The organism is Acinetobacter sp. TG2027, assembly GCF_000302435.1.
GTDB classification, from domain to species: domain Bacteria; phylum Pseudomonadota; class Gammaproteobacteria; order Pseudomonadales; family Moraxellaceae; genus Acinetobacter; species Acinetobacter pittii.
The window spans coordinates 1-115,343 of sequence record NZ_AMJN01000008.1; the positions used below are offsets into that span (position 1 = coordinate 1).

The window sequence follows — 115,343 nt, forward strand, 5'->3', positions numbered from 1 at the left end:
GGTTAACTCAGGTGTACTGTCATTGGTCAATACATCGTTAAGCGCTACTGTCGGTGCAACTGCATCAACCACAGCTGTTGTTGGACCTGATGTATTGCCTGCTGGATCTGTAGCAATTGCCTCAACTTCGTCACCATCATTAAGGCCAGGGTTTGGTACTGACCAACTGCCATCCGGTCCTGCTACAACTGTTGCTGTACTACTGTCCGGATAAGTCACAGTCACTGTTGAACCAGGTTCTGCCGTACCTGTAATCGGGTCTGTCCCGTTAACCGGGTCAATTACTGGTGCTGCTGGAGCAGCTGTATCCAGTGTATAAGTTTGTGTATCGTTAACTGTGCTGCTATTACCTGCTGCATCAGTGAAGGTTACTTTAGCATCAATCGTTTTATCTGTATCAGCAACCAAACCGCTGCCAGGTACACTTACTGTCCATGTACCTGCTGCACTATCTACAGTTGCAGTATAAGTTACCCCATTAATAACAACTGTAACGGCTGTAGTAGCCGCATCTGAAGGAACGTTTTTCAATACACCTGTAATCGTGACATTGCCAGCCGCTTCTGATGCATTAACCACATTATCAGCTGTTACCGAATCAACAGCAAAGTTAACACCATCCGTATTTGGACCAACTGCATCAACAATAGCTGTTCCTGGTCCTGATGTATTGCCAGCAGGGTCTGTTGCTACAGCTGTAACTTCATCACCATTATTCAAACCAGGGTTTGGTACAGTCCAAGTACCATCCTGTCCTGCTACAACACTTGCCGTACTACCGTCCGGATAAGTCACAGTTACTGTTGAACCAGGTTCTGCTGTACCTGTGATCGGGTCTGTCCCGTTAACCGGGTCAATCACTGGTGCATTCGGTGCAGTCGTATCAATCGTATAAGTTTGTGTATCTTTAACAGTACTGCTATTACCTGCCGCATCTGTAAACGTTACAGTCGCATCAATGGTTTTATCTGCATCAGCTGTTAAACCACTACCAGGCACACTTACTGTCCATGTACCCGCTGTTTTGTCTACAGTTGCATTATAAGTTACCCCATTAATAACAACTGTAACGGCCGTATTGGCCGCATCTGCTGGAATGTTTTTCAAAACACCAGTAATCGTGACATTACCTGCTGCTTCTGATGCATTAATTACGTTATCTGAAGTAACAGGATCAACAGAGAAAGTGACTCCATCTGTATTTGGTGGAGTGGTATCAGCAGGTGTTGAGTCATCATCATTATCACTATTCGATGCTGCAGCGATAATCCCGCCCGCAACTAAAGGAATAGCTGCCCACAACCATGGGTTTACACCTGCATCGTGATAAAGTAATGGTTCAATTGAAGAAATAGGCTGGTAAATAACATCAGATACCAACTCTTGTGGTGCTTCTGCCGGTAAAGCAGCAGGTAAATCCTCAGCTACCAGAGCTTGTGGTTCAACATCACTGTCTGCATCAGCGTCCGCATCAGCATCGGCGTCCGCATCATTTTCAGCATCTTTGAATTTTGCCCAAATCAACTGTCCATTTTCATCTTGAAAAACAAGACTGTTATCTTTAGGCTCAGCTGTTCCACTAAAGAAGCCTTCAATAACAATAGTCTCGCCATTTTTCAGGCGAATGACTGCATTGGTACCCTCCCTATTCACTACCAATACATCACTGGCAGCCACTTTTACCAATACGACCGACGCTTCTGAAAGCTTTGCAGAAGTTCCCTGGATTGTTGACAAGGTATCGTGACTATCCTTGGCAATAATTTGTATTTCAGGCATATCTGTATTCCTTTTATATTATTGATTTAAATGATTTTATGTATAATTCTTTTTACTTAATCTTTCTAAGTTTTTGACCTACAACTTAAAAACATTAAGTAATGTGATCATTTTTACATTAAACACTTTAAAATAAAAAAAACAAATACTAAAGTACATAAAGAAAAAATTTTAATTAATAGAAATTATATATAAGTCTTAGTTAAGTTTTTCTTATGTTAATTTAATGAAAAATCACGTTAAACGTTTTATATATAAAACAAATTTATTATTTTTCTATTTACCATTTGTTGAAAAATCATTTAATTAAAATATTCATATAACAATTATTAATATCTTAATAAAATAAAATATATTATTAATGATATATATAGAAAAAAAAGGCTTTAGGTAATATTTTACTATTACACTAAAACCTCATTTTTAAATATCTTATAAATTTTAAAACTATTTATATTTAGAAATTATCTGGACTCTCAAATCTTTTTACTTCTTGTAACTTATTCGGGTCATGCATTGTCGCAATTCCATCCTCAGTTTTTTGGTCTACAAGAATATCTGGATTATAAACGGTGATTGTTTCTCTACCTAGCGCATCCTCCCCCACAATATACTGAAAACCTCTTCGGTTCATCTTATGGCACAACCTTTGATAGAAGCCTTTTAAGCCTTCAGTTTCTTCGTTGGGGTTGTAATAAAAAGCATTCATCACAGCTGGTAAGCCTAGGCCGCACACAATACCTGATAACAATACACTAATAAATGTATATCCAATCAGGATACTACTATAGGGACTTAAGGCAGGGATATTGGCTACAGCCAAAATCAATGCAAGTGAAATCCCTCCTCGTACCCCACCCCAAGATAAAATAGTTAAACTACCATTATAACTTTTCATTTTCCGCATATTCGGGAAAAACGCAAAAGCCATGAAGTTAGCTGCAAAACGAGAGATATGTAGGATAAAGAACGCAACAATACCGCCTAAAATCAGGCTAAAGTTTAGATCAAGAATAAATAACTCTAAGCCAATTAAAGTAAATAAGAATGAGTTAATAATTCCTTCTACAGTGTGCCAGAAATGGTTAACTTCTTGAATCTCACGCTCTTCTCGTATTTCTTTCCATTTGTTTCCAACAATTAAACCGCCAATTACACAAGCAATCGGTGCTGATGCATGCGCAAACAAAGCAACCAAATATGCTCCACTTGCAAGTAAAGCTGTTGTTAAAATCAGGGACTCCATTTCGTGTTTACCACGTAATAGACGCAACACCCCTACCCCAAATGCCCAACCAATCCCGACGGCGACAACAATTTCATAAAGTAGAGCTTCTAATGTCGCTACCAATGAAAAATGTTCACCCTGTAAAACATTAAGTAAAGTCATAAACAATGCAATACACATTGCATCATTAAATAATGATTCACCTTCTAGCTTAACAATTAAATGATGTGGTGCTCGAATCGAACTAAGTACACCTTTAATACCAATTGGGTCTGTTGCCCCTAAAGCTGCACCTAAAAGTAATAGCACCAGAATTGGCACATGATATCCAACCAGTAATTGGAATCCGTAAAGTAAACTGCCAAATAATACGGCGCAAAGTACTAAGGCAATTGTTGCCAAAATACTAATTTGCTTCCAATAACTTTTTAGATCTGAAATTTTAAATTTGAGTGCAGAAGAAGTTAGAATAAAACAAATAACACCATTAATTAAAAAATCATAAAAATCGATATGGCGTACTGCTTCTTCAATATTATGAATGTTAATGGTAATAAACTGGTTACCATTTAGTAGGCTGGCACCCCACTGTAGAATAAAGACAAAAATTGCTGAGACTAGAGGAACACCTATCGCCTGTGGAAAGCCTAAAATACGCTTATTAAAGATCGTGGTTGCAATTGATAGTGCAAAAACCACTGTAAAAGCTTGTAATAGAAAAAAATTACCCATGAATACCCTTCTTCTGGGTCAACGACCAAATAAACAACTTTGCTAAATCGACCTAACTCAATAAAAAGCTGACATAAACAATGCCATAATCATAAAAAACAGAAATTAGGACACAAGTTTACCGAATTGATTGAACAATCTATCAATCTGTTAAATTTCTTAACATTATTTATAGTTATGATCTAAAAAAAGATGAGCTTATTAAATTATGTTTAACAAGGCTCATCCTACAAAATTTTAAACTGGATTATTAAAAGTATCACATTGATTAATATCACCAGTTTTTAAACCAACCTGAAACCAATGCATTCGCTGTTCACTACTACCATGAGTAAAGCTGTCTGGAACGACCTGCCCCGTAGAGCGCTTCTGTAAATAATCATCTCCAATTTTTTGAGCAGCATCCATCGCTTCTTCAATGTCACCTTGCTCTAAAAATTGAGTTCGCTGTTGATTATGGCTCGCCCAAATACCCGCTAAACAGTCAGCTTGTAATTCTTGACGAACAGATAATTGGTTACCTTCTCTTTGGCTGACTTGTGCACGGGCTTGCTGTACTTGTGACGAAATACCCAGCAAGGTTTGAACATGGTGCCCTACTTCATGTGCAACCACATAAGCTTGTGCAAAATCCCCAGCTTGATCTTCCCTAGAAAGCTCAGTTTGGTTCTGCTCACCAGAAATTCCCATTTGCTGACGCATATCTTTAAAGAATTCTGTATCGATATAAACCTTTTGGTCTGCAGGACAATAAAATGGCCCCATTGCAGATTGAGCAGTACCACATCCTGACTGAACCATTCCACTAAACAATACTAATGTTGGTGGCGTATAGCTTTTACCTAACTGTTTAAATATGGGGGTCCAAGTATCTTCCGTATCAGCCAAAACCGTTCCAACAAAATCCGAGGCTTCTTTTTGCTCGGCCGTTAAACTTTCTGGCGCAGTTGCATTTGATTGTTGTGAAGCAGTAACTTGCTGCGTTGCTTGATAAGCCTGCTGTGGGTCAACACCAAAGAACTTCCACGCAACAAATGCAACAACCAAACCAATAATACTGATACCGCCTGCTCTAACACCGCCACCACCTCGACGGTCCTCAACATTGCTACTAATTCGTCGACCTTTCCAGCGCATAATTTCCCTCTTTTTTTTTAGAATGGCATCATGAACCCGATGCTTTTTTAGGCCACATTTTTTGTATTAAGCTCACAATTAATAGAACAATTGCACCTGCAACAAGTCCTATTCCAAAGTTAATCAATGTTGGTGTTAAAGCACCAATAATATTACCTACTGCTGGTATTGTTTCTACATGATCCACTGTGTCTTCAGTTAAGTGATGAAGTAATGGAATCGTATGATTAATAATCCCGCCACCCACTAAAAACATTGCAATAGTGCCCACGATTGAAAGTAATTTCATTAAAATAGGAGCAAAAGCTAATAGGCCTCGACCTATAGTTTGTTTAAATGAAGTCGACTGTTCTGTTAAATATAATCCCAAATCATCAATCTTAACAATCATACCAACTAGGCCATAAACGCCAATCGTCATCACAACTGCAATAACACTTAAAACGCTTACTTTGGTCATTAAAGTAGCTGTAGCAACTGTACCAAGCGTAATCACCACGATCTCAGCCGATAAAATAAAGTCAGTTCTTACTGCTCCTTTTATTTTTTCTTTTTCAAAAGTTGCTAAGTCTAATTCTTCATTTTCAAGCTCTGCTTTTGCTTCCTCTGATGTAGAAGCTTTTTTATGCATAATCGTATGAAGAACTTTCTCTACGCCCTCATAACATAAAAATAAGCCCCCGAGCATTAATAAAGGATTAATAAGCCAAGGTGCAATCACACTAATCAACAATGCTAAAGGAACTAAAATAAGCTTATTAACAAATGAGCCTTTAGCCACTTTCCAAACAATAGGTAGTTCGCGATCTGCGCGCACACCTGTTACTTGCTGAGCATTTAAGGCCAAATCATCACCTAAAACTCCGGCAGTTTTCTTGGCTGCCATTTTGCTCATTAAAGCAACATCATCTAAAATTGTTGCTATATCATCTAGTAATAAAAGTAAGCCACTCGCCATTTCTTATCCAAGTTTGTATTTATTAAGGCTATTGTAAGATGATTTTTTTGAATTTCTGTAATTTTACTAAATATATTCACAATATTATTTTAAGAAAAGTTTCCCCAATCGCTGACGAAAAAAATTTATTTCCCGTACAATAATGCCAATCTTTTATATTACAGGGCTTACTACCCCTGATTAAGCCAATACGATAGTGGAATAAATAATGAGTAATGTTGATCAGCGTCCAATTATTTTGACAGGCGACCGCCCAACCGGACAACTTCATCTTGGGCATTTTGTCGGTTCTTTGCGTTCTCGTGTAGGTTTACAGGATAGCCATCATCAACATCTCTTATTAGCAGATGCACAAGCATTAACAGATAATGCAGATAATCCAGATAAAGTTCGTCGTAATATTCTAGAAGTTGCTCTAGATTATTTAGCTGTAGGCATTGATCCAACAAAAACTACCATTTGTGTTCAGTCTTGCTTACCAGCACTCAATGAACTCACAATGCTTTATCTTAACTTTGTGACAGTTGCGCGTTTAGAACGTAACCCGACCATTAAATCTGAAATTCAAATGCGTGGTTTCGAACGTGACATTCCAGCTGGTTTCCTCTGCTACCCTGTTGCACAAGCGGCTGACATTACTGCTTTCAAAGCAACTGTGGTTCCAGTGGGTGAAGATCAGATTCCAATGATTGAACAAACGAATGAAATCGTACGTCGAGTAAATCGCCAAATCGGTCAAGATCTTTTGCCTGAATGTAAAGCTTTGCTTTCTAATATGGCACGTCTACCTGGTTTTGATGGTAAAGCGAAAATGTCTAAATCATTAGGCAATACCATCGTTTTAAATGCTTCTGATAAAGACATTAAAAAAGCTGTTAATGCGATGTACACCGATCCAAATCACCTTCGTATTGAAGATCCAGGTCAAGTTGAAGGCAATATCGTATTTACTTATTTAGATGCATTTGATCCAAATAAAGAAGAAGTTGAAGAATTAAAAGCTCACTATCGTCGCGGTGGTCTTGGTGACGGTACGGTTAAAAAACGTCTTGAAGGTGTCTTAAAAGAGTTAATTACACCTATTCGTGAACGTCGAGAAGAACTTGCTAAAGATCCTGACTATATTATGGATGTTTTACGTCAAGGTACAGATAAGTGCCGTCTTATTACTCAACAGACTTTAGACGAAGTTAAAGATGGTTTAGGTTTATTTAAATTTTAATCCTTTTTGAAAACTAAAAGCCCTTCGGGGCTTTTTTTATTTATTAGATTCAATAATATTCATTTTTTAGAATTACTAATGTATTGATAGCCATTCACAGGCCTTTACTCTATTAACGTGAAGTAACACTTATTAACGCTAATAGCGATGAAGAATATCTTAACTTTATCTATTATCCTCTATGTAGGTTACATCATATGAGCCTCACGACATTTCTCCTTAAACCGAAACTGTTTTTACAGATTCGTTGTTCTACGCAATGATCACCCCAATCATTGCGTATTTTTTTGCCTAAAAATTTTATTTATGAATTAGCTATACTTATAAAAACTCTTATTTTTCTTTAATAAATAAAAAAACACCGCATCATTTTTCAGATGCGGTGCTTTTTAAGATTCAGCGTAAAGCGATTAAGCTAAACCTTTCTCTTTTAAAACTTGCAACATAGTTGAACCAAGCTCAGCTGGGCTACGAGTGTAAGCCATACCTGCTTTTTCAAATGCAGCGAATTTCTCTTCAGCAGTACCTTGACCACCAGAAATGATCGCACCAGCGTGACCCATACGCTTACCTTTAGGAGCAGTTACACCAGCAATGTAACCTACTACAGGCTTAGTCACGTTAGATTTGATGAATTCAGCAGCTTCTTCTTCCGCTGTACCACCGATCTCACCGATCATGATGATTGCATCAGTATCTGGATCATCTTGGAACAATTGAAGCGCTTCGATTTGGTTCATACCTGGGATTGGGTCACCACCGATACCGATACAAGTAGACTGACCTAAACCAAGCTTAGTTGTTTGAGCAACAGCTTCATAAGTCAATGTACCTGAACGCGAGATGATACCAATACGACCTGGTTGGTGAATATGACCAGGCATAATACCAATCTTACATTCACCCGGAGTGATCACGCCTGGACAGTTAGGACCAACTAAACGAGTACCGTTACCGTTAGTTTCTAAGTAGCGTTTTGCTTTAAGCATGTCGATTGTTGGAACACCTTCAGTGATCACAACGATTAGGCCAACACCTGAATCAACCGCTTCAACGATTGAGTCTAAAACGAATGGAGCTGGTACATAGATTACAGATGCATCTGCATTTGTTTCACGTACAGCTTCTTTCATTGTGTTGAATACTGGTAAGTCAAGGTGAGTAGTACCACCTTTACCTGGAGTAACACCACCAACAACTTTTGTACCGTAGTCTAAAGCTTGTGCAGAGTGGAAAGTACCGTTTTTACCAGTAAAACCTTGTACCAATACTTTAGTGTCTTTATTAATTAATACGCTCATGATTGATACTCCCCTTACGCTTTAACTGCAGCTACAACTTTTTCTGCGGCATCAGACAAGCCGTTTGCAGAAATTAATTTCAAACCAGATTCATCAAGTAATTTAGCACCTAACTCAGCGTTGTTACCTTCTAAACGAACAACAACTGGAACAGTTACGTTTACTTCTTGAACCGCTGCAATAATCGCTTCAGCAATCATGTCACAACGTACGATACCACCGAAGATGTTGATTAAAACACCTTGTACAGATGTATCAGCAAGGATGATTTTGAACGCTTCGATTACGCGCTCTTTAGTTGCGCCGCCACCAACGTCAAGGAAGTTTGCAGGCTGACCACCATAAAGTTTAATGATGTCCATAGTTGCCATTGCAAGACCAGCACCGTTAACCATACAACCGATGTTACCTTCTAAAGCAACATAGTTAAGATCAAATTCAGATGCTTTTAATTCACGCTCATTCTCTTGAGATTTGTCACGTAAAGCAGCAACTTTAGGTAAACGGTAAAGCGCGTTAGAGTCGATACCTACTTTCGCATCAACACATAAAATTTCGCCATTTTCACGAACTGAAAGTGGGTTAATTTCAAATAATGCAAAGTCATTTTCAACAAATGCTTGGTAAGCAGCTGTCATGATTTTTACAAATTGATTAATTTGCTTGTCTTTCAAACCTAAAGCAAACGCAACTTCACGTGCTTGGAATGGTTGTAAGCCAACTAATGGATCAACTTCAACTTTGATAATTTTTTCTGGAGTTTCTTCAGCAACTTTCTCGATTTCTACACCACCTTCTGTAGAAGCCATGAAAGTAATACGACGGCTAGAACGATCTACAACCGCGCCCAAGTAAAGCTCACGCTCAACTGGGTATACGTCTTCAGCAACAATAATGCTGTTTACTGGTTGACCATTTGCATCTGTTTGATACGTTACAAGACGAGTACCAATGATATTGTTTGCAAATTCGATAACGTCTTCTTTAGATTTTGCAACTTTAACGCCACCAGCCTTACCACGACCACCAGCATGAACTTGCGCTTTCATTACCGCGAATTTACCACCAAGCTGTTCAAATGCAGCAACTGCTTCGTCTGCATTGGTAGCCAAGATACCTTCTTGTACTGGCATACCATATTCTTTCAATAACGCTTTAGCTTGATACTCATGTAAGTTCATTTAGTTACCTACTTAACTTTGTTTGTTGTCTTCAATTTGCGCAACATTCTCATGTTACTTATGCAAATTGCTGTCTACGTCTTTCACCTTGATGCTTTTTTAATCACACCATCGAATGTGAAAAAGAGCGGAGAACCGCTCTTTATTTTATTTACGCTTACGTTGAATCGCGTGAATTGCACGACCATCTACAGCAAGTGCAGCTTCATGAACAACTTCAGAGAATGTTGGATGACCAAATGTCATTAACTGAAGATCTTCAACAGAAGATACAAATTCAAGAGCGATCATACCTTGGTGTACGATATCAGATGCTGCAGGTCCAATAACATGCATACCTAATAAACGGTCAGTTTTTGCATCAGCAACAAACTTAACAAAACCAGCACCTTCACCCGCCGCTAAAGCACGACCATTTACAGCAAAACCGAATTGACCAGTTTTAACTTCATGACCTTTTTCTTTAGCTTGTTCTTCAGTTAAACCAACCCATGCCGCTTCCGGATGTGTATAGATAACAGAAATGATTGTGTCATAGTTCACTTGAGCTGCATGACCGTGAATACGTTCAACAGCCATTACACCTTCTTCCATTGCTTTATGAGCAAGCATTGGACCACGAACCAAGTCACCAATCGCATATACACCTTCTACAGAAGTTGCACAGTGATCATTTACTTCAACTAAACCACGTTCAGTTAATTTAATGCCTGAATCTTCAGCCAATAAACCTTCTGCATAAGCTTTACGGCCTACACAAACGATTAATTTGTCAAAAGTCTGAGTTTTTTCTTCGCCGCCTTGAGTGTATTTAACAGTCACTTCACGACCATTAATTTCAGTACCAGAAACTTTAGCACCGATACGAATATCAAGACCTTGCTTAGTTAAAAGTTTTTGGTAGTCTTTTGCCAAAGCTTTATCAGCCATTGGTAAGAATGCATCCATTGCTTCAAAAACAACAACTTCAGCACCAAGACGACGCCAAACAGAACCAAGCTCTAAACCGATTACACCTGCACCAATTACACCTAAACGCTTAGGTACTTCTGGGAAGTTCAATGCACCAGTTGAATCAACAATAATATCTTGATCTACAGGAGCTACTGGAATATTTACAGGCACAGAACCAGACGCAAGAATAACGTATTTAGGTTCTAAAACTTGAGTTTCGCCTTCATGAGAAACGAACTCAACTTTTTTACCAGCAAGTAATTTACCAGTACCTTTTAACCATTCAATGCCATTGCCTTTAAGCAATTGATCGATACCACCAGTTAATTGGTCAACAATTTTGTCTTTACGAGCAAGAAGCTTAGCAAGATCAAAATTCACTTCACCTGTAGTGATACCGTGATCAGCTAAGTGATGTACTGTATCTTCGTAACGGTGAGAAGAGTCAAGTAATGCTTTAGAAGGAATACAACCTACGTTTAAGCATGTACCACCTAAAGATGGCTTACCGTTGTGAATACGTTTTTCGATACAAGCGACTTTAAAACCTAGTTGAGCAGCGCGAATCGCAGCTTCATAACCACCAGGACCACCGCCAATAACAACAAGATCAAATTGTTGAGACATTGTTTATCTCCATGGTCCGAGATAGAGGATCACTCTACCTCGGTAATATTATTCGAAGAAATTAAAGATCAAGGATGAGTTTAGCTGGCTCTTCTAACAATTCTTTGATTGCTACCAAGAAACCTACAGCTTCTTTACCATCGATCATACGGTGGTCATAAGAAAGTGCTAAATACATCATTGGCAAGATTTCAACTTGACCATTTACAGCCATAGGACGCTCTTGGATTTTATGCATACCCAAGATACCAGTTTGTGGCTGATTCAAAATTGGAGTTGAAAGTAATGAACCGAAAGTACCACCGTTAGTGATTGTAAAAGTACCACCAGTCATTTCTTCGATAGATAATTTACCATCACGTGCTTTAGCAGCATATGCACCAATACCAGATTCAACTTCTGCATAGCTCATACGATCAGTATCACGTAATACTGGTACAACAAGACCACGATCAGAAGATACTGCAACACCGATGTCGTAGTAACCGTGATAAACGATATCGTCGCCATCAATTGAAGCGTTTACAGCTGGGTAGCGTTTAAGCGCTTCAGTTGCTGCTTTAACGAAGAATGACATGAAGCCTAAACGAGCGCCATGACGTTTTTCAAAAGCATCTTTATATTGCTTACGCAATTCCATGATTGGCTTCATGTTAACTTCGTTGAATGTAGTTAACATTGCTGTTTCTTGAGTTGCAGCAAGAAGACGCTCAGCTACACGCTTACGTAAACGAGTCATTGGAACGCGTTTTTCGATACGTTCACCAACAGCCACACTTAACGGAGTAACGTTAGCAGCTGGTTTAGCTTGATGGTTTGCAACATCTTCTTTAGTGATACGACCACCACGACCAGTACCTTGTACGTCAGCAGCAGCAATACCAGATTCAGTTAATGCTTTACGAACTGCAGGAGCTTGATCAGATACAGTTTCTGTACGCTCAACAACAGGCGCTGCACCAGCTTGAGTTTGAGCAACTGCTTGCTCTACTGCTGCAGGAGCAGCCGCTGCTGCACCAGCACCAGCTTCAAATTGAGCAATAACTTCGTCAGAAAGAACTGTATCGCCTTCATCTTTAATGATTGCAACTAAGCTACCATCAGCAGGAGCAACAACTTCTAAAACAACTTTGTCGGTTTCAATATCACAGATTACTTCATCACGTGATACAGGTTCACCCACCTTTTTATGCCAAGTTGCGATGGTGCCATCTGCAACAGACTCTGGGAATACCGGTGCTTTAATTTCGGTTGCCATTATTGAGAATCTCCTGATTGTTCAGCTTCGATTGCCAATGCATCATTAATTAGCTGAGCTTGTTGTTTTGCATGCAAGTACGGTGAGCCACAAGCTGGTGCAGCAGAAGCTTCACGACCTGCAAAACTGATACGGATTTGTTTGCCAGATTTTAAGATATCGTCATATAAACGCGGTGCAATAAATAACCATGCGCCTTGGTTCTTCGGCTCTTCTTGTGCCCAAACGAGTTCTTTCACATTTGGATAAGCAGCCAAGATTTCCGCAAGACGTTGCTCTGGGTATGGATACAACTGTTCAATACGTACGATTGCAACATTAGTTAAGTTTTGTTCACGACGTTTTTCAAGTAAGTCGTAATAAACTTTACCGCCACAAAGTACAAGACGAGTTACATCTGGCTTGTTAATTTGATCGATTTCATCAATTACAGTTTGGAATGAACCATTTGCAAGCTCTTCTAAAGTAGAAGTCGCAAGTTTATGACGAAGTAAAGATTTCGGTGACATTACAATCAATGGCTTACGAATTGGGCGTACAGCTTGACGACGTAATGCATGGAAAATCTGTGCAGGTGTCGTTGGAGTGATCACTTGCATGTTGTCTTCAGCACATAACTGTAAGAAACGTTCTAAACGAGCTGATGAGTGTTCTGGGCCTTGACCTTCGAAACCGTGTGGTAACAACATTGTTAAACCACAAACACGTTCCCACTTAGTCTCACCAGAAGCAATAAACTGGTCAATCACAACTTGAGCACAGTTTACGAAGTCACCAAATTGTGCTTCCCAAATAATCAAGCTCTTAGGAATTGTAGTTGCGTAACCATATTCGAATGCAAGAACTGCTTCTTCAGATAAAAGAGAGTCATAAATCGCAAAACGTGGTTGGTTTTCTTTCACATGACAAAGTGGAATGTAAGTTGAACCATCAGCTTGGTTATGCAATTTCGCATGACGGTGTGAGAAGGTACCACGACCCACATCTTCACCAGTAATACGAACTAGATAATCTTCATCTAATAAAGTTGCATAAGCTAAAGTTTCTGCTGCACCCCAGTTTAATGGAGTTTCACCAGTTTGCATTTTTACGCGGTCTTCAATTACTTTTTGAACCTGACGCTGCATTACAAACCCTTCAGGAAGTTTGCTCATGCCCTCGCCTAATTCTTTTAAGCGATTTAAGTCAAATGAAGTATCCCAATCGTCTGTGTAGTCATGGCCTAAATATGGAGTCCAATCAACAAACATTTTGGTATTTGGTTCAAGAATCAATGCATTTGCTACATGATTACCCGCTTCTAGATCAGAACGGTAATCTTCAACCATTTGGTCTGCTTCAGCACGATCAAGTACTTTCTCTTGAACAAGTTGATCAGCATAAAGTGTACGAGTAGTCGCTTTCTTCGCAATTACTTGATACATCAATGGCTGTGTACCAGATGGCTCATCTGCTTCGTTATGGCCACGACGACGATAACAGAACAAATCGATAACAACATCTTTACGGAATTCGTGACGGAAATCATGTGCTAATTGAGTAGCAAAGATAACAGCTTCAGGATCATCCCCATTTACATGGAAAATTGGCGCCTGAATCATTTTAGCAACGTCTGTACAGTATTCTGTAGAACGTGCGTCACGAGGATCAGAAGTTGTGAAACCTACTTGGTTGTTCACAATAATATGAACTGTACCACCAACCGTATAGCCACGAGTTTGTGACATCTGGAAGGTTTCCATGTTCACGCCCTGACCTGCAAATGCCGCATCACCATGAACAATAACTGGTAAAACGTCATCACCGCCAATGTCTCTACGACGTACTTGACGTGCACGTACAGAACCTTCAACTACAGGACCAACAATTTCCAAGTGAGATGGGTTAAATGCTAATGCCAAGTGAACTTCGCCACCTGGAGTCATTACGTTACTTGAGAAACCTTGGTGGTATTTAACGTCGCCAGAACCTTTTTTATGAATTGATTTACCTTCGAACTCACCAAATAAGTCCGCAGGGTTTTTACCCATAATATTCACAAGAAGGTTTAAACGGCCACGGTGTGGCATACCAATAACAACTTCTTTACAACCTACAGCACCAGCACGCTGAATAATCTCGTTTACCATAGGAATAAAAGATTCGCCGCCCTCAACACCAAAGCGTTTAGCACCGACGTATTTATTACCAAGATATTTTTCAAGACCTTCAGCAGCAGTTAAACGCTCTAAGAAGCCTTTCTTTTGATCATTTGTGTAATTGAATTTACCACGGGCACTTTCAAGACGTTGTTGAATCCAACGTTTTTCTTTTGTGTCCACGATATGCATGTATTCAACACCAATCGAACCACAATAGATTGATTCCATTGCTTCAATCATTTCAGCAAGCGTTGCTTCGCTTTTGCCGATTTCAAGATTGCCGGTATTGAATACAGTGTCTAAATCTGATTTGGTTAAACCGTGAGCTGAAAGATCTAAATCTGGAATCTCTTCACGCTTAGCAAGACCTAATGGATCTAATTTAGCTTTTTGATGTCCGCGATTACGATAAGCAGCAATAAGTTGTAAAACGCCAATTTGACGACGCTCATGCTCAGTACTTACAGTACTTTGTACAACAGGTTGAACACGATTAGCATTACGTCCTAGTAATAGGAATTGCTCACGCACAGCGCTGTGTGGTTGGTCACCCTTTGGATATTTATCGAAATATTGGCGCCAGTCCTCAGCTACAGAGGTTGGGGAAGTCAGGTACTGCTCGTAAAGTTCTTCAATATACGCTGCACTATCAGCGGAAAGTTCAGTGTCAAGACGCAATGCGTCAGCAACTTCTTGCATTTGTGGACCCATTTCCTATTGCAAAAAATATTACAGGCTGCCTTTTAAGCACACCCATGATGCATAATGCCAAATTGGTAAAAAAGGCATTACTTACCCAACAGGTCTCTAAGACCATGGGGCGTCATACTACCTAGAGAGAAAACTCCATAGGTAATTAATGAATCACAACGCCCTCAATGGCATCATCACTCACCTTATACTCGATTAAAACCGAGCAATTTTTTGCAAATCTTTTTAGAAAAATTAACTTTAAAATTAACTTTTCTAAAATGACTTTAACCATAAAAATTAAGCACAGATCTAAGATCGTGCTACTTAAATTAATTTCACTAGTATACGCTTTTTTCACCTATAACTTTGTGGCAAATCGTATCATGTTCTTAAACAACGATTGATTTTTTTGACACATACCACCTATAAATTGGCGAAATACATAAGCGATTTTATCTTTTAATATATGGTGCAATATATAAAATCCTCGCTCTTTTCGACCAAAGTCTAAAGTTTACATTATAAAATTAAAAAAAAACGCACATCAAGGATGCGCGTTTTCTATTTGTGCAGAATTAACCCGCTTGATCTAATAGCATGTTACGGATGTGACCGATTGCTTTAGTAGGGTTTAGACCTTTAGGACATACTGACACACAGTTCATAATACCTTTACAACGGAACAAACTGAATGGATCGTCAAGACGAGCCAAACGGTCTGCAGTAGCAGTATCACGAGAGTCGATAATAAAACGGTATGCATTCAACAATGCTGAAGGACCCAAGAATTTATCAGGGTTCCACCAGAATGATGGGCATGAAGTTGAACAACATGCACAAAGAATACATTCATACAAACCATTTAAGTGTTCACGCTCTTCAGGAGACTGTAAACGCTCTTTAGGTGGAGCTGGTTGGTTATTGATCAAGAATGGCTGAATTTTGTCATATTGATCATAGAATTGGTTCATATCAACAACCAAATCTTTAACAACCGGCAAACCTGGTAATGGACGAATTACAATTTTCTCAGGCAGGTCGTTTAAATTCCATAAACAAGCCAAACCATTTTTACCATTAATGTTTACACCATCCGAACCACAAATACCTTCACGGCATGAACGACGGAACGTTAATGATTCATCTTGAACCTTCAAAGCAAGTAATGCATCAAGCAACATACGGTGCTTATCAGTCAATTCAAGCTTGAAAGTTTGCATGTACGGCGCTTTATCCTTATCAGGATCATAGCGGTAGATTTCGAATGTACGAGTACCTCTACTCATCTTTATACTCCCGATTAGAATGTACGTGGTGCTGGTGGAATTGCATCAACAGTCAACGGTTTGAAGCGCACAGGCTTATATTCCAAACGATTGTCTGATGAATACCATAAAGTATGCTTCATCCACTCATCATCACGGCGACCGTATGAATAAGTTGGGTGATCAGCTGGCAATTCATAATCAACTACAGTATGCGCACCACGACACTCTTTACGCGCAGCAGCTGAAATTAATGTAGCTTTTGCAACTTCATATAAGTTTTCAACTTCAAGCGCTTCAACACGTGCAGTGTTAAATACTTTAGATTTATCTTTCAAGTGAATGTTACGCACACGTGGTTCAAGAGCAAGAATCTCTTTAACACCTTTATCAAGCAAAGCTTGAGTACGGAATACACCAGCATGGTCTTGAACGATATCACGAATCGCATCAGCAACTTCTTGTGCATTTTCACCAGAAGTTGATTCATCCAATTTACGTACGCGATCTAAAGTTTGCTCTAATACGTTTGTTGGAAGTGGTGCATATTCATCACCATGATGCTTAGTTACGTAGTCAATAATGTGCTCACCAGCAGCTTTACCAAATACAACCAAGTCAAGAAGTGAGTTAGTACCTAAACGGTTTGCACCATGTACTGATACACAAGAACATTCACCAATTGCATAGAAACCTTTTACAGGTTTAGTGTAATTGTCTGTACCTGCTTCAGGTAAGCACACTTGACCATGCATATTTGTAGGAATACCACCCATTTGATAATGGATTGTTGGTACTACAGGAATTGGTTCTTTAGTAATGTCAACGTTCGCGAATTTTTTACCAATCTCAAATACAGATGGTAAACGCTTCATGATTGTGTCAGCGCCCAAGTGAGTCATATCTAGTAAGATATAATCACCTTTTGGACCACAACCACGACCTTCTTTAATTTCTTGGTCCATAGAACGTGATACGAAGTCACGTGGAGCCAAGTCTTTTAAAGTTGGTGCATAACGTTCCATGAACGGTTCGCCGTCTTTGTTACGAAGGATTGCACCTTCACCACGACAACCTTCAGTTAACAATACGCCTGCGCCCGCAACACCCGTAGGGTGGAATTGCCAGAATTCCATATCTTGTAATGGAATACCAGCACGAGCAGCCATACCAAGACCGTCACCAGTGTTGATATAAGCATTTGTTGATGCACGGTAAACACGACCAGCACCACCGGTCGCAAACAATGTCGCTTTTGCTTGGAATACTGCGATATTACCAGTTTCTTGGTCAATCGCTGTTACACCAAGAACATCACCTGCTTCGTTACGGATCAAATCAAGCGCGATCCATTCAACGAAGAACTGAGTACCCATTTTCACGTTGCTTTGATAAAGCGTGTGTAATAATGCGTGACCAGTACGGTCAGCAGCAGCACAAGCACGTGGAACTGGTTTATCACCATAGTTCGCAGAGTGGCCACCGAACGGACGCTGGTAAATTGTACCATCAGCGTTACGGTCAAACGGCATACCCATGTGTTCAAGTTCATACACAACTTTTGGTGCTTCACGACACATAAATTCAATTGCGTCTTGGTCACCTAACCAGTCAGAACCTTTTACCGTATCGTAAAAGTGGAAATGCCAGTTATCTTCTTGCATGTTACCTAACGACGCACCGATACCGCCCTGAGCAGCAACTGTATGTGAACGTGTTGGGAAAACTTTAGTAAGTACTGCAACTTTCAAACCTGCTTGAGCAAGTTGGTAAGATGCACGCATACCAGAACCACCACCACCAACGATAACTGCATCGAAAGTGAGGTTTTGAATATTTGAATAATCTTCTTTAGGGGTTATCGCGCCCATGATATCTTCCTATCAATTCGCCCAGAAAATCTGGATACCCCAGATTGCGTACACAAACACTGCAATAATGACAGCCGTCGTCAGTACAAGGCGTAAACCTTTCGCTGAAGGACCCATTTGACGAGTAGTGACATAGTCAGTGAAAACTTGCCACATACCAATCCATGCGTGTGCGATAAGCGATAAAATTGCCAATAAAGAAAAAATCTTCATTGGTAATGTCATCATGAAGCCAGCCCACTGTTGATAGTCAAATCCACCTTTGCAGAGAATCCAACCAAAAAGAACAACAGTATAAGCTGCTAATACAACCGCACTTACACGCTGGATAAACCAATCACGAGAACCTGAACCAGTTAAACCTGTAGCACTTTTCATTAGAACATAATCCATACAAAGGCTGCGATAATGGCTACCACAGATAAGATCAATGAAATTGTCGCTGCAATACGACCACTTTGCAGTTCTTCAGCAAAACCTAAATCTGCAAGTAAGTGCTTAACTCCAGCAATAAAGTGGAATATCAAGCCGGCTGCAAATACCCAAACAACAAAACGTACAAGGATATTTCCAAAAACGACATTTTTAACGTAGTCAAATCCTTCTGGTGAAGATAATGATTTATCTAGAATCCATAAGAGAACTGGTACTAATAAGAAAACGATGACACCTGATAAACGGTGTAAAATTGATGCAATAGCCACGGGTGAGCGTAAATTTACCGCTAACACCTGACCCATGGACAAATTGACAGGTCTGTTGCTTTTCACAGCGGGCATCCTGTAGGTAGAAACTCCGACCGGAGTTTGTTGAATTAATTCCAAGGAAAGCTGGCATTGTTAGGCAAGCACAGCTCATGCCTAACCTATAAACGACACTGAATTATAAAACGCGAAGTATCAAAATACAAACAATCCACTTTGCCATTTCAGCAAAAAACCATTAAATAAGAATCATTCAAAACAATATTACATTATTAGGTCAATAAAAAAACTATACCTATACACATCATGTCCTTGTTTAAAATAACTTTTTATTTAATTTCATTTTTTCTGAAATTTCTTTTAAATAAACCGATTTTAGACTAAAGATAAAGTTATAAATTCCTCATATCAATAGAAAAATGATCACAATACCCTCCTATTTTCAATGTGAGCCACATTTTAAATAAGTGAACAGACTTATATTTCAGATAGATATTAAGCGATCTACACTCATTTTTCGAAAGTGAATTTCATTAAAAAACAGTTCTTATGATTTTAAACTCGTCTGATAAGCTATTTTTTATACAATTAAACTTAAAAAAAGAACAATATTCTTTGTTACAACTAAATAAAAATACAATTTTTTTTGAGTATAAATTTGAAATTACATCATGAGTTTTATGATTTTTTTAAGTGGATTGGCATTTTCTACCGCCCTGTTATTCTGAATTGCAATTTATAAATTTGCTTACAATTGTACTCATCCTTCATTTTTTTTCTGCACGTTCTTGTTGAATTGACTTATTATACCATCCCGATGCAGTGATTTTACTGACTTTTTTGCTCGGGTCTTGATGACTAACTCTCTGTGGGAACGTCATTTTTTATCCATAAGTATAATTGACAAAATTTCAGTACTCACTAATCTTATAGCAAATTTTGACACCGTCTGATTCGCACATGAGAACATTAGGATTTCGAGTCAGATCAACATTCACCAGGACAGGAGATCTATTGAATGTCTGAAGCAAATGGCAAAAAAGCCGTATTACATCTTGATGGCAAAGAAATTGGATTACCAATCTACAGTGGCACTTTAGGTCCAGATGTAATTGATGTCAGCAGCATACTGAAAGAAGGTCATTTTACTTTCGATCCTGGTTTTATGGCGACAGCCGCATGCGAATCTAAAATTACTTTCATTGATGGTGACAAAGGTATTTTATTACACCGCGGCTACCCAATTGATCAGTTAGCAACTCAAGCAGACTACCTTGAAACTTGTTATTTATTATTAAATGGCGAGCTCCCAAATGCTGAACAAAAAGTTGAGTTTGATACAAAAGTACGTGCTCACACTATGGTTCACGATCAAGTTAGCCGTTTCTTCAATGGTTTCCGTCGCGATGCTCATCCAATGGCAATCATGGTTGGTGTGGTAGGTGCATTATCTGCGTTCTATCACAACAACCTAGATATTGAAGACATCAATCACCGTGAAATCACTGCAATTCGCTTAATTGCAAAAATTCCAACGCTTGCTGCTTGGAGTTACAAATACACAGTAGGTCAACCATTCATCTATCCACGTAACGATTTAAGTTATGCGGAAAACTTCTTACACATGATGTTTGCTACTCCTGCTGACCGTGATTACAAAGTTAATCCTGTTCTTGCTCGCGCAATGGATCGTATTTTCACGCTTCATGCTGACCACGAACAAAATGCTTCTACATCTACAGTACGTCTTGCTGGCTCTACTGGTGCAAACCCGTATGCATGTATCTCTGCTGGTATCTCTGCACTTTGGGGACCTGCTCACGGTGGTGCAAACGAAGCAGTTCTTAAGATGCTTGATGAAATCGGTAGCGTTGAAAACGTTGCAGAGTTCATGGAAAAAGTTAAACGCAAAGAAGTTAAGCTTATGGGCTTCGGTCACCGCGTTTACAAAAACTTCGACCCACGCGCTAAAGTAATGAAGCAAACTTGTGACGAAGTTCTTGAAGCTTTAGGTATCAACGATCCTCAATTAGCACTTGCTATGGAACTTGAGCGTATCGCATTGAACGACCCGTACTTCGTTGAACGTAAACTTTACCCTAACGTAGACTTCTACTCAGGTATCATCCTTAAAGCGATTGGTATCCCAACAGAAATGTTTACTGTAATCTTCGCTCTTGCTCGTACAGTTGGTTGGATCAGCCACTGGTTAGAAATGCACAGCGGTCCTTACAAAATCGGTCGTCCTCGTCAGCTTTATACTGGTGAAACTCAACGCGACATCAAACGTTAATATTCGAAAGAAAATTAATGAAAAAAAGCTGCCAAAAGGCAGCTTTTTTATTTACGTCTTTTTCTACTCTAGACTTATTCTTCTTCATACATAGTTAACAAGTGATGGCTAATTCCATCTGCTCGCAACCAAGCCAACTCATAGCTTGCTTTAGCCAACGCTAAAACACGTCTTTCAAACTCAACCCATATTGTTTTGACTTGAGACTCCGAAATACCCAAACCACTCTCGTGTGCTAAATGTTTATTTTTTTCACATATTTTTAAGGCGTGATAAAGCTTACGGCCTTGGCTCGCCCCTTCCATTAATCGAATACGCTTACTTAAAATAAATCCCTCAACATGCTGTAAGTCTGCATGAGGCAGCATCGGTACTAAGATTTGATTCAATTGATCATCTAAACGCTTCCATACAGCCAAACGCTGCTCTGCCGTATAAGTGTTCCATTGAATCACCTCGTGATTAAAACGGCGACAACCACGACAAACCTGATCACCAAAAACTGTTGAACAACGCCCTGCACATGGGGTGAGAGAGAGCGTTCGATGATCATTACTCAAAACAAACTCCTTAAATAAACCATATACTTTTTATGGTTTTCTCGCTTATTACTAATTTTCGCGCTAAAATATGCGCCTTAAATTTCTATCTTAATACATTTGGAGTTTTCCATGAACGCTACTGTAGAACAGCTTGCACCTGTAGAACAGCAAGCGACCGCAGGTTGGGTTGTTGCAGCACTATATCAATTTAAAGAAGTTCAAGATCCTGCCGATCTTCAACAACGTTTATTAGACTTAGTGAAAACAATTAACCTCTGTGGAACTCTGATTGTAGCAGGTGAAGGAATTAATGGTACTGTAGCTGGTGATCGCTTAGCAATTGATACACTACATCAGTTTTTGCTCAATGAAGGCTTTGGCGCTATGGAATACAAAGAATCCCATAGTTCTGACAAACCTTTCCGCAAAATGAAAATTAAACTTAAAGAAGAAATTGTGACTTTAGGTGTTGAGGTTAAACCTCGTGACTTAGTCGGTCACTACCTTGATCCTAAAGAGTGGAATGATTTAATCGCACGTGATGATGTAATTTTAATCGACACACGTAATGATTACGAATATAAAGCGGGTACATTTAAGGGCGCAATTGACCCTAAAACTGAAACATTCCGTGAGTTTCCAGAATACGTCAAGAAAGAATTAGAGCAACATAAAGACAAAAAAATTGCGATGTTCTGTACTGGTGGTATTCGCTGTGAAAAATCAACTTCTTTACTTCTTCAAGAAGGATTTAAAGAGGTTTACCATCTTAAAGGCGGTATCCTTAAGTACCTAGAAGAAACCCCTGCTGATGAAAGCTTATGGGAAGGTGAATGTTTCGTATTTGACGGACGCACTGCTGTAACTCATGGTGTAGAGGAAGGCGTGAATATTAAATGTCATGCTTGCGGCTGGCCTTTAACTCCTGAAGAGTCTGCTCTACCAAGTTACGAACACGGTGTTTCTTGCGTTTATTGCATCGACAAAACCACTGAAAAGCAAAAAGCTGGTTTCCGTATGCGCCAGTCACAAATTGCTGCTGCAAAGCGTAAACGCCTATAAAACTATAATATAGTTTTTAAAGGGCATTTAGATTTCTAACTGCCCTTTTTTATTTATACCACTAATTTTTTTACAATAAAAAACGCCCTAGAAAGGACGTTATTTATTATTTCTTCTAATAAATTAATTTGGCGTATGATACATCAAGTATAATTCATTCAAATTATCTGGGATTTCTTCTGCCAGCTCATCCATTAACTGTCCATTACGACGGAAAGATTCCATCTGTGGATCTTCTTCATCAATTCCACTAAATACCATCATTGGTAAAGTTAAATCAATTAATTGTTCTTCATATTCAGGTGCAAACCATGCATCTTCATTTAAGAACATCGCATCAACAAATCCAACACTCCAGTCGCCTAAGCTAGACTCAACATCAGCTTCTTCAATTTCAAACGGAAATTCAATTCCATTTTCATTTGCTAAGTCTTGTCGAATTGACTCTAACCACGCTTTGATCTGCTGAATAATTTCGGCAGGAACTTTTTTATGGTTATTATCAAATAATTCATCTAACCAACGATCAAACTGAGGGCCTACTGCAATTGCACACAGAAAACCATGAGTTGCAGCGAAATCCAGACCATACTCATTGTGGTCTCCATCTAGATATTCACTTAATTGGTCTAAATCTAACGCACTCATTGTGTTACCTGACTATAAAAAAGAAATCTACGATAGCATAGCATCTAAGCTGACGATGCCCTATTCAGATTTGATTAGTCTTCATCATCAAGATCATCATCGTCTAAATCGTAATCAAAATCTTTTAACTCACGCTCTAAACGGCGTTGAGCCAATAGATCATCAATTAATCTACGTTTTTCTAATGATTCTTTTGCAGTGATTTTGCCTGATGACTCATCAAAACCGACATCATCATCATCACCGTAGTTATCATCTAATTCAAAATCTGTAGAAGACACTAAAACTACCTCTAATGAAAAAATGTGAATGGGTCTAGCCGCTATTTATCTTGGTTATTAAATCGTGTCAAGTTTTATTTATATTTTTTTCATTAAACTGCATATTTGTACTTTTTTTCGCCCAAAAAATTGTGTATTTATAAAGCTGAACTATTTTTTTGATCAAAAATAAATTCTATGATTTTTTCGATGATTTAAGCTTGAAAAAAATGATTTTATCCCAATATTCAAAAAACAGACGTGAATTCAAAGATATTTTTTATTTAACGGTTACTGATCAAAGCCAAAACATTTCAAGCAAATTGTGCTATCATGCACGGTTTTTCACTGCCACAGATTCAACAAAGAGTAAGCAAAGATGAGCGATATGCATTCCCCTACTTCTCAAGTAGCGGCTCTGATTAGCCGAGGCAAAGAACAAGGTTACTTAACTTACGCTGAGGTTAACGATCATCTGCCGGACTCGATTACTGAAAGCGAACAGATTGAAGACATTATTCAAATGCTTCAAGACGTTGGTATTCCTGTACACGAGCGTGCACCTGAATCTGACGATACCATGTTCGGTGAGTCGGCTGACGCAACTGATGAGGTTGCTGAAGAAGAAGCTGCTGCCGTACTTGCATCGGTTGAAAATGAGCCTGGACGTACGACAGACCCTGTACGTATGTACATGCGTGAAATGGGTACAGTTGAGCTGTTAACCCGTGAAGGTGAAATCAGCATTGCCAAACGTATTGAAGAAGGTATCCGTGATGTCCTTAATTCAATTGCTTACTGGCCAAATGCTGTTGAAGTTGTATTAAAAGAATATAATGATTTTTTAACTGGCGAACGCCGTCTTGCAGATATTTTATCAGGCTACCTCGATCCTGAAACTGATGAAGATATTCCAGAAGTTTTAGAAGAAGTTGAAGAACTTGAAGAAGAAGACGAATCATCTTCAAAATCAACCAAAGAAGTTAAGCTTGATGATGACGATGAAGAAGAAGAGTCTGAAGGTGATGATGACTCTGAAGGCGATTCAGGTCCAGACCCTGAGGTTGCAAAAGTTCGTTTTACTGAACTAGAAGCTGCTTGGGCTAAAACAAAAGCTGTTGTTGAAAAACATGGTCGTAACAGTCCAGAGGCTGAAGACGCTTTAGAAGCTTTAGCTACTGTGTTCATGATGTTTAAATTTACACCACGTTTATTTGACATCATCTCTGAAATGATTCGTGGTACACATGAGCAAATTCGTGCCAATGAGCGTGAAATCATGCGTTATGCAGTACGTCGTGGTCGTATGGACCGTACTCAATTCCGTACATCTTTCCCTAAACAAGAATCTAATCCAGCTTGGTTAGATGAACAAATTGCTAAAGCACCTGCTGAAATCAAGGCGCATTTAGAAAAAGTTCGTCCAGATGTTTTAGCATTCCAGCAAAAGATTGCAGATATTGAGAAAGAGCTGAGTTTAAGCGTTGCTGAGATTAAAGATATCTCTAAACGTATGGCAATTGGCGAAGCGAAAGCACGTCGTGCCAAGAAAGAAATGGTAGAAGCCAACCTCCGTTTGGTAATTTCGATTGCGAAGAAATATACCAACCGTGGTTTACAGTTCCTTGACTTGATTCAAGAAGGGAACATTGGTTTGATGAAAGCTGTAGACAAGTTTGAATACCGTCGTGGTTATAAATTTTCGACTTATGCAACTTGGTGGATTCGTCAGGCGATTACTCGTTCGATTGCCGATCAGGCTCGTACAATCCGTATTCCAGTACACATGATTGAAACGATTAACAAGATCAACCGTGTATCTCGTCAATTGTTACAAGAAATGGGCCGTGAACCAACACCTGAAGAATTAGGTGAACGTTTAGAAATGGATGAAGTTAAGGTTCGTAAAGTACTTAAAATTGCTAAAGAACCGATTTCAATGGAAACACCTATTGGTGATGATGAAGATTCACATCTTGGGGATTTCATTGAAGATCAAAACATCACTTCTCCAATTGATGCTGCGACTTCAGAAGGCTTAAAAGAAGCAACTCGTGAAGTATTGGAAAACTTAACTGAACGTGAAGCAAAAGTATTGAAGATGCGTTTTGGTATTGATATGCCAACCGATCACACACTTGAAGAAGTTGGTAAACAATTTGACGTAACACGTGAACGTATCCGTCAGATTGAAGCGAAAGCATTACGTAAATTACGCCACCCTTCTCGTTCTGAACACTTACGTTCTTTCTTGGAAAATGACTAAGTTTTGAAAGCTTGAAATTTCAAAACCAAGCCCCATTTAATAGAAAGAGCTATAAACGCCTGCGATGATGCAGGCGTTTCAAATCATGAGGTAACTTATGTTAGACCGCACTCCATCTCGCGAACTACAAGAACATCTTTGGGTATTTCCGATGGATTATCCAATTAAACTTATTGGCGATGCGGGTGAAGAATTACGTGTTGCTGTAGTTGATATTTTGGTAAAACATTTTCCAGACTTCGACCACTCAACATTAAAAGTTCAAGAATCTCGCACTGGCAAGTATCATTCTTTAACCGCACAATTGCGCTTTGAAGAATTAGAACAAGTTCATGCACTTTATGCTGACTTGGCTGCTTGTCCGCAGATTAGAACTGCGCTTTAATTTTAAGTTCTTCAATAAATACCACAGTCAAGCATTCTTACTGTGGTATTTTTTTGGAAATTTTAAAATCTCCCTACCACGAAAAACCTTACAAATATTTAGAATTCCTTTTATAAAATCCTTTAAAATTACAAGGTTTTCGGCTTTTATCTAGTAGATATTAACTGGGCGCCGCATAAACTAATTATAGGAAGAGATTATGATGAGCCTTGATAAACCTAACTTAATCATTCGGCAATGGAACGATTTACAAGATTATCAAAGCAAGTTTGAAACCATGAAACTCTTAACAAATGAGCGAGATCAAGATACGCCTGATGAGTTATGGTTACTTCAACATCATAATGTTTTAACTCAAGGTCAAGCTGGTAAACCTGAACACATCCTAATTTCATCAGATATTCCTGTAGTGCAAACTGACCGTGGTGGACAAGTGACTTGGCATGGACCCGGTCAACTTGTTGCTTACTTCATGTTTGATCTTAATCGTCTAAAATGGAACGTACGAACATTGGTCAGTTTTGCTGAACAATTCATGATAGATGTTTTAAAAAAATACGGAATTGAAGCGTATGCTAAGCCTGATGCACCAGGAGTATATGTAGATGGCCGTAAGATCGGTTCCTTAGGTTTTAAAATTCGTCGTGGTCGTAGCTACCATGGGTTAGCGCTAAATCTAGACTGTGCCCTAGATGGGTTCCAGACGATCAATCCTTGTGGCTACGCTGGTTTAGAAATGGTGCGTATACAAGATTTGGTGACTCCTTATCCATCATTCACTCAACTTTGCCAAGACTTTATTGAGTATATTAAGAACACTGGATACTTTAATGACCCAGAAGTCAAAACTGAATAAATCGCTTTGCGATGAAATAAAAATGGATTAGAGTAATTACTCTAAATTTGCTTTTGCATAATTTTAACAAGGGATACGCGAGTGATTTCGACAAAAGCTGTAAAGCCTACTCTGCAACTTGCCTACGTTAAGCTCATGATGGATGTTGTTGGTCGTGGCTTAGTCATGGCAAGTCAAGTGGACACTGAAATACAAGAGGAAGTATCTAAATTTCCTGTTCACTTTGTACTTTCAATGAATGTTTTCCCAAATGGACCAGCATTTTTTGCTCGAGTCACAGAAGACAAACAGTTAGAGCTACTCAAAAGAGCTGAAAGAAAGCCAGACTTAACTATTACATTCAAACATGTAACTCATGCCTTTTTAGTATTTTCTTTTCAAGAAAGTACTGCCCAAGCATTTGCGAATGACCGAATGATTGCTGATGGTGATGTATCTGCTGCCATTCGCTTAGTACGCTGTCTAAATAAAATGGAATCTCTTATTTTACCTAAATTGGTTGCATCTCTTGCAGTCAAAGAATACCCAACCGAACTCACCCTAAAAGAAAAATTCAACGAAGCTGCAAATATTTACTTAAAAGTAGCTAAGTCCTATTTCAAGCGGAGCGCATAACATGGCTAAACCATATTACGAATTCTTTTGTCCTGTAAAAGTCATTGCCGGTAATGCTGCGTTAGAACATATTCCGTTTGAACTTGCGACTTTAGGTGCAAAACGCCCGCTCATCATTACAGATAAAGGGGTGCGCGCAAATGGCTTACTCAACCCGATTGAAGCTGCATTCAGCACAACCGATGCTGTCATTGGTCATGTGTTTGATGATGTTCCACCAGACTCAAGTTTAGAAGTCGTTCGTCTTGCCGCAGAAGCTTATCGTAAGAACAAATGCGATGCGATTATTGCCGTAGGTGGTGGTTCAGTTATCGATACCTCTAAAGCAACTAACATTTTAGTGTCTGAAGGTGGAGATGACTTACTTCAATATTCTGGTGCACACAACCTACCAAAACCATTAAAACCATTTTTCGTAATTCCGACTACATCAGGTACGGGATCTGAAGTGACTATGGTTGCCGTGGTTTCAGATACGCAAAAGAATGTTAAATTGGCATTTGCTTCTTATTACTTAATGCCACATGCAGCGATTTTAGATCCACGCATGACACTTACATTACCACCTCATTTAACTGCTATGACAGGTATGGATGCCTTAACACATTGTGTTGAAGCATATACATGTATGGCTGCCAATCCACTCAGCGATGCTTATGCAAGTGCTGGAATTAAAAAGATTAGTGAAAACCTATTTAATGTCCTAGAAAACCCAAATGACTCACAAGGTCGATTAGAACTAGCACAAGCCTCTACAATGGCAGGTATTGCATTCTCAAACTCAATGGTAGGCCTTGTACATTCCTTAGGTCATGCTTTAGGTGCTGTTGCTCACCTGCCCCACGGTTTATGCATGAATTTATTCTTACCGTATGTGCTTGAATATAATAAGCAGGTAAATGGCCAAAAAATTGGTGAATTACTATTGCCATTAGCTGGTGCTGATATCTATGCACAAACTCCAGCAACTCAACGTGCAGACAGAGCGATTGCAACAATTTTGGCAATGCGTGATCGTTTATTTACCTTAACCAAGTTACCACGTACTTTACGTGAAACTGGCAAAGTAACTGAAGCACAGCTCGATGAAGTTGCAGAAAAAGCACTAAATGACGGCTCAATTATTTACAACCCTAAAGAAGCAAGCCTAAAAGATATCCGAGAGATCTTACAAAAGGCATGGTAATTCCATAAGTTAAACTCGAGACTTAAATCTAAGGACCTGATTTTTATATAAAAACAGGTCCTTTTTATCACTGTGAATTTTTATTCATCTTTTTATTTGGAAATATGGCAAAAAATTTGCTAAAAAATCGATGAAAGTACTGACAATTTGCATCAATTTAGGATAGATTGGCGCACTTTATCTTTTTCTGTAGGGGGGATCGTTCGTCTCAAACGATCCTTAACACCAAGCTGATCCTTGATCAACGATTATGAGGATAACGCCGTTGACAAATTTATCTGGGACTAAACCAACAGCTAAACTTCAAAAGAATCTTGTGCTTTGGCACATTATTATTATTGGTTTAGCTTATATTCAGCCATTAACGTTATTCGATACTTTTGGTTTAGTATCAGAGCGAAGTGGCGGTCATGTACCAACTTCCTACATTTTTGCATTAGTCGCAATTTTATTAACATCGATCAGTTATGGACATATGATTAAGCGCTACCCTTCTTCTGGGTCAGCTTATACGTATGCTCAAAAATCAATTCATCCTAATGTTGGTTTTATGGTGGGTTGGTCTTCTTGGTTAGACTATTTACTGTCACCGCTTGTTAATATTATTTTGGCAGATATTTATCTAAGAGCTCTTTTTCCAGAGGTAAATAACTGGTTATGGGTGATTGGTTTAACCACCCTAATGACTGTTATTAACTTATTTGGTGCACGATTTGTCGCACGCTTTAACAGTACAATCGTTATTATTCAGCTTGGCGTAATTTTTTATTTCGTTTATCAGGTATACATTTTACTCACTCAAGGTGTATATGCAGATGGAACTTTAAATCCAGATAAAGCTGCCTTGTGGTCATTAGCTCCTTTTTGGAACGACATGACATCCGTAAGTGCTTTAATTGCTGGTGCAACTGTACTCTGCTTCTCTTTCACAGGGTTTGATGCCTTATCTTCTCTTGCTGAAGAAACAAAAGATGCAGAGAAAACGCTTCCAAAAGCTATTTTTACGACAGCATTACTTGCAGGTATTATTTTCATTGTAAGTACTTACTTCATCCAATTATATTTCCCTAGTAACCCAAATACTTACTTTAATCCTCTGGATGAATCACAGCCTGTGATGGTTGCTGCGATTGGTAGTATTGCATTTAAAACTTTGGTTTTATATTTTGCTGTAATTGCTGTTATGGCATCAGGTATTTCTGCCCATGCTGGTGTATCTCGTTTAATGTATGTAATGGGACGTGACGGCGTAATCAATAAGAAATTATTTGGTCATATTAGTCCAAAATTGCATACTCCAACTTACAACATTCTTATTGTAGGTGTAGTTGCTTTATCTGCTGGTTTCTTAGATCTTGAGCATATTGTCAACTTGATTAGTTTTGGTGCTTTAACCGCTTTTAGTTTTGTTAACTTCTCTGTTATTTCTCGCTATGCATTAAGAGATGGCAAAAACAAAACGTTTAAAGACATTATCAACTATATTGTTATACCAACACTTGGTTTTGCCAGTGTGTTTATGATGTGGCTAGAAATTGATAAGCTTGCCTTACAAATTGGCTTAGCTTGGGCCGTTATCGGTGTAGGTTATTTGGCCTACAAAACCAAAGGTTTCAAATATAATGCTCCACAGCATAATGAACACGAATAATAAAAAAGGCGCTTAAAGCGCCTTTTTTATGGTCAAATTAACCAAAAATTTTGTTCACAATATTTTGTACACGTTGAGCATAGAGTTTCGCTGTTTCAAGGTCTCCAACAGGAACTTCCTCTACACTTGCATCAGAAGGCGATTGAACTAAAAGTCCAACTGAACCACCTAAGTTATTTACATCTTCACGTGTTGCATCTTTTGTATTCGCTGGTAATAAACCAAGGCTTACCCAAATTCCACCATGTTGCGATGCTAAAGTCTGTAATTGAATAAGAGTAACCTGCTTATCCCCATTTAAGCTCGCGCTGTTTGTGAAGCCTGCAAATACTTTATCTTGCCACCCACGTGTAAACCAAACTTTTGAAGTTGCATCAGCAAACTTTTTAAATTGCCATGGTGCTGTACCCATATAAGTCGGAGCACCAAAAACAATCCCCTTCGCATCATTTAATGTCTGCCAATCTTGCTCAGTAATATTACCTTCTTGATCAATTTGGATGAGCTGAGCATTAATTTCGTTTGCAAAAGTTTCAGCCACTACTTTAGTGTGGCCATAACCAGAGAAATATACAACCGCGATATTAGAGTTAGACATGGGAGCAAACCTTTGTTTTATTAAATTCCACTTTATGATATATTTTAGAAACTAGGTGTCAATTAGTTACTTACTGGTAACTATGGTAATTTTTAAGAAATTAGCAGGTAAATAGTATGAATGAATGTCTAAAATATAATGTTTTTCAACAACATTGCCCTGCTCGTTTATTTTTTGAAAAAATTGCAGATAAGTGGGTTTTATTAATTTTAAATGTGCTTGAAGAGGAAACTCAGCACTTCAACTTGCTAAAAAAGAATATTCAAGGTATTTCGCCTAAAGTCTTATCACAAAAGTTAAAAATGCTGGAAAGAGACGGTTTTATTGAGCGTAAAATTCAGAATACTTCTCCTATTCGTGTTGATTACTCACTCACTTCTCTGGGGCAAAATGTCGCTTCAATGGCGTTCCAATTAAAGGAATGGGCCGAAACCAATATTGAACAGGTTTTAGCAGCCCAAATGACTTATGATGAAAAAGTGCTAGAGCAAGCTTAACTCATACTTCCTTTAAAATTTTATCGCTCATGAGTGGCTAAACTTAATTAATTTTAATCGGCTCAGGTGGTGCACTTATTTTAAAATGGATAGTTAAAGGTTCACATTGCTTTAACTCTTGATCATTCTTCAAATAAGTGCTTTCTAGACCATATTTCCAAGTACCATTCATGACGTCAAATGCTGGATAATTGACAATAAAAGTTTTGGTTTCATCTGGTAGATATTCGTAAGTTTGAATCTCTTTACACTCATTTTCTGGATAGGAGCGCTTCGTGTTTCCAAGTAAATAGAGTTCTAAAGGTACATAACACGCAGGTTGTTTTTCTTGTATTTTCTCTAATCCCTTATTAGTTTGAGTAATCTTCAAAGCAATTGTGCCGTTTAGAGTTAACTGCTGTGCATATTTAAAAACAGTTTCTTTTTCTATGGGTTCACGCGTTACATTATTGAGAAACTGTAGTTTGCGATGTAAGCCATTACAGTCATCTTCAACAGGTGCAGGCAACCAAATTTCATTATCTTTTGAGTCTCCTTTCTCTCCATCGGCCGGTGTTTCAAAATCACCCGGTTTACCAGGTTTAGTCGGATATCCTGATCCCCCTAAACTTGCACCACCTGCGAATAAATCCTCTCCACAAGCGGTTAAAAGACCACCTGTCAAAATGAAGCTCATGGATATTATTAATTTTTTATAAGTTGTTTTCGTCATATTGATAAGCTCCGAAACGGAAAGTTTTTGTTGCACCCTCTTTTCCTTCATCGAGTGCACAACGTTCAATAGCTAATTTAAGTACTTGTAGTGATAAATCTTCCCATAAACGTAAACTTGCTTCTTTAAGTATAGTGATCGATTCATCTGTTAGTTCATCAGCAAAAATTGCTTGTTCTAAATAGGGTTCTTTTTCGGGCTGAAATAAATTATGAACTCCTGCAGCTAAATGTGCTTCTAAGTTATTTGTTAATAATTTTCGAACCTCGAATTGCTCAACATCAGGCATAAAACTACGCTGCTGCAACATCACAAGGCCATCTTCTTCTTTCACAATATTTAGGCGTTCGAGTTCATTCAAAATAGATCTTGGATGCTTTTCAGTTGAGAATTTCTTTACTAAATTTTCAAAACTAACCTGATCATTACTTACAAATGGAATTTTTTCTGCCAATCCCTCTGCAAGCCACAAACCAATCACCCGAGCAGGAACACTTACTGGCTCTGCTACTTTGGCCTCTGTTAAAGGCTGTCCAGCCTGCATTGCCTTTTTAAATGCATTTACGTCTTTGCGATGTAACCCTGAAAGTAAACTGACTGCTGAATCAGTTGGCTTTTGCTCTATACGCTCTAGCTCACTTAAAGCCTGTTGATAGAAAACAGGTTTTAAAGCAGTTACAAAGTCGTTATATCCCACTCCTGAACGAATTAACCATTGCGTCAGGTATTCCATTAACATTAATACCTGCTTTTGATTAAGTTCTGCATTGTTCGTTTGGAGTGTGGTCATAGAGTAACAATTTTCCTTCATATTTGAAAAACAGTATGGGCCGAGCAATTGTCACACTGAACGGTTTAAGATGCAATTTTCATTCTTAGACCTCTTTGGGAAACCGATCTACATAATGATTTGGTGCATTAAAATGGGTAAAAGAAATACTAATTGAGACATCCAAACTTTCTACGCTATGCCACCAACCAATCGGGATGAATAGAGCTTCCCCTGCATTCAAAATACATTCAACAGGAGTAATTGATTTTGCTAAAGGATATTTTTCAAAATCAATTTTATTTGTATCACTCAACTCACTAAATACCCAATGATCGTTATATAGATGAGGAACTTGCAATGCAGGAATTAAAGTTACTTTTTTGCTCCCATAAATTTGAACTAACATATTATTCGTTAAATCATGATGTAAAGGTGTAAATGTTCCTTTAGGTCCAAACCATAAAAAACTACGGTCATCCTTTAAAGCCAAATCACAGTAACCATCTGCAAAATCATCTATATCTGAAAATAATTCTTGAAGCATCTGATGACTATTTGATGCATTATTTGCAGTCATATAAAAATCGTTACTAGCATCAACTGACATAACTTTTGATACAAACTCTGCCATCTTCATTTTTTGTTTTAATGATGGAGAATGTCTTTCAAACTGTTCATCTAAATTTCTATTCATCTGAACCTCAACTAAATGATGGCCAAATTTAGAAGCAAAATATTGCGGAGACCATTTGTGCAAAGCTGGCCAATGTTCTATTCCTTTTTTTAAAATCACAGGGCGATGTTGACTATAGTAATCCTTTATAAAACCAGAGAACCGTGGAGCAGTAATTGAAGGAATTTCTTTACTATAGTCAGAGTTTAGCTGTGCTAATTGATCTACAGTTTCTATTAACCATTCACGTTTTTTAAGTTGATGATGCTTTTTCTTCAAAATTTTATATAACTTATTATTTTCTAAATTATTTAAATATTCTTTTACTTTTAAACCATCATGCCCCTGCTCTATTAATATTTTTATAATTTCCGAAGACGTTACCTCATTTAAAACTTGTTCAATTATCCACTCTTGATAGTGATCAGATAAAGTCTGAAATTTCAAATCATTCATTTCAAATCTTGGTTCAAATCCATTTGCTTTTAATACATCAACTAATTGTTCAACTCCACACCCTTTTTCTAAGTTTTCTTCAAGCCAGTTTTTCCACTCTAATGGCAACTGGTCAAACCATTTTTGGCTTTGTTCGAATATTTCAATTTGATTATAAGCTGCCATGTTGAACCTTTTTTCAAATTTGATCTTTACAACTGCATTATAATTGATCTATTTTAAAAATGTTAAATTTTCACATTTTTAATAAAAAAAGGGTTCATGTGATGAATAACATACTAAAAGGAAGCAGCATTGCTTTGATTTTTATAGCTTTAAGTGGTTGCGGATCTGATGATAACGATTCGGAACCGACACCGACACCGACACCAACACCAACACCAACACCAACACCAACACCAACACCAACACCAACACCAACAAGTGTAGCGGATCGCTTTGTTGGAAGTTGGTTAGCAGGCAAAGGAGGTTGTATTAACGGCTCTGCTCTAAAAATGAATGTCATTAAGGTTTCTGATAACAGCGTGCGATTTGCCAGTGAAACAGTACGTTATGAGAATGAATCGAACTGTACAGGTAACATTGTTGCAAGTTACCGCCAAGCTGAAGATTTTAGTCTGGTTTCAAATATTGGAGCACCTCAGACAGTACAAACCTCAAGCTATAACAAAGTAGATTGGCAGCTTGTAGTAGCAGGAAAGCTAACGCAGAAACAGCCAGCTATTCTAGGGTTTAAAAATGCAAACCAATTCTGTTTAGTTCCTACAGATGAACCAAATGCGATACATAATTATTTGCAGCAAGCAAACTTTGATCTCACAAATACCTGCTTCACAAAAACAACTCCACCAGCAAGCATGCAAAAGCCAACTCAAGTATTGGCAACAGCAAGTTTTAGACTAGGAGATAATAAGGAATCTTGGGCAGACGTATTAAGTCAACTTAATGATCAAGGACGCCAAGGCTACGCTCTTCTCACCCCATCTATAAGATTAGATAATCCGGATGGAAGCTTTGCGCTGTATAAAAATTTATATGTTAAAAACAATAAATCCACTGACACATACACCTATAAAACAGTTGATGTTAAAACTAATTCAGTAGCAAATCGTTATTTACTATGGGTGAATGAGTTAAATAAACAAGGTAGCTTAGGCTATATATATAAGCTTTCATTTGGTGAGGTTACATCTGATACAGATAAATATTTATTTGTGAAAAATGATAAGAAACCAGCAACATATTCTTATTCTAATCGCTTCTTAACCAACACTTCTCGCACAAGTATTCTAAATGCCTTCAATGAACTTGGTGCACAAGGTTGTAAGCTAATTTACGCAAATTCAGAATTCACTAATAATGGCACAACGAATGGAACCTTCTATGTACCTACTTGCGTAAATAGCAGTACCCATAACGGAACCTATGCATATCGTTATTTTGAAGTTCCACAACATATTCCTTTCAACAAGGATGATGCAATTAAACTTGAAAAACTTCTTAAAGAACAAGCGGCTGAAGGTTATAGATTAGTTGACGCGAACAATAACCTAGGCTTCTTTAATATTGATGGTTATCTATTTGAGCGCGACAGTGAAAATACAGGACCTATTGAATATAAAGTATTTATTGAAGATGCTGCATCCGAAACAGATGAGCCTTATATCTTTGAAAATCGGATTCAAGACCAAGGTACATTAGGCTGGTTCTTTGCAGTTCGACTTGGATCGGTCTATACCAACTCACCAACAAATTATGATTTAGCAAGTGGTGTTGTTTTCCCTAAATAAGACATCTAAAAACAAATAAGGCCACGACTGTGGCCTTATTTTTATTTAAAAACTATTAACTTATCCTAAGTTTTTAAAACCCTGCTGACGCCATGCTTCATAAACAATCACAGCCGTTGCATTAGATAAATTTAAACTTCTTGAGTTTTCAGCCATTGGCAAACGAATCCACTGTTCTTGTGGAAACATCAAGCGAACATGCTCAGGCAAACCACGTGTTTCTGGTCCCATCAGTAAAGCCACAGGTCGATTCAAATCAACTGTATGTGGAGTTGCAGAACCTTTAGTGGTGAGTGGAAAAACATGCTCAACCCCTTTAGCTTTCAAGTCGGCAAGGCAAAGTTCTATGTTGTCCCAAATTTGCATACGTGCCCATTCATGATAATCAAGGCCTGCTCGTTTGAGCTTTTTATCATCTAGCTCGAAACCCAAAGGCTTAACTAGATGTAACTGTGCACCAGTATTAGCACATAGACGAATGATATTGCCTGTATTGGCAGGAATTTCAGGCTCGTATAGGACAACATGAATCACAAATTTTCTCGACTTTAATGACCAACAATAAACTCAAATGAACTTATTGCCATTTTAACTGTTCACGTAAATTCACCACTTCACCAATAATGGTTAAAGTCGGTGCTACGATATGATGTTCAGACACTTTTGTTGCAATATCAGCTAGTGTTCCAACTACAACTTTCTGGTCTGGTGTGGTTCCCTTAGAGATTAAAGCTACCGGCATATCAGCACGTTGGCCATGAGCAATAAGTTGCTCACAAATACGCTCCAAACCAACTAGCCCCATATATAAAACCAAAGTTTGATTTTCATAAACCAACTCATTCCAAGGAAGTTCAGGTGAACCTTCCTTTAAATGCCCAGTCAAGAAACGAACACTTTGTGCATAATCACGATGTGTTAATGGGATACCCGCATAAGCTGAACAGCCTGATGCTGCTGTTATACCTGGTACAACTTGGAAAGTGACATTCGCCTCAACGAGCTCTTGAATCTCTTCACCACCACGCCCAAAGATAAATGGATCACCACCCTTTAAACGACAAACACGCTTTCCTTTTTGAGCATATTCAACCAGTAAAGCATTAATACCATCTTGGGGAACGGAGTGATTTGAACGGGCTTTACCGACATAAATTTTAGTCGCATCACGACGGCAAAGCTCTAAAATGGGCGCAGAAACAAGACGATCATAAATCACAACATCAGCTTGCTGCATAAGACGTAATGCTTTTAGTGTCAGTAACTCTGGATCACCTGGTCCAGCACCTACCAAATAAACTTCACCTTTAGGAGCAGTCCATTCTGTTAAGGCTTGCTGAATCAAACCATTTGCAACTTCTAAATTGTCATTAAAAACTTGTTCTTTCAATGGGCTAGCATAGAGGTTTTCCCAAAAAATCCGACGCTCATCTGGATTGGGAATTTTTTCTTTTACCTGCTTACGCCACTGACCAGAAAACTCAGCCAACTTACCCATGCCATGCGGAACAATTGTTTCTATTTGAGTACGAAGCTGTCTTGATAGAACTGGTGATGCACCATTTGAAGCGACAGAAATAATTAACGGAGAACGATCAATAATAGCTGGAACCATAAAGCGACAATGTGGAATATCATCAACACTATTGACCAATAAATTACGCACTTCACATTGTTCAAAAACAGCTTTATTCACTTGCGCATCATTAGTTGCAGCAATCACTAATCGATATGGTGTATTTAATATTTTTTCAGCAAAGGACTCGGCAAAATACTCTCCGCCTGTCGTTTTGACTAACTGTAAAAGCTGCTCTTCAATTGCAGGAGCAATAATATCGATTACTGCTCCCGCCTTGGCTAAAAGGTTTGCTTTGCGCAATGCAATATGCCCACCACCTACAATCAGACAATGTTGCTGTTGCAACTTTAAAGAGATTGGAAAAATATCCACCTTAAACCTCTACATTAATCATCTGATTTGGGTTAAGCAAAAACCGTGCACAATTTAGATGCAAAGCTTAGTCAATAAACGTTGCACCACCCATATATGGGCGTAATACTTCTGGAATCTCGATAGAACCGTCTTCACGTTGGTAATTTTCCATTACAGCAAGCAAAGTACGTCCAACTGCCAGACCTGAACCATTTAGTGTGTGCACCAATTCGGTCTTCTTTTGATCCATTCTGTAGCGTGCTTTCATGCGGCGTGCCTGAAAATCACCCATATTAGAGCAGCTAGAGATTTCACGATAAGTATTTTGGCTTGGAACCCAAACTTCTAAGTCGTAAGTCTTAGTTGCACCAAAGCCCATGTCACCACCACAAAGCAAAATCTTGCGGTATGGCAAACCTAGTGCCTGCAAAATGCCCTCAGCATGTGCAGTAAGCTCTTCAAGTGCTTGCATAGATGTTTCAGGTTTAACGATTTGCACCATCTCAACTTTATCAAATTGATGCTGACGAATTAAACCACGGGTATCACGACCATAAGAACCAGCTTCACTACGGAAACATGGCGTATGCGCTGCATATTTTAAAGGCAAACGTTCGGTATCAATAATCTCATCACGAACGAAGTTAGTAACAGGAACCTCTGCTGTAGGGATGAGGTAATATTCTTTTTCACCTTGAAGTTTGAATAAATCTTCTTCAAATTTTGGCAACTGACCAGTACCACGAAGTGAATCAGCATTGACCAAATAAGGCACGTAAGCTTCTGTATAGCCATTCTTTAAAGTATGGGTATCAAGCATGAACTGCGTTAACGCACGTTGTAGGCGCGCTAAAGAACCTTTCAATACGCTAAAACGTGAACCAGTCAATTTAGTCGCAGTTTCAAACTCTAAACCACCCATCCACTCACCTAAATCAGTATGATCTTTGATTTCAAAATCAAACTGACGAGGTGTCCCCCATTTTGAGATTTCAACGTTATCATCTTCATCTTTACCAGCAGGAACAGACTCATCTGGTAAGTTAGGAATGCTCAACGCTTTTTGTTCAATCTCGTTTTGTAACTCTGACAAAGCAACTTCAGCAGCTTTAATTTCGTCACCAATGGCTTGCATACGCGCCATGATTTCAGAAGCATCACCACCGGATTTTTTAATCTGACCCACTTGTTTTGCACCGGCATTACGTTCTGCCTGCAATTTTTCAGTTTTTGATTGCAAGTCTTTACGGCGAGTTTCTAAAGAAGCCCATTCTTGAACATCTAATTGAACACCGCGTTTTGCCAAAGCCGCATTAACGGCTTCAATATTATTTCTGAGTAACTTAGGGTCGATCATAATCAATCATAATATGGGTAAAAAACTGGCTATAGTGTAAGGCCTTAACACTAAAAAATATAGTGATCATATTCATAACGAATAGCTTTCACACAATTCTTAGAATAGATCACTTATTTTAAAAGTTATAGTTTGGCACACTTGGCAAATACTCAGGTTTAATGAACTTACCCGCTTCAAAATATGGCAGCGTTAATTCAGACATTCCCTCTGCATATGAAGCTAGCTCATAAATTGGATAGACAAATACAATGCCATTAGCACCATAGTAGAAATTATCGCTTAGCTGAAGTTTTTCACGGCTAATATTGTGTGCTTGAAGCCAATTTGTATTTGCTTCAAAAAGAGCATCAACCAACTGTTTTTCAACATCTGGCTGAATAAGTTCAGCAACAGTAATGTGCTTTTTATTTAATAAGTCAAAATTTACAAATTCTTGATGAGACATGCCGTGTGCAGCACCAGCTGAGTACGAATAAGTCTGTAATGCAAAGGTGGCAAGATTATAGTTTTGCCCTAAATAGCGAACATAAATTGCACTCTGACTTGAACTTGGTTCACCTTCAGGTACTTCAACTGGTTGATCGGCTAAATTTGCAAAAGCATTCGGATCTGCTTTCTTTATACGATTGGTGAAGTAATCATTAATCCATTTTTGATTGGTCTGTACTGTTTGAAAATCATACTCAGTACAACCATCTTCTAAGCAAACTTTTGATTTTGGCAATTTTACTGGGATTACTTTTGCTTGAATTACAGGAACACCAGCCTCTTTAGTCTCTTTAACTTTTGCAGTTGAAGTGGCCTGCTCCTCTTTAGCCGCAGACTTTGGTTGGCAACCAGTCACAATTGCCATTGCAGCCATTAATGGAAGAATACAAATAATTTTCTTATCGTAAAGTCGCATAATAATCCCCATGAATTTACCTCTAACACTATACAAAGCGTAAGAATAAGACGGGGTTAAAAAATGTATCTGTTTCTCTTATATAAAAAAAGCTACCGTTAAAGTAGCTTTTTTGAAGAGGCTTTAATTATTGATCAATAACATCCGTACCTTTTGGCGGCGTAAAGTTAAAGACTGATGCCGGAATTGAAGCATTTACTTTAACGTTCTTAAAGCGTACATAGGTGGTTTGACCTAATGAGTCTTGTAATACCATAAGTGTAGGCGCTTTATTTGCTCCGAAGCTAATCGTTAAGCTTTGGAATGCCCCATCTTCTTTTTTAGGGAATAATGTGAAATAGAGTTTAGATTTATCGGGTTGTGTTACACGATAAGACTTCATAATTTGGTTGGTATTACCAGAGAGTAATAATGCTGGTGTATCTGCAACCTGATCATCTAAGCTTTGGCGGACAGCTTGTTGTAAATCCGGATCATAGATCCAAACTGTTTTTCCGCTCGTTACAATAGTTTGTTTAGCAGGACTTACTGTTTCCCAATAAAATTTCCCCGGACGCTCAACTTTCATTGAGCCTTTAAATGTCTGGTTCATATGCTGTGCACTTAAACTCTTTTTCTGTGCCACAGTTTTTGTATTGGCTTTAGTTGTTTGTTCAAAGTCGGCAGTCAAACGCTGTAAACCTGATAACTGATTAACCAGGTTCCCAATTGCCTGTTGCTCCGGTGCTGCTACAGGCGCAGCAAACACTGTAGTACTCATTACAGGAGCAAGCACTGACGCGCTAAGTGTAATAGCACACATAGTTTTACGAAGCATATTCATGTCATCACCTTTTTAGTTGCTGTAAGGCAACTTACTCTCTTTCATAGTTATGAAACTGAGTAAGCTCTTAATTCAAGACTCATATTAACCGACAAACTCTGTGCTAATCATTGAGAAAATAAGATATTTTGTTATGTTATTCATGTTGTTTGTAGAATTTCATTCATCATGATGAAGATGAATAAAAATAAATGCCATAAAAAAAGCCCACAAAATGTGGGCTTTTTTCGAGCTAAAACTTATACAGTTTCAACTTTTACGTAGCGACGGCCAAATTGACCTTTCACTTCGAATTTTACTACGCCGTCAGCAGTAGCAAATAAAGTATGGTCACGGCCCATACCAACATTTGCACCAGCGTGGAACTCTGTACCACGTTGACGAACGATGATGTTACCAGCAGTTACAGCTTGACCGCCGTAAACTTTAACACCTAACATTTTTGGGTTTGAATCACGACCGTTCTTCGTCGATCCACCGGCTTTTTTAGTTGCCATGTCTCTTACTCCTCGTGATTAGCCTGAAATACCAGTAATTTTCAACTCAGTGAACCATTGACGGTGACCTTGTTGTTTACGGTAGTGTTTACGACGACGCATTTTGATGATGCGGATTTTGTCGTGACGACCATGACCAATCACTTCTGCAGTTACTTTAGCGCCAGCTACAACTGGAGCACCGATTTGAATGTTGTCACCGTTTACAACCATTAATACATCATCAAATGTAATAGTCGCACCAGATTCAGCTTTCAATAATTCAACTTTAAGGGTTTCACCCTCAACTACACGGTGCTGTTTACCACCGCTTTGGATTACTGCGTACATAATGTACTCCAATCAGCCCGTGTCGTCGTGTCGATAAAGGGATATATCGATCTTAAAACGATCGCCACTGGGGTTATACAAGGCGACAGATTTTAAGTGAAATTTGATCAAACGACAAGTATTTTCTATCTATCAGTAAAGCATGATCCCCTATTCTTACAAAATCAAACAGCTTGGACTGGAATTTAGCAGTTTTCATTGATTCTGAATGAAAATTAAAATACAGTTCCAAACACAAATTGCGTCAAGAACAAGTTGTATTAATGCTGATGTCATTAAATTTATTGTTTTGCCGAAAACATCGTATTTTGCTTAAATAAAGAACAAAAAACGCTTAAAAACAATAGAAATGATTAATATCAGCCACTTGTTAACCTGTGCAACACATCTTTAATTGATACACTAACGCCACTTATCTACCAATACGGGGTTTTTCTTCATATGGTCATCGATTTCAAGCAAGACATTCTTGCGCCTGTTGCCTCAGACTTCGCTGCGATGGATCACTTGATTAATGAAGGAATTAGCTCAAAAGTCGGTTTAGTCATGTCTGTCAGCAAACACGTCGTTGAAGCTGGCGGAAAGCGTATGCGTCCAATCATGTGTTTGCTTGCAGCACGTGCTTGTGGTTTAGATAACATGGCAAATGCACAGCGTTTAGCTGCAATCATTGAAATGTTACATACCGCGACACTGGTCCATGATGATGTGGTAGATGAATCTGGGCTTCGTCGTGGTCGCCCTACAGCAAATGCGACATGGAACAATCAGACGGCTGTTTTAGTCGGAGACTTCTTGATTGCTCGTGCTTTCGATTTACTAGTCGATTTAAACAACATGACTTTATTGAAAGACTTTTCAACAGGTACATGTGAAATTGCTGAAGGTGAAGTATTACAACTTCAATCACAGCATCAACCAGATACAACTGAAGAAACTTATTTAAAAATTATTCATGGTAAAACGTCTCGCCTGTTTGAGCTGGCTACAGAAGGTGCTGCTATTTTGGCGGGGCAAGAAGCGTACCGTGAGCCATTAAGATTGTTTGCTGGTCATTTTGGTAATGCATTCCAAATTATTGATGATATTTTAGACTACACCTCTGATGCTGAAACATTAGGTAAAAATATTGGTGATGATTTAATGGAAGGTAAGCCAACTTTACCGTTAATTTCTGCATTAGCACGCTCAACAGGTGAAGAGCATGCGATTATTCGTCGCAGTATCGCAACTGGTGGAGTAGACCAACTATCTCAGGTCATCGAAATTGTACAGAAGTCTGGTGCTTTAGATTATTGCAACCAACGTGCCCAAGAAGAAACAGAAGCAGCACTGCAAGCTTTATCAAACCTACCCGATACACCGTATCGTCAGGCTTTGATTAACTTAACTCAGCTTGCGTTACATCGAATACAATAGATATTATTTTGCCTATGCATATAAATTTTTCAGATCTTTTTTTAAAAATAGAGAAACAGCTTGAGGATCCTCAAGCTGTCATTGATGAAAATCTACTGATTGAACTCGTCAATGTCATCCGACCATCCAACCCACAAGATACGGATGAAATTAAGAAAAAAATACAGGCTTTTATTGAAAGTCTTTTGCGCACACCTACAGCTCCCTTCTTACTACAAACTTTTTTATTACGTTTAATTAATCGCTATAAGCAAGTTAGTTTATATGCTGATAGTGGAATTTTGTCTTTAGATGGTTTTTGGAACCAGCTTGGGCAAAGACTCGGAGCACATTTTTTACCGCTAATTGAAGACTCAAGCCAACTCAAAATATTAATTGGTAAAATTTTCTATTTAGAAAGTGACAAAATTTGGCTCAATAATATTGATGATGAAGATTGGGCAAATTTATTTAGTCTTATTGGGCAAAGCCAAAGTAATGTCGATGAGAAGTTAGTCATTCAAAGTGAAATGATTAAAGCCATTACAGTCCTATCTTATCGAATTAGTGGAATTGGTCTTTATCCCGAATTTATTAACGCTCAGCCAGAATTAACAGAATATGAGTCGCCGTTTTTAGTTCAGAACCGTGAAATTATTGAGTTTATTGAAAAGTATAAAAAACAAGAAATTTCTGAACATGAAATTGCAGTTATTTCCCCGCCCGATGCATCACAAGCATTTGTTATGTTGGAACAATGCCGAGATGTGGTTTTAAAGATTCGCCGTGCAACCAAAAGAATTGGTGTCAGCTTAAGTTTGACTTACTTACTGTCATTACTTGAGCAATGTCTTGATCGAATTGAGTTATTACTTTATCTGGTCGTAGATAACACTAAAGGAAAATATGTTTCTTTAGGACATCTGATTTCCGATTTAACCAAGGCACATTACAGCGAAAAAAGTGTTCGCTCATTACTCAGTACGACTAGTGAACTCATTGCCTTTCAGGTTACAGAAAATGCCAGCCGAACAGGTGAACATTACGTAAGTACGGATACCAAAGGCTTTTGGGGAATGTATAAAGCTGCCGCTGGTGCAGGTGTCATTATTGCCTTTATGGCATCTTTAAAAATTCTTGCTGCAAGAATGACAATGGCCCCGCTCATGCAAGCTTTTACTTTCAGTATGAATTATTCCCTAGGTTTCATTCTGATTCATGTTCTGCATTTTACAGTTGCGACTAAGCAGCCCGCTATGACGGCGGCGGCTCTTGCTGCAACAGTACAGCAACGTAAAGGCTCTAAAACGGCTCAAATTGCAGAGTTAGCGGCGCTTATTATTAATATTATCCGAACGCAATTTATTGCTATTTTGGGCAATATTTCAATTGCGATTCCTACTGCGGCACTCATCACTTTTGCATGGCAATTTTATCTTGATGAACCGTTATTAACCCATACTAAAGCAACTTATCTTCTACACAGCTTAAACCCCTTTACTTCATTAGCAGTTCCACATGCAGCAATTGCTGGAGTATGTTTGTTTTTGTCAGGTCTCATTGCAGGATACTTTGACAATATGGCTGTTTACCGAAAAGTCGGCCCGCGTCTAAGAGCACATCGCCGTTTAGCTAGTTGGTTTGGGCAAGATCGCCTTAACCGTTTTGCTGAATATATTGAACGTAATTTAGGTGCGTTAGCCGGTAACTTCTTATTCGGTATTATGTTAGGAAGTATGGGGACCATAGGCTTTATCCTAGGCCTACCTTTAGATATCCGCCATATTGCCTTTGCATCCGCTAACTTTATTCAAGGTTTAATGACTATTAATGGCAGCCCAGATATCGGACTGATTATCGTGTCCTTTCTTGGTGTGTTATGTATTGGTCTCACCAACTTATTTGTGAGTTTCACCTTAACGATTATTGTGGCATTACGAGCGCGTCGAGTCCGCTTTGAACAATGGAAACCTTTAGCCAAATTGGTCATGACTCATTTTTTAACTCGTCCAAGCGATTTTTTCTGGCCACCAAAACAACCACTTGAACTTGAAGAAAACACTTCAACAAATAACGGGAAAAAAGCAGACCACTAAAAATTTTGCTTTGTACACAAAATGTGATTTTCGTCAATTTTGTTGTGATTGTTTTTCCAAATGTTAAAAAATTTTCAAAATGAATTTACGATGATCTATCAGGCTTGAAAAAAAGTGTACTAGCAAGTACACTTTTAACGGCTTTCAGTAGTAGACACTGCTTGAACAAGCAAAGGTATATACATGCCCTATTTATTGCTTTTTATTGGTTGTATTTTTTTAGGATTAGGTGTTCTTGGTCTTTTTGTACCAAGACTTCAATCTTTGGATCTTCTCACCGTTCAAATATTGAGTGAAAATCGATCAGATTATCTTAACTCTATTACGACCTTTCTAGCACGTGTAGGTGGTATGCCTTTTGTATGTTTTTTATCCTTATTGGTGTGTATATATCAAGCATGGTATAAAAAATATATTACTGTTATTTTCATTAGCGTGGGTGTTCTTGGCAGTATCATCACGGGTTGGCTGCTCAAGTGGTGTGTTGACCGTCCAAGACCTCCACAGGTATATCATATTGTCGAAAGTTATGGTGCATCATTCCCAAGTGCACATAGTGTTTATGCATCAACACTGGCTTGTATGGCAATGATAATGTTATGCCATAAGCCCAACACTAACTCTCCTTATATCATTTTGATTTCCTGTCTTTGGTTTATCTGCATGGGGCTTTCAAGAATATATGCTGGAGTTCATTTTCCAACAGATGTACTCGCCGGTTGGGGCATAGGTTTTATTTGGATTGCACTGCTTTGGCTCTGGTTATTACAAACACAAAGTAGGTTAAGTAGAAAACAAATATATTTTTAGATTTTATCTAAACGAGGTGGAACAATGATGTCGGCTAAGCTTTGGGCTCCTGCCCTTACTGCTTGCGCATTAGCAACAAGTATCGCACTTGTTGGTTGTAGCAAAGGCTCCGATGAGAAACAGCAAGCTGCTGCTGCTCAGAAAATGCCGCCTGCAGAAGTAGGTGTTATTGTTGCTCAACCACAAAGTGTTGAACAAAGCGTTGAACTCTCCGGCCGTACTTCAGCATATCAAATTTCTGAAGTTCGCCCTCAAACAAGTGGTGTGATTTTAAAACGCTTGTTTGCTGAAGGAAGTTACGTTCGTGAAGGACAGGCTCTATATGAACTGGATTCTCGAACTAACCGTGCAACGCTTGAAAATGCAAAGGCTACCCTTTTACAACAACAGGCAAATCTAACTTCACTACGTACTAAGTTAAACCGTTATAAGCAACTTGTTTCAAGTAACGCTGTATCTAAACAAGAGTATGACGACTTACTTGGTCAGGTTAATGTTGCCGAAGCACAAGTTTCTGCTGCAAAAGCTCAAGTAACGAATGCAAATGTTGATCTTGGCTACTCTACAATTCGCTCACCAATTTCTGGCCAGTCTGGACGTTCTTCTGTAACAGCTGGTGCTTTAGTGACTGCCAACCAAACTGATCCGTTAGTGACGATTCAACAGTTAGATCCAATCTATGTTGACATTAACCAGTCTAGTGCCGAGTTATTACGTTTACGTCAACAACTTAGCAAAGGCAGTTTAAACAATAGTAACAACACGAAAGTGAAATTGAAGCTCGAAGATGGTTCAACTTACCCAATCGAAGGACAACTTGCTTTCTCTGATGCTTCTGTAAATCAGGATACAGGAACGATTACTTTACGTGCCGTATTCTCAAACCCGAATCATCTGTTACTTCCAGGCATGTATACCACTGCACAGATTGTTCAAGGTGTAGTTCCTAATGCTTACCTGATTCCTCAAGCTGCAATTACACGTTTACCTACAGGTCAAGCTGTAGCAATGCTTGTTAATGCCAAAGGTGCTGTTGAGAGTCGTCCTGTTGAAACCTCTGGTGTTCAAGGACAAAACTGGATTGTGACTAACGGTCTTAAAGCTGGTGATAAAGTGATTGTTGACGGTGTTGCCAAAGTTAAAGAAGGGCAAGAAGTTTCAGCAAAACCTTACCAAGCTCAACCAGCGAATCCACAAGGTGCAGCTCCAAATGCGACAAAACCGGCTCAATCAGGTAAACCTCAAGCAGAACAGAAAGCATCTAATGCATAAGGGGTAGATTGAATGGCACAATTTTTTATTCATCGCCCCATTTTTGCGTGGGTGATTGCATTAGTCATTATGTTGGCGGGTATTCTCACGCTAACAAAAATGCCTATTGCACAGTATCCGACGATTGCACCACCGACAGTTACAATTGCTGCAACTTATCCTGGTGCATCTGCTGAGACTGTTGAAAACACTGTAACCCAGATCATTGAACAACAAATGAATGGTCTAGATGGTTTACGCTACATTTCATCTAACAGTGCTGGTAACGGTCAGGCCTCTATTCAATTAAACTTTGAACAAGGTATTGATCCAGATATTGCACAGGTTCAGGTTCAAAACAAATTGCAATCTGCAACTGCGCTTTTACCTGAAGATGTACAGCGTCAAGGTGTAACAGTAACTAAATCTGGTGCAAGCTTCTTGCAAGTTATTGCATTCTACTCACCAGATAACAGCCTTTCTGACTCGGACATTAAAGACTACGTAAACTCATCAATTAAAGAACCACTTAGCCGTGTTGCTGGTGTGGGTGAGGTACAGGTCTTTGGTGGTTCATACGCAATGCGTATTTGGCTTGATCCAGCTAAGTTAACCAGTTATCAACTAACTCCTAGTGATATTGCGACAGCTTTACAAGCGCAAAACTCACAAGTAGCAGTAGGTCAATTAGGTGGTGCACCAGCTGTACAAGGTCAAGTGCTTAACGCAACAGTGAATGCACAAAGTTTGCTGCAAACACCTGAACAGTTTAAAAATATCTTCTTAAAGAACACAGCATCTGGTGCTGAGGTTCGTTTAAAAGATGTTGCGCGTGTAGAGTTAGGCTCTGATAACTATCAGTTTGACTCGAAGTTTAACGGTAAACCTGCTGGTGGTCTTGCAATTAAAATTGCAACTGGTGCTAACGCACTTGATACCGCAGAAGCTGTTGAACATCGTTTATCTGAATTACGTAAGAACTATCCAACAGGTCTTGCAGATAAACTGGCTTATGACACGACTCCATTTATTCGTCTTTCAATTGAAAGTGTTGTACACACATTAATTGAAGCGGTAGTTTTAGTATTCATTGTGATGTTCTTGTTCTTACAGAACTGGCGCGCAACGATTATTCCAACACTTGCTGTACCTGTTGTTGTGTTAGGTACATTCGCTGTTATTAATATCTTTGGCTTCTCAATTAACACCTTAACCATGTTCGCCATGGTATTGGCAATTGGTCTTCTGGTCGATGACGCCATCGTTGTGGTCGAAAACGTCGAACGTGTTATGAGTGAAGAGCATACCGATCCGGTCACGGCGACGTCACGATCAATGCAACAGATTTCTGGCGCGTTAATTGGTATTACAAGCGTATTAACAGCGGTATTCGTACCAATGGCATTCTTTGGTGGTACAACTGGTGTAATTTACCGTCAGTTCTCGATTACCCTTGTAACAGCAATGGTCCTATCGTTAATTGTAGCGTTAACATTTACACCGGCACTTTGTGCAACCATTTTAAAACAGCATGACCCTAACAAAGCACCAAGCAATAATATTTTTGCTCGTTTCTTTAGAGGCTTTAACAATGGTTTTGACCGCATGTCGCATAGCTACCAAAATGGTGTTAACCGCATGCTTAAGGGCAAAATCTTCTCTGGCGTGCTTTACGCTGTAGTTATTGCTTTATTAGTGTTTTTGTTCCAAAAACTCCCATCTTCATTCTTACCAGAAGAAGATCAGGGTGTGGTAATGACACTTGTTCAATTACCGCCAAATGCAACGCTTGACCGTACAGGTAAAGTGATTGACACCATGACAAACTTCTTCATGAATGAAAAAGATACTGTGGAATCGATTTTCACCGTTTCGGGCTTCTCATTCACGGGTGTGGGTCAAAATGCTGGTATCGGCTTCGTTAAATTGAAAGACTGGAGTGAACGTACTTCACCAGAAACTCAAATTGGCGCATTGATTCAGCGTGGTATGGCATTGAATATGATCGTTAAAGACGCATCTTACATCATGCCTTTACAGCTTCCAGCAATGCCTGAACTCGGTGTAACAGCCGGATTCAACTTGCAACTTAAAGATTCAAGTGGTCAAGGCCATGAGAAACTTATTGCTGCACGTAATACGATCTTAGGTTTGGCTGCACAAGATAAACGTCTTGTGGGTGTTCGCCCTAATGGTCAAGAAGATACACCTCAGTATCAAATTAATGTAGACCAAGCTCAAGCTGGTGCCATGGGTGTGAGTATTGCCGAAATTAACAATACAATGCGTATTGCATGGGGTGGCTCATACATTAACGACTTCGTTGACCGTGGCCGTGTGAAAAAAGTTTATGTTCAAGGTGATGCGGGTAGCCGTATGATGCCTGAAGACTTAAACAAGTGGTATGTACGTAATAACAAAGGCGAAATGGTACCGTTCTCTGCATTTGCTACTGGCGAATGGACATATGGTTCTCCACGTCTTGAACGTTATAACGGCGTGTCATCGGTTAACATTCAAGGTACACCTGCACCTGGCGTGAGCTCTGGTGACTCGATGAAAGCAATGGAAGAAATTATTGCTAAGTTACCATCTATGGGTTTACAAGGTTTCGACTATGAATGGACAGGTTTATCACTTGAAGAACGTGAGTCTGGTGCTCAAGCTCCATTCTTATATGCACTTTCATTGTTAATCGTTTTCCTTTGCTTGGCTGCATTGTATGAAAGCTGGTCTATTCCGTTCTCAGTTTTACTTGTGGTACCACTCGGTATTATTGGTGCAATCGTATTAACTTACTTGGGTATGATTATTAAAGGAGATCCAAATCTCTCAAATAACATTTACTTCCAAGTAGCGATGATCGCGGTAATCGGTCTTTCTGCAAAAAATGCGATCTTGATTGTTGAGTTCGCAAAAGAGCTGCAGGAAAAAGGTGAAGACCTGATTGAAGCAACTTTACATGCTGCAAAAATGCGTTTACGTCCAATCATCATGACTACCCTTGCCTTCGGTTTCGGTGTACTTCCGCTTGCCCTTTCAACAGGCGCAGGTGCAGGAAGTCAGCATTCTGTTGGTTACGGTGTACTCGGTGGCGTACTCAGTGCAACGTTCTTAGGTATCTTCTTTATCCCTGTATTCTATGTGTGGATTCGTAGTATCTTTAAGTACAAACCAAAAACCATAAACACTCAGGAGCATAAATCGTGATGCAAAACGTATGGTCTATTTCAGGTCGTAGCATTGCGGTATCTGCACTTGCGCTTGCTTTGACAGCTTGTCAAAGCATGCGCGGCCCAGAACCAGTCGTGAAAACCGATATTCCACAAAGCTATGCATATAGCGCTTCTGGTACGTCTATTGCTGAACAGGGTTACAAACAGTTCTTTAGCGATCCTCGTTTGCTCGGAGTGATTGATTTGGCACTTGCCAACAACCGCGACTTACGTACAGCAACGCTCAATATCGAACGTGCTCAACAGCAATATCGAATTACACAGAACAATCAGCTTCCAACAATCGGAGCAAGTGGTAGTGCAATTCGTCAGGTTTCTCAAAGCCGTGATCCGAATAACCCCTACTCTACTTATCAAGTAGGTCTGGGTGTAACTGCCTATGAGCTTGATTTTTGGGGCCGCGTACGTAGCTTAAAAGATGCTGCATTAGATAGTTATCTTTCAACGCAAAGCGCACGTGATTCGACTCAAATCAGTCTAATCAGTCAAGTGGCTCAAGCGTGGTTGAACTATTCTTTCGCAACTGCCAACTTAAGACTTGCAGAGCAAACACTTAAAGCACAGCAAGATTCTTACAATCTCAACAAAAAACGTTTTGATGTGGGCATCGACAGTGAAGTTCCACTACGTCAGGCACAGATTTCTGTAGAAACTGCGCGTAATGATGTAGCAAACTACAAAACGCAGATTGCTCAAGCACAAAACTTGTTGAACTTGTTAGTTGGTCAATCAGTTCCACAAAACTTGTTGCCAACCCAACCTGTAAAACGGATTACTCAACAAAATGTATTTACAGCGGGTTTACCAAGCGACTTACTTAACAACCGTCCAGATGTAAAAGCTGCTGAATATAACTTAAGCGCTGCTGGTGCGAATATCGGTGCTGCAAAAGCACGTTTATTCCCCACCATTAGCTTAACGGGTTCTGCAGGTTATGCATCAACTGACTTAAGTGATCTATTTAAGTCTGGTGGTTTTGTATGGTCAATTGGACCAAGCTTAGACTTACCAATCTTTGACTGGGGCACTCGTCGTGCCAATGTGAAAATTTCTGAAACTGATCAGAAAATTGCATTGTCTGATTATGAAAAATCAGTTCAGTCTGCGTTCCGCGAAGTTAATGACGCGCTTGCAACTCGTGCCAACATTGGTGAGCGTTTAACAGCTCAACAACGTCTAGTAGAAGCAACTAACCGCAACTACACACTTTCAAATGCCCGCTTCCGTGCCGGTATTGATAGTTACTTGACGGTTCTTGATGCACAGCGCTCATCTTATTCAGCAGAACAAGGTTTGTTATTGCTTCAACAAGCAAACTTAAACAACCAAATCGAGTTATACAAAACTCTAGGTGGTGGTTTAAAAGCAAATACTTCAGATACAGTGGTTAATCAACCATCTAGTGCTGAACTTAAAAAGCAATAAGTTTTAAATAACTTATTCATAAAAGCTCACTTCGGTGGGCTTTTTTATTGCAACTCATCTGAATATTTTTTATCTTGAAACCTTAAAAATTTAGATTGATAAAAAACAATGTTATTAAGTAATTTAGAAAGTGTTCCAGGCCACCACATTGTAAAGCAGCTGGATGTTGTTTACGGAAGTACTGTTCGTAGTAAGCATGTTGGCCGTGACTTGATGGCAAGTTTAAAAAATATTGTGGGTGGCGAACTGACGGGTTATACCGAATTATTAGAAGAATCTCGCCAAGAAGCCATGCAGCGTATGATTGTAAAAGCCCAGCAACTTGGTGCGAATGCAATTGTGGGTATTCGTTTTTCAACTTCCAATATTGCACAAGGCGCTTCTGAGTTATTTGTGTATGGTACAGCAGTGGTTGTGCAGCCTCAAGCACCTCATCTACCCGATCCATTTAATGCATAGGTAGAAAATGGACAATCTTATTTTTCAGCTTGTTATTTTTCTCATTCTTTTCAGCATTGGTTGGGCTTTTGGCCGCCATATTGAACGAAAACATTTGAATGAACTTCTAGAAAAAGAGCAACAATTTGCCCATATCAGAATTGATACCAATCGTTTTGCAACGAGTGACCAACTGGGCCACCTTATTAGCAGTAATGTTGTGATTTCTCATGATTACTTTAAATATGTATTGGCATCTATAAAAAATGTTTTGGGCGGAAGACTAACCAGTTATGAAAGTATTGTTGAGCGTGCTCGTCGAGAGGCAATTGTACGTTTAAAACAACAAGCTCATACCGCAGGAGCTAACCATATTATGGGAGTTCGGCTGAGTACAACCGAACTCGGAATGCAAGGCGGAATGGTCGAAGTTTTTGCTTATGGAACAGCAGTTAAAGATTAATACTGCCCAACCTCAGAAAAATGAATGCGCGGATTGCCAATATTTTTAGTTAAGTGTTGGCAAATTCGGGTAATTTTCCAACGGTCTTGTTGTTTCGCCAACGTAAAATAATAACGACCAAAAGAATGAAAATAATCATTTTCTGAAAAACGATAAATTTGATAATTACATTCTAACCAAGCTTGATCTTGTTCAATCCGAATTAGAGGATTGCTCAAATTGTGCTGTAGTCGCAAATGGGATAAGGCTTGCTGCCGAGAACCTTTATATTCATGACAAGATACGACACATAAAGGTTCTCCTCTAAATTGGAAATAGTCCACCTCAAGTTGATCTGCCAACAACTCATCAAAAGCATCCCAATTTTTCTGGTCAAAGACCAATTGAAAACGCGTGACGACTTCTAAAATACGGTGATAATCCTGATCCATGGCGAACCTTCTATGCGGGTTTTTTCACCAATTTAGCACGGCGAAATCACTTTTTTATTTTACTTTTGTTTTCCGAATCATTTTATAAAGAAGTTTTGGTGACATCCGAGAAACCATTACACCTAGTTTTTCTTTAGCCCCACCCACAACAATATATTCTTGACCCTGTACTAACGCTTTTACAGCCTGCTCTGCAAAAACATCTGCCTCTAAACCATTTTCAATTGCTTCGTCTTGATGGCCTTGAGGTTCCCCTGCACCATTGAGTGCATTAAAAGAAACATTAGTTTTTACAAAACCAGGGAAAATAACTGAAACTTCGACACCTTGATCTGAGACCTCAGCACGTAAACTATTTGCCCACATGTGAATCGCTGCTTTAGCAGCCGAGTAGCTTGCACGGTACTGTGTACCCAATAAACCAGCCACACTCGACACAAATACAACTCGGCCAGACTTTTGTTTTAGCATGGTCGGTAATACGGTTTTGGTGAGCGCGACTTGTGAGAAATAATCGACTTCCATAATGGCCCGTTCAGTTGCCATGGTCGTGTCTTTAATTAAAGCGCGTTGGCTCAAACCTGCATTATTGATGAGCCAATCAATACGGCCTTTCGCTTTTAAAATCTGCTTATAAGCCTCTTGAACCTGCTTTTCATCAGTAATATCTGCGACTACAGACAAATGATGATCGGGATTTAATAAGCCAACCCGAACCTCTTCTAATTCTTCAAAACGACGCGAGGTCAAAATCAGTTTTGCGCCTTGTAAAGCCAATTCCCCTGCTAAGGCCTTACCCAAACCAGAAGATGCGCCCGTAATCCATACCACTTTATTTTGCAAAGTATCAAGTTTGGCCATGTAATGTTCCTATTATCTTTTTAAATTATGCTGCTTGATGCATGAAGGCCAAAAAGTGGTTGATATAATGAGTTGCTGTGGTCTGATCGACCTGTGTCCCTAACTTTTCCAAACGTTTATAGCCCAAATGCGTCGTCATGTTGATGACTCCGTTAAGAGTTTTATCGACAACCAAATTAAATTTTAAACGCTTTTTAGGTTCACGTACTAGGCTTGTTACGCCTAAATCCACAATTTGTATGAGTGTTTCAAATGCAGCCGTAATGCTTTGCATATTACCGTCACGAATTTGCTGGGTAAGGGTTTCGGCTTGTTGTACGAGTTGAAGTGTGACCGGATAGGTAATATAAACTTGCTGCCCTTGCTCTTTCATGAGAGATGTCATGTAGTCAACTAAAGGTAAAAGACGTTCATTTCCAAAGAATGAAACTGACCAAGGCATGTATTTTCGAAAAGTCTCTAAAACTTGCTGAATAACTTTTTCAGACTCAGCTTGTTGTTTTGGAGACATGCTTGCATTTCCTGACTGTAAAAGCACAGAAAAAACCTGCTCAATAATTTCACAAGAAAGGTCAGACAAGACATCCCCCAAAACTTTTGCCTGACTTTGGCTTACCCCATCATGCAGTTTTTGCCGAATAGCCTCGAATTGTGTATAAGTCGAATCGGAAATTTTCAAAAAAACTTCATAACTCATCAGCAGCATCCTTTTTCAATTCTTTTGTAATTTTTGTGCCGTGTCGCCACACGATTAAATTGTGATCCATCTTTCATAAATCTACCGTTTTTTGAAAAAAATACAAAACCGTTTATCTGTTTTCAGCACATTAATTTCGAGGCATTTTTTTGCTACAATAGATGCAATTTTTTATGCATATTCGATCTAAGCTACTATGACTGACGCTCAAACCGCTCAAAATATTGCAACCACATACGATCCAACCGAGATCGAAAAGAAGTGGTACAAAACGTGGGAAGAACAAGGTTACTTCAAACCTTCTGGTCACGGTGAATCATTCTGTATCATGATTCCGCCACCAAACGTCACTGGTAGTTTGCACATGGGCCATGGTTTTAACAATGCCATTATGGATGCCCTCACCCGTTATAACCGCATGATGGGTAAAAACACTTTGTGGCAACCGGGTACTGACCATGCTGGTATTGCAACTCAAATGGTTGTTGAGCGTCAACTTGGCTTACAAGGTGTAACTCGTCACGACTTAGGCCGTGATAAGTTCATCGAAAAAGTTTGGGAATGGAAAGAACAATCTGGCGGCACAATTACGAAACAAATTCGTCGCTTAGGTTCATCTGTAGACTGGTCACGTGAACGCTTCACGATGGACGAAGGTTTATCAAACGCAGTTAAAGAAGTATTCGTTCGTTTGCACGAAGACGGTTTAATTTACCGTGGTAAGCGCCTTGTAAACTGGGACCCTAAACTTCAAACAGCACTTTCTGACCTTGAAGTAGAAAGCAAAGAAGAAAAAGGCTCACTTTGGCACTTTAAATATTTCTTTGAAGACAAATCAGTTAAAACTCAAGACGGCAAAGACTATTTAGTTGTTGCAACAACTCGTCCTGAAACTTTACTTGGTGATACCGCGGTTGCTGTTCATCCTGAAGATGAGCGTTATGCGCACCTTATTGGTAAAAACATCGTATTGCCAATTACGGGCCGTTTAATTCCAATCGTTGCTGACGACTACGTTGAAAAAGACTTCGGTACTGGGTGTGTAAAAATCACGCCTGCTCACGACTTCAATGACTATGACCTAGGTAAACGTAATAGCTTGCCAATCATTAATATCTTCAACAAAAACGCCGAAGTTTTAGGTGAGTTTGAATATATTGCAAAAGCTGGCGAACAAATTTCTAAAACCATTACTGCACCTGTAGACTATGCTGGTTTAGAGCGTTTTGAAGCACGTAAAAAATTAGTTGCCCAAGCTGAAGCTGAAGGCTGGTTAGATCAAATCCAACCATATGACTTAAAAGCTCCACGCGGTGACCGTTCAGGCGTGATCATTGAGCCGTTACTAACTGACCAATGGTACGTAAAAATTGCTCCGCTTGCTGAACCTGCAATTGAAGCAGTTCAAGATGGCCGTATTAAGTTTGTTCCAGAGCAGTACAGCAACATGTACATGGCATGGATGCGTGACATTCAAGACTGGTGTATTTCACGTCAGCTTTGGTGGGGTCACCGTATTCCAGCTTGGTACGATGCAAATGGCAACATCTATGTTGGTCGTAACGAAGAAGAAGTACGCGCGAAAAACAACATCGCTGCTGACGTTGAACTTAAACAAGACGAAGACGTACTTGATACATGGTTCTCATCTGCACTTTGGACATTCTCAACCTTAGGTTGGACTGGCGACGCACAAAAAGATGCAGCAAATGATTTCTTAAAAACCTTCCACCCAACAGATGTGTTGGTGACTGGTTTTGACATCATTTTCTTCTGGGTTGCCCGCATGATCATGATGACCCTACACTTCATGAAAAATGAAGATGGTTCATCTCAAGTTCCATTTAAGACTGTTTACGTTCACGGCTTGGTACGTGATGGTGAAGGTCAAAAAATGTCGAAGTCTAAAGGTAACGTACTTGACCCATTAGACTTGATTGACGGTATTGATTTAGAAAGCTTAGTTGCAAAACGTACGACTGGCCTCATGAACCCGAAAGATGCAGCGAAGATTGAAAAATCAACGCGCAAAGAGTTCCCAGAAGGCATTAATGCTTATGGTACTGACGCAGTTCGTTTCACGTTCTGTGCGCTTGCAAACACTGGTCGTGACATCAAGTTCGACTTAAAGCGTGTTGAAGGCTACCGTAACTTCTGTAACAAAATCTGGAACGCGACTCGTTTCGTTCTAATGAATGTTGAAGGTCAAACTGTTGGTCAACAAGCTCGTCCTGATCTTTGGGAACTTCCAGAACAATGGATCATCAGCCGTCTACAAAAAGCTGAAGCTGCTGTACATCAAGCGTTTGCAACATATCGTTTAGACCTTGCTGCTCAAGCGATTTACGACTTTATCTGGAATGAATACTGTGACTGGTACGTTGAGTTAACTAAACCAGTTCTAAACGATGCAGAAGTTTCAGAAGAACGTAAAGCTGAAGTACGCCGTGTATTGCTTGCAGTGATGGAAGCTTCATTGCGTTTGGCTCATCCGCTTATGCCGTATTTGACAGAAGAAATCTGGCAAACGCTTGCACCAATGCTTGGTCAAGGCGGTCCAACGATTATGACTGCTCAATACCCTATTCCAGAGCAAGCAAAAATCAGTGAGCAAGCTGAAGCAGATATGCAATGGCTTCAAGGTTTGATTGGTGCGGTACGTAACATTCGTGGTGAGTTAGGCTTAGGTAATGCGCGCTTGTTGCCAGTATTACTTCAAAACACTTCTGACGCTGAGCGTGAACAAATCATTCGTATTGAAGCATTGTTCAAAGCATTGGCTAAAGTTGAAAGCATTGAGTTCTTGAATAAAGACCAAGAGCCGCCTTTGTCTTGCTCTAGCGTTGTTAGCCATGCATCGGTATTTGTACCAATGAAAGGTTTAATCGACCCTAAAGCTGAGCTTGCTCGTTTGCAAAAAGACTTGGATAAAATCCAAAAGCAACACGATCAAATCGCGGGCAAACTTGCAAACGAAGGCTTTGTTTCTAAAGCACCAGCAGCAGTTGTTGAAGGTGAAAAAGCCAAGCTTGCTGAGTTTGCTGCTCAGTTAGAGAAAGTTAAAGCGAATATGGAGCAAATTGCTGCGCTTTAACTTATTACTATTTTAATATTTTAAAAAGTCATCTTAGGGTGGCTTTTTTTTAACCTATAATCTATAAATATAATTTCTAAAAATTAAATAGATACTAACAATGAAAATTTCAAATATACATATTGAAAACTTCCGGGGTCTTAAAGAGATTAATTTGACACCATCACAAATGAATTGTGTGATAGGTGAAAATAATGCTGGAAAATCAACTGCTCTTTTAGCTATTAATTTATTTCTGAAAGGTACAAAAATTTCAGAATCTGACTACTACGATAAATCTAAGGAGATTTTTATTGATATAACTTTTAATGATGTTAATGAAAATGACTTAAATAAAATATCAGATGAAGAAAACAGATCCAGAATCCAGAAAATAATTGGAAATAATCAATTAAAGTTCCGAAGAAAGTATAAATTAGATCTCTCAAGTGATTTGCTTTGTTATAAAAAAATTCCTATTAATATAATTTATAAGGCTGATTGGATAAGTAATCAGCTTAAAGGCAAAAAAGCTCCAGAAATAAAAATTTTTATGAGAGATACATACCAATTATCTCAAGATGTGGTTAGTTCTATCTCATCACAAACCGCAGCTAAAGAAAAAATTGACGAACTGATTGAACAATTACCTAGTAATGAATTCTGCTACGACTGGGAAAACCTTCCAACTGGATTCAGTAATACAGTTATACCTATGTTCCCAGAACCTATTTATATACCTGCTGTAAAAGATTTCAGTGATGAAACAAAAACCAAAGAAAGTACTAGTTTTGGTAAATTAATAAAAATTCTCTTTACACAAATTGAAGAATCACCAGAATTTATCGAAATCAAAAACTCTTTTGAAAAGCTTAATAAGATGTTAAACCGTCAGATCATTAAAGGTGAAGATGGGACCGAACAACTTATTGATGACCGTCTCGATAGCCTTAAATCGCTTGAACTTGAAATAGAAAAGGTCTTTCAAGAGAGTTTCTCTCAAATTAAATTAGAATTACAAATTCCTAATCCAGAAGTTAAGCAGATTTTTAATAGTACCCAAATTTTAATAGATGATGGAATAAAAACTACTATTGATTATAAAGGTGATGGTGTTAAACGTACTCTAGTATTTTCTATACTTAGAACTTATGTTGAAAAACTAAACTGTAATAAGAAAAATACGGACTACATCTTTTTATTTGAAGAACCTGAACTTTATCTTCACCCAAATGGTCAACGCATTTTGTATAATGTTCTAGAAAAATTATCACTTAAAGATCAAGTTTTTGTTACCACGCATTCACCAAATTTTTTTTCAGCTACAGCTAAAGAAACTTGTTTCATCAAAATATATAAAGATTTTTCTTCCTCCCCACCTTGTTCAAAAGCAAAAGAAATTAACTTTGTTATAAATAGCACTTATAAGGATGCTTTCCAAATTATCTGTTATGAAAATAGTACACCAGCATTCTTCTCTAAAAAAGTTCTCTTGGTTGAAGGAGATTCAGATTTAATCTTTCTGAAAGGGCTATCACGCTTTATTAACGAATCATATTGTTTCGAAAAAACAAATATTCCAATTATTAGAATACAAGGGAAAATGAATACCAAAAGATTTTATGACTTTTATAAACATTTTGATATTGAGGTCTTCACACTATTAGATTTAGATATACTAATTGACGGATTCGAGAAACTTGAATTTGGAACAGAATCTTCAGAACTGAATGCTCTTAGACAAAATTTATTAATAAAACTAGATCAATTTTGTGAAGAACAGGGTATCAGTAGCAAAATTAATGGAAAAATTATTTCTGAACAAGCAAAAAAAATTTCTTGGCAAGATAAATATAAGCGCTTGAAAGAGTTAGCAAATAAAGTCAGAAATCGGGAGGAGGTTTCAGATGATGAGCTTAAAGAAATTGATGAACTTTTTGAATTCGAAACAAATAATAAGCGAAGAGAAGCTTTAAAATTATCTGAAACATTCTATTTAGAAGAGAAAGTTAAGTTAATAAATCGCTTATATGATTTGGGATATTTTGTTTTAAATTTAGGCGCTATTGAAGCATACTATCCAGAACAAACTTCTGGTGAAGATAAACCGTCAAAAGCCCTTAATGCATTAGAAATTATAGAAAAACAAAACATTAGCTATTTACCCAAAATACCCTACCAACAAACTGATCAGTGCGAATTGAGTCTTATAATGAATAAAATTTTTTCTTAATTTTCTTCATTAAATCGACCTTTCATAGGTAAATGAAGAATCTATTGTCAATTATCATTCTCTCCCTTTATAAAGTTTGGGGAGAGGTGTATCTAAAACTTCATAAAACCCCATGCCCCAATAACATCTCAATCCCACTCACCTTTTTCATGTGCTTAAAACGCTCTTTTTCCCACTTCAACTGTTGCTTTAACTCAGCACAGTCCGCATCTACAGCTTTATAAACATCGCCGATATGTACATGCTCTGCTTTTACATTTTTTGCTAACTGAAAAGAATCTAAAATCTCAGCTATTTGACTTTCAAGCTGCTGACTTTGTGCATCTAGAGCCAGTTTATAAAACCTCAATTGCTCGGCAGATAAGTCTTTAGCACCTAGCCCTGTATTCTGTTCAAGCTGTAACTGGAGTTTGAGTAAATAAAACAAATCCTGCTTTTCGTAGGCCTGACTGGCCTGTTGAAACAGCTCGGTTTTTTCTAATTTTTTAGTTTCATCTTGCTCACGGTCTGGGTGAATCATCGCGGCAATTTTTAAATAAACTGTTTTGAGTGACTGCGCTGCCATTTGCTCAGCTTGTTCACGTTTCTGTTGCTGTCTTTGCTGCTTGGCTTGTTCTCGTGCTTGTTGTTGCTCTGCAGCATACTGTTCAAAGTCTTCTTCTAACTCTGCACTTTGCTCAGTACTTTCATCATATTCAGATTTTATTGGCTGAATTTTTTTAGTCTTTTTTACCGACTCCCCCACATGTTGCTGATAAAAGGTATCGATCTGCTTTACCAGCTCTAACTGTTCAGCAGATAGCATTTTGGAGCGCTTCAACGTTTGTGCAAGTTGGGCAATTTTTTCATCTAGTTGTTGTATATCCGCTTTGGAAAACTCATGGCTATGTAAAATATTCCAAAGTTGAACTAACTGCTGAAATAGCACTGTATGTAAATCGTTATACACAGGCATCAATTTTTGCCGAATGTGCTGTTGAATCTCAGCTTGTGCATTTTGCCATGTGCTCAGGCTAACTTTTTGCTGTTCTATTTTATTAATCAGGCGATTCAGTTTTTTCTGCTGTGCAGACGGTTCAGACCTTTGCTGCAAGCTCACTTTGAGATCAAAGGACATACTCATCCACCTGAAAAAGAAAAAAGTGTAGCAATAATCAGATGAGGAAGGTAGTAATGCATTTTTTAAGTCAGAATCGACCTATTCATTTTTAGAAAATAGAAGATGACTTAACTAAAGTTATATCTTAAGAAATCCACCAAATCATCAGTGGTAAAGTCACGGCAGCACATAGCGTTTGAAAGCTAATTACGGCCGCCATGAGCTGACTATTACCACCTAAAACCTTAGTTAAAATGTATGATGCGGAAGCCGTCGGTAGCGCAAAGAAAATAACTAAAATTTGTGTTTGTAAACTTGATAAACCAAACCACATGCAGACCGCGTAAGCAAAGGCAGGCACTGCTAAAAGTCGTGCGAACGTATCTGCTGCCAATACCACAATGTCCTTTTTAATTTGCATAAACTGTAAAGCTGCACCAACACATAACAACCCTAGTGGCAAACTCGACACTGAAAAAAGCTTAATAAACTGAGTAAAGCCTTCCCAAATTGGGATATGAAGTGCATTGACTGCGGCTCCGACCACACATGATGCAATCAACGGGTTTTTAAGGAGTGCAATCAAAACAGGTTTAATTGCCATGTGTTCTTTAGAAGTTAAAGCAAGCACCGAAATAACATTCACAAGCGGAATGCAAAGCGCCAATAAAATTGCCAGAATTGCCATTCCTTCACTTTTAAAAAGCGAAGTGACTAAAGCCAAACCAATATAAGTATTAAAGCGAACCATACTTTGTACGTGCACACCAAAACGTGCAGGCGGTATATGCCAAAACATTCGAAGTATGTATAAAAAGGCAGTCACTGCTAAAACCACAACCAACATCGCAATGATGGCTGTACTCAAGCTTTGTAAGTCAATTTTTGCGGTCGATAGCGTACTAAAAAGCAAAGCTGGAAATAGAATATAGTAATTTAGCTTCTCTGCCCCAGCCCAAAACTCATCGCTAAAAAAACGATATTTTTTAAATAAGTATCCCGATGCAATTAATGCAACTAAAGGAAAAAGAGATAAAACAATACTATTCATTTCTTTACTCGAGTTTTGTTGAGACTTGCTGTTTCGGCAATTAGCTTGGCTTACTCATATATTAAAGATAATGAAAACTCATGATAAAATGAGTTTTTACTCATAATAAGTACAACATGACATTTACCCAGCTTGAAATTTTTGCACTCATTGCTGAACTAAAAAGCTTCACTGCTACTGCAGAAAAGCTGGGAATTTCACAGTCGGCAGTTTCTCATGCGCTTAAATCATTAGAACAACAATGGGGCATTAACCTAATTTCAAGAACCCAAAGTGATATTGAACTCACCACGACAGGTCAACAGCTTCTTACTCATGTAAAAGAGTTATTGAGTATTTCCGATACATTAGAAAAAGAAGTTGCGGCCATCCACGGTTTAAATGAAGGAACATTACGTATAGGGTCTTTTGGGGCTTCATCCTCTATTTATCTATTACCTGAAATTTTAGAAACTTTTCGGCAGCGCTATCCTAAAATCGAAATTTATATTGATGAAGGTGAAGATAAAGAAGTGGCTCAATGGTTATTAGAACGGCGCATAGAGGTCGGTTTTTTGATTATGCCAGATGAGCGTTTTGATACTTTCCCCTTAATTGAAGATCGTTTTGTTGCGTTAATTCCTACCCACTATCCACTCGCTCAACAACTCTATATTGATCCAGCACAACTAGAAAACTGCCCTTTCATCATGACAATGGCGGGTAGTCGACATCAGGTCGAATTAATTTTAAAAAACTTTAATGTGAAACCAGACATCAAGTTTTATGTTTCACAAATTCTAAGTATCGTCAGCATGGTCCATAACCAGTTAGGGATTTCGATTGTCTCTGATATGGTGCTCACCAAAGAGTTACTCTCACTCTATCCAAATGTAGTTAAACGCCCTTTTAAACCGAACCTTAAACGTTCTATTGGTCTCGCAGTCAAAAATAAAAAGCATATGAGTCCCGCTGCAAAAGCTTTTATTGAAGTCGCACAATCGGTTTGGTCAGATCATTAATTGAATATGAGCGAGTCTTTTTAAACTTTGAGAACGAACTCTTTCAGGTCAATTTATAAGCGTATTAGATGACTTGTAACGTAAAAAGCGCCAAAACCGCCCCTCTTTAACCAAATCAACGCACCATTTATCGCCAAAAACTACTTATTTAATCCAAATTGGTGCGCTTATTGCATATTCACTTTTATGCAATTGAGTTTGTTTCGACAAACTTAGGTTTTTAGATTCCTTAAATCTATTTTGGTGCAATTTACAGACCCAGATTTGTTCCAAAATGGAATTTAGCACTTTTTTCGAGCATGCTATGCAAAATGTAGATCTATTTTTCTTATTACTTGGTGCTGTTTTGGTTCTTGCCATGCACGCAGGTTTTGCATTCTTGGAACTTGGTACGGTTCGCCATAAAAATCAGGTGAACGCACTTAGTAAAATTCTGACTGACTTTGCCCTTTCTGCAATCGCATATTTCTTTGTTGGCTACTACATCTCTTATGGCCAGCACTTCTTCCATGATGGTGCGGTTTTATCAAGTGATCATGGCTACAACCTCATGCGTTGCTTCTTTTTACTCACTTTTGCTGCGGCAATTCCTGCCATTATTTCGGGTGGTATTGCTGAACGCGCAAAAATGCGTTCACAAGCAATTGCCACACTCGCTTTAGTTGCGCTGGTATATCCATTTTTCGAAGGTATGGTCTGGAATGGTAACTACGGTCTGCAAAAGTGGTTAGAAACAACCTTTGGCGCAGCTTTTCACGACTTTGCGGGTTCAGTCGTGGTGCATGCCATGGGCGGTTGGATTGCACTTGCTGCTGTCATTTTATTAGGGGCGCGTTCTGGTCGCTATAAGAAAGATGGTCGTGTAAGTGCTCACCCGCCATCGTCTATTCCATTTTTGGCACTTGGCTCATGGATTTTAATTGTCGGCTGGTTTGGCTTTAACGTCATGAGTGCTCAGCGTGTTGATGCAATTTCTGGCTTAGTTGCCATTAACTCACTTATGGCAATGGTTGGGGGTACAATTACAGCAAATGCGATTGGGAAAAATGACCCAGGCTTCTTACACAACGGTCCACTTGCAGGTTTAGTCGCAATCTGTGCCGGCTCTGACATTGTTCATCCAATCAGTGCACTTGTTATTGGTGGTGCAGCTGGGGCTATGTTTGTGTATCTATTCACCTATACTCAAAACAAACTTAAAGTTGACGATGTGTTAGGTGTATGGCCTTTACACGGCGTATGCGGCGCATTTGGTGGTATTGCAGTAGGCCTATTTGGTCAACAATGGCTGGGTGGTTTAGGCGGCGTATCATTCATCTCACAGCTCATCGGGACAGCGCTCGCGATAGCCATTGCTCTTGCGGGTGGCTTTATTGTTTACGGCTTGCTTAAAGCGACCATTGGCATTCGTTTATCTCAAGAAGACGAGTTTCGTGGTGCAGATTTGTCTATTCATAAAATTTCAGCAAATTCTGAAGAAGGTATGTTTTAATTCTGTGTAGGCACGACAGAGTCTTTTCTTCTGTAATAGCAAATAACATCAGTCAATTACGTTACTTTTGTTTCGGCATGAGTAGCGTCTAAAGCTACGCAAGACCAAAACCATTTCCATTCACAAAACCTGTTCCTTGTTTATTACTATTCAAATAGTTTGCAAAAACTTTAAACTTCTTATGCTCAACAGGTTGTGAATGGATACACTCACTCATCATTTTGGTCACGAAATTAAATTTAGTTTAAGAGCAATTTAAGTTTTATTTTATGTAATGCCTTTACCCACAATCTAATTGATGTTGCATGGCATGAATCAACAAAAACAATTTTTCCAGATTAATATTATTCTTCTGTTTTTCAGTTTTTTTCTGCTTTTAATCGTTTTTCCAGTGGGTGGGAAAATTGATATGTACCTCATCCAACCTTGGATTGATTCAACAGGTCATTTTTTCAATCGAGACAATTGGTATCTGGAAAGACTTAATCATGAGATTGTAAAGCAGATCATTACTGGCATTTATGTCATTTTTTTCGGTCTATGGCTTGCGTCATTTAAAGTTGAGAAATTAAAGCTTTATCGCTGGCAATATGGTTATATGTTTTTCGTGAGCATGGTTGGCAGCGCACTGGTTGGTCTCTTAAAATCACAATCTGCTCATGCCTGCCCTTGGAATATGATTCATCCTAACAGCTTAGGTGGCTATATTTGGGACTTTACTGCGAAACATGGGCATTGCTTTCCGGGTGGACATGCAAGCGCTGGCTTTATTTTAATGACAGGTTATTTTGTTTATCGTCTTGAACAACCGAAACGTGCCTATTTTTATCTTATTTCAGGCATTTTATTAGGCTTTATGATGGGATGGGCACAAATGATGCGTGGAGCACATTTCCTGAGTCATAATTTATGGACAGGTTGGGTCATTTGGGCAGTAAATATCTTATTTTATGCCGTTTGTATTCGCCGCTTTGAGTTTGAAAAACGAATCAAACAAGAACTTGTCTAACTCAAGTCCTTGTTTCGTGAACATGTAAAATCTTTGGAAGTTTAACCAAGACCGAAAGTCCACCAAGCTCTAAACTTCTGTCTAGTGTCAAAGTCCCACCTAAACGTTGAGTTGCTCGGTCAACAATGGATAGACCTAAACCACTCCCCACTTCAAGATGATGATGTACACGATAAAAACGCTTTAGAACTTTATCATAATGTTCTGGGTCGATCCCCGCGCCGCTATCTTCAATTTGTATACACGCATCGCCATCTGTAGCAGTGAAAACAGAAATATTAATCATCCCCTCATGAGGGGTATATTTGATGGCATTATCAATTAAGTTAAAAATAATTGAATGAACAGTTGGCTCAACACTATGCATTTCAATTGACTCGTTACGAACAAAGCCCAAGTCGATTTCTTTTTGCATAGCCAGATTAACAAGCTGTTCAACACAATTTAAAGCGACATCATTAAGCTGAAAAGCTCTCGTCGGTTCAATCACACTTAAAGATACATCCTGCTTAGCCAGCGCTAAAAGCTGTGTCACCAAGTGCTGAATACGCGCTAATCCTTTACTCAAATTTTGCAGCGATTCCTGCTCAGGAAATTGACTAATTAAAATTTTAGTTTGTAAATTCAGAGCAGTCACAGGGGTTCGAAGTTCATGGGCTGCATCTGCAATGAACTGTTTCTGCTCATTTTGTGCCTTAGAAATACGCTCAAAAAGTCGATTCATTTCATCAATTGTGGGTAACAGTTCTTGGGGATAATCTACAACTTCAATAGGTGTTAGTTCTTCTGAATCACGATGAGTCAGTTCATTTTTAAAGTCATCGATCGGCTTCAAACCTCGACGAATAATTGCAGCTAAAGCAAAAATCGCAAATGGTAAGATAATCAAATATGGAATGAACATGCTACCTGCAAGTTCCCAAGCAAAAGCCTCACGAACCTTTTCTTGCTGGCTAATCTGAATCTGGTAATCCTTTAATGGCAAAACATAGGTACGGATTAAGCCATTACTGGTTTTATGTGAGTAAAAGCCGGCTTGTGTAACAGGTGGAACCAATAAATGGAGATGGTGTGATAAATGGGCTTGATCTTTATAAGCCCAAATATCTACAAATAGATCTTCTTCATGATAAGTTTTATGAAAATCAAACTCACTGCTTACCGTTTTCAATGGATATTCAGCTGTTCGCTCAGCTAAATAACGCATTTGGGTATCTAAAATTTCATCAACTTCTTGCAGTGCAACTTTATACGCACTAAAAATTAATATACAACCTAAGATGACACTGAAAATTGAGGTGCCCCAAATCAGTCGTTTTTTTAATGAATAATGCACTGTTATGAAGTTCCAAAATTAAGTTACGATTGCCCTAAACGGTAACCCAATCCTCGAATAGTTCGGATAAAGTCTTTCCCGAGTTTAGCTCTCAGGTGATGCACATATACTTCAATCGTATTACTGGTTACATCACTATCGAAATCATATAACTTATCTTCAAGATTTGCTTTAGAAAAGATTTTATTTGGGTGACTCATTAAAGGAATCAGAATTGCCCATTCACGATTAGACAAATCAATACGCTGTCCTTTAAACGTTGCAATATGTTGTTCAACATTTAAAACCAGATCACCACTTTGTAATAGTTGCTCATGATTCGCAAGCTGAGCCTCTACGCCACTACGGCGTAATAGCGCATGAATACGAGCAAGTAATTCATCAAACTCGTATGGTTTGATCAAGTAATCATCTGCACCATGGTTTAAACCATCAACACGGTTTTGTAACTGATCTCGCGCTGAAATAATTAAGACGGGAGTTGCTGCTCTTTGGCGAATTTGCTTTAAGACCTGCATGCCATCCATCATAGGTAGCCCTAAGTCCAAAAGAATTAAATCGAATTTATTTTTAGCCAACTGAGCCAGACCGTCTAAGCCATTATTGACCCACTCCACTTCAAATTGATGATATTGCAGCAACGTTATTGTTGACTCTGCAATCATAAAATCATCTTCAATCATCAAGATTTTTGTCATGTTCGAGGCTCGCTTTAATTCACATGGGCACAAGAGTGCAGCATATCCAGTTGAGGGTTGATGACCTGAGTTTTTACACCTAACAAACTCAGTAAGCTTGGGAATAAATTATCCTGACTTAACTTTTCTTTAGTTTGTTGGCCTAAACAACTCACTTGTGCAAGGTTGTGTTGTTTCCAGCTATCAGAAAACCACATCATCATTGGTACATGCGTTTGTTGGGTCGGTGCAATTGCATACGGTGAACCATGTAAATATAAACCATGTTCACCCGTCGATTCACCATGATCAGATAAATACCATAAACCTGTTTGATATTTCGATAATTCTTTTAGGTTATTAATGATCTGACTTAACACATGGTCTGTATATACAATTGTGTCATCATAACTATTTAATAACTCTGTTTGAGAACAACCCTGTATCGCATTAGTATCACAAGTCGGTTTAAACGGTTGATATTGGGCAGGTGCACGCTTGTAATAGGCTGGCCCATGACTTCCGACTTGGTGTAAAACAATGAGTCGCGGACGAGTATCTTCTTTAGGAATAGTCGCTAAATACTCATTTAAGCTATCGATTAAAATATCGTCATAGCATTCGCCATCTTTACACCATTTTTGCTTTAACTTTTCTGGTATTTTGTACTGTTCAACACGATCACAAGTACCCTTACAGCCAGAGTTATTATCAATCCAAGTTACTTGGTAACCCGCACGTTTAGCAATGTCCAATAGACCTTCACGATGGCTTGCTAGTTGTACATCATAGTCAACGCGAGGCATTCCAGAGAACATACATGGAACCGACACAGCAGTTGCTGTACCACATGAGCTGACTTGGGAAAAATTCAAAATATTTTGTTTAGAAAGTTCCGGATTCGTATTTTTCGAATAACCATTTAATGCAAAACTTTCCGCACGGGCAGTCTCGCCTACAACCAAAACCATTAATTTAGGCAAGTTGCTTTGTACTTGCTGAACTTGATGAGCATCTTCTCCATAATGTATCAATGGCAAGTTCTTCTTAGGCGCCATTTTGTGATAATAAGACATTAAAGATGAAATACTATTTTGTGGTGAGATCATACCTTTCAAATCACGATGCTCACGGAAAATAGATGCAAAATCAACATAGTAAACAAATAGTAAAATACCCATGATTGCACATGAGGCTACAATCGAACCAAGCTTTTTCATCAATAAATAAGATACTTTTTCTTTTTTAAGTTTTACCTGAGTAATTAAAATAATAGGCAAAACAACTAAGAAAACTGTCCAAAGCCCGAAACGCAATGAAATTAAATCAGAAACTTCAGAGACATCGGTTTGTATCATATTTTGAATCTGATCAGGTGAGATAATTACACCTAATGTATTGACGAAATAAGAACTAAAACCACCAATCACTATCAGTAAAATTGCAAAAATTTTAGCAGTCCATTTCCAGTTTAAAATCTGTAAAATCGTATAATAAGCAGCAACCACAATAACTACTGTAGCAGCTAGAAATAGAATAGCCTTTATTCCAAAATATGGAGTTAAAAGGTGGACTTGGTGATAAAAACCAATATTTAGAATTGCCCCTAACCAAATGGCTACAATTAAATTAAACATAAACAGCGAAATCTGTTTATTTTTTAAAGTAGAAAAAAAATTCAGCATCTTGGGTGACTACAATCTTTTTATGATGCTCTAATGTAGAAATTGAAACTTAAAAATGACTTAAATAAAAAATGATCTAATTCAGAAGCTTTAAAGCAAGCTAATTCTTTTAATTTATATAAAAAAGACGAGGTTAGATTTAACCTCGTCTTTTAAGCTTTTAACTAAATATTGTTTTTAGAAACTATATTTAGCCATTAAACCAACACGGTTATCTTTGTAAGACTTACCATCAAATGTATCACGTTTACCGTTAACGTATTCAACACCTAAATCAATTGGTTTAACTGGTGTATAGATGAAGTTAATCCATGCTTGTTGAACTTTTTCATTCCCTGCTGCATATGCTTTAGCATAATCAGTACCATCATCAGAGAACTGAGCACCGTACGCTAATGTAGAACGTAAGTTAGGTAAAATCTTATAAGTTCCGCCCACTTGTACTGCTACAAATTCATTTTGCTCAATATCACCATCTACAATTGTATAGGCCTTATTACTACCGTATAGATAGTTACTATTACCTACCACATAAGATGCATCAGCAAATAGTTTTAAAGGATCAGATACTTTAAAGTCGGTACCAACAGCAACACCCCAACCAGTTTGGTTGTCACCACCAGCTTTTGATTTATAGTTTTCAACTAATGCACGAGCTGAAGCATTACCTTTTCCATCAGCATAACCTTGAGTTACTTTGGCAGTTAAAACTGGTAAGCTATATTTAATACTGTCATTTACCCAAGCACCATCTGCATCTTTTTTACCAGTAAGACCAGTGCTATCGCCTTCCTCGGCCGATACAAACAATTGAGTTGTTGGCCCAAGTTTATAGTTATAACGTACTTGTGGAACACGCGTTGTACCACCACCAATGTTTGTCGAGAAGTCAATCATTTCTGGTGCATGGTTAGACAAGAAGTTAGACGTTGTTTGACCAAACAACCAGTTATTATAAGTTAAGTAAGCGTGACGAATACGCAAAGAGCCGTTTGAATCTGTTGTTGAACCAGCAAAATCGACTTCAAGTTTACCACCTACTTTGGCATCATTTACTGGAGCAGTAAAATCTAAACCAAAACGAGTCGTTTTCGCTGTAGCACGAATTTTATCAGTTGCTTCACCTTTTGACTCAGCTACTTTACCAAAGTCGTTATCCGCACCTTCGATAATATAGTTAGCATCACCACGAACAAAACCATAGAGGTTCACATCAGCACCCGCTTTAGATTTTAATGATGCTAAAGGTGAAACTGGCGCAGCAGCTTGAGGTTGTGCCTTAACTTCTGCTAACTGTACTTGCTGTTGTTGCTGTACTTGCTGTTGTTGTTGCTGAACTTGACGTTGTTCTTGAATTAAAGCTTTTAACGCTTCAACTTCTTTACGAAGCTGTTGAATTTCCGCTTTGTCGGAAGTCGCAGCATGTGCCCCACTCATCATTAAAGCTGTAACTGTAAGAGCTAAACTTTTAATAACGAAAGATTTACGATTAAGGAATAGATCCATCAAAAACTCCTAAAAATATATTTTATGTTGCCTATCCATGCCAAGTTGATTTACGCCATTAAATTAGGGGCTAAAAAATCAACTCTCCTCCACATTGGTTACATTAATTTTATTACCGCAACCAAAACCAATTTCAACGTTGTGCAAGACTAAAACCTATAAACAAAGACATAAAAAACATACTTTGATTTACAGATTTTTACCTTAACTTCATGTTGTAACGAATCCTACACAACTCTCTTATCTTATAGAATGATTAAATCGTTATTTCATTATTCTTTTTTAGACTTTAGGCTAATAACCAATCTAATTGAACATTTTTCTGCCCATTTTGATTGATTCACATGATTTTTCTTGTTATCCAAATCCATTTTTTCTCCATTTAGCTTCCATTTGCTACCCACACAAGATGGCACAATTAATTGAGCATTTAAATAGCTAAAAATATACATTTTTAAAAACATAGACAAAGGTATTAAATAAAGCTTAGATCACTGCTTGAGCAATATTAAAGTTCTTTATTTCATTTAGTTAACATTATTTTTCCTGTAGTTTCTCATGTTTCCATAGGAAAATAGGCAGTAAACTGATCACTGCAATAATGACAATAGCTATCAAATAATAGAAATAACCGAGTAAATCTCCAATCACACCACTAAAACTATAAAGAAGACCGCTAACAGTCGCCATGACTGAAACCTGAAAGGTAAAATCTGTCCCCGCATATTCTTTTCGACTGTAATGCATGACTAGAGTCAACATAGCTACCAATAGCATTGCCGAGAATGCATCTTCTAAAGCATTGACTGTATATATAACCCAGACACTCAACTGAATTTTTTGTTCATAGGCATAGGCTAAATAAGCATAGGCTCCTAGACTCATAATTTTAAAAATTGAAAAGCCAATTAATGCTGTTGGTCTTGAAAAGTATTTAAGCACTGCTCCTGCTATTGCCGCCCCAACGAGTGCTGCTACTGCACCGAGCATCGTGATGTAAACACCAATTTGAGTAAAACTTAATCCCATATCCACCATTAAAGGTTTAAGTAATGGTCCAGCTAAGCCGTCTGCTACTTTAAAAGTGATCAGTACCATTGACCAAGAGCGGAGCTCTTTATTTTGAGAGAAATATCTTAGGTAAGCTTTAATTTTTAGGACTAAATTTTGCTGATCAAGTTTGAGTTCGCGACTCGCATGAGAAGTATGTTGAGGCTCTTTAAATAACCAAACTGGTAGAGTATTTAAAAATACTATGGTTGCTAATAGCAAAAAAGTAGGTTGCCATGTTAACCAGTCTAAGCACCAAAGTACGGCGCCTCCCCCAACAATAAAACCTAAGCGCGAACCAATGACCTGAAATGTATTGCCCCAATGCTGCTGATCATGTTTTAACAAGTTGACTGCTAAAGCATCGGTAGCAATGTCTTGTGTTGCTCCAGTTAAGTTCATAAAAAGTAGTGAAATAAAAAATGCGAATAAATAAATAGGTTGATCTAAAGCTTGAACTGGGAAAAAAGATAAAATACACAGTACACCTACCGTCAAAAACTGAGTAGGTAGAATCCAACTACGATAATGTCCTAAGTGAGAAAGTGCGTGTCGGTCGACCCACGGCGCCCAAAAAATCTTGATTGACCACGGTAACATTAATAAGCCAAAGCCACCAATATGGGCGAGTGAAACTCCTTCTGCTCTTAAGATCACGGGTAAAGCGTGGGTCATAAACCCAACAGGCAGTCCTTGTGCCCAATATAGAGAAAATAGCAGAAGATAAAGATTTTGCTGCCGCAACATAGAAACCTACTTTTTATTTGTTTAATGAGGAATAACATCAAATGTCATGTTGTTCTTACATTTTGCCAATGAAGCATATATTTCAAAAGATTAAGATAAAACTAGGACAAGTTAAAATTTAAAAAAATATGGATCAACATTTCCCTAATTTACCTGATTTGGTGCCTCAACGCGGTACTGCTTTGAGCCGAGCACTATTTAAAAAACTTTTTTTAGCGCAAGGTTGGACAATTGAAGGTGAAGTTCCTAATTTGCCAAAAGCAGTGGCGATTATTTCCCCCCATACTTCCAATATTGATGGATGGTATGGATTTCTTGCGATTTTCGGATTAGGTATTCAAATTACGGTGTTAGGTAAAGATGCTCTTTTTAAACCCCCATTTAAACGAGCTTTAGATTGGGCTGGAGTCGTTCCAGTTAAACGTGACACAGCCAATGGACTTACGGAGCAAGTCGTTGCAACCATTCAAAAATATGACAAGATCTGGATTGGAATGGCGCCCGAAGGCACACGTAAAAAAGCAAAAAAAATGAAAAGTGGTTTTTACCATATTGCTGCAAAAGCCAATATTCCCATTGTCATGTTTTCTTTTGATTATGACCACAAGGCGATTCACTGTTTAGGTCACCTAAATCCAAGTGGCAACTACGATGAAGATCTCACCAAGATTTTTGAGCGTTATGAAGGAAAAATTTCACCTAAAAATCGTAATTGGCTTGCTGAACCTTTACAAAATCTAGTGAAAAAAACCTAGCAAAAATTGAGCAAATCTGGTCTCATGAGCCCTCTTAATTTATCTCGACGTAGATTATTTTTAAAGATGAAAATTGCTCAATTTGCCAGTATTGGATTTATCTCTCTAGCACTATTTGGCTGTGATAAATTTAGCAAAACACCAACACCGACAACCTCAATGAAAGCCCGTGAACCTGTGATTGCACTTGCTTTAGGTGGCGGTGGAGCAAAAGGATTTTCACATATTGGTGTAATTAAGGTTTTAGAGTCTCACGGAATTAAACCTAAAATTGTCACGGGTACCAGTGCCGGTAGCTTTGTTGGAAGTATCTACGCAAGTGGACAAACGCCTTATCAGTTGCAAAGTCTAGCGCTGAAGTTACAAGAATCAGATATCCGTGATTTAACACTTAATCGTCAGGGTATTATTCTCGGACAAAAATTACAGGACTACGTTAACCGTAATGTAGGCAATAAACCGATTGAGAAGTTCCCAATCCGTTTTGCTGCCGTGGCAACACGCCTTGATAATGGTCAAAAAGCTGACTTCATTAAAGGTAATGCAGGCCAAGCAGTACGTGCATCTTGCAGTATTCCAAATGTGTTTGTACCAGCAACAATTGGCAAGCAGAAATATGTCGATGGTGGATTGGTTAGCCCAATTCCTGTTAAAACAGCTCGTGACATGGGTGCAGATATTGTCATTGCAGTCGATATTTCTGCGCGTCCAGCAGGGAATCGCCCAGCCAATATGTGGGGATTACTTGATCAAACCATCAATATCATGGGTCAACAAAGTATTAATGAAGAACTCAAGCAGGCCAATGTTGTCATTCAACCTAAAGTTGGTCATCTAGGTACTCTTGATCTCAAATCAAGTAATCAGGCAATTTTGGAAGGCGAAAAAGCTGCTCAAGCGCAAATACGCCAAGTTGAAACGGCAATTGCAAACTTCAAAAAATCTCCAGCTGCATTTAAGCCTGCACCACGCCCTAAATTCTAATTGAGGTGGTTTTTTTCTATCCACACTCCCCATCATCTGCTACAGTGGTAAAAGTGATATTGAGTCACTTTTACCCATCATAAAGATATATAAAAGAGCAGATCTATGGAGTTTGTTATACAACCTTGGCACTGGTTTGTATTGGGTATCTTACTTATTCTTTCTGAACTGATTCTACCCGCCTTTGCCGCGCTTTGGTTTGGTATTGCCGCCATTATGGTGTGCTTTCTCTACTGGTTATTTCCAGATATTAGCCTCACAACGCAAATTATATTGTGGATAGTTCTGTCAGTGCTATGCACCATTCTTTGGTTCAAATTTATTAAACCATTATCAATTGATAAGACTAAGGCGGGATTACCCCGTGAAGCGACTATTGGTCAAATTGGTATGGTGATTCAAACCGGTCTCGACCATGATCAAATTATCGTTCGTTTTCCAATGCCCATTTTAGGGGCCGATGAGTGGAACTGCCGAAGCACCACACCAGTCAAAGTCGGTGATCGTGTTAGAGTTATTGATATTTCGGGTAATGACTTAATTGTCCAGTCCCATGGTACTTCATAAACATTAAAGATAAAGAGAGGGTATTTTCATGCCAGTCGGTACTATTATTGTTTTAGCCTTTTTGGCTTTTGTGGCTGTCACCATTTTTAAAGGGGTTCGTATTGTTCCTCAGGGTTATAAGTGGATTGTTCAACGTTTAGGGAAATATCATTCTACCCTTAATCCGGGGCTTAATTTTGTGATTCCCTATGTTGATGAAGTGGCTTATAAAGTTACCACTAAAGATATTGTGTTAGATATCCCATCTCAAGAAGTGATTACGCGTGACAATGCTGTATTACTCATGAATGCTGTGGCATATATTAATTTAACCACACCAGAAAAAGCGGTCTATGGTATTGAAAACTATACATGGGCAATTCAAAACCTTGTACAAACTTCATTACGTTCTATTGTCGGTGAAATGGATCTAGATGACGCTTTGTCTTCACGAGATCATATTAAAGCGAAGCTAAAAGCTGCGATTTCTGATGATATTTCAGATTGGGGTATCACATTAAAAACTGTTGAAATTCAAGATATTCAACCCTCTTCTACCATGCAAGCTGCCATGGAAGCGCAAGCCGCTGCTGAGCGTCAACGCCGTGCTACAGTAACGAGAGCTGATGGTGAAAAACAAGCTGCAATTTTAGAAGCTGATGGTCGCTTAGAAGCATCTCGCCGTGATGCAGAAGCACAAGTTGTTTTGGCTGAAGCTTCACAAAAAGCGATTGAGATGGTCACAAGTGCAGTGGGTGATAAAGAAACACCAGTTGCTTACCTGTTAGGTGAGCAGTATGTCAAAGCGATGCAAGATATGGCGAAATCAAGCAATGCTAAAACTGTGGTTTTACCAGCCGATGTTTTAAATACAATTCGCGGAATTATGGGAAAACATAATTAATTTAGTTACTTTCAATACGTAATTGAAATCAAAACGGCGACCACTATATCGCCGTTTTTTATCTTTTATATTATTGGTTTTTTAATTTTTTCTGATCTTTCAAAGGGAGTTTTTTTACAACCAAATCATAAGAATCGTGAATTAAATCTTGAAGTAAATCGCTTGTTAAGTTCTTATGCGGTGTAATCGAAATCCAGTGCTTTTTATTCATGTGATAGCCCGGAATAATAAATGAATAGAGCTCCTGATATTCCTGACTTTTATACGGATCACATTTGATATTAACTATTTTAACGTCAGCTACTTCTGCTGTCAGCATGAATATTTTTTCTAAAATTTTAAAAACTTCATATTCAGGCCCAAATGGATGGTCCTGTTGGCTAAAAGGAAGATTGCGAGCGATTTCAATTGCAGCTTGATGAAGCTGAGCACCATTCATTCTTTTCTCCCTTATTCATTGAATATGAATAGAAGTTATGAATATTAATTTAATATTATTAATTGGTACGTGCTAAAAGGAATTGCGAGATATCTACTAATTCTTTTGCATCGTCACCAAAGTGAGCTAAGGCTTCAAAAGCTTGATCATGCAATTCTTTAGCATAGGCCTTTGCTTGTTCGAGCCCCATTAAGGCTGGGTATGTCGATTTTTGTACTTGTTCATCCTTACCTGCGGTTTTACCTAAGGTTTCGGTACTCGAAGTAATATCGAGAATATCGTCTAATACTTGAAAAGCCAAACCAATGGTCTGCCCATATTGACGCAACTTTGGAATTGCTTGATCTGTTCCAGAGAAAATGGTCACTGCACCCATCATAATGGCCGCCTGAATGAGCGCACCGGTTTTATTTCGATGGATATTTTCAAGTTCGTCTTGAGTAATTTGCTTGCCTTCAGCTTGCAAATCTAAAACCTGTCCAGAGACCATTTTGGAGCTGGCAGTTGCTAAAATCTGCATTTGTTTTAATACAATCGCGGCATCGGTACCCTGCCCTTGTTCATCAAACAAACGGCTACCTAAAACCTCAAAAGCCATTGATTGTAAAATGTCACCTGCAAGCAAAGCAGTATCTTCACCAAACGCAACATGACAAGTCGGCTGACCACGACGCAGTAAATCATTGTCCATACAAGGCAAATCATCATGCGCTAAGGAATAACAATGAATAAGTTCAACCGCAACCGCAGCACGGCGAGCCGCAGCAAAATTTGGATTTGGCTGTAAAGAAGCCGTAGCATAACACAAAGCTGGACGCACACGCTTTCCACCAAGCATGACTGCATGGTGTACTGCACTTTTTAAAGGTTCTGGAATTGAAAATGCGGCCAATGTCGTCAATAAATCTTGTTGAATACGTTGTTGAGCTTGTTTTAAAACATCCGCATTAACTTGAGAGAGTGATGACACAGTCGCCTCGATAAAATCAGTAGAGAAATTTTATTGAATGTCATGAAGCATTCATGCGCTACATCATACACGATTCACTGTGAAAAGTGCGTGATGAGTTTTCGAAGGCCTATGTAAAAAGCCTCTACAAAATCGAGAGGCTTTTTTCATTTTAAGTGACTTTTAGAAACTGTCACCCGGAACGCGTACCCAACCTTCCATTAACACGCGTGCACTACGACTCATAATTGCCTTTTTAACAACCCACTGGCCATTAGTAAGTTCTGCTTGAGCACCAACACGTAATGTCCCAGAAGGATGACCAAAGCGTACTGCTTCACGCTCACCACCGCCAGCTGCTAAATTTACCAATGTGCCCGGAATGGCAGCAGCCGTGCCAATCGCCACCGCTGCTGTTCCCATCATTGCATGGTGAAGTTTGCCCATCGACAAAGCTCGAACGAGTAAGTCGACATCGTTCTCTGAAACGTTTTTACCGCTTGAAGCTGTGTAATTTTTTGGTTTAGAGACAAAAGCAATTTTTGGTGTGTGCTGACGCGCAGCCGCTTCTGAAATATCTTTAATCAAACCCATTTGTACCGCACCATAAGCACGAATTTTTTCAAAACGTGCTAGTACAGTTGCATCACTATTAATATGATCTTGTAATTCTGTACCTTGGTAACCCAAATCTTCTGCATTTAAGAAAATAGTTGGAATACCTGCATTAATAAATGTGGCTTGGAAACGGCCAATATCAGGAACATCTAATTCATCAACGATATTTCCTGTCGGGAACATATCACCGCCGTCTTCACCGTCATCGGCTGGGTCTAAAAACTCAATTTGAACCTCAGCGGCAGGAAACGTCACCCCATCAAGTTCAAAGTCGCCAGTTTCTTGAACTTGACCATTGGTGATAGGTACATGCGCAATAATCGTTTTTTGAATATTTTTTTGCCAAATTCGAACCGTACATAGGCCATTTTCTGGAATACGATCGGCATCAACTAAACCATTTGAAATCGAAAAAGAGCCAACAGCCGCGGTTAAATTACCGCAGTTACCGCTCCAATCTACAAAAGCTTGATCAATTGAAACCTGACCAAACAAATAATCGACATCATGATCTGGCTGAGAACTTTTAGCGAGAATAACTGTTTTGCTGGTACTCGAAGTGGCTCCTCCCATCCCATCAATTTGTTTTCCATAAGGATCTGGACTACCAATTACACGTAGTAACAGCTGATCTCTTGCTTGACCTGCAACTTGGGCTTTTTCGGGCAAATCATCAAGCTTAAAAAAGACACCTTTACTAGTTCCACCACGCATATAAGTTGCTGGAATTTTAATTTGCGGTACTGAGCTCATATCAACTGTTATCCTTACTATTATGTTCTTCTATATCAAAACAAGCATTCTTGTTTACCCTTCTCTTCATCTTAAATTGTTTTAAGGTCAAGAGATAGCGATCTGCTTTATACATCAATCGTATTGACGCGAGCATATTTTGTGAATTTAACAATACTCTTGCAATGACTTAATCTAAGCAAAATCTAAGAAAAAAAGTCTATCTGAAATTATATTTTTTAGAGTAGTTTTCACTCGAAATAGAAACATTAAAAGCAACATTATGATTTTAAATAGTTTTTACAATTACTTTTCAGTCACGCCTTATTAATTTGTAGTCTAGGCTAAAATAACTCCATCTATTAGAATAATTTACTTATTCATAGTGAGTGAAGACCTTTGACCAACGAATCTTCTACACTTCAACGAGGACTAAAAAATCGACATATCCAATTAATTGCTATGGGTGGAGCAATTGGTACCGGATTATTTTTAGGCTCGGCGCAAGTGATTCAATCTGCGGGACCATCCATTATTTTAGGATATGCCATTGGTGGCTTAATTGCTTTTTTAATTATGCGCCACCTGGGAGAAATGATTGTTGAAGAACCTGTTGCAGGATCGTTCAGCCATTTTGCGTATAAATACTGGGGGAAATTTCCCGGATTTTTAACTGGATGGAATTATTGGATACTCTACGTTCTGGTTGCGATGAGCGAACTCACCGCAGTGGCCAAATATATTAATTATTGGTGGCCTCATATTCCAGCGTGGACGTCTGTCTTATTTTTCTTTGTCGTGATTACGGCAATTAACCTAACAAACGTCAAATTTTATGGTGAGTCCGAATTCTGGCTCGCTATTATTAAAGTTGCTGCGGTCATCTCTATGATTGTTTTTGGGCTTTATTTGCTATTTACAGCAGATTTAGGCTCAAATATTTCATTTAGTAACCTTTGGTCTCATGGTGGATTTTTTCCAAATGGCTTTAGCGGCCTCTTCTATATGTTGGCTTTCTTGATGTTCGCTTTTGGTGGTATTGAACTGATTGGTATGGCCGCAGCGGAAGCAAAAGATCCGAAAAAAACCATTCCAAAAGCAATTAACCAAGTCGTTTTCCGTATCTTGATTTTCTATATCGGTTCATTGGCAATCTTACTTTCATTAGTGCCATGGAACCAATTAGATCTTGGCGGTCTCGACAAAAGCCCATTTGTGATGATTTTTAGCCAAATGGGAATTGGTTGGGCTGCACACTTACTGAACTTTATTATTTTAACTGCTGCCCTCTCTGTTTATAACAGTGGGATGTTTGCAAATAGCCGTATGCTATATAGTCTCGCTCAACAAGGTAATGCACCAAAAGTTTTTGCAAAAACCAATAAACAGGGTGTTCCTATTCCCGCTGTTTTACTTTCTGCTTTATTAATCTTTGGTTGCGTTCTTTTAAATTACTTTGTACCTGAAGATGCTCTTGGACATCTCATGTATGTTGTAGTTGGTGCACTTGTTCTAAACTGGGCAATGATATCAATTACACATTTGAAGTATAGACGCTTTGTTAAGCACGCGAATATTAAGACTTCTTTTCCAGCGTTATGGTCACCTTTTAGTAATTACTTAGTTTTAGCCTTTATTGCTGTGGTTCTCTATATTATGTGGACTCAAGGCTTCAAAGAGTCAGTAATGATGATCCCTATTTGGATTACGGCAATGCTCGTACTTTTTGACTATTTAAATCCTAAAAAACTAGATTCCATTGAGAATCCTGAAGAATAAATAAATCTAAAAAGCCATTGTCTAGACAATGGCTTTTTTATTTAAAACTATAAGATTAAAGCCATATCTGAATCTCAGTTTAAAGCCACTGTTTCGTATCATCAGCGACAGGTGTGCCATGAATAACGTGCATAATCATTGCATGAGCAATACTGCCTTTAAATGGAATTTCAGGTAATTGATTAAATTTGAAAAACTGAGCATCGCTAAGTTCTTTCTCCTGAATTTCAATTTCGCCCGCTTCATATTCAGCTTTAAAAGCCAACATTAAGTTACTCGGAAATGGCCATGGTTGACTCGCCAAATACTGAATATTCTTAATGTGTAATCCAACTTCTTCTAATGTTTCACGTCGCACAGCATCTTCTAGTGTTTCCCCTACCTCGACAAAGCCAGCGATTAAACTGTACATCTGGCTCGTATTTCTGGCATTTTTAGCCAGCAAAATCTCGTCCTCTCCACGTGTAATAATAGTAATCACACAAGGATTAACTCTAGGATATTGACTAAAATTACATGCTGGACAAGTCATAGAATATTCAGTCTTATGCTGTTGGGTTTTATGTCCGCAACGGCTACAAAACTGATGATTACGACGCCACTCTAGCAACTGAAAAGCGCGACTTGCCTGCTCAAACTGAGGTTTAGTCCAATACTGTAAGAGTTGGCGAATGGGTATAAACTGATATCCATTTGGTATAAGTTCGCTTTCTTGGAAATCTCTTGCTATTACTAGAGGGTCTGCTTGTATAGGTAAATCATATTCCTGCTGTTCAAGGCAAGGTAGATTAAAATTCGCATCAACCAAAAGTTGTTGCTGCTGAAAAATATAAGCAATAGGAAGGTTGTTGGTATCCATTTATATACTCGAGTGAAGAACCTTTCGATGGCCTCTATGGCTCCTTCAAAAGGATCAAGCTTAAACATATTTTTTAAAAATCTTACGCATACTGGCAAACATCTTCAATTTATTTAATTTGTATCTTTTTGATTAAAATCACATTTTATTCACGCGCGCTATGCTTTTAAGTTATATCTATGACTTTATAGCTAACTGACCAGTGATGAACTTAGAAGCTCTGCTTCACATAAAATTGATCTCTGAAAACTTAAACTAGTTTTAGTTCCATCTCATGAAGCAAAAATATGCGATTTGGTTTAATTCTGGGTGATCAATTAAATCACCAACTCGCAACGCTCAAGTATTTAAACCGTAATGAAGACGTTATTTTGATGGCTGAAGTGCTTGAGGAAACGTCTTATGTTGCTCATCATCCACAAAAAATAGCACTGATTTTTAGTGCAATGCGTCACTTTGCAAAAGAATTAAAAGCACAGGGCTGGAAAATCCGTTATCACACATTTAAGCGCGAAAGTCATATAAAAAAGTTAGTCGACTTTATTGCTTTGCAGCAGCAACACTTCTCGGCGAATACTCTCGTCATTACCCAATGTGGTGAGTATCGCTTACAACATGAAATCGAAACTTCATGGGCTAACAAGCTAAAACTACCTGTTATTTGTTTAGAAGATGATCGATTCTTTTGTACCGTAGAACAATTCAAGCAATGGGCAAACAAATATAAAACACTAAGAATGGAATACTTTTACCGAGAAATGCGCAAGCAAACTCATTATTTAATGCATGACCAACAACCCGTTGGCGGGCAATGGAACTTTGATCAAGCCAATCGAAAAGCTTGGTCAGGCAATCCACCTTTGCCACCAAAATTAACCTTTGAGCATGATCAAATTGATATAGATGTTATTCAACTGGTCAAGAAAGAATTTTCTCAACATATCGGCAATATCAACTCCTTTCAATGGGCAACAACCCGTCAAAATGCCCTACTTGCTCTAGATCATTTTATTTCTAACAACCTACCCCACTTTGGCGATTATCAAGATGCCATGGTTTATGGTTCAGATTTTATGTTTCATAGTCTGCTCTCGCCTTATTTAAATTGTGGATTGTTATTGCCAAAAGAAGTGTGTGACGCTGCCCAAACAGCTTATTACAACGGACAGGTTCCCTTAAATGCAGTAGAAGGATTTATTCGGCAGATATTAGGGTGGCGGGAATATGTGCGTGGAATCTATTGGTTGTGTATGCCTGACTATAGCGATCAAAATACCCTTCAAGCCAGCACGCCGCTGCCACAATATTACTGGACGGGTAATACAAAAATGGCATGTATGGCCGAGTGTTTCAGAAATACCTTTGCACATGGATATGCTCACCATATTCAGCGTTTAATGATTACAGGCAACTTTGCGCTTTTAGCAGGTGTAAACCCATCAGAAATTTGCGAATGGTATTTAGCTGTCTATGTAGATGCTTATGAATGGGTTGAGTTACCGAATACATTAGGTATGGCAATGTATGCAGATGGCGGCACCATGGCAAGTAAACCCTATGCTGCATCAGGTAATTACATACATAAAATGTCAAATTATTGTCAGCAGTGTACATATAACGTCAAAACCAAAACTGAACCAGACAGTTGTCCATTTAACAGTTTGTATTGGTATTTTATGAGCCAGCATGAGGCCATATTTCGTCAGAATCCCAGAATGTCGATGATTTATAAAAACCTTGATCGTATGAAAGATAAAGCTTCTGTCATGAAGCATGCAAAGTTACTTATTCATCAACTTGATGAGCTTTAATATCATGAAAAAACAGCATCTACCCCAGAAAATATGTGTCTATTGCCAACGCCCTTTTGACTGGCGAAAAAAATGGGAACGTTGCTGGGAAGAAGTAAAATATTGCTCTGAAAGATGTAAAAGACAAGCCCGTTCAAATAAGTAAATATTTCACCAGATTATTTTAACTGATTCAACACGACTCTTCATTGTTGAATCAGATGTATTTCAATTGGTTATATATGATGATGTTAAGCATATTTATACTGACGAGAGCAGTAAGCTCGTTCAACGGCTGGTGAACGTAATTGTTGATGTTTAGTTTTACGCCCTGCCATACGTTTACGCCAAAGTTTAAAACTATTGGTTTTCAGGTTATATCTCATTAAACGAATCACTTCGCTTTCACTTAAGCCATATTCTCGCTCAATTGCTTCAAATGGGGTTCGATCTTCCCATGCCATTTCAATAATTCTAGATAAGTCCTGTTCATCAATTTTTTTCATGCTATGCCCTTTTGAATTATAGGTAGCTAAATCTGATTTTTAACAAACAACCTTTCGGGAACAGTTTCATCTACTCAATTGCTTGTCTTAAACCTTTTCGTGTTTTGCTTCAGATCATAGAAAGATCAACATGAAGTTTTTGTGATTTTTTAGCTTTATAAACTGTTTTTCTACAGATATAAGTGTTTGAAACCGTTGAATGGTTCAACTTTATCTTTATTGGCCACTCTGGCAAAATTTTTAATAACTAAAACGTAAAAAAGCCATTGCCTTCGCAATAGCTTTTTTGTTTATAATCATAAAATTATGCGCCCTTAGCTTAACTGGATAGAGCAGTTGCCTCCTAAGCGACCGACGTGGGTTCGAGTCCCGCAGGGCGTACATATTTCTTCACTTAATCCTTCACTTCAGCCAACAATGTTTCAGCTGCAAGTTTCCCTAAATTATTAGAAGCAAGCGGACTATCACCAGTTAGCAATTTACGGTCTCTATGACATTGACCTGTAATGCCCTTATTTAAAATTTCTACACCGAGTTTTTCAAGATTTTCACCCACTAACCAAGGTAAAGCTCCAGGCATATAACCAATATCAATATTTGCTCCTTTATCTAATGAATCAGGGAATACACAAATTTGATAGCCTTTAAAAATATAGTTTTCTGGCTGTTCATTAACTGCCGCAGCCAGTAATGAGGCTGGACCATGGCATAACGTAATAATAAATTTATCTTGTTCAACCGCCCATTTAAGAACTTTGTTTACCTCAAGACTATGTGGAATTTTAGCTAATATGCCATGCCCACCCGGAATAAATACAGCCGCATAGGGTGAGTTTTCACCAACTGCATTTTCTAAAATGTCAGCTAGTTTTAGCGGATTTTTTAATTTATCTGCATATTTCTGAAAGGTATCTAACACCACTTGTTCTTGCTTTGGCATTGCCCACATTTCAAGTTTGGCTGGATTTCCTGAAAGTGTCGCAATATCAATTTCGAAGCCTGCATTATCTAAATGAAACATCGGTAAAAGCATTTCTACAGGATGGTTACCTGTTGAAAAGAACTTACCGTTTTGCATCTGGATGTAACGTTCATCAGTTGCAATCATTAAGACCTTTTTATTGCCTGTATACGGCGTTGAATAAGTCGTACCATCGTAATCGGTTTTAGGAGCAGTATATTGACTCAGTGAATAAGGTGATGGGAAAAAGGCATTATCTTCAGCCAAATCTGGAGTAGGATTTTTATCATCAATATTTGCAGTATTCATTGTTACTATCCTTTTTCATCAGTATGGAAAGAAATAAGGTAAAAACCAATTGTTATTTCTTACTCAATTTATAGGTGAAGTTATAGAAGTGGTGCAATCTGCCAATAGAATTTGGCAATTTTTATAGAGAAATAGGCAGAATCTAGAATTATAAAATTCAGTTTAGGCGAACCTGTCGTTCGCCCAAACTTCAATGATTACAGCGTTACGCATTCATTTCTAAAACGATCTTTCCAATATGATCACCTTGTTCCATACATGCGTGAGCACTTTGTACATCTGAAAAAGCATACGATTTATAGATTTGCGGTAAACATTTACCTTGAGCCAATAATGGCCACACATGCTCATTCAAAGATTGGGCAATTTGTGCTTTTTCTTGGCTATTACGTGCTCGCATCGTTGAACCCGTAATTGTGGCACGTTTTAAAATCAGTTTTTGTAAATCAAATTCTTTTGCGATTCGTCCCCCCATAAAACCAATAATGACCAATCGGCCATCACGTTTTAATAGATTTAGGTTTTTCGTGAAATAAGAACCACCTACAATATCTAAAATGACATCAACACCTTGATCTTGAGTGTGCTTCAAAACTTCCTGCTCAAAATCTTGGGTTTTATAGTTAATTGCTGTGGTGAAACTAGAGAGTGCTTTAATTTTATCTTCACTACCAACCGTAGCAAAAGTTTTAATCCCTAAAGCTTGGCAAATCGCTAAAGCTGTGGTTCCAATACCACTTGCCCCACCGTGAATCAATGCAGTTTCATGTTTCTTTAAACGGCCAATATCAAATAGGTTTGCCCAAACCGTAAAAAATGTTTCCGGAATCGCAGCAGCTTGTGTAAAAGATAAATTTTCAGGAATTGGTAATACTTGAGTTGCTGTTACCGCACAGTACTCAGCATAACCACCGCCATTTGTTAGGGCGCAAACTTTATCTCCAACCTTGAATTGATCGACTTGTTCACCTACAGCAACCACGACACCAGCGACTTCAAGTCCGGGTATTTGAGTAACACCTTTAGGCATTGGATATAATCCCATACGCTGCAATACATCAGGGCGGTTAATTCCTGCAGCCTTTACCTCAATTAAGACTTCATCTGCTTGAGGTTCTGGAATATTAGCATCTTGAACTTTTAGAACCTCAGGTCCACCCGGAGCCGTAATTTCAATAATTTTCATGGTTGTTGGAAGGGTCATAAAATGCTCCATGTTTGATTTATATCTAAAAATACTAATCTACGTTAAATAATTGAGGACTTGGGTGGAACGCCAAACAGTCGCTTAAATTCTCGGCTAAATTGAGAAGCACTGACATAACCAACTTCATAGGCTGCTTCTGCTACACCCATTTTATTATTCATGATTAACTCACGTGCCTTATGTAACCGAGTAATTTTGATGTACTGTAAGGGCGAATAATTCGTCACCTTTTTAAAAGTTTGATGAAAAAGCGAGATGCTCATGCCTGCTTGTTTCGCCAACTCTTGAACCGTTAAGTTATGATAATAATCACGCTGAATAATTTCACAAATGGTGTAAATCACGCCATTTCGACTTGCCATAGCAGATAAGCTTTCGACTAGACTGTTACCTGAAGCCTGCACCACACGATAAACCAATTCTCTTTTAACTTGCTCACCCAATATAAAAGTATCTTGTTTAGAACGAAGTAAATTGAGTAATCTGAAAGCAACCTCTGAAATAGTCTCATTCATGTCAATCACTCTAAGCCCGCAGCTTAATTTTAAATCTTCTGAATGAGCATCTTCAGTAACCACTTGTTGCTGTTTATCCATTTTAGTAATGAGATCAGTCATCATTTGTGGTTCAAATTTTATGGCTATCGCTAGCATTGGTTCATTATTTTCAACCACAGTATCGCAATCAAACGGTATTGCAATTGAGATAAATAAACACTGACCTTGTTGAAACTGAAAGATTTCTTTACCAATATATCCACGCTTTAACCCCTGTATCACTAAAACAATTGAGGGTTCTTGCAGCACGGCAACAGGTGGTGTGGAATGATCTACCCGCATTAAGGTGATGTTAGAAATAAAAGTAGGATAGAGGCCTTCTGCTGGAGCCAAGTGCAAAAATGCATCGACCAAATGTTCTGTAAGATGATTTTGCGGCATAGTTTTATTGTGAGAGGTAATCTAATAATCAATATAACAATGAACCTAAAATGAAAACATCTGTCTTACGTTTACTTTGTATAAATAGGCAATTCAAATCAATTTTTAGGCATAAAAAAACCTAGAGCATTCTAGGTTTTTCACTTTATTAGGCTATTTAAGCCGATAAATTAAAGAACATTGCTGCAATCAAAATGATTACACCGAGTGCAATTCGGTACCAAGCAAATACACGTAACGTGTGACGTTCTACAAACAGTACCAATGCTTTTACAACAAACAGCGCAGCAATAAAAGCAGCAACGAAACCTACCCCAATATTAACCATATTGTCTGAGGTAAGTACGTCAGCATTTTTAATCAAGTCAAAAGTCGCAGCCCCCAACATGGTCGGCATAGCAAGGAAGAAAGAAAATTCTGTAGCAGCTTTACGTGATAAACCTGCAAACATTCCGCCTACAATTGTTGCGCCTGAACGTGAAGTTCCCGGAATCATCGCCACACACTGAGCAAGACCTACTAAAAGCGCTTGTTTAAAAGTAATTTTAGTCGCATCGAGTGTCTTATGTTCAAACTGTCTAGATTCCACCCAGAAAATAATAAGAGCACCGACAATCAAAGCAATCGCAACCACAATTGGGCTAAATAGAACACTTTTAATAAAGTCGACAGCTAGAACACCAATAATGACTGCTGGAAAGAATGCAATAAGCACACTGATCGCAAAATGACGTGACTCCACATCACCGCTAAAAAATCCCTTAATCAAGTTAATAATTTTTTGTCGGTATAACCAGCACACTGCCAAAATAGCACCTAACTGGATTACGACCTCAAATACACGACCGCCGTCTGAGTGGAAATCGATAATATGACCAAATAAAATTAAATGGCCTGTACTCGAGATGGGTAAAAATTCAGTTAAGCCTTCGACAAAGCCTAAAAACAGTGCTTTTATAACTTCAAAATTTTCCATAACTTGCTCAAAGAAAGTTAATCATTAGAACGACCTAAAATTTGTTTTATCGAAATTGGTAAGTCCCAAATTAGACTTAACACAAGTTCAATATCAGATCATTTCTAACGTTTGTGGTTATTGCCCCTAGTTAAAGGCAGTTTATTTAAAGTGCGATAATGTATCACATCATGATGACAAACTTGGGTTAACTATCGTAAAAAGATAAAACTTGGTTAAGAACTGCCAAAGTTTTTCTTGTTATAGACAAAGCTTTTTACCTTTACTTACTCTACAAAATGATCTTAAAAAGTCCTTAAAAAAACATGATATTATTCTGATCAAATGCAGGTCATCTCAAAAATTCAATCTGAATGAAAAATACCAAAATTAATGCACGCCATCTCATTATCGATTTATTTCTTTCCTCTGCTTACCCTCAGCTCACGATTAGACAAATATTAATTGCTGCTAAACTTTTTAATATGAGTGACAACGGTATACGTGTGGCTACGACTCGGCTATTAAATGAAGGCATGATAGAAAGTGTAGAACGCGGTATTTATCAACTTTCGCCATCAACCAAAGAATGGGCAAAAGTCATTTTGAATCGTAAAAATGGCATTAAGCAGACTAAAGAATGGCAACAACACTATCTGGCAGTATTTACGGGGACATTAGGTCGTATTGATCGAACCGCTTTAAAAAAGAGAGAACACGCTTTACGTCAATTTGGTTTTAGAGAACTCGAAACTGGAATTTATATACGTCCAGATAATTTAGCGTATAGCTTTGAAAAAACATGTGAAGAGCTCATTTTAGCGGGTCTTGAAAATGAAGCTAAAATTTCTATTATTCAAAAATTTGACGCAAAAACAGTTTCGTTAATTCCTTCTTTGTGGGATACCAAACAGCTTGAAAAGAACTATGAAATGTATAGTCAAGATATTCAAGAATGGCTTTTGAACTATAAAAATCTATCCTTAAATGAGGCTGCTACCCAAGCTTTGTTATTAGGACGTGAAACAATTACCTTACTCATGAATGATCCTCTACTGCCTTCTCCATTTGTTGATGAACATGCCCGCAATCAGTTTGCTCAAAATGTACAACAGCTCGATTCGATTGGACAAAAGCTATGGCAGAAACTTTATGAAAATGAATTAGCCCACTAAAGGGCGATTTATTTTTTTACAAACAAATATTTCACTTTTTAAAATTTTATGATTATATTTGTAATATAAGATATGGATACCAAAATCTGATTGGGAGAATAAAAATGAATGCACAAGTGAGTGTGACCGATCTATTTAGCAGAGAAGAAATACAAGAACTCACACAACCCTCAGACATATACGGTGCTTGGGCTGTTGCAAGTACGTGGGCTGTTATTGGCGGAACATTTGCAAGCTTAATCATGATGTGGGATTACTTACCTAGCTGGGGCAAATTACTTGCTTGTATGCTAGCTTTGGCCATATTGGCGGGTCGCCAGTTATGCCTTGCAATTTTGATGCATGATGCATCTCATAAAAGCTTGTTCAAAAATAAGAAAATAAATGACTTTGTAGGTGAATGGCTATGCGCCCGTCCAATCTGGAATGATTTACAAAAATACCGCGTACATCATGTCCGTCATCATGCAAAAACCTCTACTCCAGATGACCCCGATCTTTCGTTAGTTTCTGGTTTTCCTGTAAATAAAAAATCGCTTACTCGTAAATTTTTACGCGACTTAACAGGTATGACAGGATTAAAGTTTAGCTTTGGTCGAGTGTTAATGGATCTAGATCTAATGAAATGGACTGTTGCCAATGATCAGGTCTGGTTAGATCGAAGCAATAAAGATTTCGTTGACTATGCCAAAAGTCTTATAAAAAACAGTAGTGGTGCCATTGCAACCAATGTAGCTCTTTATGGTGTTTTAAAAGCTTTTGGTCAACAACGGTTTTATTGGTTATGGCCCCTAGCTTATTTAACACCGTTTCCATTATTTTTAAGAATTCGCTCAATGGCCGAACATGCAGGTATGCAAACGAGTAATACGGCTTTAACCAATACACGAACAACACGTGCAGGTTGGATTGCTAGAAGTTTTGTGGCGCCTATTCATGTCAATTACCACATGGAACACCATTTAATGGCTTCGGTGCCCTACTTCAAACTGCCGCGTATGCATCGTCTATTGAGAGCGCGCGGCCATGTTCCAGCACCACCTAGCTATTTTGAAGTGATTGATTCACTCTCATCTAAGCCAGAACAATCTAATTAATTGACTCAAATCATAAATGAAAGGCCATGAAATTAAATTTGTGGCCTTTTAACTTAAATCATCCATCTTATGTTTGGTTTGGAAATATTTAGGCGTCACTCCCATCCAGCGCTTAAACGCACGAGTGAAGTGAGAAGTCTCGGCATAACCTAGCATTAAAGCCACTTTTTCAACCGACATATTATTTTGAGTTAAAAGTTTCTGGGCATACTCCTTTTTCAGTGAGTCTACCAAGAGCGTAAAGCTAGTATCATCAAGAGCTAAATAGCGTTGCAAAGTTCGCTCTGACATATTCATGATATGAGCCACTTGCCCAACTTTTAATGCGTTAATATTCCCATTTAAAAGCAATTTTTCGGCAACTTGTTTGACCTGGCCTTTCCAACCACTTTTTAAGTTTAATTTCTCTATATCCCGCTTACATTGCGCATTTAATAACGGCGCTAGCATTGGGTCTGCCGTTAATACAGGTTGTGCTAAATACTCTTTTGGAAATATCCAACGATTACGCTTTTGGTTAAATAAACAAGTTACAGCCAGTTGATGACTGATTTGGCCAAAACCTATCGGCTCTGGCATTGGTAATTCAACTTTTCCCAAATGAGAAAGCCCTGTTAATTTTTTGGCAATTTGAACAAAACCGACTAACAAAAAAATGTTGGCATTTGGGCTCAGCTGAAATGCATTGACAGGCTGATGAATTGACCAATATGCATCATTATTTTCTTGTTTTAATTCCGGTTTAAAAACCTTACAACGTGAACCAATGAATTGTTCAAGTATTTTCAGTGCTTCTCCTAAATTTGGAGAAACTATGGCAGCCATTCCGACTGAACCATAACATGAAGCCGTCATGCTTAAAGCTAAATACCCTGCTAGTGCTGGCTCTTTGCATAACTCGATCGCCCGTTCAATAAGCTGATTTAAGATGTTGAATTCAACATACCAGTAAGGCTTTTCTAATTGGTCTAAAGTTATTCCGCTTCCATTTAAAAGCTGCTCACCAGAGACACCCCACCGCTTAACAGTCTCGACGATTAAATTAATATAAGTTCCGGGTAATTCTGGATTCATGAGCAACCCATATGAGCAAAATAAAATGGCGCGAAATGGTAAAAACTGTCAGTTCATGAACTATGCCATGCTTTTAAATTGATGCATAGTTATTCAAAACAAAATCCGCTGAATTGCACTAGACAGCACAATTTCTAAAAAAGAATACAGGTCCTCCCCTATGAACATTCTGATTGTCCATGCTCATCCAGAACCCCAGTCTTTCACCACTGCTCTAAAAAGTACAGCTAAGCAAACCTTAGAAGAATTGGGGCACAGCGTAGAAATTTCAGATTTATATGCGATGCAATTTAACCCGGTTGCATCCAAAGAAGATTTTTTAGAGCTTAACCAACCTGATTATTTTAACTATGCACTTGAACAAAGAAATGCCAGCAAAAATCAGCTTCTAGCTCCAGATATTCAAGCAGAAATTGAAAAGATAAAAAAAGCTGATCTCGTCATTTTAAATTTCCCACTTTATTGGACATCTGTTCCAGCAATTTTAAAGGGCTGGATTGATCGTGTGTTTGTATCTGGACTTTTTTATGGGGGTAAACGGTTTTACAATCATGGTGGCATGGCAGGAAAAAAAGCGATGTTGTGTTTAACACTCGGTGGTAGAACACACATGTTTGGAGAAAACTCAATTCACGGACCAATCGAAAATTATTTATCCCCGATTCAACGTGGTACTTTGGCATATGCTGGTTTTGAAGTCTTACCTCCATTCATTGCTTATCATGTGCCGTATATTAGCCAAGAAGCACGACAAACCCTTCTTGAAGACTATGTAATCTACCTTACTCATCTGGACCAGCTCGAGTCATTAAAATTTCCCAAACTTGAGCAATTTGATGAAAAACTCTATCCACTCTAATACTCTGTTTTAGCTCTTAAAATTGAATAACCGAATTTAGATCATTATTTTCGGTTTTTTATTACACATAACTTTCAAATATAGAATCCAAATTTGCTCAAAAAATAGATCAAATGGTAAAAAAATTAAGGTAAACTTTTTCATAAAATGAATAATATAAAATTTAATCAATAATATACAGGTGTAGAGAAACTAGACTTATCAACTAAAAATGACTACCAATACTCATTTCATAATCACTTAATTCATATTTTTACAAAAAAATCTTTGACCATTTTTCTTGGATTTGTGACAAAAATGTCATAAAAACAAAGGCCACCACTAATAGATAAAAAATATAAATATCAATTAATTAAATTAATTTAACAACGCAAATATTCCTTCATATTTCATCCATTATTGGCATTATTTGTATAAAAAGTGAGTACTCCTCAGTTCATATAACAGATTTACTCTTATTGTAATTATGCTATTTTTGTTACATGGAGTTATCAAAGCTTCTATTACTTGTAATTAGGAGCTTTGAAGGCAACACAGTTTAAACGGTTTAACTCTGTTACTTTTAAAAAAATGTCTTGAAGTTCAAGGAAAGATTAAAATGAAATTAAAACATCTGAGCACTGCAATGATTTTAGCAACGCTGCCTGCAACTGGGGTTTTTGCAGCAGCATTGGATCGCTCTGGACAGTCAATGTCTGCATTCTTACAACCTGGTAACTACTTTGAAGCTGGTATTTCTATTCTAGACCCAGATGTAGCAGGTAAAGAAGCAGGATCAAGCACAACAAGTCGTAACATTGGCGATATGGCTGATGATTATTTTTTCCCAAGCGCAGCCTTAAAACTACAACTTAACGATAAATTCTCTTTTGGTTTACTTTATGACCAACCATTTGGTTCTGATGCTGAATACTCAGGTAATAATGCATTTGTTTCAAACCCAGGGTCTGACTCAGTTTTATCAGCTGGTGCAATTGACGGGATTGTTACTAAAAAAGCAAAAGAAGCTTTAGAAGCTAAAGGATTGCCTGTAAATGATCAAACTTTAGCAATAGCAAAAGGCCAAGTTTTAGCAAGTCCTCAATTTCAACAACTTGCTGGTGCTCTTGCTGTAGCCAATAATTATTTAGGTACTGGCGGAACTAAAGTAGAGGTAGATACACAAAACTTATCTTTTGTTTTTGGCTTCCAACCAAACCAAAACTTTAACTTCTATGCTGGTCCAGTATTACAAACAGTTAAAGGTAATGTAAGTCTTCGAGGTCAAGCTTATAGCCTTTACAATGGTTATGATGCGAATATTAAAGAAACTACTGGTGTAGGTTGGTTAGCAGGTGCAGCTTATCAAATTCCAGAAATTGCGCTTAAAGCATCTTTAACTTATCGTTCTGAAATCGACCATAAAACCAATATTAATGAAGACTTATCTTTATTAAATTTCCCTGGTCTTACTTCTGTGCTCGCTGGTTTAGATGTTCCTGCATCTAAGCTTCAAGCTATTAATTCAGAAGGCAAAACTACAATTACTACCCCTCAATCTGTAAACCTTGATTTCCAAACAGGTATCATGGCAAATACAGTGGCATTCGCGAATGTACGATGGGTAAACTGGAAAGACTTCTCTATCCAACCATATAAATTCGGCAAAGTATCGGAAGCTGTAGGTGGGCTTGTTGGGCGTCCAAATGGTTTTAACTTAGTTGAATACTCTGATGACCAATGGTCTGTTAATGCCGGTGTTGGCCGTAAACTTAGTGACAAGTGGGCGGGTAACGTTTCTGTGGGCTGGGACTCTGGCGCGGGTAATCCTGTAACAACCTTAGGCCCAACTGAAGGTTACTGGAACGTAGGCTTAGGTCTTCAATATAGCCCTACTCCACAAACTTTCCTTGCTGGCGGTGTAAAATACTTCTGGTTGGGTGATGCTAAAGCTCAAACTGGCGCACAAGCTGGTAGTGATCAATATGTTGCAGACTTCTCTGACAACAATGCCATCGCTTATGGTTTAAAACTTGGTTATAAATTCTAAGTTTTAAAACTGATTTATATAAAGAAGGCGCTTAAAGCGCCTTCTTTATTCTTAAGCTGGGATTGTACGCTGTGAAACTGAACGGATTGCTTCTTTTAATGCATCATATCCGTGAATAGCTGGAAACTGAGGAAACTCAGCAATCACATTTGCAGGCGCATCAAATAAGAAACCATGGTCCGCTTCACCAAGCATGGTTGTATCGTTATACGAATCACCTGCAGCGATTACACGGAAATTCAAGCCATGCAGTGCTTTAACAGACTCACGTTTTTGATCGGGTTGACGTAGTTTATAAGCGGTAATCATACCTTCTTCATCTGTCTCTAACTTATGACAGAAAATTGTTGGCCACCCTAATTGCTTCATTAAAGGATGTGCAAACTCATAGAAGGTATCTGATAAGATCACGAGTTGGAAATGCGTACTCACCCATTCAACAAACTCTTTTGCCCCCGGTAATGGCCCCATCTCAGCAATGACTTCTTGAATATCATTTAAGCCTAAACCGTGTTGTTTTAAGATATTAAGGCGCTGAGTCATTAAAACATCATAATCCGGAATATCACGAGTTGTTGCTTCGAGTTCTTTAATCCCTGTTTTTTTAGCGAAATTGATCCAGATTTCAGGAACTAAAACCCCTTCAAGATCTAGGCATACGATTTCCATGAATGCTTCCAACGTTGGTTAAAAATTGCTGTATCATACCATTAAGATTTTCAGTTTTGCGTTGTTATTGATCAAATCAATTTTATTCATAAGGATCGAAATTAAAGTGCTAAGCACTTTATCAACTATCCTTTAGAATATTTTTCATAACTCAATGCGCCCAAGCCTTTTGCCAGGAACACACATGACCGTTATTCCGACTATTGATATCGTAGATGCTCTTGCTGCTGAATATGCAACCAAAAGCCCTCGAGAAATTTTAGAACTTGCCTTAAGCCAACAAGGTGAAATTGCAATTTCGTTTTCGGGAGCAGAAGATGTTGTGTTAATTGATATTGCTTCACGCTTAGGCAAACCTTTCCGTGTCTTTAGTCTCGACACGGGCCGCCTCCACGCTGAGACTTATCAATTTATTGAAACTGTCCGTAAACACTACAATATCACTATCGAAATTTGTTTCCCTGAATCTGAAGCTGTTCAAAACATGGTAAACGAAAAAGGTTTATTCAGCTTTTTTACAGATGGGCATCAAGAATGTTGCGGTATTCGAAAAGTTCAGCCTTTACGTAAAAAACTTGCGACTTTAGATGGCTGGATTACGGGTCAACGTAAAGATCAAAGCCCTGGTACACGTACAGAAATTCCGGTAGTACAAGCTGATGCAGGTTTCTCTGGCCCAGGTAAGCAACTCATTAAATATAATCCTCTAGCGAACTGGACAAGTGCTGAGGTATGGAGCTACATCCGTATGATGGAAATTCCATATAACCCTCTTCATGAGCGCGGTTTTGTTTCTATTGGCTGTGAACCATGTACGCGACCTATATTACCAAATCAACATGAGCGTGAAGGACGCTGGTGGTGGGAAGAAGCCACTCAAAAAGAGTGTGGCTTACACGCTGGTAATATGAAAAAGTAATTGGATATCAAAAAACCACTGGCAAATCAGTGGTTTTTTTTATGTCATGTTCCGTACACAAAGTCATATTTTCTCTACTCTAAACGCTATATACTTAATTTTACGGTTCTATAATTCTAATAAGAGCTCATATAAGGGCTTCTTAGAAAAATGCATGAGGCACAATGATTTATGCGTCCATTACATCCAATTGATTTCATTTTTCTGTCACTTGAAAAAAGACAGCAACCCATGCATGTCGGTGGATTATTTTTATTTGAAATTCCTGAAAATGCACCAGAAACCTTTGTACATGATTTAGTAGAAGATATTAAACGCTCAAAGAGCATTCCTATCCCTCCCTTCAATAACCGTTTAAGTGGTCTATTTTGGGATGAAGATGAAGAATTCGATATCGATCATCACTTTCGCCACATTGCTTTGCCTCATCCTGGCCGTATTCGTGAACTTCTGGTGTATATTTCACAGCAGCATAGCTCACTAATTGATCGCGCAAAGCCACTTTGGACTTGTGACATTATTGAAGGAATCGAAGGCAATCGTTTTGCCATGTATTTTAAAATCCATCATGCAATGGTAGATGGTGTTGCTGGTATGCGTTTGATCGAGAAATCTCTGTCAAAAACGCCGGAAGAGAAACATGTTGTTCCTTTATGGTGTGTTGAGAGCAAAAGAGCTAAGCGTCTAAAAGTACCAACTCCAAGTACTAGTAAAATTAAAAGTATTTTAGGCGGTATTAAGTCTCAACTCGACATAGCTCCAAAAGTCATGCACGAGCTATCTCAGACTATATTTAAAGAAATGGGTAAAAATCCTGATTATGTTTCTACTTTTCAGGCACCAGTTTCTATTTTGAACCAAAGAGTCAGTGCTTCACGTCGTTTTGCGGCCCAATCATTTGAATTAAGCCGCCTTAGAAAAATTTCAAAAGCATTAGGCGTGACGATTAATGATGTTGTCCTAGCTGTATGTTCAGGCGCTTTACGTGAATATTTGATTAGCCAAAACAGCTTACCTAAAAAGCCACTTATTGCCATGGTTCCAGCTTCATTACGCACAGATGATTCTGACATGAGTAACCGAATTACCATGATTTTGGCAAATTTAGGGACGCATAAAGATCAACCGTTAGAACGCCTAGAAATTATTCGTCGCAGCATGCAAAATTCAAAGCAACGCTTTAGCCGTATGACTGCGAATGAAATTTTAAACTATAGTGCAGTTGTTTATGGTCCGGCAGGATTAAACATCATGTCAGGAATGCTTCCTAAGCGTCAGGCGTTCAATTTAGTGATTTCTAATGTACCAGGACCACGTGAGCCACTTTATTGGAATGGCGCGAAATTAGATGCGCTCTACCCTGCTTCAATTGTCATGGATGGACAAGCTCTAAACATTACCATGACCAGTTATTTAGATAAGCTTGAAGTTGGATTAACCGCTTGTCGAAATGCTTTGCCGAAAATGCAAAACCTTTTGACTCATTTAGAAGATGAGATACAACGTTTTGAAGAAATTATTGCAGAGAAACAGCTGAAACATCATTCAGCAAGTTAGAAAATTAAGGGGCTTTGAATTGGCCCCTTATTTTTTGATTGTGCGGCACTGGTTAAGCAACTGATGACATACTGAACGAATCATTGCAGTTGTAATCGGTACTTCTTTACCTTGGTCATTCAACATATAGCAGCTATTTACTGGCGTGCTTTCTAAAACATGTTTAAGACCGTTGCTAATTAAGTTTTCACTTACATTCATGGGTTATACCTCTTATTGTTTGCTAAGACGTTTAATAGGGAGAACGTCTAGGGCTACTGTATGTAAGTAGTATTTAAAATTCATGAATGAAAGTAAAATTTCAGTTGTAACAAGGATTAAGCGATATCTTGTTACAACTTTAACTTAAAATGATATCGTATTGCTCTTGCGTATATAAATTTTCGACCTGAAATTTAATAACACGGTTAATAAAATGCTCTAAATCGGCTACTGCTGGTGCTTCTGCTGTTAATAATCGGTCAATCACAGAAGGATGGGCAACAACAGTAAAGCCACTCGTTGACTCAAATGCGCGGGTATATCGTAATATCTCACGAAATATTTCGTAACACACTGTCTCCGCTGTTTTGACAAAACCCCGCCCTTGGCATGTTGGACATGATTCACATAACAAGTGTTCTAATGATTCACGAGTTCTTTTACGCGTCATTTCGACCAGACCAAGTTCTGACACTTGAGTAATTTTGGTCTTCGCGTGATCTCGCTCAAGCATTTTCTCAAACTGACGCATCACCTCTTCACGGTGAGTTGCTTCTTGCATGTCAATAAAATCAATAATGAGAATCCCCCCCAAATTACGCAGTCTAAGTTGACGCGCGATAACTTGAGTCGCCTCCATATTGGTTTTAAAAACGGTGTCTTCAAGACTACGACCACCTACATATGAACCTGTATTAACGTCAATTGTTGTCATGGCTTCAGTCTGGTCGATCATTAGATAACCGCCCGATTTCAAAGCTACGCGAGTTTGTAAGGCTTTTTGAATATCTTCTTCAACATTATAAAGATCAAATAGTGGTCGCTCACCCGGATAATGGATGAGGCGACTCTTCATATTCGGGACAAACTCATCTACAAACTCAAGCAGTTTTGCGTGAATCTCTCGCGAATCTACATAAATCTTTGCAGTTTCTTCGCTTGCTAAGTCACGAATAATACGTTGAGGTAATGGAAGTTCTTCAAAAATTAAAGAAGGAACAGCAACGTCAGTCTGCTTACGCTGAATGTACTCCCACAATTTGCTCAGATAGCACATGTCCTGAGCAATTTCTGCCTCATCCACACCTTCTGCAGCTGTACGGACAATCACGCTACCGGGTAAATTATGCTCAGATTGAATACCTTCAATAATATTACGCAGACGATCTCGCTCTTCTTCAGACTCAATACGCTGCGAAACACCAATATGGTTGCCATATGGCATTAAAACCAAATAGCGAGAAGGGATTGAAAGATCTGTACTTAGACGTGCACCTTTTGTGCCCAACATATCTTTCATTACTTGGACAGTAAGGGTTTGCCCAGGATGTAATAGCTCAAAGACATTTGGGGTAGGCTGCGAACGAGGCCAAACCATATCATTGATATGTAAAAAGGCTGTTCGAGACAAACCAATATCAACAAAGGCAGCTTGCATGCCCGGAAGCACTCGTACAACTTTACCCTTGTAGATATTGCCGACTAGACCGCGTTTAACTGTACGCTCGACATACAGTTCATTAACAGTTCCATTTTCGATTAATGCCACCCGACACTCCATAGGCGTGACATTAATAAGTAGTTCTTCTGACATACATAAACTCAAAGCATTATAAAATTTTTATTAAAGAGTCAGAGAAGCTGTTAACTTTAACGTTGTCTAGTGTTCATCGACAATGCTATTCAATGAAGAATGATAACAACCCCTTATGTCTTTACTCTTTTGAATAACTGTGCAAATTCGTATAAAGGAAGTCCTACCACATTACTATAACTTCCTTGAATTTGGGGAATATATTGCGAGGCAATTCCTTGAATTGCATATCCACCCGCTTTTCCAACAGGCTCACCCGTGGTCCAATAATCTTCCATATCCTGTGTAGTCAGGCGCTGAAACTCAACTTGTGTTTGCACTACCTGACTTAACATCTGTTGTTGAGTCGCAACGCACAGTCCAGAAAACACATCATGCCAACGTCCAGATAATTGTTTCCAGATTTCAAAGGCATGATTTTTCGATTCAGGCTTACCAATAATTTGACCATCAAGTCCCAGACTTGTATCGGCAGCAATAACAATTGCTTCTGGAAAAAGCTTCAATACAGTCTGAGCTTTTTCTCTAGCCAACCGTTCAACATAATGATGAACCAGCTCATTTTCATGAACAGACTCATCAATGTCAGGACTATAGATTTCAAAATCTAAGCCTAGCTGTTGCAACAGCTCCTTCCGACGAGGAGAGCTAGATGCTAAAACTATATGCGCCATTTTGCCAAACAATAATAGACGACTGGCCACGTGATGATACTTGTCATCAAAGGTTGCCAATGTCTAGCAATCGAAAAATGAATTCCACCCATCGTCTGTGTTACCCACATAAATGCTAAATGGGCAATAATGACCAGCGTTGCTATCGTCCATAAATTAACAAAAGTTAAAATACGGCGTTCCCGAATTAAAAAACGGGTAAGAAAAGTCACAATTACAAAACTTAAGGCATTGAGCCCTAAAGGCGCATCAAGCAGTAAGTCTGTAAAAATCCCCATCCCAAATGCAAACCAGACCCCACACCATGTTGGCTGACATACTACCCAAAATAGCATGATCATCAACATGAATAGTGGCCGCCATCCTGAAATATCATAAGATAGCGGATAAACCATGAGTACAGAACCCACAATAACGGAGATAATAATTCCCCATAATGGATCTTTACGCTTTTCTCGTTTAAGTTTAGCGATCGGCATATGGCTGCTCCTTCGCTAATGATTCAGAGAAAAGTACAACTACATGATGGCCTGTTGCCAATTGTGCTGATGGTGTTACATCAATTTCAGCAAACTCACCTGAATTATGGCGTTTTATTTTGGCAACTGTACCCACTGCGTAACCTGCTGGGAAATGTTCACCCAAGCCTGAGCTAAACACTTTATCACCCACCTGAATATTCGCACTGGTCGGGACATATTCCATTTTTAAACGGCCCAAATCACCTGTACCAGAAACAATCGCCCGCATTCCTGTACGTTCAAGACGTACCGACAGTGAATGTTCTTTATCTGATAACAACATCACACGTGAGCTATGAGGATATACATTAATAATCTGCCCCATAATCCCCTTATCATCCAGAACCGTTTGACCGACCTTTAGATGATCCGTAGAGCCTCGGTTAATAATGATGATATGACGTAATGGATCTGCATCTGTCCCAATCACTTCGGCAATTTCCATACGACCATCAATAATTAACGGTGTATCAAGAAGGCCTCGTAAACGGGTATTTTCAGCTGACAGTTCAGAAAGCTTCTGTAAGCGGACTTGAGCTTGTAAAAGCTCAGCCTGCATCGCGGTATTTTCACGACGCAGTTGTGCTTCAGATTTTGTTTGTTGATTCAGCCATTCTCTCGACAGTACCGGATAACTCGCCAATGCATAAATTGGGTTATATGCAGCGTACAAGACATCCCTTGCTGGCTGAATTACATAAGGCATGCGCCAATCAAAGAACAGCACAACCAAACATGTAATGACCGCAATAATGAACGAGCGGAAAGATGGCGGCTGTCTTGAAAAAATATTCGGTTGCACCGCCTAATCCTTAAACTTAACCGACGAAAAGCATGTCATGGTTCGGGTTGTCGAAGAATTCTAATACTTTACCACCACCACGGGTTACGCAAGTAAGAGGATCTTCAGCAACAACAACTGGTAAACCAGTTTCTTGAGCCAATAACTTGTCAAGGTTACGAAGTAGCGCACCACCACCTGTCAACACAATACCGCGCTCAGCAATATCAGAAGAAAGTTCAGGAGGAGTTTGCTCAAGAGCAGATTTCACAGCGCTTACAATGCTTTGTAACGGATCAGAAATGGCTTGAGTAATTTCGTCAGAAGTTACGGTAATTGCACGAGGCACACCTTCTGCAAGGTTACGGCCACGTACTTCGATTTCTAATGTTGTACCATCAGAAACAGCCATACCTACTTCTTTTTTAATAATTTCAGCAGTGGTTTCACCAATCACACAACCGTGAGCTTTACGAACGTAATTGATGATTTGCTCATCAAAAACATCGCCGCCGATGCGTAAAGAGTCAGCATAGACACAACCTTGCAATGAAATAATTGCAATTTCTGTTGTACCGCCACCAACATCCACAACCATAGAACCACATGCTTGTTCAACTGGCATACCTGCGCCAATTGCTGCTGCCATAGGCTCTTCAATTAAACGAACATCACGGGCACCAGCATTAAATACTGCTTCGCGAATCGCACGACGCTCGACCAAAGTTGATTTACATGGTACACATACAACTACACGAGGTGCAGGTGGGAACAAACGTTTTTCGTGAACTTTACCAATAAACTGATTCAACATGGTTTCAGTCACTTCAAAATCCGCAATTACACCGTCTTTCATTGGACGAATTGCAGAAATATTCGCAGGCGTACGGCCCAGCATTTGCTTAGCATCTAGACCTACAGCAGCAACAATTTTTTGTGAACCACTGTGACGAATTGCCACAACTGTTGGTTCATTTAATATAATGCCGCGGCCTGGTGCATAAATAAGTGTATTTGCTGTACCTAAATCAATGGCTAGATCCGGCGAAAACAAGCCAATTAGTCGTTTTAGAATCACGGTTCGTTCTCAGTTAAACTTTCATGTGGATGCAAGGTGGCAACTTTAAACTAAATGTGATGATTTGAACAAGTCAATCGCTTATTATAACGCACGATATTTTGAAAATTTTTAATACTGATTAGGTGATGTTATGTCTACATCGGATGCACAGCATTCAGCAGATTTAAATGCACAAACAGTTTCAGCAATCGCCAATCTTGCTCGATTGTCGCTCAATGATACGCAATCTGCTGAATATGCTCAAAGTCTAAATAAAATTTTAGGCATGATGGAAACCTTAAAAGGCATTGATACGGAAGGCGTAGAACCTTTGAAAAGTCCTTTTGACAATCCTCAACCTTTACGTGCTGATGTGGTAACTGAAAGCAATCATCGAGATGAATACCAAGCAGTTGCGCCTGCAACTCAAGATGGTTTGTATCTTGTTCCTCGCGTGATTGAATAACTTTTACTCAATTAACCCATCTTCCCTATTTTGAATGTAAAGAAATTTTACTCATGACTGATTTACATCGCTTATCAATTCGTGAACTTGCTGAGGGCTTAAGCCAAGCGAAGTTTTCATCTCGCGAACTGACTGAACATTATTTGCAACGTATTGCTAAAATTGACCCACTGGTAAAAAGCTATGTGACGGTTACACCTGAGCAAGCGCTTGCGGAAGCTGACGCTGCCGATGCTGCATTAAAAGCAGGTAATGCAACCGCTTTAACGGGTATTCCTCTTGCTCATAAAGATATCTTTTGTACCAAAGGCATTAAAACGACTGCTGGTTCAAAAATACTAGACAACTTTATTTCTCCTTACGATGCAACTGTTGTTGAAAAAACTAAAGCAGCTGGTCTTGTCACTTTAGGTAAAGTGAACATGGATGAGTTTGCAATGGGTTCAACTTCTGAAAGCTCATATGTTGGCGCAACAAGCAACCCATGGGCGCTTGACCACGTTCCTGGTGGCTCATCAGGTGGTTCTGCTGCGGCTGTAGCGGCTGATTTAGCACCTTTTGCTACAGGTACTGATACAGGCGGCTCAATTCGCCAACCTGCGTCATTCTGCGGTTTAACAGGCTTAAAACCAACCTATGGTCGTGTATCTCGTTTCGGCATCATTGCTTATGCATCATCTTTAGACCAAGCGGGTCCAATGGCACGCTCTGCTGAAGACTGTGCCTACCTCATGAATGTAATTGCAGGTCACGATGCAAAAGACTCGACTTCGGTTAAAAAGGAAGTTGATGACTACGTTGCAAATTTAAATGGCACACCTGTAAAAGGTTTACGCATTGGTATTCCTAAACAGTACTTTAACGTTGCAGGTTTAGATGCTGACGTAAAAGCGCGTGTCGAAGAATCATTGAAAAAGCTTGAAGAAATGGGTGCAACACTTGTTGAGATCGACCTCAACATGACTGAAGCCTATGTTCCAGCGTATTACCTCATCGCGCCAGCAGAAGCATCATCTAACTTGTCACGTTACGATGGTGTTCGTTACGGCTACCGCTGTGAAAACCCAGCTGATTTGATGGATCTTTATAAGCGCTCTCGTTCAGAAGGTTTTGGTCCAGAAGTTCAACGTCGTATTCTCATTGGTACTTACGCGCTTTCTGCGGGTTATTACGATGCCTACTATGTGAAAGCACAAAAAGTACGTCGTTTAATTCAACAAGACTTCTTAAAAGCATTTGAAAATGTGGATGTGATTGCGGCTCCTGCTGCACCAACAACTGCATATAAAATTGGTGCGAACTTAAGTCCAACTGAAATGTATTTAGGCGATATCTATACACTTGCAGTGAACTTGGCAGGCTTACCAGCGATTAATGCTCCTGTTGGTTTTGATAAAGACAGCTTACCTGTAGGCTTACAATTAATTGGCAATTACTGGTCAGAATCACAATTGTTGTCGATTGTTCATCAATACCAACAAAATACCGATTTCCATACTCAACGTGCGGCAATTGCTGAGGAGAATGCATAATGGCTGAAGCTCAAAAGTTGAAATTGATTGACGGTTGGGAAGTCGTTATTGGTATCGAGATTCACACTCAGCTTGCAACCAATTCTAAAATTTTCTCAGGTTCATCGACTGAATTTGGTCAAGATCCAAATACACAAGCGAGCCTTGTAGACTTGGCTATGCCAGGTGTATTACCTGTTTTGAATGAAAAAGTAGTTGATCTTGCAATTCGCTTCGGTCTTGGAATTGATGCATACATCGACCAAGCATCTGTGTTTGCACGTAAAAACTACTTCTACCCAGACTCTCCAAAAGGCTACCAAATTAGCCAAATGGACAACCCGATTGTAGGCTTAGGTCACATCGACATCCAACTTGAGGATGGTACGACTAAACGTATTGGCGTAACTCGTGCTCACCTTGAAGAAGATGCTGGTAAATCTGTGCATGACCAATTTGAAGGCATGTCTGGCATTGACTTAAACCGTGCTGGTACACCTTTACTTGAAATCGTTTCTGAGCCCGACATGCGTTCGGTTGAAGAAGCAGTTGCTTACATCAAAGCGATTCACACATTAGTACGTTGGTTGGGTATTTCTGACGGTAACATGGCCGAAGGTTCATTCCGTGCCGACTGTAACGTGTCTTTACGCCGTCCAGGCCAACCTTTTGGTACGCGCTGTGAGCTTAAAAACCTCAACTCATTCCGTTTCATTGAGCAAGCGATCAATGTTGAAATTGAACGCCAAATGGAAATTTTGGAATACGGCGGAAGTATCGACCAAGAAACTCGTTTGTTTGATCCGAACAAAATGGAAACGCGCTCAATGCGTTCTAAAGAAGAAGCAAACGATTACCGCTACTTCCCAGATCCAGACTTGTTACCCGTGATTATTGCAGATGAGCAAATCGAAGCGGCTCGTGCTGCACTTCCAGAGCTTCCTGCTGCACGCCGTGCACGCTTTATCGCAGACTTTGGTGTAACTGAGTACGATGCTCACGTACTTACGCTCTCACGCGAAATGGCAGACTTCTATGAAGCTGTTGTAGCTGCTGCTGGCGGTGCGAAGCAAGGTAAAGTATCTGCAAACTGGGTGATGGGTGAATTCTCAGGTGCTTTAAACAAAGCAGGCCTAGACTTAGCAGACTCACCTGTTTCTGCTGAACAACTTGGCGGCATGATTGCTCGTATTGTTGACAACACCATTAGCGGTAAGATTGCTAAACAAGTCTTTGGCTTTATGTGGGAATCGGAAGGTAAATCTGCCGATGACATCATTGCTGAAAAAGGTTTAAAGCAAGAAACTGACACAGGTGCAATTGAAGCGATTATTAAAGAAGTCCTTGCAGCCAATGAAAAAATGGTTGAAGAATACAAGTCTGGTAAAGAAAAAGCTTTTAACGGTCTTGTGGGTCAAGTCATGAAAGCTTCTAAGGGTAAAGCTAACCCTACTCAAGTAAATGAATTAATGAAGAAGTTGATTGGTTGATTTCATTAGTCAACTCAAGAAAAAGCCTCGATTTATCGGGGCTTTTTTATATCCGTCTAAAGCATCCTTCGACTAAAGAATGCACTTTTTTCCTAAAAAATTACTCAGTGACTGTGCTAATTTAAATTAAGAATTTAGATAACTTATATTTTAAAAAGAGAGATAAATCATGTCTAAAAAGATTTTAATGTTGGTCGGTGACTATGCAGAAGACTATGAAACTATGGTTCCCTTTCAGTTCTTAACTGGTTTAGGTTATACCGTGCATGCTGTTTGCCCAAATAAAAAGAACGGCGACCATATTGCAACGGCTATTCATGATTTTGAAGGTGAACAAACTTATAGTGAAAAACGTGGCCACAACTTTGCGATTAACTATGATTTCGATGCCGTTAATACCGAAGACTATGTAGGTCTAGTTATTCCGGGTGGTCGTGCACCAGAGTATTTGCGTATGAATGATCGTGTTATCGAAATTGTACGTGAATTCGATAGAGTGAAAAAACCAATTGCAGCTGTATGCCACGGTGCTCAGTTACTCGCAGCGGCAGATGTATTACAAGGTCGCCTCTGCTCAGCTTATCCAGCATGTGCGGCCGAAGTAAAATTGGCAGGTGGACAATACGCAGATATTGCTGTGACTGAAGCCGTTACAGATGGACATTTGGTGACTGCTCCAGCTTGGCCTGCACATCCAGCTTGGTTAGCTCAATTCGTGAAATTTTTAGGGACTACAATTACGATCTAAAGAGATCTCTTTATCCCAAATACAATAAAGCCTGCATTTAAATCGCAGGCTTTATTACTAAAATAGAAAACTAGATTTTTATCTTGTAATCCCTAATTTATTCCAAATTTCTGGTGTTAAAAACGTCGTCACTAATTTATTTAAATCGATATAACGCAATGTACCTTGTAACTGCTGTTTAACAGCTGGGTCCTTAACAATATCTTCACCCGCACTTTGACCTAACTGTTGAAATGCCTCCCCAACAGCCTTCACACCTTCTGCTTGAATTACAGCTTTGGTCTGAGCAGAACATTGCTCCACAATCACACGTTGTAAAACCTGAGCCAGTTTTTGGTCTAGCTGATCTTTTTGCTCGGGCGTTACATTACTAAATGCATTTAAGTCGGGATGAGCTGCTAAAGCTGTAAATGTCCATTGAAGTACAGTAGTTTTGTCTGAAGCCGTTGTAGCCTTAACTAAACAGTCACTGAGCTGATCAACTGTTGGGCCAGCCATCGCAATTTGAGTAGTCCCCAACACAGCAGCAGCCACACATATTGAACGGCTCAGGTGTAAAAACTTATGGCGAGCAATAGCGTAAAGATGATGTGACATAGGTCTGGCTCCAATAAACAATCTGTTCTTTTTATCACAGAGTCACTAAAGTTACCTGTTATGACTCTGTAACCGCAAAATACCTATTTCACCACAGACTCTATTCGATCAAGCTCCCACACTCCACCTGCTGCCAAGCCTTTGCACATACCTGTCCACATATCTTTAGTATATACAAAACTCTTGCCATCCCAGACCCATTCTTCACTTGCCCAACAGTCTCCAATGCCTCTTCCCTTTTGAGCACTACTGATAATACCGCTATCAAAATCTGAAGCGGACTCAGTCACAAATGTTGCCTTACCATTTAAAGACTCATCTAACACCCAAGCACCATATCCTTCGTTATAGGCACCTCTCCAGCACAACGTAGTCGCCAGAACTTTCTTATTGGTTAGTTTATATAGCTCAATTTTCTGTGGTTCAGCTCCATCGCTATTACCGCCATAAACGCCTTCACAAAAGCCATCTTCTTTCGGATTGGGTTTAGCAGTCATCAAACTACGGTGTATTGCCTGGTACTGTTTATTTTTAGGCTGTAAAGTTAAATAAGGTTTGTTTGAAGTCTTAATACGTTTAACAAGTAGTTTTGGTTTAGGCATAAGCACTTTGGTTTCATTGGTGCTGCCCTTTTTAACCAAAGCACCAACAGTTCCGATACGCTTCTGAAAATCATCCATTTTTAATAATACAGCGGTCATTCCAGCATCGGAAATTTTCCATTCATGCTGTGCATTTTTAAATACAATTTCAGTCTTCTGTTTGGATTGCTGTAGTACAGCATTGACTTGCGAGCTGTTGAGTTTACCCATAAGTGGTAACTCAGTACCATCTACAGTCACAGCGCCTAAATCTTTGCCATTTATATAAAAATGAATATTTTTAAGCTGGTTGGCTGGCATGCTTTGTTCATAGTCTGATAAAGCAAATTCAGCTTGCACAGCTTGTTTTGGCCCTGCTTTACGCACCAATAAAAGTGATGCTGGATTATCACCATTTTCTTCACTTTGATAGCCTGCGGCTTTACATGTACCCGTATTGCTACACGAGATTTCCCACTCTTGGTGTGAAAATGAAATACCTTTGATTTCTTGAGCAAAACTATAAGAACTCATTACTGCCAAACAGCAAATTGAAAGCATATTTTTCATTATTTCATATCTCTATAAGTCTGTTTTATTATGAAGTTAACAATAGTGTTAAATTTTGAGTTACCGTCTAGTTTAAAAGAATATGCTAGATTTATATAAGATTTAAATTGATTACTTACTAAAAATGAAAAAACTGAATTTTTTATTATTTACTGCATTTACCTGTCTAACCTCATCTGCTTATGCAGAAGTAAAAAGCTTTACTCCCCATTTCCCCAAATTTTATAGCTCTGCTGCAACCCGCAAAGCAGATAATCAGTTCTATTCTCTAGGAGAGGCAAAGTTTTTAAACGGCGTTACAGTCCCTTTTTATGGTGTTACAGCACAAAGTCCTACAGAGAATGGTTTACTTAAAGACTTTGAAACCTGTACACCTAAAAGCTGCCATTTTAATTTTAAACTCGAGGCTCAACACGCCAAACAATTAAAACTTCTTGCATTACCTGAAACAGGTTTAGTGCTTGTTCCTAAAAGTTGGCACAACGTGCAGGCAAATGCAGGTGCAAATGGAACTGGTTTTGCTCTAATAATGAGTCCAGATCAGAAGCAAGCAATAGAACTTTACGACTCCTCATTTTGCGTTGGATGTGGCTTACCCAATGCAACGCTTTATTTTCCCGAGCTATTAAAAGAAAGTCTGGAAAATGAATTTGGCGGATTTAAAGATCCTAAAAAACTCATCAATATTGTTCATCCCTCTAAAAGAGTTGCTTTTTTTAGTTATCAAATTCCACAAGTTAACAATAAAACGCATGGTATTGCTAAATATTATGATGAAGACACTTTTAACTATAAAGAGATTCAAGTCACCTTAGATAAATCGCAGCAGTCTTTAGTTGGCCCTATCCTTAATTTTTATAATGCAACGCACTAATCCAATACTTATAAAAAACCCGCTTTCGCGGGTTTTCTTAATCACCAAATAGTTACCCGCTTCTCTGGTGGTAAATACATCTGATCATCTTCGTTTATTTTAAAAGCCTCATAAAATGGTTTTTGATTCATTAAAGCTCCATTGCCACGTACTTTATCAGGAGAGTGAGGATCTGTTTTTAAATAGATAATCGCTTGAGCTTCGCGGGTTTTCGCACGCCAAACTTGAGCCCATCCCATATAAAAACGTTGCTCCCCAGTCTGTCCATCAATTACAGGAGCGGGCTTACCGCCTAGTGCAATTTGGTAAGCCTTATAGGCAATTGCTAACCCAGAGTTATCTGCAATGTTTTCACCTAATGTTAATTCACCATTAACATGATAACCAGCAATCGGTTCATAACGGTTATATTGTTCAATCAACGCTTGTGTTTTAGCTTTAAAATGCTGGTGATCTTCAGCATTCCACCAGTTTCTCATATTGCCCAATTCATCAAACTGGCTACCCTGATCATCAAAGCCATGACTAATTTCATGGCCAATCACAGCACCTATACCACCATAATTCACTGCATCGTCTGCGTTTATATTAAAAAAAGGTGGTTGTAATATCGCTGCTGGAAATACAATTTCATTCAATGATGGATTGTAATAGGCATTCACCGTTTGTGGTTTCATATACCATTCATCACGATCAACCGGCTTACCTAATTTATTAAGTTCATATTGGTATCTAAATTCACTTGCGCGAATTATATTTCCAACTAAATCATTTTTAGCGATGTGCAGACCAGAATAATTACGCCACTTTTTTGGATAACCGATCTTTATTGACATGTGAGAAAGCTTTTTACGAGCTTGTATTTTCGTCGCAGGACTCATCCAGTCCAATTCTGTAATGCTTTGGTCATAAGCACGAATCAGATTTTGAACCAATAATTCCATCTGTTGTTTTTTCTCAGCAGGAAAGTATTTTTCAACATACAGTTTGCCAATACCATCTCCCAGAATCTTATCAACAAGCTGTACACCCCGCTTCCAACGTGTTTCTTGTTCAGTAATATCTCGAAGTGTCTTGTTATAAAAATCAAATTTATTATCTACAAAAGCGCTATTTAATAATGGAGAAAAATTATTTATCAAATGCAATTTAAAATAAGCTTTCCATATATCTAAGGGTGTATCTTGAATAATTGTATTTAAGCCCTGAAAGTAGTCTGGCTGATTTACCTGAATAGTATCAATTTTTCCTTTTAATTCAGTTGCAGTTAGATAACCTCGCCAATCAAATGCAGGGGTCAATTTATACAAATCTGCGAGTTTATATTTATTGTAGCGTTTTGCAAGATCGCGGTTTTGAACGTTGCTCCACTGTATTCGTGCTAACTGAGTTTCAAGTTTTAAGATTTCCTGAGCATGTTGCTCGGCTTGCGAGTCTCCAGCAAGTGTTAAAGTTTTTTCAATATACTTTAAATACTGTGCACGAGTTTCAATAAATTTTTTATCATCTTTCAAATAATAATCACGGTCAGGTAGCCCCAAACCACTTTGCTCCAAACCAGCCACCATTTCAGTAGATTGTTTCATATCCTGTTCAATGCTTAGACGGATTGGGCTATTGACATCAATACGAGCAAAATGTGCCATTAAAATTGCAATTTGATTATTATTTTTCAATTTATCAATTTGATTTATCTCATTTTTTAGAGGACTAATACCTTGCTTCTCAATACTTTTTTCATCCATAAAGCTAGCATATAGAGTAGCTACTTTTTGCTCTAAACTACCATCCACCCACTTTTGACCAGAGAGCTCTTCTACAATTCCATGTACTTGGCTGATTGATAACTCACGGAGCTGATTAAAAGCTCCCCAACTTGCTTTATCAGCTGGGATTTCAGTATTTTTTAACCAAATACCATTTACATGTGAATAAAAATCGTTCTTTTCATTAATAGAGGAATCAATATATTGTTGATCTATACCTGATATTTTTTTGATTTGAGAATTTGTTACTAATTCCGCACGTACCAAATTAGCAGAAGTCATAAGTGCAATCGTAAGAGCACTTTTAAGTAAAATAGATTTCAAAGACTCAACCTCACATTTAAATATTTAATAATTAAAAACAATAACTTAAGAGCGATTGATTTTTATTAATTAAGCGAATGGCAAAATTAAAACCAATATAGAAGCAAGTTTTATACCGTTAAAATATAATATTTTCAAAAATATATTTTTATATAAATCAAAATAATAAACGAAGAAACTTACCAAATCTTTTATTCTACTAAATACTTAATAATTCTAAAAATGCCATGGCTTGAACCAAGGCATCTTTCAAAGATATGATTACTTTTTAATCTAAAATTTTCTCAAATATTCTTAAACGCTTATAAATTGAAAGCAGTTCAATAATCGTTTTCCATGAACTAATTAAATATTGGAATGATTCACGGACTTTATCAAAAACATTACCTATTTGCGTAATTAAACCCAATGTCATTTTACCTGCGGCAATAGAAGGGAATAAAACAACTAGACTATATAAAATATCTAATTGGATATACCAAATACTAACTAAATTAAAATAAGAGTAATGCAGATATAAACGGAAATAATTCAGCCTAACACTTGAGAACAATTCTCTTAATGTTTTTGGCTGTGCACGCTCCTCATGATCCTCACCATAGACAAGTTCTTTACGATAGGCAGCTTCTACTTTTTGATTATTAAACTGTAAACCAGGTAATTTAATACCAACCACCATTAATAGAACAGTACCAAAAACAGCCCATACAATTGCAGCCCAGACCAATGAATGATCAATTTCACCTACAATAGGCAGTACTCTAACTTGTTTAGAAAGTTCAAAAAGAATAGGTAAAAAGGCAATTAAAACCATTATAGCCTTAACAAAATTTACTCCGAGGTCTTCTAAAACAGAGGCGAAACGCATGGTATCTTCTTGAACACGCTGTGAAGCCCCCTCGATATGACGAAGCTTTTCCCAATGGTCTGTGTAATATTCATTCATTGCTGTACGCCAGCGGAATACATAATGACTAGCAAAAAAAGCATTAATAACAGCTAAAGTCACACCGACCATCGCAATTAAAAGAAATGTAACTGTTCCCATATAAAGTTTATTAATATCACCACCACCGTGATCCAACATACTTTGAATGAGATTATAAAAAGGCCCATACCATGCATTAACAGCTACACTAACCTGAACGCTAAACCAGATATTGAATAAAATAAACGCCGAGCCCCACACAGACCAACGTTGCCAAGGGTTATTCGATATAGTCCTCCAGAAACCAGCAAAAAGCGCAGTAGAGACTAAAAACCAAACATAAAACCATAAGAAAGTGGGAGACCAAAAACGGCTTACACCTAATGGTAGTTGAGCATCATGGTAGCCCTTAGCAAAGCCGATAAAAGTTCCCCATGTGTTTCCACCTGAGTACCAGAGCACCATATTGAGCGCGATCCAAATGACCGCAGATATAAAGAAATACCTTGGTGATGGAAAAAATGATTTGAACATTGAGCGTGGATATCCCTATATTTCTTCAAATTTACAATGAAAGGAATACTAAAACCTAAACCTTAAAATTGTGAAGGGTAAAGTTTAGAGAATTGTCAGTTTTTCCTAGTCTATTGAAGGATTTGATCGTTTTTTTGTAAATTAATCCCTTTTTGGCAATTTAATCCATTTAAATTACCTTGTATATGACTCTCGATAGAGCCATATACAGCTTTTATAACACAGTGATATCAGAGATTAAATCTCTTCTTTACGAACAATATAGCCTTCTAATTGCATTGCTTGAATGAGCAAATCTAGATCCGAGGCACTTTTTAACTCTACATCAACGCTCACAGCGCTTTCTTTGGCACGGCTTGTTGCCGCAAAGCGTTCATGACGCAGCTCATAAATATTACCACCCTGCTCAGCAATAATGGCCGTCAAACGAGCTAAAGCACCGGGATTGTCCGGTAATTCAACACGAATACGAACCATACGACCTGTACGGGTTAAATGGCGTTGTAATACAGAGACCATAACACGTGTATCAATATTGCCACCTGACAGTACCACGCCCAATTTATGACCTAAAAATAAATCAGGACGCGACATAATTGCAGCAATACCTGTCGCTCCTGCTCCTTCACATACTGTTTTTTCAATATTAAGTAAGAGTGCAACCGCTTCTTCAATCATGTCTTCAGTGACAACGACAATGTCGTCAACATATTCTTTAGCAACTTGGGTCGTAAGTTCACCTGGAGTTTTTACCGCAATACCCTCAGCAACAGTAGAGCCCATTGAAACTGCATGTTGATAATTACAAAGTAGTTTTGCCATACTTGGGTATACAACTGATTGCACCCCAATAATTTTGATTTTTGGATTGATCGCTTTAGCAGCAATTGCAATACCAGAAATTAAACCACCACCACCAATTGGCACAACCAAAATATCCAGATCAGGCACAGCTGCAAGCATTTCAAGTGCAATGGTGCCTTGACCCGCAATAATTTCAGCATCATCAAATGGGTGGATAATCGTTAAAGATTCTTCTTGTGCAACACGATGCATTTCAGCAGCAGCTTCTGAAAAGTCCTGCCCATGCAAAATAACGCGCGCACCATACTCACGTACTCGTTGCACCTTAACATTTGGCGTAGATTTCGGCATTACAATAGTTGCAGTCACACCTGTCCGCTGAGCATGGTAGGCTACACCTTGTGCGTGATTGCCTGCCGAAGCTGCAATAACACCATGTTGTTTTTCTTGCTCAGATAAACACAACAGTTTATTCAGAGCACCCCGCTCTTTAAATGAAGCTGTAAATTGTAAGTTTTCAAATTTCAACCACATCTCAGCCCCTAAGGTTTTAGAAATGGTCTCTGAGAAAACAAAGGGAGTTTTTACAACTAAACCTTCCAAACGCTCTGCGGCAGCATGAACATCATCTAATGTTGGAAAGCCATTTTTAACCTGTTGCTGTATCATTTATCCAGTTAGCCTCAATACACTACAAATCAATTATTTTTTAAAAAACGGCAACAATATTTCATATTAACCATTAGAGTTTTCAGCATATCCAACATGTCTCTAATATACAAAAAATTTTATTCCAAAAATTGAAGATTTAGACTTCCATAAAAAAAGCCCTTTGTGGGCTTTTTTTATAATTTTCAGAATATTAACGTTTATTTATTGGCTTTGAGCACTCAAGCCTTCCGTAGACATATTTTGTTCAGCTATTTTTTCATCAATAGCAAACTGAATATCAGAAAGCTTGGCATTAGCTGCATCAATACCAGATTTCATAGTAGCTTCACGGCCTTTGACATCAAAAATATGCGCTTTTTCTCTTAAATCTGGCTGAATAACCACGTCCGCATATTGTAACTCTTCTGCTGCCAAACGCCCTTGCATGATATTAATATTCTGATTAAACAGTCCCCATACATTCGATGTTTCTGTGTAAATAGGCTGAGCTAAAATATCAACTGCAATAATGACATCAGCCCCTAAATCACGAGCCACTTCAACCGGTACAGGACTCACCAACCCACCGTCTACATATTCAGATTTACCAATTTTAGTTGGCACAAACATACTTGGAATCGAAGCAGAGGCTCTCACGGCTTGACCAGTATTACCGTAGTTAAATACGGTTTTGGTACCATGCTTTAGTTCAGTTGCCACCACATACATTGGGATCTTCATTTTTTCGAGTGGCATGTTATTTACTTGCTGGTTAACGTAGTTCTCTACTTTTTTACCATCAAAAAAACCTTTTAAACCGATACTAATGTCAC

106 protein-coding genes and 1 tRNA gene (1 of these 107 running past the window's edge) are annotated in these 115,343 nt (G+C 38.6%); 44 read left to right on the forward strand and 63 right to left on the reverse strand.

The features are described 5' to 3' along the window. The 4 genes from B806_RS0103060 to B806_RS0103075 form a co-directional block, all read right to left on the reverse strand. The coding region (locus B806_RS0103060; protein WP_017402606.1) for an Ig-like domain-containing protein at window positions 1-1,779 on the reverse strand (1,779 nt) is incomplete at its 3' end. Between the two features lie 457 nt (window positions 1,780-2,236). Next, on the reverse strand, window positions 2,237-3,739 hold the full coding sequence (locus B806_RS0103065) for a cation:proton antiporter (RefSeq protein WP_005064573.1): 1,503 nt from the start codon (window positions 3,737-3,739) through the stop codon (window positions 2,237-2,239). Window positions 3,740-3,976: 237 nt separating this feature from the next. Then, window positions 3,977-4,876, reverse strand: coding sequence for a neutral zinc metallopeptidase (locus B806_RS0103070; RefSeq protein ID WP_002116484.1), 900 nt, complete (start codon window positions 4,874-4,876; stop codon window positions 3,977-3,979). A gap of 28 nt (window positions 4,877-4,904) precedes the next feature. Then, the gene (locus B806_RS0103075; protein ID WP_014207473.1) at window positions 4,905-5,834 is read right to left on the reverse strand and encodes a DUF808 domain-containing protein; all 930 of its coding nucleotides are present in this window, start codon (window positions 5,832-5,834) and stop codon (window positions 4,905-4,907) included. Between the two features lie 208 nt (window positions 5,835-6,042). Here B806_RS0103075 and trpS point away from each other — a divergent pair, with 208 nt between their 5' ends. Continuing rightward, a complete protein-coding gene (trpS, locus tag B806_RS0103080; protein ID WP_002116097.1) occupies window positions 6,043-7,056 on the forward strand; it encodes a tryptophan--tRNA ligase in 1,014 nt (337 codons plus the stop codon). Between the two features lie 410 nt (window positions 7,057-7,466). Here trpS and sucD read toward each other — a convergent pair whose 3' ends face one another. The 10 genes from sucD to sdhC form a co-directional block, all read right to left on the reverse strand. Continuing rightward, window positions 7,467-8,357 (reverse strand): succinate--CoA ligase subunit alpha, encoded by an 891-nt coding sequence (gene sucD, locus B806_RS0103085; RefSeq protein ID WP_000114637.1) that lies wholly within the window; start codon window positions 8,355-8,357, stop codon window positions 7,467-7,469. 14 nt (window positions 8,358-8,371) lie between these two features. Then, window positions 8,372-9,538: an ADP-forming succinate--CoA ligase subunit beta gene (gene sucC / locus B806_RS0103090; protein ID WP_002116307.1), complete on the reverse strand. Its 1,167-nt coding sequence runs from the start codon at window positions 9,536-9,538 to the stop codon at window positions 8,372-8,374. Window positions 9,539-9,685: 147 nt separating this feature from the next. Then, entirely contained in the window at window positions 9,686-11,119 is a 1,434-nt protein-coding gene (gene lpdA / locus B806_RS0103095) for a dihydrolipoyl dehydrogenase (protein ID WP_017386755.1), read from the reverse strand. 61 nt (window positions 11,120-11,180) lie between these two features. Then, window positions 11,181-12,377: a 2-oxoglutarate dehydrogenase complex dihydrolipoyllysine-residue succinyltransferase gene (gene odhB, locus B806_RS0103100; RefSeq protein WP_005064561.1), complete on the reverse strand. Its 1,197-nt coding sequence runs from the start codon at window positions 12,375-12,377 to the stop codon at window positions 11,181-11,183. Beyond that, a complete protein-coding gene (locus B806_RS0103105; protein WP_025466663.1) occupies window positions 12,377-15,217 on the reverse strand; it encodes a 2-oxoglutarate dehydrogenase E1 component in 2,841 nt (946 codons plus the stop codon). Before B806_RS0103105 ends, odhB begins: the two co-directional genes overlap by 1 nt. A 157-nt stretch (window positions 15,218-15,374) precedes the next feature. Beyond that, window positions 15,375-15,503, reverse strand: a complete 129-nt coding sequence (locus tag B806_RS0103110; RefSeq protein ID WP_002116082.1) for a hypothetical protein — start codon at window positions 15,501-15,503, stop codon at window positions 15,375-15,377. Window positions 15,504-15,786: 283 nt separating this feature from the next. Beyond that, window positions 15,787-16,497, reverse strand: coding sequence for a succinate dehydrogenase iron-sulfur subunit (locus B806_RS0103115; RefSeq protein WP_002116292.1), 711 nt, complete (start codon window positions 16,495-16,497; stop codon window positions 15,787-15,789). A 14-nt stretch (window positions 16,498-16,511) separates the two neighbouring features. Then, on the reverse strand, window positions 16,512-18,347 hold the full coding sequence (gene sdhA / locus B806_RS0103120; protein ID WP_002116225.1) for a succinate dehydrogenase flavoprotein subunit: 1,836 nt from the start codon (window positions 18,345-18,347) through the stop codon (window positions 16,512-16,514). 12 nt (window positions 18,348-18,359) lie between these two features. Beyond that, window positions 18,360-18,725 carry a succinate dehydrogenase, hydrophobic membrane anchor protein gene (gene sdhD, locus B806_RS0103125; RefSeq protein ID WP_000833672.1) on the reverse strand — a complete coding sequence of 122 codons (366 nt, stop codon included), beginning with the start codon at window positions 18,723-18,725 and terminating at the stop codon, window positions 18,360-18,362. Further along, window positions 18,725-19,126 carry a succinate dehydrogenase, cytochrome b556 subunit gene (gene sdhC / locus B806_RS0103130; RefSeq protein ID WP_075384165.1) on the reverse strand — a complete coding sequence of 134 codons (402 nt, stop codon included), beginning with the start codon at window positions 19,124-19,126 and terminating at the stop codon, window positions 18,725-18,727. The genes sdhD and sdhC overlap by 1 nt, the downstream gene beginning before the upstream one ends. Window positions 19,127-19,600: 474 nt before the next feature. On the opposite strand from sdhC, the gene B806_RS19140 reads away from it, so the two are divergent. After that, a complete protein-coding gene (locus tag B806_RS19140; protein ID WP_079381127.1) occupies window positions 19,601-19,726 on the forward strand; it encodes a hypothetical protein in 126 nt (41 codons plus the stop codon). A 343-nt stretch (window positions 19,727-20,069) separates the two neighbouring features. Continuing rightward, a complete protein-coding gene (gene gltA / locus B806_RS0103140; protein ID WP_017386753.1) occupies window positions 20,070-21,344 on the forward strand; it encodes a citrate synthase in 1,275 nt (424 codons plus the stop codon). Between the two features lie 74 nt (window positions 21,345-21,418). Here gltA and B806_RS0103150 read toward each other — a convergent pair whose 3' ends face one another. Continuing rightward, on the reverse strand, window positions 21,419-21,904 hold the full coding sequence (locus tag B806_RS0103150; protein ID WP_017386751.1) for a DUF1289 domain-containing protein: 486 nt from the start codon (window positions 21,902-21,904) through the stop codon (window positions 21,419-21,421). A 111-nt stretch (window positions 21,905-22,015) separates the two neighbouring features. Between B806_RS0103150 and B806_RS0103155 the strand changes: the two genes are divergently transcribed. Further along, on the forward strand, window positions 22,016-22,948 hold the full coding sequence (locus B806_RS0103155) for a rhodanese-related sulfurtransferase (protein WP_002116523.1): 933 nt from the start codon (window positions 22,016-22,018) through the stop codon (window positions 22,946-22,948). Window positions 22,949-23,071: 123 nt separating this feature from the next. On the opposite strand, the gene B806_RS0103160 is transcribed toward B806_RS0103155, so the two are convergent. Both B806_RS0103160 and B806_RS0103165 read right to left on the reverse strand, forming a co-directional pair. Continuing rightward, window positions 23,072-23,596: a YecA family protein gene (locus B806_RS0103160; protein ID WP_002116105.1), complete on the reverse strand. Its 525-nt coding sequence runs from the start codon at window positions 23,594-23,596 to the stop codon at window positions 23,072-23,074. A 74-nt stretch (window positions 23,597-23,670) separates the two neighbouring features. Beyond that, the gene (locus tag B806_RS0103165; RefSeq protein WP_002116495.1) at window positions 23,671-23,877 is read right to left on the reverse strand and encodes a hypothetical protein; all 207 of its coding nucleotides are present in this window, start codon (window positions 23,875-23,877) and stop codon (window positions 23,671-23,673) included. 358 nt (window positions 23,878-24,235) lie between these two features. On the opposite strand from B806_RS0103165, the gene rpoD reads away from it, so the two are divergent. From rpoD to B806_RS0103195, 6 genes are all read left to right on the forward strand, one after another. After that, window positions 24,236-26,122, forward strand: coding sequence for an RNA polymerase sigma factor RpoD (gene rpoD, locus B806_RS0103170; RefSeq protein WP_017386750.1), 1,887 nt, complete (start codon window positions 24,236-24,238; stop codon window positions 26,120-26,122). Window positions 26,123-26,219: 97 nt separating this feature from the next. Next, a complete protein-coding gene (locus tag B806_RS0103175) occupies window positions 26,220-26,507 on the forward strand; it encodes a DUF493 domain-containing protein (protein ID WP_002116017.1) in 288 nt (95 codons plus the stop codon). 202 nt (window positions 26,508-26,709) lie between these two features. Then, complete coding sequence (lipB, locus tag B806_RS0103180) at window positions 26,710-27,363, forward strand: lipoyl(octanoyl) transferase LipB (RefSeq protein ID WP_005064548.1); 654 nt, start codon at window positions 26,710-26,712, stop codon at window positions 27,361-27,363. Between the two features lie 81 nt (window positions 27,364-27,444). Continuing rightward, a complete protein-coding gene (locus tag B806_RS0103185; protein WP_005072911.1) occupies window positions 27,445-27,978 on the forward strand; it encodes a hypothetical protein in 534 nt (177 codons plus the stop codon). A 1-nt stretch (window position 27,979) separates the two neighbouring features. Next, window positions 27,980-29,164 (forward strand): iron-containing alcohol dehydrogenase, encoded by a 1,185-nt coding sequence (locus tag B806_RS0103190; protein ID WP_017386748.1) that lies wholly within the window; start codon window positions 27,980-27,982, stop codon window positions 29,162-29,164. Window positions 29,165-29,429: 265 nt separating this feature from the next. Further along, on the forward strand, window positions 29,430-30,815 hold the full coding sequence (locus tag B806_RS0103195) for an APC family permease (RefSeq protein WP_017402608.1): 1,386 nt from the start codon (window positions 29,430-29,432) through the stop codon (window positions 30,813-30,815). Between the two features lie 37 nt (window positions 30,816-30,852). Here B806_RS0103195 and B806_RS0103200 read toward each other — a convergent pair whose 3' ends face one another. Beyond that, window positions 30,853-31,413: a flavodoxin family protein gene (locus B806_RS0103200; protein ID WP_017386746.1), complete on the reverse strand. Its 561-nt coding sequence runs from the start codon at window positions 31,411-31,413 to the stop codon at window positions 30,853-30,855. Window positions 31,414-31,529: 116 nt separating this feature from the next. Between B806_RS0103200 and B806_RS0103205 the strand changes: the two genes are divergently transcribed. Further along, window positions 31,530-31,910, forward strand: a complete 381-nt coding sequence (locus B806_RS0103205) for a helix-turn-helix domain-containing protein (protein WP_002116344.1) — start codon at window positions 31,530-31,532, stop codon at window positions 31,908-31,910. A 43-nt stretch (window positions 31,911-31,953) separates the two neighbouring features. Here B806_RS0103205 and B806_RS0103210 read toward each other — a convergent pair whose 3' ends face one another. The 3 genes from B806_RS0103210 to B806_RS0103220 form a co-directional block, all read right to left on the reverse strand. Next, complete coding sequence (locus B806_RS0103210; RefSeq protein WP_079381128.1) at window positions 31,954-32,586, reverse strand: hypothetical protein; 633 nt, start codon at window positions 32,584-32,586, stop codon at window positions 31,954-31,956. 16 nt (window positions 32,587-32,602) lie between these two features. Next, window positions 32,603-33,412 carry a DUF6502 family protein gene (locus B806_RS0103215; RefSeq protein ID WP_017400190.1) on the reverse strand — a complete coding sequence of 270 codons (810 nt, stop codon included), beginning with the start codon at window positions 33,410-33,412 and terminating at the stop codon, window positions 32,603-32,605. A gap of 85 nt (window positions 33,413-33,497) precedes the next feature. Continuing rightward, window positions 33,498-34,688: a cupin-like domain-containing protein gene (locus tag B806_RS0103220; RefSeq protein ID WP_017386743.1), complete on the reverse strand. Its 1,191-nt coding sequence runs from the start codon at window positions 34,686-34,688 to the stop codon at window positions 33,498-33,500. Window positions 34,689-34,789: 101 nt separating this feature from the next. On the opposite strand from B806_RS0103220, the gene B806_RS0103225 reads away from it, so the two are divergent. Then, entirely contained in the window at window positions 34,790-36,313 is a 1,524-nt protein-coding gene (locus tag B806_RS0103225) for a PT dipeptide repeat lipoprotein (protein ID WP_031944656.1), read from the forward strand. Window positions 36,314-36,373: 60 nt separating this feature from the next. On the opposite strand, the gene B806_RS0103230 is transcribed toward B806_RS0103225, so the two are convergent. From B806_RS0103230 to rplU, 7 genes are all read right to left on the reverse strand, one after another. Next, window positions 36,374-36,847 (reverse strand): tRNA (cytidine(34)-2'-O)-methyltransferase, encoded by a 474-nt coding sequence (locus tag B806_RS0103230; RefSeq protein ID WP_002116042.1) that lies wholly within the window; start codon window positions 36,845-36,847, stop codon window positions 36,374-36,376. A 43-nt stretch (window positions 36,848-36,890) separates the two neighbouring features. Further along, complete coding sequence (gene cysG / locus B806_RS0103235; RefSeq protein ID WP_017386319.1) at window positions 36,891-38,264, reverse strand: siroheme synthase CysG; 1,374 nt, start codon at window positions 38,262-38,264, stop codon at window positions 36,891-36,893. A 67-nt stretch (window positions 38,265-38,331) separates the two neighbouring features. Then, complete coding sequence (gene serS, locus B806_RS0103240; RefSeq protein ID WP_005072887.1) at window positions 38,332-39,603, reverse strand: serine--tRNA ligase; 1,272 nt, start codon at window positions 39,601-39,603, stop codon at window positions 38,332-38,334. Window positions 39,604-39,721: 118 nt separating this feature from the next. Then, the gene (locus B806_RS0103245) at window positions 39,722-40,522 is read right to left on the reverse strand and encodes an RsiV family protein (RefSeq protein WP_005064522.1); all 801 of its coding nucleotides are present in this window, start codon (window positions 40,520-40,522) and stop codon (window positions 39,722-39,724) included. Between the two features lie 115 nt (window positions 40,523-40,637). Continuing rightward, window positions 40,638-41,333, reverse strand: coding sequence for an outer membrane lipoprotein chaperone LolA (lolA, locus tag B806_RS0103250; protein WP_004789378.1), 696 nt, complete (start codon window positions 41,331-41,333; stop codon window positions 40,638-40,640). A 239-nt stretch (window positions 41,334-41,572) separates the two neighbouring features. After that, window positions 41,573-41,830, reverse strand: coding sequence for a 50S ribosomal protein L27 (gene rpmA / locus B806_RS0103255; RefSeq protein ID WP_002116037.1), 258 nt, complete (start codon window positions 41,828-41,830; stop codon window positions 41,573-41,575). Between the two features lie 18 nt (window positions 41,831-41,848). After that, window positions 41,849-42,160 carry a 50S ribosomal protein L21 gene (gene rplU / locus B806_RS0103260; RefSeq protein WP_000271409.1) on the reverse strand — a complete coding sequence of 104 codons (312 nt, stop codon included), beginning with the start codon at window positions 42,158-42,160 and terminating at the stop codon, window positions 41,849-41,851. A gap of 441 nt (window positions 42,161-42,601) precedes the next feature. Here rplU and sdsA point away from each other — a divergent pair, with 441 nt between their 5' ends. The 8 genes from sdsA to B806_RS0103300 all read left to right on the forward strand — a co-directional run bounded on the left by sdsA (window position 42,602) and on the right by B806_RS0103300 (window position 53,277). Next, window positions 42,602-43,579, forward strand: a complete 978-nt coding sequence (sdsA, locus tag B806_RS0103265; protein ID WP_002116233.1) for an All-trans-nonaprenyl-diphosphate synthase — start codon at window positions 42,602-42,604, stop codon at window positions 43,577-43,579. A 14-nt stretch (window positions 43,580-43,593) separates the two neighbouring features. Continuing rightward, on the forward strand, window positions 43,594-45,654 hold the full coding sequence (locus B806_RS0103270; protein ID WP_017386318.1) for a site-specific recombinase: 2,061 nt from the start codon (window positions 43,594-43,596) through the stop codon (window positions 45,652-45,654). 183 nt (window positions 45,655-45,837) lie between these two features. Then, window positions 45,838-46,464: a phosphatase PAP2 family protein gene (locus B806_RS0103275; RefSeq protein ID WP_005064516.1), complete on the forward strand. Its 627-nt coding sequence runs from the start codon at window positions 45,838-45,840 to the stop codon at window positions 46,462-46,464. Between the two features lie 24 nt (window positions 46,465-46,488). Beyond that, entirely contained in the window at window positions 46,489-47,736 is a 1,248-nt protein-coding gene (gene adeI / locus B806_RS0103280; protein WP_031944559.1) for a multidrug efflux RND transporter periplasmic adaptor subunit AdeI, read from the forward strand. Between the two features lie 12 nt (window positions 47,737-47,748). Next, window positions 47,749-50,925 (forward strand): multidrug efflux RND transporter permease subunit AdeJ, encoded by a 3,177-nt coding sequence (gene adeJ, locus B806_RS0103285; RefSeq protein ID WP_002116419.1) that lies wholly within the window; start codon window positions 47,749-47,751, stop codon window positions 50,923-50,925. Then, window positions 50,925-52,376 (forward strand): multidrug efflux RND transporter outer membrane channel subunit AdeK, encoded by a 1,452-nt coding sequence (adeK, locus tag B806_RS0103290; RefSeq protein ID WP_017402610.1) that lies wholly within the window; start codon window positions 50,925-50,927, stop codon window positions 52,374-52,376. Before adeJ ends, adeK begins: the two co-directional genes overlap by 1 nt. 108 nt (window positions 52,377-52,484) lie before the next feature. Continuing rightward, window positions 52,485-52,835 (forward strand): YbjQ family protein, encoded by a 351-nt coding sequence (locus B806_RS0103295; RefSeq protein ID WP_017402611.1) that lies wholly within the window; start codon window positions 52,485-52,487, stop codon window positions 52,833-52,835. A gap of 7 nt (window positions 52,836-52,842) precedes the next feature. Then, window positions 52,843-53,277 (forward strand): YbjQ family protein, encoded by a 435-nt coding sequence (locus B806_RS0103300; RefSeq protein ID WP_017402612.1) that lies wholly within the window; start codon window positions 52,843-52,845, stop codon window positions 53,275-53,277. Here the strand turns inward: B806_RS0103300 and B806_RS0103305 are convergent. The 3 genes from B806_RS0103305 to B806_RS0103315 are packed head-to-tail and all read right to left on the reverse strand — an operon-like array spanning window position 53,274 to window position 55,266. Beyond that, window positions 53,274-53,708, reverse strand: coding sequence for a nuclear transport factor 2 family protein (locus tag B806_RS0103305; protein ID WP_017402613.1), 435 nt, complete (start codon window positions 53,706-53,708; stop codon window positions 53,274-53,276). The genes B806_RS0103300 and B806_RS0103305 overlap by 4 nt on opposite strands. Before the next feature lie 54 nt (window positions 53,709-53,762). Then, entirely contained in the window at window positions 53,763-54,569 is an 807-nt protein-coding gene (locus tag B806_RS0103310) for an SDR family NAD(P)-dependent oxidoreductase (RefSeq protein WP_005064503.1), read from the reverse strand. A 25-nt stretch (window positions 54,570-54,594) separates the two neighbouring features. Beyond that, the gene (locus B806_RS0103315; protein WP_002116504.1) at window positions 54,595-55,266 is read right to left on the reverse strand and encodes a hypothetical protein; all 672 of its coding nucleotides are present in this window, start codon (window positions 55,264-55,266) and stop codon (window positions 54,595-54,597) included. A 196-nt stretch (window positions 55,267-55,462) separates the two neighbouring features. Between B806_RS0103315 and B806_RS0103320 the strand changes: the two genes are divergently transcribed. Beyond that, a complete protein-coding gene (locus B806_RS0103320) occupies window positions 55,463-58,360 on the forward strand; it encodes a valine--tRNA ligase (RefSeq protein WP_017402614.1) in 2,898 nt (965 codons plus the stop codon). Between the two features lie 100 nt (window positions 58,361-58,460). After that, entirely contained in the window at window positions 58,461-60,572 is a 2,112-nt protein-coding gene (locus B806_RS0103325) for an AAA family ATPase (RefSeq protein ID WP_017402615.1), read from the forward strand. 100 nt (window positions 60,573-60,672) lie between these two features. Here the strand turns inward: B806_RS0103325 and B806_RS0103330 are convergent, their stop codons facing one another. Continuing rightward, window positions 60,673-61,689, reverse strand: a complete 1,017-nt coding sequence (locus tag B806_RS0103330; protein ID WP_017402616.1) for a molecular chaperone DnaJ — start codon at window positions 61,687-61,689, stop codon at window positions 60,673-60,675. Between the two features lie 127 nt (window positions 61,690-61,816). Beyond that, complete coding sequence (locus B806_RS0103335) at window positions 61,817-62,722, reverse strand: AEC family transporter (protein ID WP_017402617.1); 906 nt, start codon at window positions 62,720-62,722, stop codon at window positions 61,817-61,819. 116 nt (window positions 62,723-62,838) lie between these two features. Between B806_RS0103335 and B806_RS0103340 the strand changes: the two genes are divergently transcribed. Together B806_RS0103340 and B806_RS0103345 are read left to right on the forward strand one after the other, a co-directional pair. Further along, window positions 62,839-63,723 carry a LysR family transcriptional regulator gene (locus B806_RS0103340; RefSeq protein ID WP_017402618.1) on the forward strand — a complete coding sequence of 295 codons (885 nt, stop codon included), beginning with the start codon at window positions 62,839-62,841 and terminating at the stop codon, window positions 63,721-63,723. A gap of 304 nt (window positions 63,724-64,027) precedes the next feature. After that, on the forward strand, window positions 64,028-65,215 hold the full coding sequence (locus tag B806_RS0103345; RefSeq protein ID WP_025466664.1) for an ammonium transporter: 1,188 nt from the start codon (window positions 64,028-64,030) through the stop codon (window positions 65,213-65,215). Window positions 65,216-65,309: 94 nt separating this feature from the next. Here B806_RS0103345 and B806_RS19720 read toward each other — a convergent pair whose 3' ends face one another. Further along, the gene (locus tag B806_RS19720; protein ID WP_125514716.1) at window positions 65,310-65,444 is read right to left on the reverse strand and encodes a hypothetical protein; all 135 of its coding nucleotides are present in this window, start codon (window positions 65,442-65,444) and stop codon (window positions 65,310-65,312) included. A 69-nt stretch (window positions 65,445-65,513) separates the two neighbouring features. Between B806_RS19720 and B806_RS0103355 the strand changes: the two genes are divergently transcribed. Beyond that, window positions 65,514-66,224: a phosphatase PAP2 family protein gene (locus B806_RS0103355; protein ID WP_079381063.1), complete on the forward strand. Its 711-nt coding sequence runs from the start codon at window positions 65,514-65,516 to the stop codon at window positions 66,222-66,224. Window position 66,225: 1 nt separating this feature from the next. Here the strand turns inward: B806_RS0103355 and B806_RS0103360 are convergent, their stop codons facing one another. The 6 genes from B806_RS0103360 to B806_RS0103385 all read right to left on the reverse strand — a co-directional run bounded on the left by B806_RS0103360 (window position 66,226) and on the right by B806_RS0103385 (window position 73,225). Then, window positions 66,226-67,560, reverse strand: a complete 1,335-nt coding sequence (locus B806_RS0103360) for a two-component system sensor histidine kinase PmrB (protein WP_017386302.1) — start codon at window positions 67,558-67,560, stop codon at window positions 66,226-66,228. Between the two features lie 23 nt (window positions 67,561-67,583). Then, complete coding sequence (locus tag B806_RS0103365; RefSeq protein WP_002116411.1) at window positions 67,584-68,258, reverse strand: DNA-binding response regulator PmrA; 675 nt, start codon at window positions 68,256-68,258, stop codon at window positions 67,584-67,586. Window positions 68,259-68,272: 14 nt separating this feature from the next. After that, window positions 68,273-69,922 (reverse strand): phosphoethanolamine--lipid A transferase, encoded by a 1,650-nt coding sequence (locus B806_RS0103370; RefSeq protein WP_017402620.1) that lies wholly within the window; start codon window positions 69,920-69,922, stop codon window positions 68,273-68,275. Window positions 69,923-70,099: 177 nt separating this feature from the next. Beyond that, entirely contained in the window at window positions 70,100-71,428 is a 1,329-nt protein-coding gene (locus B806_RS0103375; protein WP_017386300.1) for a DcaP family trimeric outer membrane transporter, read from the reverse strand. Between the two features lie 272 nt (window positions 71,429-71,700). Beyond that, window positions 71,701-71,892 (reverse strand): hypothetical protein, encoded by a 192-nt coding sequence (locus B806_RS18995; protein WP_014207513.1) that lies wholly within the window; start codon window positions 71,890-71,892, stop codon window positions 71,701-71,703. Between the two features lie 73 nt (window positions 71,893-71,965). Beyond that, a complete protein-coding gene (locus tag B806_RS0103385; RefSeq protein WP_017386298.1) occupies window positions 71,966-73,225 on the reverse strand; it encodes an MFS transporter in 1,260 nt (419 codons plus the stop codon). Between the two features lie 128 nt (window positions 73,226-73,353). Between B806_RS0103385 and B806_RS0103390 the strand changes: the two genes are divergently transcribed. The 4 genes from B806_RS0103390 to B806_RS0103405 all read left to right on the forward strand — a co-directional run bounded on the left by B806_RS0103390 (window position 73,354) and on the right by B806_RS0103405 (window position 76,414). Beyond that, window positions 73,354-73,980 carry a lysophospholipid acyltransferase family protein gene (locus B806_RS0103390; RefSeq protein WP_017386297.1) on the forward strand — a complete coding sequence of 209 codons (627 nt, stop codon included), beginning with the start codon at window positions 73,354-73,356 and terminating at the stop codon, window positions 73,978-73,980. A gap of 66 nt (window positions 73,981-74,046) precedes the next feature. After that, window positions 74,047-74,964: a patatin-like phospholipase family protein gene (locus tag B806_RS0103395; protein ID WP_014207516.1), complete on the forward strand. Its 918-nt coding sequence runs from the start codon at window positions 74,047-74,049 to the stop codon at window positions 74,962-74,964. A gap of 105 nt (window positions 74,965-75,069) precedes the next feature. Then, complete coding sequence (locus tag B806_RS0103400) at window positions 75,070-75,531, forward strand: NfeD family protein (RefSeq protein WP_002116499.1); 462 nt, start codon at window positions 75,070-75,072, stop codon at window positions 75,529-75,531. Between the two features lie 28 nt (window positions 75,532-75,559). Continuing rightward, window positions 75,560-76,414, forward strand: a complete 855-nt coding sequence (locus tag B806_RS0103405) for an SPFH domain-containing protein (protein ID WP_002116544.1) — start codon at window positions 75,560-75,562, stop codon at window positions 76,412-76,414. 70 nt (window positions 76,415-76,484) lie between these two features. On the opposite strand, the gene B806_RS0103410 is transcribed toward B806_RS0103405, so the two are convergent. The 3 genes from B806_RS0103410 to prpF all read right to left on the reverse strand — a co-directional run bounded on the left by B806_RS0103410 (window position 76,485) and on the right by prpF (window position 79,173). Further along, window positions 76,485-76,853 (reverse strand): MmcQ/YjbR family DNA-binding protein, encoded by a 369-nt coding sequence (locus tag B806_RS0103410; RefSeq protein ID WP_017386296.1) that lies wholly within the window; start codon window positions 76,851-76,853, stop codon window positions 76,485-76,487. 58 nt (window positions 76,854-76,911) lie between these two features. Beyond that, a complete protein-coding gene (locus B806_RS0103415; protein WP_017386295.1) occupies window positions 76,912-77,823 on the reverse strand; it encodes a polyprenyl synthetase family protein in 912 nt (303 codons plus the stop codon). A gap of 162 nt (window positions 77,824-77,985) precedes the next feature. Beyond that, window positions 77,986-79,173, reverse strand: a complete 1,188-nt coding sequence (gene prpF / locus B806_RS0103420) for a 2-methylaconitate cis-trans isomerase PrpF (protein WP_017386294.1) — start codon at window positions 79,171-79,173, stop codon at window positions 77,986-77,988. 378 nt (window positions 79,174-79,551) lie between these two features. On the opposite strand from prpF, the gene B806_RS0103425 reads away from it, so the two are divergent. Further along, the gene (locus B806_RS0103425) at window positions 79,552-80,931 is read left to right on the forward strand and encodes an amino acid permease (protein WP_031944555.1); all 1,380 of its coding nucleotides are present in this window, start codon (window positions 79,552-79,554) and stop codon (window positions 80,929-80,931) included. A 79-nt stretch (window positions 80,932-81,010) separates the two neighbouring features. On the opposite strand, the gene nudC is transcribed toward B806_RS0103425, so the two are convergent. Then, window positions 81,011-81,790, reverse strand: a complete 780-nt coding sequence (gene nudC / locus B806_RS0103430; RefSeq protein ID WP_005064457.1) for an NAD(+) diphosphatase — start codon at window positions 81,788-81,790, stop codon at window positions 81,011-81,013. 287 nt (window positions 81,791-82,077) lie between these two features. On the opposite strand from nudC, the gene B806_RS0103435 reads away from it, so the two are divergent. Together B806_RS0103435 and B806_RS19150 are read left to right on the forward strand one after the other, a co-directional pair. Beyond that, on the forward strand, window positions 82,078-83,601 hold the full coding sequence (locus B806_RS0103435; RefSeq protein WP_017386292.1) for a cryptochrome/photolyase family protein: 1,524 nt from the start codon (window positions 82,078-82,080) through the stop codon (window positions 83,599-83,601). A 4-nt stretch (window positions 83,602-83,605) separates the two neighbouring features. Further along, window positions 83,606-83,746 carry a DUF2256 domain-containing protein gene (locus B806_RS19150; protein WP_077162469.1) on the forward strand — a complete coding sequence of 47 codons (141 nt, stop codon included), beginning with the start codon at window positions 83,606-83,608 and terminating at the stop codon, window positions 83,744-83,746. A gap of 85 nt (window positions 83,747-83,831) precedes the next feature. Here the strand turns inward: B806_RS19150 and B806_RS0103440 are convergent, their stop codons facing one another. After that, the gene (locus B806_RS0103440) at window positions 83,832-84,086 is read right to left on the reverse strand and encodes a TIGR03643 family protein (protein ID WP_017386291.1); all 255 of its coding nucleotides are present in this window, start codon (window positions 84,084-84,086) and stop codon (window positions 83,832-83,834) included. 308 nt (window positions 84,087-84,394) lie between these two features. Here B806_RS0103440 and B806_RS0103445 point away from each other — a divergent pair. Continuing rightward, window positions 84,395-84,467: transfer RNA gene (locus B806_RS0103445), tRNA-Arg, on the forward strand. Window positions 84,468-84,480: 13 nt separating this feature from the next. On the opposite strand, the gene hchA is transcribed toward B806_RS0103445, so the two are convergent. The 4 genes from hchA to B806_RS0103465 form a co-directional block, all read right to left on the reverse strand. Further along, window positions 84,481-85,356 (reverse strand): glyoxalase III HchA, encoded by an 876-nt coding sequence (hchA, locus tag B806_RS0103450; RefSeq protein ID WP_017385912.1) that lies wholly within the window; start codon window positions 85,354-85,356, stop codon window positions 84,481-84,483. A gap of 205 nt (window positions 85,357-85,561) precedes the next feature. Further along, window positions 85,562-86,572, reverse strand: coding sequence for an NAD(P)H-quinone oxidoreductase (locus B806_RS0103455; protein WP_079381155.1), 1,011 nt, complete (start codon window positions 86,570-86,572; stop codon window positions 85,562-85,564). 32 nt (window positions 86,573-86,604) lie between these two features. Then, a complete protein-coding gene (locus B806_RS0103460; RefSeq protein ID WP_017402621.1) occupies window positions 86,605-87,501 on the reverse strand; it encodes an AraC family transcriptional regulator in 897 nt (298 codons plus the stop codon). A 157-nt stretch (window positions 87,502-87,658) separates the two neighbouring features. Then, window positions 87,659-88,477, reverse strand: a complete 819-nt coding sequence (locus tag B806_RS0103465) for an undecaprenyl-diphosphate phosphatase (RefSeq protein WP_017402622.1) — start codon at window positions 88,475-88,477, stop codon at window positions 87,659-87,661. 353 nt (window positions 88,478-88,830) lie between these two features. Here B806_RS0103465 and B806_RS0103470 point away from each other — a divergent pair, with 353 nt between their 5' ends. Then, window positions 88,831-89,631, forward strand: coding sequence for a PaaX family transcriptional regulator C-terminal domain-containing protein (locus B806_RS0103470; RefSeq protein ID WP_017402623.1), 801 nt, complete (start codon window positions 88,831-88,833; stop codon window positions 89,629-89,631). 104 nt (window positions 89,632-89,735) lie between these two features. Continuing rightward, window positions 89,736-90,728 (forward strand): fatty acid desaturase family protein, encoded by a 993-nt coding sequence (locus tag B806_RS0103475; RefSeq protein ID WP_017402624.1) that lies wholly within the window; start codon window positions 89,736-89,738, stop codon window positions 90,726-90,728. A 48-nt stretch (window positions 90,729-90,776) separates the two neighbouring features. Here B806_RS0103475 and B806_RS0103480 read toward each other — a convergent pair whose 3' ends face one another. After that, window positions 90,777-91,802, reverse strand: a complete 1,026-nt coding sequence (locus tag B806_RS0103480; protein ID WP_017402625.1) for an AraC family transcriptional regulator — start codon at window positions 91,800-91,802, stop codon at window positions 90,777-90,779. Between the two features lie 160 nt (window positions 91,803-91,962). Between B806_RS0103480 and B806_RS0103485 the strand changes: the two genes are divergently transcribed. Next, the gene (locus tag B806_RS0103485) at window positions 91,963-92,661 is read left to right on the forward strand and encodes an NAD(P)H-dependent oxidoreductase (RefSeq protein WP_017402626.1); all 699 of its coding nucleotides are present in this window, start codon (window positions 91,963-91,965) and stop codon (window positions 92,659-92,661) included. 598 nt (window positions 92,662-93,259) lie between these two features. Then, on the forward strand, window positions 93,260-94,690 hold the full coding sequence (locus B806_RS0103490) for an outer membrane protein transport protein (protein WP_014207529.1): 1,431 nt from the start codon (window positions 93,260-93,262) through the stop codon (window positions 94,688-94,690). A gap of 51 nt (window positions 94,691-94,741) precedes the next feature. On the opposite strand, the gene thrH is transcribed toward B806_RS0103490, so the two are convergent. Continuing rightward, window positions 94,742-95,359 carry a bifunctional phosphoserine phosphatase/homoserine phosphotransferase ThrH gene (thrH, locus tag B806_RS0103495; protein ID WP_002116438.1) on the reverse strand — a complete coding sequence of 206 codons (618 nt, stop codon included), beginning with the start codon at window positions 95,357-95,359 and terminating at the stop codon, window positions 94,742-94,744. A 184-nt stretch (window positions 95,360-95,543) separates the two neighbouring features. Here thrH and B806_RS0103500 point away from each other — a divergent pair, with 184 nt between their 5' ends. Together B806_RS0103500 and B806_RS0103505 are read left to right on the forward strand one after the other, a co-directional pair. Further along, window positions 95,544-96,278, forward strand: a complete 735-nt coding sequence (locus B806_RS0103500; RefSeq protein WP_017402627.1) for a phosphoadenylyl-sulfate reductase — start codon at window positions 95,544-95,546, stop codon at window positions 96,276-96,278. Window positions 96,279-96,449: 171 nt separating this feature from the next. After that, window positions 96,450-97,835, forward strand: a complete 1,386-nt coding sequence (locus B806_RS0103505; RefSeq protein WP_005064414.1) for a wax ester/triacylglycerol synthase family O-acyltransferase — start codon at window positions 96,450-96,452, stop codon at window positions 97,833-97,835. Between the two features lie 27 nt (window positions 97,836-97,862). On the opposite strand, the gene B806_RS0103510 is transcribed toward B806_RS0103505, so the two are convergent. From B806_RS0103510 to B806_RS0103535, 6 genes are all read right to left on the reverse strand, one after another. Next, window positions 97,863-98,036, reverse strand: coding sequence for a PA1571 family protein (locus tag B806_RS0103510; RefSeq protein ID WP_002116397.1), 174 nt, complete (start codon window positions 98,034-98,036; stop codon window positions 97,863-97,865). A 139-nt stretch (window positions 98,037-98,175) separates the two neighbouring features. Further along, window positions 98,176-99,630: a ribonuclease G gene (gene rng / locus B806_RS0103515; RefSeq protein WP_005064412.1), complete on the reverse strand. Its 1,455-nt coding sequence runs from the start codon at window positions 99,628-99,630 to the stop codon at window positions 98,176-98,178. Between the two features lie 113 nt (window positions 99,631-99,743). Beyond that, on the reverse strand, window positions 99,744-100,304 hold the full coding sequence (locus B806_RS0103520) for a Maf-like protein (protein ID WP_025465969.1): 561 nt from the start codon (window positions 100,302-100,304) through the stop codon (window positions 99,744-99,746). Then, on the reverse strand, window positions 100,292-100,783 hold the full coding sequence (gene mreD / locus B806_RS0103525; RefSeq protein WP_017385922.1) for a rod shape-determining protein MreD: 492 nt from the start codon (window positions 100,781-100,783) through the stop codon (window positions 100,292-100,294). The genes B806_RS0103520 and mreD overlap by 13 nt, the downstream gene beginning before the upstream one ends. Beyond that, window positions 100,770-101,627 carry a rod shape-determining protein MreC gene (gene mreC, locus B806_RS0103530; RefSeq protein WP_002116449.1) on the reverse strand — a complete coding sequence of 286 codons (858 nt, stop codon included), beginning with the start codon at window positions 101,625-101,627 and terminating at the stop codon, window positions 100,770-100,772. Before mreC ends, mreD begins: the two co-directional genes overlap by 14 nt. Before the next feature lie 16 nt (window positions 101,628-101,643). Beyond that, a complete protein-coding gene (locus B806_RS0103535; RefSeq protein WP_000601379.1) occupies window positions 101,644-102,684 on the reverse strand; it encodes a rod shape-determining protein in 1,041 nt (346 codons plus the stop codon). Window positions 102,685-102,817: 133 nt separating this feature from the next. On the opposite strand from B806_RS0103535, the gene gatC reads away from it, so the two are divergent. The 4 genes from gatC to B806_RS0103555 all read left to right on the forward strand — a co-directional run bounded on the left by gatC (window position 102,818) and on the right by B806_RS0103555 (window position 106,881). Then, entirely contained in the window at window positions 102,818-103,132 is a 315-nt protein-coding gene (gene gatC, locus B806_RS0103540) for an Asp-tRNA(Asn)/Glu-tRNA(Gln) amidotransferase subunit GatC (protein ID WP_000107699.1), read from the forward strand. A gap of 53 nt (window positions 103,133-103,185) precedes the next feature. After that, window positions 103,186-104,664, forward strand: a complete 1,479-nt coding sequence (gene gatA, locus B806_RS0103545; RefSeq protein WP_017385923.1) for an Asp-tRNA(Asn)/Glu-tRNA(Gln) amidotransferase subunit GatA — start codon at window positions 103,186-103,188, stop codon at window positions 104,662-104,664. Further along, a complete protein-coding gene (gene gatB / locus B806_RS0103550) occupies window positions 104,664-106,133 on the forward strand; it encodes an Asp-tRNA(Asn)/Glu-tRNA(Gln) amidotransferase subunit GatB (protein WP_017385924.1) in 1,470 nt (489 codons plus the stop codon). Before gatA ends, gatB begins: the two co-directional genes overlap by 1 nt. A gap of 169 nt (window positions 106,134-106,302) precedes the next feature. Further along, a complete protein-coding gene (locus tag B806_RS0103555; RefSeq protein WP_017385925.1) occupies window positions 106,303-106,881 on the forward strand; it encodes a DJ-1/PfpI family protein in 579 nt (192 codons plus the stop codon). Window positions 106,882-106,959: 78 nt separating this feature from the next. On the opposite strand, the gene B806_RS0103560 is transcribed toward B806_RS0103555, so the two are convergent. After that, entirely contained in the window at window positions 106,960-107,478 is a 519-nt protein-coding gene (locus tag B806_RS0103560) for a hypothetical protein (RefSeq protein WP_017385926.1), read from the reverse strand. Window positions 107,479-107,561: 83 nt separating this feature from the next. Next, complete coding sequence (locus B806_RS0103565) at window positions 107,562-108,629, reverse strand: DUF1176 domain-containing protein (RefSeq protein ID WP_017385927.1); 1,068 nt, start codon at window positions 108,627-108,629, stop codon at window positions 107,562-107,564. A 124-nt stretch (window positions 108,630-108,753) separates the two neighbouring features. Between B806_RS0103565 and B806_RS0103570 the strand changes: the two genes are divergently transcribed. Further along, a complete protein-coding gene (locus tag B806_RS0103570; protein WP_017385928.1) occupies window positions 108,754-109,503 on the forward strand; it encodes a DUF4850 domain-containing protein in 750 nt (249 codons plus the stop codon). Between the two features lie 41 nt (window positions 109,504-109,544). Here the strand turns inward: B806_RS0103570 and B806_RS0103575 are convergent, their stop codons facing one another. From B806_RS0103575 to B806_RS0103590, 4 genes are all read right to left on the reverse strand, one after another. Further along, a complete protein-coding gene (locus B806_RS0103575) occupies window positions 109,545-111,593 on the reverse strand; it encodes a M13 family metallopeptidase (RefSeq protein ID WP_017402628.1) in 2,049 nt (682 codons plus the stop codon). 268 nt (window positions 111,594-111,861) lie between these two features. Beyond that, window positions 111,862-113,055, reverse strand: a complete 1,194-nt coding sequence (sbmA, locus tag B806_RS0103580) for a peptide antibiotic transporter SbmA (protein WP_017385930.1) — start codon at window positions 113,053-113,055, stop codon at window positions 111,862-111,864. A 237-nt stretch (window positions 113,056-113,292) separates the two neighbouring features. Continuing rightward, entirely contained in the window at window positions 113,293-114,528 is a 1,236-nt protein-coding gene (locus B806_RS0103585; RefSeq protein ID WP_017385931.1) for a threonine ammonia-lyase, read from the reverse strand. Between the two features lie 204 nt (window positions 114,529-114,732). Further along, window positions 114,733-115,343, reverse strand: partial view of a patatin-like phospholipase family protein gene (locus tag B806_RS0103590; RefSeq protein ID WP_017385932.1) — the 3' portion only. 364 nt of this gene lie beyond the right edge of the window; the window shows 611 of its 975 coding nt (coding positions 365-975); its start codon lies beyond the right edge, outside the window; its stop codon occupies window positions 114,733-114,735.

Excerpts from the sequence above, each read along its gene's own strand:
- B806_RS0103065 (WP_005064573.1), bottom strand. The coding sequence starts at position 3,739 with ATGGGTAATTTTTTTCTATTACAAGCTTTTACAGTGGTTTTTGCACTA.
- B806_RS0103070 (WP_002116484.1), bottom strand. The coding sequence starts at position 4,876 with ATGCGCTGGAAAGGTCGACGAATTAGTAGCAATGTTGAGGACCGTCGA.
- B806_RS0103075 (WP_014207473.1), bottom strand. The coding sequence starts at position 5,834 with ATGGCGAGTGGCTTACTTTTATTACTAGATGATATAGCAACAATTTTA.
- trpS (WP_002116097.1), top strand. The coding sequence starts at position 6,043 with ATGAGTAATGTTGATCAGCGTCCAATTATTTTGACAGGCGACCGCCCA.
- sucD (WP_000114637.1), bottom strand. The coding sequence starts at position 8,357 with ATGAGCGTATTAATTAATAAAGACACTAAAGTATTGGTACAAGGTTTT.
- sucC (WP_002116307.1), bottom strand. The coding sequence starts at position 9,538 with ATGAACTTACATGAGTATCAAGCTAAAGCGTTATTGAAAGAATATGGT.
- lpdA (WP_017386755.1), bottom strand. The coding sequence starts at position 11,119 with ATGTCTCAACAATTTGATCTTGTTGTTATTGGCGGTGGTCCTGGTGGT.
- odhB (WP_005064561.1), bottom strand. The coding sequence starts at position 12,377 with ATGGCAACCGAAATTAAAGCACCGGTATTCCCAGAGTCTGTTGCAGAT.
- B806_RS0103105 (WP_025466663.1), bottom strand. The coding sequence starts at position 15,217 with ATGCAAGAAGTTGCTGACGCATTGCGTCTTGACACTGAACTTTCCGCT.
- B806_RS0103110 (WP_002116082.1), bottom strand. The coding sequence starts at position 15,503 with ATGGTTAAAGTCATTTTAGAAAAGTTAATTTTAAAGTTAATTTTTCTA.
- B806_RS0103115 (WP_002116292.1), bottom strand. The coding sequence starts at position 16,497 with ATGAGTAGAGGTACTCGTACATTCGAAATCTACCGCTATGATCCTGAT.
- sdhA (WP_002116225.1), bottom strand. The coding sequence starts at position 18,347 with ATGGGCGCGATAACCCCTAAAGAAGATTATTCAAATATTCAAAACCTC.
- sdhD (WP_000833672.1), bottom strand. The coding sequence starts at position 18,725 with ATGAAAAGTGCTACAGGTTTAACTGGTTCAGGTTCTCGTGATTGGTTT.
- sdhC (WP_075384165.1), bottom strand. The coding sequence starts at position 19,126 with ATGCCCGCTGTGAAAAGCAACAGACCTGTCAATTTGTCCATGGGTCAG.
- B806_RS19140 (WP_079381127.1), top strand. The coding sequence starts at position 19,601 with ATGATTTTAAACTCGTCTGATAAGCTATTTTTTATACAATTAAACTTA.
- gltA (WP_017386753.1), top strand. The coding sequence starts at position 20,070 with ATGTCTGAAGCAAATGGCAAAAAAGCCGTATTACATCTTGATGGCAAA.
- B806_RS0103155 (WP_002116523.1), top strand. The coding sequence starts at position 22,016 with ATGAACGCTACTGTAGAACAGCTTGCACCTGTAGAACAGCAAGCGACC.
- B806_RS0103160 (WP_002116105.1), bottom strand. The coding sequence starts at position 23,596 with ATGAGTGCGTTAGATTTAGACCAATTAAGTGAATATCTAGATGGAGAC.
- rpoD (WP_017386750.1), top strand. The coding sequence starts at position 24,236 with ATGAGCGATATGCATTCCCCTACTTCTCAAGTAGCGGCTCTGATTAGC.
- B806_RS0103175 (WP_002116017.1), top strand. The coding sequence starts at position 26,220 with ATGTTAGACCGCACTCCATCTCGCGAACTACAAGAACATCTTTGGGTA.
- lipB (WP_005064548.1), top strand. The coding sequence starts at position 26,710 with ATGAGCCTTGATAAACCTAACTTAATCATTCGGCAATGGAACGATTTA.
- B806_RS0103190 (WP_017386748.1), top strand. The coding sequence starts at position 27,980 with ATGGCTAAACCATATTACGAATTCTTTTGTCCTGTAAAAGTCATTGCC.
- B806_RS0103200 (WP_017386746.1), bottom strand. The coding sequence starts at position 31,413 with ATGTCTAACTCTAATATCGCGGTTGTATATTTCTCTGGTTATGGCCAC.
- B806_RS0103205 (WP_002116344.1), top strand. The coding sequence starts at position 31,530 with ATGAATGAATGTCTAAAATATAATGTTTTTCAACAACATTGCCCTGCT.
- B806_RS0103210 (WP_079381128.1), bottom strand. The coding sequence starts at position 32,586 with ATGAGCTTCATTTTGACAGGTGGTCTTTTAACCGCTTGTGGAGAGGAT.
- B806_RS0103215 (WP_017400190.1), bottom strand. The coding sequence starts at position 33,412 with ATGACCACACTCCAAACGAACAATGCAGAACTTAATCAAAAGCAGGTA.
- B806_RS0103220 (WP_017386743.1), bottom strand. The coding sequence starts at position 34,688 with ATGGCAGCTTATAATCAAATTGAAATATTCGAACAAAGCCAAAAATGG.
- B806_RS0103225 (WP_031944656.1), top strand. The coding sequence starts at position 34,790 with ATGAATAACATACTAAAAGGAAGCAGCATTGCTTTGATTTTTATAGCT.
- serS (WP_005072887.1), bottom strand. The coding sequence starts at position 39,603 with ATGATCGACCCTAAGTTACTCAGAAATAATATTGAAGCCGTTAATGCG.
- B806_RS0103245 (WP_005064522.1), bottom strand. The coding sequence starts at position 40,522 with ATGGGGATTATTATGCGACTTTACGATAAGAAAATTATTTGTATTCTT.
- lolA (WP_004789378.1), bottom strand. The coding sequence starts at position 41,333 with ATGAATATGCTTCGTAAAACTATGTGTGCTATTACACTTAGCGCGTCA.
- rpmA (WP_002116037.1), bottom strand. The coding sequence starts at position 41,830 with ATGGCAACTAAAAAAGCCGGTGGATCGACGAAGAACGGTCGTGATTCA.
- rplU (WP_000271409.1), bottom strand. The coding sequence starts at position 42,160 with ATGTACGCAGTAATCCAAAGCGGTGGTAAACAGCACCGTGTAGTTGAG.
- sdsA (WP_002116233.1), top strand. The coding sequence starts at position 42,602 with ATGGTCATCGATTTCAAGCAAGACATTCTTGCGCCTGTTGCCTCAGAC.
- B806_RS0103270 (WP_017386318.1), top strand. The coding sequence starts at position 43,594 with ATGCATATAAATTTTTCAGATCTTTTTTTAAAAATAGAGAAACAGCTT.
- B806_RS0103275 (WP_005064516.1), top strand. The coding sequence starts at position 45,838 with ATGCCCTATTTATTGCTTTTTATTGGTTGTATTTTTTTAGGATTAGGT.
- adeI (WP_031944559.1), top strand. The coding sequence starts at position 46,489 with ATGATGTCGGCTAAGCTTTGGGCTCCTGCCCTTACTGCTTGCGCATTA.
- adeJ (WP_002116419.1), top strand. The coding sequence starts at position 47,749 with ATGGCACAATTTTTTATTCATCGCCCCATTTTTGCGTGGGTGATTGCA.
- adeK (WP_017402610.1), top strand. The coding sequence starts at position 50,925 with ATGCAAAACGTATGGTCTATTTCAGGTCGTAGCATTGCGGTATCTGCA.
- B806_RS0103295 (WP_017402611.1), top strand. The coding sequence starts at position 52,485 with ATGTTATTAAGTAATTTAGAAAGTGTTCCAGGCCACCACATTGTAAAG.
- B806_RS0103300 (WP_017402612.1), top strand. The coding sequence starts at position 52,843 with ATGGACAATCTTATTTTTCAGCTTGTTATTTTTCTCATTCTTTTCAGC.
- B806_RS0103305 (WP_017402613.1), bottom strand. The coding sequence starts at position 53,708 with ATGGATCAGGATTATCACCGTATTTTAGAAGTCGTCACGCGTTTTCAA.
- B806_RS0103310 (WP_005064503.1), bottom strand. The coding sequence starts at position 54,569 with ATGGCCAAACTTGATACTTTGCAAAATAAAGTGGTATGGATTACGGGC.
- B806_RS0103315 (WP_002116504.1), bottom strand. The coding sequence starts at position 55,266 with ATGAGTTATGAAGTTTTTTTGAAAATTTCCGATTCGACTTATACACAA.
- B806_RS0103320 (WP_017402614.1), top strand. The coding sequence starts at position 55,463 with ATGACTGACGCTCAAACCGCTCAAAATATTGCAACCACATACGATCCA.
- B806_RS0103325 (WP_017402615.1), top strand. The coding sequence starts at position 58,461 with ATGAAAATTTCAAATATACATATTGAAAACTTCCGGGGTCTTAAAGAG.
- B806_RS0103330 (WP_017402616.1), bottom strand. The coding sequence starts at position 61,689 with ATGTCCTTTGATCTCAAAGTGAGCTTGCAGCAAAGGTCTGAACCGTCT.
- B806_RS0103335 (WP_017402617.1), bottom strand. The coding sequence starts at position 62,722 with ATGAATAGTATTGTTTTATCTCTTTTTCCTTTAGTTGCATTAATTGCA.
- B806_RS0103340 (WP_017402618.1), top strand. The coding sequence starts at position 62,839 with ATGACATTTACCCAGCTTGAAATTTTTGCACTCATTGCTGAACTAAAA.
- B806_RS0103345 (WP_025466664.1), top strand. The coding sequence starts at position 64,028 with ATGCAAAATGTAGATCTATTTTTCTTATTACTTGGTGCTGTTTTGGTT.
- B806_RS0103355 (WP_079381063.1), top strand. The coding sequence starts at position 65,514 with ATGTTGCATGGCATGAATCAACAAAAACAATTTTTCCAGATTAATATT.
- B806_RS0103365 (WP_002116411.1), bottom strand. The coding sequence starts at position 68,258 with ATGACAAAAATCTTGATGATTGAAGATGATTTTATGATTGCAGAGTCA.
- B806_RS0103370 (WP_017402620.1), bottom strand. The coding sequence starts at position 69,922 with ATGCTGAATTTTTTTTCTACTTTAAAAAATAAACAGATTTCGCTGTTT.
- B806_RS0103375 (WP_017386300.1), bottom strand. The coding sequence starts at position 71,428 with ATGGATCTATTCCTTAATCGTAAATCTTTCGTTATTAAAAGTTTAGCT.
- B806_RS18995 (WP_014207513.1), bottom strand. The coding sequence starts at position 71,892 with ATGTTTTTAAAAATGTATATTTTTAGCTATTTAAATGCTCAATTAATT.
- B806_RS0103385 (WP_017386298.1), bottom strand. The coding sequence starts at position 73,225 with ATGTTGCGGCAGCAAAATCTTTATCTTCTGCTATTTTCTCTATATTGG.
- B806_RS0103390 (WP_017386297.1), top strand. The coding sequence starts at position 73,354 with ATGGATCAACATTTCCCTAATTTACCTGATTTGGTGCCTCAACGCGGT.
- B806_RS0103395 (WP_014207516.1), top strand. The coding sequence starts at position 74,047 with ATGAAAATTGCTCAATTTGCCAGTATTGGATTTATCTCTCTAGCACTA.
- B806_RS0103400 (WP_002116499.1), top strand. The coding sequence starts at position 75,070 with ATGGAGTTTGTTATACAACCTTGGCACTGGTTTGTATTGGGTATCTTA.
- B806_RS0103405 (WP_002116544.1), top strand. The coding sequence starts at position 75,560 with ATGCCAGTCGGTACTATTATTGTTTTAGCCTTTTTGGCTTTTGTGGCT.
- B806_RS0103410 (WP_017386296.1), bottom strand. The coding sequence starts at position 76,853 with ATGAATGGTGCTCAGCTTCATCAAGCTGCAATTGAAATCGCTCGCAAT.
- prpF (WP_017386294.1), bottom strand. The coding sequence starts at position 79,173 with ATGAGCTCAGTACCGCAAATTAAAATTCCAGCAACTTATATGCGTGGT.
- nudC (WP_005064457.1), bottom strand. The coding sequence starts at position 81,790 with ATGGATACCAACAACCTTCCTATTGCTTATATTTTTCAGCAGCAACAA.
- B806_RS0103435 (WP_017386292.1), top strand. The coding sequence starts at position 82,078 with ATGCGATTTGGTTTAATTCTGGGTGATCAATTAAATCACCAACTCGCA.
- B806_RS19150 (WP_077162469.1), top strand. The coding sequence starts at position 83,606 with ATGAAAAAACAGCATCTACCCCAGAAAATATGTGTCTATTGCCAACGC.
- B806_RS0103440 (WP_017386291.1), bottom strand. The coding sequence starts at position 84,086 with ATGAAAAAAATTGATGAACAGGACTTATCTAGAATTATTGAAATGGCA.
- hchA (WP_017385912.1), bottom strand. The coding sequence starts at position 85,356 with ATGAATACTGCAAATATTGATGATAAAAATCCTACTCCAGATTTGGCT.
- B806_RS0103455 (WP_079381155.1), bottom strand. The coding sequence starts at position 86,572 with ATGGAGCATTTTATGACCCTTCCAACAACCATGAAAATTATTGAAATT.
- B806_RS0103460 (WP_017402621.1), bottom strand. The coding sequence starts at position 87,501 with ATGCCGCAAAATCATCTTACAGAACATTTGGTCGATGCATTTTTGCAC.
- B806_RS0103465 (WP_017402622.1), bottom strand. The coding sequence starts at position 88,477 with ATGGAAAATTTTGAAGTTATAAAAGCACTGTTTTTAGGCTTTGTCGAA.
- B806_RS0103470 (WP_017402623.1), top strand. The coding sequence starts at position 88,831 with ATGAAAAATACCAAAATTAATGCACGCCATCTCATTATCGATTTATTT.
- B806_RS0103475 (WP_017402624.1), top strand. The coding sequence starts at position 89,736 with ATGAATGCACAAGTGAGTGTGACCGATCTATTTAGCAGAGAAGAAATA.
- B806_RS0103480 (WP_017402625.1), bottom strand. The coding sequence starts at position 91,802 with ATGAATCCAGAATTACCCGGAACTTATATTAATTTAATCGTCGAGACT.
- B806_RS0103485 (WP_017402626.1), top strand. The coding sequence starts at position 91,963 with ATGAACATTCTGATTGTCCATGCTCATCCAGAACCCCAGTCTTTCACC.
- B806_RS0103490 (WP_014207529.1), top strand. The coding sequence starts at position 93,260 with ATGAAATTAAAACATCTGAGCACTGCAATGATTTTAGCAACGCTGCCT.
- thrH (WP_002116438.1), bottom strand. The coding sequence starts at position 95,359 with ATGGAAATCGTATGCCTAGATCTTGAAGGGGTTTTAGTTCCTGAAATC.
- B806_RS0103500 (WP_017402627.1), top strand. The coding sequence starts at position 95,544 with ATGACCGTTATTCCGACTATTGATATCGTAGATGCTCTTGCTGCTGAA.
- B806_RS0103505 (WP_005064414.1), top strand. The coding sequence starts at position 96,450 with ATGCGTCCATTACATCCAATTGATTTCATTTTTCTGTCACTTGAAAAA.
- B806_RS0103510 (WP_002116397.1), bottom strand. The coding sequence starts at position 98,036 with ATGAATGTAAGTGAAAACTTAATTAGCAACGGTCTTAAACATGTTTTA.
- rng (WP_005064412.1), bottom strand. The coding sequence starts at position 99,630 with ATGTCAGAAGAACTACTTATTAATGTCACGCCTATGGAGTGTCGGGTG.
- B806_RS0103520 (WP_025465969.1), bottom strand. The coding sequence starts at position 100,304 with ATGGCGCATATAGTTTTAGCATCTAGCTCTCCTCGTCGGAAGGAGCTG.
- mreD (WP_017385922.1), bottom strand. The coding sequence starts at position 100,783 with ATGCCGATCGCTAAACTTAAACGAGAAAAGCGTAAAGATCCATTATGG.
- gatC (WP_000107699.1), top strand. The coding sequence starts at position 102,818 with ATGTCTACATCGGATGCACAGCATTCAGCAGATTTAAATGCACAAACA.
- gatA (WP_017385923.1), top strand. The coding sequence starts at position 103,186 with ATGACTGATTTACATCGCTTATCAATTCGTGAACTTGCTGAGGGCTTA.
- gatB (WP_017385924.1), top strand. The coding sequence starts at position 104,664 with ATGGCTGAAGCTCAAAAGTTGAAATTGATTGACGGTTGGGAAGTCGTT.
- B806_RS0103555 (WP_017385925.1), top strand. The coding sequence starts at position 106,303 with ATGTCTAAAAAGATTTTAATGTTGGTCGGTGACTATGCAGAAGACTAT.
- B806_RS0103560 (WP_017385926.1), bottom strand. The coding sequence starts at position 107,478 with ATGTCACATCATCTTTACGCTATTGCTCGCCATAAGTTTTTACACCTG.
- B806_RS0103565 (WP_017385927.1), bottom strand. The coding sequence starts at position 108,629 with ATGAAAAATATGCTTTCAATTTGCTGTTTGGCAGTAATGAGTTCTTAT.
- B806_RS0103570 (WP_017385928.1), top strand. The coding sequence starts at position 108,754 with ATGAAAAAACTGAATTTTTTATTATTTACTGCATTTACCTGTCTAACC.
- sbmA (WP_017385930.1), bottom strand. The coding sequence starts at position 113,055 with ATGTTCAAATCATTTTTTCCATCACCAAGGTATTTCTTTATATCTGCG.
- B806_RS0103585 (WP_017385931.1), bottom strand. The coding sequence starts at position 114,528 with ATGATACAGCAACAGGTTAAAAATGGCTTTCCAACATTAGATGATGTT.